Here is a 115,343-nt window from a genome sequence, read left to right on the forward strand (position 1 = left end):
CAGATTTGTTCCATCTTCCGTTAAACTTGCATTGGTTGTATTATTATCGATATCAGCTGCTAAATCTTCAATAGCTTCTTGAACTGTTGTTTCTAGGGTGCTATCTCCATCTACATCGATGGGGGGATTTAAGTTTACTTCAGTAGCATCTTGGTTATCAGTGCCTACAAAGTTAATGGGACTTCCGTTTCCATTATCAAAAGTATAAGTTCCATCCCCATTATTTCTAAGTTGTGCTTTATTGATTATAACAGCGACGTTGTCTTCGTTAGTGTAGGTAAATGTACCATTATTGTTCTCTAGTACAAAGGTGATAGTTTCCATGGGGGTACATAACGATTGCCATATAGAGCCACTATATTGATATACACAATTTTGGGTAGTGTTATATACCATTGCTCCAGCTAATGGAGTGATTAGGTTCATTTGGGCATCTGTTACTCTCGAAAGTACAAATACTTTATCAGTACTTTGTAGTTCCATAAGAGAAGAAGAATCTATAACATCAGGGTCATCTCCAACTTTTACTTGCGCAAACACTGTGCTGAAATTTAAGAAAATAAGTAAAATTAGGGTAATTCTTATATTCATAATAAATGGGGTTTTCTTATAACTATAAACTTAAAGTAGGTAAAAAACTACGGTAATACCATACATGTAAAACAAATAAACAATAATTAATTATATTTTAATCAAGTAATTACAATATCATGTTTTCTCTGATAAATATAATAATAAAATTAGCTAAAATATACATTTTTAAGGATTAAAAGCAATTTTTTCCGATTAAAAACTGTTTTAAAACACTCTTTTTTTTGATTTATTTAAGATTTAGATTTTTTATTTATTTAAGATTTTACTTTTTTTATTTAAAAAAACATTTATATTTGCATTCCTTTTTAAGGCGGGAGTAGCTCAGTTGGTAGAGCGTCAGCCTTCCAAGCTGAATGTCGCCAGTTCGAACCTGGTCTCCCGCTCAATGTCCTATTATTTTTGATAGGACATTTTTTATTTAGTTATATTATATACTATAAACTTATTCGTATTGTTGATGTAGATGGTTTATGAATCTTATTAAGCCTCTCATATTTTATTATATTTACAGAAAATAGAGGTTATGAAAACAAAAGATTTTTTGATCAATTATGAAGAAATCTTGGAAAAAGTCAATTCACAAAAAATTATAATAAGTATTATTATAATAAGCTTACTCGTTTTTAGCCCAGTTTTTACAAGTTCTGAATTTTTAACCTATGATGATAATTGGTATATATACGAAAATGAAAATGTAACTAATTTATCCTGGCAATCCATAAAAAATATATTTACTACATTACAAGGAGGACAATATTCTCCATTAGGAGAAGTTTATCATTCTTTTTTGTATTATTTTTTTGGTGAAAATGCAACTGCTTTCAAGATAAGTGCATTATTTGTACATCTTTTAAATGTCTTTTTGTTATTTAAAATATTTGATAGTGTTTTTCAGAAACGATTACTTGTTGTTATAGTTGTTTTGTTTTTTGCGATACATCCTATGCAGGTAGAAACAATTGGCTGGATTTCTGTTATTTTTAGAAATGCTGTGTTTTTTATGTTTTTAGGGTATTTATTTTATTTGAAATATCTGGATAATAACTTTGGGAAATACCGATTAATTCCGGTTTTGGTTTGTTATATATTAGCTTTTCTAACAAAAGAACAAGCTATTTTGTTTCCAGTAGGTTTGTTTCTTATTCATATGATGAAATCGGATTCTATTATGAATAGAAAATTCATAATAGAAATGATTTTTTGGGCTATTATAGCGCTAATTTTTGGTTTGATAACTATAGAGGTAACTAAGACAGGAGGACCTAGTATTATTGATAGGAATGTTTCATTATACGATAAAGTAGGATTGTTGGCTAAAACTATTTTGTCGTATGGTTATAACTTTTTATTTCCATTTGAGTTATCATTTTCTTATCCATATCCAAGTGCAGGATCAAAGACCTCTTTTCTTACGATATTAATTACTATTGGGTTTTTGATTTTGGGAGGCTATATTGCTTTCAAAAACAAAATAGTTAGATTTGGTTTTTTATGGTTATTTGGTTTTTTAAGTCTTGGTTTGGCGTTCGCTTTTTTTCACCTAAGGGATACGTACATGGCTGACCGGTATACTTATGTTGCTGTAATTGGTTTTTCTGTGATATTGTATCAATTTCTTTTTTATTTAAAAAAAGTATTTATAAATAAAGTTGGTTTTTTGATTTCATTCTTATTGTTTATATTTTCATTTTCAATAATATCATTTAATAGAGTGACTGTTTTTAAAAATAATGGAAATTTATGGACTCAGGTATTAGAGGTTAACCCAGATAATGCTTATGCTTATAATAGTTTAGGTTTTTATTATCGTAATTTAGGTAAAATAGATACAGCTTATACATTATATAAGAAAGCATTAAAGATTGATCCAAAATATTATTTAGCGCATAGTAATATCACAAAAGTGTATTACGAGAGAAAACAATATGATAGTGCCTTATACCATATTTCTAAAGCAATTTCAATAAACCCATATTATGAACAGGCATATGAAAATCGCGCGTTTTTACATTTTATTACTGATAAAAAAGATTTGTACTTGGCAGATTTGAATAAGCTTTTAGTGATGTCTCCTAATAATGTTAAATATTTAAATGAGCGTGCTCAATTTTATTTTAAACAAAGACAATACAATGAAACAATAAAAGATGCTTTGAGAATTATAGAAGTATCAAATAATAAACCAAGTAGTGATATTTTTTATTTATTGGGTCATAGTTATTTGGTAATGAAAAAATATAAAAAGGCAGAAAAATATCTTTCTAAAGCTATTGATATGGATGATGAAAAATCAAAATATTATTTTTCTAGATCAATTGCAAGAGTGAGTACTAATAAATGGAAATTTGCTTTAAAAGATGCTTTACAAGCAAAAAAACTTGGATATAAAGTGAAACAGGAATATATATCTATGTTAATAAGAGAGGTTAAGAAAAAAAATAACTAGATCCCTATAATGAAGTTATCAAAATTATCTATAGTTGTACCTTGTTATAATGAGGAGAGTAATATCGAAGAGTTGTTTAATGAGTTGAAAAAAGTTATTGATTCATTTGATTATGCTTATGAAGTTATTTTTGTTGATGATGGCAGTAAGGATGGTACTTATAAAGAGATAGAAAAAAAATCTACTCAATATGATTTTGTACAAGGTATTTCTTTATCTAGGAATTTTGGACATCAAATAGCGTTACTAGCAGGTTTAGAAAACTCAACCGGAGATGTTATTATCACTTTAGATGGAGACTTACAGCACCCTCCTCAGGTTATTCCCGAATTGATTCAGAAATATAAAGAAGGGTATGATATTGTAAATACGAGAAGGATTGATGATGCATCAACTTCTTTTTTTAAGAAAAAAACATCTAAATTATTTTACATATTCATTAATAAATTATCTGATACAAAGGTAGAGCCTTTTGGAGCAGATTTTAGATTAATGAGTAGAGAGACTGTTGATGCTTTTTTAAGTATCAAAGAACATGATCGTTTTACAAGAGGGCTTGTAAGTTGGATAGGCTTTGATCAAGGAGTTGTTGAATACAAAGCTAATCCTAGATTTTCTGGAAAGTCATCTTACACATTTAAAAAAATGTTTAAGCTGGCTATAAATGGAATCACGAGTATGTCTTCAAAACCTTTGAGAATCTCTTTGTATCTAGGCTTAATATTCTTTATTACAGGATTAGTGTACGCAATATTTATATTATATAATTACTTTGTAGGAGTTAATGTAGAAGGATGGACTTCTATTCTTATTACAATACTAATTTTAGGAGGAATACAATTGCTAATTTCTTCTATTATAGGAGAATACGTGTCTCGGATATTTAATGAGACAAAAGCAAGACCGTTATACTTGGTGAAAAAACAAACCGATAACGTTTCTTAATGTATAGAAAACATACTTAGTGTAGCAAAGGATAGTTTTTTGCCTATATAATTTCGGAAGAAAAATGAATCGATTTTAAAAAATAATTTAACCAAACCTTTTCCGCCGATATTTAAGAAAGGAAAAGCATCAGGGTTGTAAAATAAAATATAAGAAAGTAAGCCGGGATACATTTGATCAACCAAATTGTATCCATTATCAAGGAATAAATCATTTAATTCTTTCAATCTAAAAGCTTTTTCAGTTTCTTGATCAAATAATGTGTTTTTGTTATAAATGCGTTCTCTTATTTTTCTGAAAATGATATTATTATGAGTAGGTTCTAGAACAATAAATGCACCATCAGGAGAGAGATTATTTTTTAAATTTTTGACGACGGCATCACACATAGATGGGACATGATGTAATCCTCCTATAATAATAATGATGTCGAATTTTTTTTCACTTTTAAAAGTAGACACATCTTGAACGTATACATTAAGATTTTCATTTGTTTGTTTTACTTTTTCAATTAAAACAGAGCTATAGTCAAACCCTTCATAGGATCCCAAAACACCTATATTGCGTTCTAATATAGATTTTCCTTCAGAATATCCGCACATCGGTTCTAAAACTGAAAGTTTTTTGTTTTTTAATTGGCTTTTATTCTTGAAAAAAAAACTCCACATTAATTCTTTTAAATATAGATGGTTAGTGGATTTTCTAGCGTTATAATATTTTTCAGAGATATTCTCAAAATGTTCTCTTTGTTGTTCGATAGGGTTCGCCATTTGGTTTTTATTTGATTAGCCGAAAAGGAGTTTTTTGTCTAGGATTAATGCAATTTAGATAAAATTATTTGTAATACTACATCTGACTTCATTTTAGAATCATACATTTTTTTAAAAAATAGACAATCCTGTTAAAGTTGTTAATCGTTCTAAAGCATACATTCCTAATTCAGAATTTCCTTTAGGGTTTAATGGGGGGCTCCAGACTGTCACGGCATATTGTCCTGGATGGATAGCAGCAATTCCTCCGCCTACGCCACTTTTACCGGGTAAACCTACTCTAAAGCTAAATTCTCCAGCTTCGTCATAAAAACCGCAAGTTTGCATTATAGCATTAATACGTTTTACTTTTCTGGACGGGATTATTTGCTCACCATCAAGTAATCGTTTGCCTCCATTAGCGTATATCATAAACGCAGTAGATAATTCTTTGCAAGACATTTCTATAGCACATTGATACATATAGAAATCTAAAACAGTATTAATATCATTTTTAATATTACCAAAAGATTTCATTAAGTTTAGTAATGCAGCATTACGATGGCTATATGTTTTTTCGGATTCAAAAACTTTGATATTAATATCAATAGTAGTAGTGCCTGTGATTTTATGGATAAAATCAAGAAAATCTTTTTTGGGATTATCTAATAGAGAGATTAAAATATCGGAAATAACTAATGCACCTGCATTTATAAAAGGATTTCTAGGAATTCCATTTTCATATTCTAATTGTACCAAAGAATTAAAAGGGTTTCCCGAAGGTTCTACATCTACACGTCTAAATAATTCATTGCCTACTAATGAGGTTGCTCTGGTTAGTGCAAAAACTTTAGAGATACTTTGGATAGAAAAACGTTCGTTACTATCACCAAAATTGTAATGACCAGAATTTATACAGAATAAATGCATTCCAAACTTTTTAGGATCTATTTTTTCTAATTGAGGAATGTATGATGCTACTTTTCCTGTGTATGGAGTAGAAGAAAGTTCTGTCTGTATGCTATTAAGAATATGCTGATAATCCATGGTAGCGTTTTTTAATTCAATTTAGACAAAGAACTACCAGTTTCTATCTCATAAGGAGTTTTGTCTTTTTCAAAAATTCGGGCACTTAGGTTTCCATGTAGAATAATTTCATTGTTATGAACTCTTAGCCAGCTTCCTTCTCTGAGTCCTACAACAGGTTGTGAATTAAAGTTATGGAACTCTTTGATACGAGTCTCTCTAGTTTCTCCCTTATGAGTTGAATCCGGATCAGGATCAAGATAATGAGGATTTATATTAAAAGGAACAATGCTTAATGTTTTGAAATTCGGAGGATATACAATAGGCATATCATTGGTGGTTTTCATATTAAGTCCACAGATATTACTCCCTGCACTAGTTCCTAAATACGGAGTTCCTGAATGAATAGCTTCTTTCAATGGATCTATAACATTATTTCGATATAATTGATCTACCAATAAAAACGTGTTTCCTCCTCCGGTATAAATCCCTTTAGCATCTTTTATAGCTTTTATAGGGTCAGAAAACATATGTATACTAACTATTTTTTTATTTATTTTTTTAAATATATTATGAATGCCTATAGTGTATTGGTCATGTGAAATCCCTCCAGGGCGTGCATAAGGAATAAATAATATTTCATCAGTGTTAATATATAGGTCTGATAGAGTGTCTAGTATGTATTCTAAAGGGCCACTTCCATGAAGTGTAGATGTGCTGGCAATTATACAGTTTATCATTGTCTTTTGTGAAAATAGTTTAACGTTTTCTTATCCTACAATTTTTTTATAAAAATAAAAAAATGTGGTATCTTAAATGAAATTAATTTGAATCATTATGAAAACAAAAATAGCTGTTCTTTTTCTTTTTTTAGTATTTAATATTGCTGCAGGGCAAATAACTTCGAGAATTATACTTAACGGAAAAATTAATGTCCCTATAGGAGATGATGTAGAGGGTATAGTAGTGTATAATAGAAGTACTAATAAAGGTACAATTACGGATAAAACCGGAAATTTTAAAATTAGTGCAGGTATTAATGATAGGGTTGAAGTTGTAGCAATGCAGTATCAACATTTTGTCATATTAATAGATAAAGGAATATTACGTAACAGAAGGTTACATGTGTTTCTTAATGAATCTATCAATCAGCTAGATGAAGTGGTTGTAACACCTTACGATTTATTAGGTAATGTAAGGGTAGATGTAAAGAAAATAGGGTATAGAGAGAATGGTATCGGTGATGTTGCAGAAGAAACATCTTCAATAATTAATGATGCAGATTACAATTTTAGACCAGATGAATTATCGATTATTAAAAGTAATGCATTCGAGGAAAATAGAATCATAAATGGGTTAAATTTTGTTAATCTATTTAAATTAGTTTATGATACAAAAGATGACACTAAAAAGAAAAACCACCCTGCTGATATTGATGTAAGAGTTAGAGACATGTATAATGATCAGTTTTTTAAAGATTATTTAGCTTTAGAAATAAATCAAATTAATGATTTTATATTTTTTGCAGAAGATAATGGTTTAAATTATGATTATTTTAAACCAGGAAAAGAATTAGATCTATTGCAGTTTTTAGCATATCAGAGTAAATTATATCATAAAAAAGTGTCAACAGATTAGTCCAACAAAAACACTGTAATTTTACTACGGATATCTCGTCTTTATAAATATATCTTTAGCTGTTGCTACAGTATAAAGATTATTTTGATGATGTTTATATGATAAAATACATACATTTCCTTTTTATAATCATTTCATTACAAGTTTTTAGTCAGTCAGAAACTTTTAGAGGAGTTATTGTTGCTGATTCTTTACAAGGATATGCAATCAATATTGTAAACTTTACCAAAGAGATTGGTGCAACCAATGATGAAAAAGGATTTTTTGAAATACGAGCAAGTGTAGGGGATTCTATAGTGTTTTCGTCAGTTCAATATCAGATAAGATCTATTGTGATTACTCAGCCTCATCTGGATAAGGATAACATATCTATCGCTTTATACCCTATAATACAACAGTTGCCTAAAGTAAGAGTAAGTAATATAGAACTTTCTGGAAATATTGATAAGGATTTGACTATAGTAGAACTACAGCCTTTTGTAGATAATGAGATATTAGGGCTCCCATTTAGTGACAAACCCCAACCAAGATTAGTAGAAAGAAGAATTTATACGGCAAAAAGTGGGATATTAGAACGACCTATAAATTATTTGAATGGAAAACTAAAGAAACTAAAAAGAATTAAAGCAATAGATGACCTTAATATATTGGTACAGCAAGGAGAAATCGCATTTGATATGTCTTTTTTTATAGATAACCTAAAGCTACCAAAAAATTTAATTACAGATTTTATGTATTACTGTGCAGAGGATGATTATTTTAAAAATCTTATTCAGAATTCTAAAAAACTTGCACTCGTAGAGTTTTTTGAAAAAAAAGCAGTATCCTATAAAAAACATAAAGAGATTGATTAATCTTTTAAAAAGACGTTTAAATTTGGCACAATTTTATATATAAGGAGTTTGAAATTAGTTATATTGAATTTCTTACAATTTTTTAATAATGAATAAAACAACCTTATTTTTTCTGCTAACACTAGTATTCGTTTTAAATTCTTTTAAAACGATACATAAATTTTATGTAAGTGTAACACAGGTGGAGTATAATGAACAACAAGAATCTCTACAGATTATTTCTAGAATTTTTATTGATGATATAAAAGAACTTCTTAAAGAACGATATGATGTGACAATTGAAGTAGGAGAAAAAGAAGATACTAAAATAGATGAATATCTATCTTTATATATCTCAAAAAAGCTAAAATTTACAGTAAATGATAAAGAAGTTCCTTTTACATTTATAGGTAAAGAATACGAAGATGATCTTATTATTTGTTATTTAGAAATAGAACACATTTCTTTTTTAGAGACTATTGAAGTTACAAATCAGATTTTGATGGACTTATTCGAAGAGCAACAAAATATTATACATGTAAAAAAGAATAATCAACGTAAAAGCCTTATTCTACAGAAAGAAAAGCATTTAGGGGTGTTAAATTTTAATAAATAGTTATTATAATTTAAAAAAACAGTTATTTTGCAACACTATAACATTTAATTCAAAACTTTTATAATGAAAAAAATACTTTTAGTCCTATCAATGACTTTTTTGATATTAGGTATTTCATATGCTCAAAATCAAGGAGAGGCTAAAAATGTTCGAGAATTAGGGCATACCAATCAGAACAAGTTTAAGCAAATGTATGATGAGTTTGCTACTCCAAATATGTATAGAACAGCTTCAGGAGCTCCTGGCTCAGCATATTACCAACAGCAGGCTGATTATAAAATGGATATTGAATTAGATGATAAGAATAAAAGAATTTCTGGAAAAGAAACAATTACATATACTAATAATTCTCCAGATAATTTAGAATTTCTATGGGTGCAATTAGATCAGAATATGCGTTCTAAAAGCTCTAAAACCCCTCTGATTGAACCTAAAGGATTTGCCCCAGCATCAACAAAGCAGGGTTTTATGACTAAATATTTAAATGAACCCTTCGATGGAGGATTTAATATTACTGCTGTAAAAGGTAGTAATGGTAAGCCCTTAAAGCATACTATTAATGGAACCATGATGAGGATAGAAATGTCAAAAGATTTGGCAGCAGGAGATCAGTTTGTCTTTTCGATAGATTGGTGGTACAATATTAATGATCATGTAAACGGAAAAGGAAGATCAGGCTATGAAGAGTTTGAAGATGGAAATAGATCTTATGTAATAGCCCAGTTTTACCCGCGTATGGCTGTTTATAATGATGTAGAAGGTTGGCAAAATCACCAATTCTGGGGAAGAGGAGAGTTTGCTTTGCCATTTGGAAATTTTGACGTAAATATAACCGTGCCTGCAGATCATATTTTAGATGGAACAGGAGTGCTAGTAAATCGAGAAGAGGTATTTACAAAAGATATGATGACTCGTTATGAAAAAGCAAAAAAATCATACAATGTTCCTGTTGTAATTGTTACTCAAAAGGAAGCTATCGCAAAAGAAAAAATATTTTCTGAAAAGAAAAAAACATGGAAATTAAAAGCTAAAAATGTTCGTGATTTTGGCTTTGCTACCTCTAGAAGATTTATTTGGGATATGATGGCAGTTAAAGTAGGAGGAAAGGATGTTATGGCAGTGTCTATGTATCCAAAAGAAGGAAACCCTCTATGGGAAGATTGGTCTACAAAAGTTGTTGCCAGTACACTAAAATCGTATAGTAGAATGACTTTTGATTATCCATATCATAAAGCGATATCAGTGCATGCTAAAAATCAAGGGATGGAATATCCCATGATCTGTTGGAATCATGGAAGACCAAACCCTGATGGTTATTATAGTGATTATGTTAAATACGGAATGATGAGTGTAATTATACATGAAGTAGGTCATAATTTTTTCCCAATGATTGTTAATAGTGATGAGCGCCAATGGACATGGATGGATGAAGGACTTAATACTTTTTTACAATATGTTGCAGAACAGGATTTTGGAGAATCCTACCCAAAAGCATTAGGTAATGATAAACAATATCCATCTAGGCGAGGACCTGCATATAAAATAATTCCATATATGAGCGGAGATCAGAGTTTTATATCTCCTATCATGTCCCAGTCTAATAATATTCATCAATTTGGTTCTAATGCATATTCTAAACCTGCTACAGCATTGAATATTCTAAGAGAAACAGTAATGGGAAGAGATCTTTTTGATTATTCTTTTAAAACATATTCTAAGCGATGGATGTTTAAACATCCTACACCAGAAGATTTTTTTAGAACTATGGAAGACGCTTCTGCCGTAGACTTAGACTGGTTTTGGAGAGGGTGGTTTTATACAACTGATTTTACTGATATAGGAGTAAAAGGAGTAAAGAAATATGTTGTCTCTAAAGTGCCTACATTAGAAGCGCAGAAATTTGCTGCAACAAATAGAAGATTAACGGGAGCTAATTTCTCGGATTTAGTTGTTGCGGTCGAATATGGAAGTAGTGATTATAATAGAATTAAATCAAATGATGGTATTATAGAAGATCCAATAGTCTTAAAAGAATATGTGATGGATAATTTTTCGTCAGAAGAACGAAAAAAACTAAAAAACCCCAAATTTTTCTATGAAGTTACTTTTGAAAAACCAGGAGGATTAGTAATGCCACTGATAGTAGAATATACCTATGTAGATGGTACAAAAGAGAAAATAACATACCCAGCTGAAATATGGAGGAAAAATGATAAAGAAGTCAAGAGAACAATGGCTTCTGAAAAAGAAATCTCTAAAATAACAGTTGATCCTAACCGAGAGACAGCAGATATTGATACCTCTAATAATAGTTGGCCAAAGAAGGATAAATTAGGCAAATTTCAACAGTTTAAAAATAAAGTAAAAGGACAATAATTGAATAATTAGTCCTGAAAATATAAAAGCCATTCGAAAAGATTTTTGAATGGCTTTTTCTATGCAAAATTGATTATATTTGTAACCTTATGATAACTTTACCATTATTTATTAGCGGAACAGAAATTACCTTTATAGTGTTTATATTGGTAATGGTTTTTGGAGCTGATAAAATTCCTGAAATAGCCCGTGGCTTAGGTAAGGGAATGAGAGTCATTAAAGATGCAACTAATGATATCAAAACCGAGATCACTAAAAGTGCAGAAAAAACCGGAATTGATACCGATATTACTACAGATATAAAAAAAGAAATCGATAAAGTAAAAGAAGATATCGATCAAGTAACAGGTCCTATAAAACGCCAGTTTTAATATAGTAGATCTCCTCCCTTCTTTTATATGATTAATGCTTACACTTTTAAAAAAAACATATCGTTTAATTTTTTGATGATTATAAGGTAATATTAAAAGTAATGTTTAGAAAAATAATTCTTGTACATTAGTGATAGTATAATTACGCACAATTTTTTTAATTAAAAACTTTTAAAATCTAATCAAAAATGAAAAAAAGTAGTATTCTGGCTATAGGGGCATTAGCTCTTATATTGTCTTGCTCAAAAGAAAATCCTAATGAAATATCAGAACCAAGTACTAATCTTTCTGGGACTCAAAAAGTATTATCTGTATCAGAAATTAATAAACATATAGAAGGTGAATTAAAACAAAACGGTGATATGAACTGGACTACATCGCCAGCAGTTGTTTTATGGAGCGCCGTAATGAACGGAAATGGGATTTTGAGTGTAGGTTATGGAAATAAGGGAGAAAGCTTTTCTAATAAGCGCTCTGTGAAACTAAATGATGCAAGAGAAAATATATATACGATTGTACAATCTATAGAAGGAGTAAGTAAATCAAGTTCTATAGTCTCTGCAGACGAAATATTGAATGTAACAGAGCTAAAAATTACTAAGTTAGAAACAATAGAAGCTTTACAGAAAGCTTCTCATATTCGCTATTTAGAACCTATTGGCTATGGAGCATATCTACAAGAAAAAGAACCTAACCAACAAAAATCAGCAGGCTGTAATAGAAATAATGAATCTATTAATAGTGCTGATTATAGAGTGATTTCTCCTAATGCTAGATTGCCTTGGAATTTTGATATCCATAAAATACCACAAGCATGGAACTATAGTACAGGTGCAGGGATAACTGTAGGATTGATTGATACCGGTATCTCAGCAAGCCAAAATTTATTAGGTGGTGGGTTTAATGACGGTGCATCAAATGGAAGAACAGTAGAGCGTTTAGGAACTTATATTGACTCAGCAAACGATCAATGTGGTCATGGTACTTCTATGGCAGGAGCATTGGCAGCGCCTCGGAATGACGATGCCATGCCTGTAGGAGCAGCTTATAATTGTAATTTAGTAGCCTATAGAGCTACAGAAGATGTAGTGTTGGATGATTATGATGAGCGAAAGGGAGTTAGTAACGCTTTAAAAGCATTAGGAAACAGAAGTGATGTTAAGATCATTTCTATGTCAATTGGATATCCTTGGTCTATAGGTGTTGTAAAAGATGCTGTGAAATATGCTTATAGAAAAGGAAAAATGATTGTTGCCGCAGGAGGAACTTCTACTCGTTATACAAACTGGGTAGGTGTTATTTTTCCTGCTAATATGTCTGAAACAGTAGCTGTTACAGGAATCAGAAATAATAAGTATGAAGAATGTAATATTTGCCATTATGGAAGAAAAATAGATTTTACTATTGTAATGGAAAAAGCAGATTCTGATAGACATATACCAGTGATAGGGTTTAATACAGGAACACAATCATACGTAGGAGGATCTTCTGTTGCAACAGCTACTACTGCAGGGATTGCTGCATTAGTATGGGCACGTAATCCAAGCATGACTAGAAGCCAAGTGTTAGATAAGTTAAAGAAATCAGGAGAGTTTTATCCTAATCGTAATCGTACGTTTGGATATGGTAATATTAATGCTTTAAAAGCAGTTAAATAAATATCATATCGAATAGGTATATAAATAAATTAAAGTGGAAGTACTCTTAATAAAGAGACTTCCACTTTTTAATTTATATGACTCTACTAATTGTTAGTCCATCTCTAATGGGTAGTAATACCGTTTCAATTCTCGGATCTTCAGCCAAAAGTGTATTGTACTTTAAAAGTGCTTTTGTAGAAATATCATCTGTATCAACTTCTTCAATTACTTTACCACTCCACAATACATTATCAGATAAAATTACCCCTCCTGAATTCATTTTATTAATAATTAAATCAAAATAAGTAGGGTAATTGGGTTTGTCGGCATCAATAAATACTAAATCAAATTTTTGATTCAGATTAGGAATGATTGTAGTTGCATCTCCAATATGTTGATGAATTTGTTCTCCATATCCAGAAAGGTTAAAGTATTTTCTCTGAAAATCTTCTAACTCTTCATTAATATCTATAGTGTGTAGTGCTCCATTTTTTTGTAATCCTTCAGCTAAACATATTGCAGAATACCCTGTGTAAGTTCCTATTTCTAATATGTTTTTAGGATTAATAAGTTTAGAGATTATACTTAAAACTCTACCTTGGTATGCTCCGCTAAGCATTCTAGGTTGTAATATTTTTTGATAGGTTTCACGGTTTAGTTGTTGTAATAATTCTGGTTCTTTTTGCGAATGATTTACTACATATGTGTCGAGTTTTTCAGGTATAAAATGCATAAGCTTAAATTTTGTTGTAACACTATAGTGTTTTTTGAATGTTTTTATGAGATGTTATAGAATACTTTTTATAATAGGAGTTTACTATGCTTAACTGGCGTTTACTTTCCCCAAAATCTTATCTATCAAATCTTGTTTTGCTTTTTCATCACTCCCAAATAACCAGCGTAATACATTGTCTTCCCAAATGTCGTCATACTCATTTGTTGTTATAATTTTTCGATCTAAGGCTAAATCTAAAATTTTTCCAGGATAGGAAGATTGTGGTTCACTTTCCATTTCTCCTAATGGATATGGGTCATCTAGTCCCATAATAACCTGTTTACTACCTTGTCGATCCACTGTTAACTTTAATGAATCAGTATCGTGTACCAGAGTGTCAAAATATATATTGGGATGCCCTACAGCTTTTCTGGGGTGTTGTTTTCCTTCAAAGAGATCAGGTCTTCCATCAAACCCTTGTATGCGACGTCCTAAATTCATCTGTGCTAATTGCCCTCCATGAGCAAAGCATGTCCTAATATTTGGGTAACGGCTTTGCATTCCATTAAGAGTGTAAAAATGATATGCATCACCACATTGCGCTAACATCCAGACTAAATGAAATCGCCAAGACACATTCTCTAATTTAATCATTTTATCTCCATCATAGGGGTGAACTTCTATAGCTAGTTTATAGTTATCAGCTAGTTCAAAAATGGGGTCATTTTCTTCATCAAAAATACACCTCCATTGACCAATAGAATCCATAAAATGAGTAGGTAAACATAATACACGCATTCCTAATTCCTCTACACAGCGTTCCATTTCCCATAATGCCCCATTTATAAAACCAGGATGTACTACAAAACCACAGGAAAATTTATCAGGATGATCTTGTTGCACACGAGCATTAAAATCATTCTGAAAACGTAATGCATGTTTCATTTCTTCTAATCGTAGACCATTACCATATAATTGAGAAAGATTGAGTACTACTGCATGATCAATTTTATAGCGTTCCATCCACTCTAACTTATCATCTAAGAAAAAGCTAGAATGCGTTACAGGGCGTTTCCACCCTTTTTGTAACATATATTTACGTTCATTATCTACCCAAAAAATCTCTTTATCTTTCATAAACTGAGGGATTTCTTCTGGATATGGTAATAAATGTGAATGACCGTTTATACGAAGTTTTCTTTTCATTATAGAGGTTTATGATTTATACAGAAATTTTTTTGTTTTTATTTTTTCTTCTCAGGAGCACTCATTACCGTTCCACAATTAGAACATGTACACTTGTCTTTATTACTATAATATGTATCAAAAATTATAGGCATATCAGTCTCTATATTATCTAGTGAGAATTCTTCTCGATATAATTGGGTATTACAATTTTCACAATACCACTCTAGAGCATCCATCATTTTTTCTTCTCTGGGATATTCAATTACTAATCCTACAGTATTGGCTCCTCGCTGTGGAGAGTGAGGAACCTTAGGAGGTAGTAAATAAATATCTCCTTCTCTGATATGTACATCTTTGGGGATTCCATTATCGATTATTTTTAATACTATATCCCCTTCTACTTGGTAAAAGAATTCTGGGGTCTCATTGTAGTGATAATCTTTTCTGTTATTCGGCCCACCGACTACCATCACAATAAAATCTCCATCTTTCCATACGCACTTATTGCCAATAGGAGGTTTTAATAAATGGCGGTGCTCATCTATCCAGGATTTAAAGTTTATTGGTGTAACTAGAGTACTCATATTACTTCTTTATTTTATAATTTTATTATGAATAGTATTGTATTAAATTTAGCTATTTTGATTGTTATTCAATGCTAATAAATAGTTAACTATAAGGACTTTGTTCTTCCTCCGTCGACGGGTAGATTTATTCCATTAATATAGGATGCTGCTTCTGATGCCAGAAAAGCTACAGCATTTGCTATTTCTTCTGGTTTAGCAAATCGTTTAGAAGGGATTTCATTTTTCATAGTACTAGAAATTTCTTCTATAGATTTTCCTGTTTTTGCTGTTTTGTTTACTATAATTTCGGTCAATCGTTCCGTTGCTGTTGCACCAGGTAATACGTTATTTACAGTAATCCCAAATGCACCTAACTCATTAGCTAATGTTTTAGACCAGTTCGCAACTGCACCGCGGATTGTATTAGAAACTCCTAATCCATTTAATGGTTGTTTGACAGATGTAGAAATAATATTAATTATTCTGCCGTACCCTTCTATTTTCATCCTAGGCACTACAGTTTGTACCAAGATATGATTGCATTTTAGATGTTGTGTAAAAGCGCTTTCAAACTCTTCTATAGATGCATTAAATACAGGTCCTCCTGCAGGTCCTCCTGTGTTATTAATTAAAATATGGAAGGTTTTATTAACCGCAGATATGTTTTGTTTTAAACTATCAGGATTTTGAAAATCTACTACAATATAATCGTGAGATTGCCCTTGATCTGTAGTAAGTTCTTTTATAACATTTTTTAATTTTTCTTCATTTCGGGCAACCAGAGTAATATTAGCTCCTAATTCTGCTAATTGTATTGCTGATGCTTTTCCTATTCCTTGTGTACTACCACAAACTAATGCGTTTCTATGAGTTAGATTTAGATTCATTATTGATGGTTATATATTATTTAATAGTGTATGCAAACATTTTTAGGTTCTGTAAAGAATCGTAGTGCTTCAAACCCACCTTCTCTTCCAATTCCAGAATCTTTAACGCCTCCAAAAGGGGTTCGTAAGTCACGCATCATCCAAGTGTTTATCCAAATAATACCTGCTTGTATGTGTTTGGCTAAGTACATGCTTCGATTTAGATTATTAGTCCAGATGGTCGCTGATAATCCATACCGAACATTATTAGCTAAGCTTAGCGCCTGATCATCTGTGTCAAAAGGCATAATGGTTACTACAGGTCCAAAAATTTCTTCTTGTGTTAATCGACAATTGGAATCAGTAACCTCTATAATAGTAGGCTGTAAGTAATATCCATTTTCATAGCCTTTTACAGTTATATAATCCCCTCCATAGAGAATAGTTCCTCCTTCTTGTTCTGCGATATCTATGTATGATTTTACTTTTTCTAAATGAGATTTAGAGACTAATGCCCCTATATTGGTTTCTTTATTGAGAGGTTCGCCTATTTTTAAAGCTTTTGTTTTTTTTATAAAATCTTTTTTAAATTGATCATAAATAGTTCTTTCGATAAATATTCTAGAGCCACATAAACATATCTGACCTTGATTAGCAAATGATGATCTTAATGTAGTGGTTAACATTTTTTCGTAATCACAATCTGCAAAAATTAGATTAGGGTTTTTTCCTCCTAATTCTAATGATAATTTCTTAAACATTGGAGCTGCTGTTTTAGCAATATGTGCTCCTGTAGCGGTTCCTCCGGTAAAAGAAATCGCTTTGATATCAGGGTGTTCGATTATCGCTTGACCAGTGGTATTTCCTAATCCATGAACAATATTTAAAACACCTTTTGGTAGACCTGCTTTAGTACATATGTCGCCTAATAAATAAGCTGTCATTGGTGTAATTTCGCTAGGTTTAGCAACTACGGTATTTCCTGCTGCAAGAGCAGGAGCAATTTTCCATGTAAATAAATATAAAGGCAAGTTCCAAGGAGAAATACAACCAACAACTCCAATAGGGTTTCTTAGAGTAAAATTGATTGCGTTTTGTCCCATACTCTCATGTGCTTCACTAGCAAACTGTGTAATTGCATGAGCGAAAAAATCAAAATTACTAGAAGCTCTGGGGATATCCACACTAGTTGCTAAGCTTAATGGTTTTCCATTATCGATGGCTTCTGCATTGGCTAATAACTCTAGATTCTCTATGATTAAAGAAGCTATTTTTGCTAAGATATCGCTACGGTGCTGTAATGAGGTTGTAGACCAACTAGGGAATGCTGTTTTTGCAGCCTCATAAGCCATTTGTACATCTGTAACAGAAGAATTGGGGAGTAAACTATATATTTCTCCTGTGGATGGGTTATAATTATCGATCCAACGGTTTTCTATTGGAGTACTGTACTCGCCGTTTATATAGTTTTCGATTTTCTTCATTTTCTTCATTTTTTCAATTAACTGAAAATATGTTTTAATTGTTCTGCGGTTTGTTTCAGATCTCCCGTATATGTTTTAATCTCATTTTTATTAAACCTAGCGGAGGGGCCTGATGTACTAATAGCAGCAATAAATTTTCCTTTGATAGAAAATACAGGAACTGCCACACATACTAATCCAATTTCATTTTCTTCTAAATCTAATGCAAACCCATTATTCTTAATCTGCTCCACTTCATTGATTAATTTACTTTTATCAGTAATTGTATTCTCGGTAACCATTTTTAAATCAAGATTTTCAATACTATTCTTATAATCAAGGTCTGCATATGCTAGCATTACTTTCCCTAATCCAGTACAATGCAGTGGTTTTTCTGTTCCAATTTGTGAATTGATCTGTAAATCGTGTCTACCAACAACTTTATCCAAAAAATAAACTTTTTGATTTTTATAAATTGCTAAATGAGCAGTTTCTCCTGCTCGTTTTACCAACTCTTCCATAAATGGTCTCGCCTTAGAGATAAAGTTTTTATGAATACCTACTTTTTGACCTAATTCAAATAATTTAAGCCCTAGTCGATACTTTTCATTTTCTGGATTCTGCTGTATTACATTTAACGCTTCCATGGTTGCTAACATTCTATAGACAGCACTTTTATTGGTACCTATTTGTTTTGCAATTTCAGTAACTCCAAGTTCTATCTTATCTACAGAAAAACAGTCTAAAATCTTAAACGCTTTTTCTACGGAGGTATTTAGAATTTTTTTAGTAATGATATTGCTCATGAATGTAGTTTTTTATTAAGATTGAGGTTGTTTTTTATAGGCAACAATCTTTATTTCGATTAACAAATGTGGGTGCGGTAATTGATGCACAGCAACAGTAGTTCTTGTTGGTCCATCATAGTCAAAATATTGAGCATATATTTCGTTATATCCTCCAAAATCATTCATATTTACTAAAAAAGAGGTTACATCAACACAATCGTTTAAACTAGCTCCTTCTTCTTTGAGAATATCATTAATGTTTTCTAAAACAGCTTTTGTTTGTGCTTTTATATCTAGATTAGTAGTCCCAAATTCATCGACTTCTACGCCTTCAAAAGTATTGTCAGGTCTTCTGGAACTGGTACCAGAAACATATATAAAATCTCCAACACGTTTTATATGCGGAAACTTCCCTCTTGGAGTAGCTTTAGTTTGTATTAATTTTCCTTTGTTCATGACTAATAATATTAAGAGTTTATTCTTTATTTATTTAGTAACTATATATCTATCTTAATCCTGCGATTTTATCTTCTTCAAGTATTTCATTTGTCTCTTCTTGTACCTGATTATGTATACGTTTTATATCTTTATCAGTGTCAATTTCGCTATCTACAATTAGATTTAGTAAGGCTTTATCTTGTGCTCTACCTATTTTCATCGCTTTTGCATATCCTATATCTTCATTAAAGGTAACCATAGAATATTTTGAAAAGTAGGTGCTTGGAAATGCGCTTTCTAAATCCATTTCTAATTTTCTTTTTTTCTTAAAAAGTGGATTTGCAACATGATCTCGCATTTCATAATAGTTATCTATAGCTAGATCAGCAATAGCATCAGTATCTTCTTTTCTTACTTTTTCATAGGCTTTAAAAGTCGCCTCCCAATCTCCCTGATGTTGATCTAATATCTTATCAAATACAACGACATCTTCGAATGATGCATTCATACCTTGCCCATAAAATGGAACTATTGCATGTGCAGCATCTCCGATTAATATTGTTTTTCCTTTATAAGACCATGGTGAGCATTTTATAGTTCCTAATGCACCAGTAGGATTGTTAAAAAATTCATGATTAATGTCTGGAATGAGCTTTAATGCATCAGGAAATTGAGTTGTAAAAAAATCTGTGACTTTTTCTATAGAGGTTAGGTTGTTAAAATTGTATGCTCCTTCATTATAAGATAAGAATAGTGTTACTGTAAAACTACCATCTAAATTTGGTAATGCGATAAGCATATACTCGCCTCTAGGCCATATATGTAAATGGTCTTTACTTATCTGGTGTTTGCCAATTTTATCTGCGGGTATTTCTAATTCTTTATATCCATGTGTTAGGTAATTCTGAGAATAGCTAAACAAAAACTTTTTTTCTAGATAGTAACTTTTTCTAAGTGCAGAACCAGCACCATCAGCTCCAAAAATAACATCTGCAGCTATTTTAAATTCCTCTTTTGTGTCATAACATTTAAATTTTGCAGTTGTATTTTCGATATCTACACTAATACATTTTTTATTAAAATGAATAACTACATTTTCATATTTTTCTACTTCGGTTAGTAATAAACTGTTTAGACCTCCTCTAGAAATAGAATTAATATACTCTTCTTTTCGTCCAGAGTAGTTAGAAGTAAATGTATTTCCTTTTATATCATGGATTAATCTACCATACATTGGTATGCAAAGCGGGGTTACTTTATCTTGGATTCCAACCATTTTCATAGCTTTTAAGCCACGATCTGATAACGCAAGATTAATAGAACGACCTGCTGATATATCGGTAGTCCTAAGATCTGGTCTACTTTCATAAACTGTTACTTGGTATCCTCTCTGAGCTAATCTTAATGCTAAGAGTGCTCCTGATAAACCAGCACCAATGATTATTATATTTTCTTTTTTTTGCATTAAAGTACTGTTTTTAAGATTTCTGTCATTCTAAATACATCTTCGAAACTATTATAAAGAGGGACAGGGGCACAGCGTATTACATTTGGCTCTCTCCAATCGGTAATAACATGTTGATCTGTAAGTTTCTGATGTAAACTTTTATCAGCATTTTTTACCTGAATTGATAATTGGCAACCTCTTTCTTCGGGATTACTAGGGGTGATGATTTTAATTCTATCGGTGTTTATTTGATGAATTAGAAACTCGAAATAACCTGTTAATGCAATAGACTTTTTTCTTAATACTTCCATACCTACTTCATTAAAAATATCTAATGAAGCTTTGATAGCTGCCATAGATAAAATAGGAGGGTTGCTTAATTGGTATCCTTCAGCTCCAGGCATAACATCAAATTCTTGACGCATATTAAAGCGCGTATTTTTATTATGACTCCACCAGCCTGCAAAACGTTTTAAATCTCTATTGTATGCATGTTTTTCATGTACAAATAAACCTCCTAAACTACCAGGTCCAGAGTTTAAATACTTATAGGTGCACCAAGCTGCAAAATCTACTCCAGAATCATGTAATTCTGGTTGTATGTTACCAGCTCCATGAGCAAGATCAATACCTACCATACAGTTTTTTGCATGTCCTAATTCTGCAATTTTTTTAATATCTATATATTGCCCTGTATAATAATTAAGTCCGCCTATTAATAATAAAGCAATTTCATCTCCTTGCTGATCAAGAATTGTTTCTAAATCGTCTATATGTAATAGTTCTTCTCCTTTTCGTGGTTTCCATTCTATTAATCCTTCTTTAGGGTCAAATCCATGAAATCTTAATTGTGATTCTACAGCATAGCGATCCGAAGGAAAAGCATCACTTTCTATAACTATTTTATACTTAGTTGTAGTCGGTTGATAAAAGGATACCATTAACAAATGTAAATTAGTCGTTAAAGTATTCATGATTACCACTTCTAATGGAGTTGCTCCTACTATTTTTGCCATAGCATCTGTCAAAAACTCATGATATGGCATCCAAGGGTTTTTAGCTTCAAAGTGACCTTCAACCCCAAAATCTGCCCAATCATTTAATTCTTGCTGAATGTATTGTTGAGTGTTTTTTGGTTGTAATCCTAAAGAATTACCACACATATATATCCAATCTTTTTCAGTATGATCTTTAGGGATGTGAAACTGATCCTTATAATGTGAAATTTTATCATTTTGATCCAGCTCTTTGGCGTATTCTAAACTAGCTTTTAATGATGTGATCATTTTTAATGTTTTAATAATTGAAACAGTGTTTTATAAAAATACAAAAATAATGAGAAACGTAAAAACAATTAGTTTGATTTTCCAGTAAATTCATATAATAACTGGAATGAAACTTAAAAAGAACAAGTTAGAGATTCGTAAATCTCCAACTTGCTCAATCGATCATCTTTAATGATGATACCCCCTTTTTTTGTTTTTTACTGTTTGGTGAACACTTCAGTTATAGAGAAATCACCATCTGCACTATTATTGACATCAAACGTAATAGTCATATTTCTGGTAGAAATGTCATACGTTCCTGATCCTCCTTTTATGGTTATAGAGTACCCTCCGGGAGTAGTATATTGTTGCTCAGGAACGACTATGGTATTAGTATCTTCACAAAACAAATCGAAATATACAGTTTGATTTCCTTCTCCTTCAGACCATCCATAAAAATTACTGTGGAGTAACCTATTAGAGATGTTAAGATCTTCTTTTAGAGCTATATTGCCATTGCCGGCAGGGGTGTAAGTGCCCCATTTATCAGTACTGGTGATAGAATATAAACCTAGGTATTTGGAGACTTCAGGAATGCACTTCGGTAATGGATTCATTTTTACAGTAAGTGCAAAATGATTTAGATTTTCGTTAGTCTCTAATCCTTGTGCTGATATTGTATAGCGTATCTCTAATTCTTCATCAATAGTAAATTGAGTACTATGTAGGGTTATAGGAAGGATGGTAGTACTACTGTTAGCAGGGATAATTAAGCTTTTTGGATAAGAAATTTGTTTCTCATTCTTTAAAGTACTCTGTACAGAGACTTTAATTTCTGAGTTTTGTTGTGCTCCTATAAGTTGTATTTCTACAGGGATTATAGAATCTTTTGTAGCTCCCTCGCTTAGTTGTACATTACTACTGTTTTTGGCAAATGTTATTGTGCTTTCTCCTTCATAGATGTAAGATTCTTCTTCTATACAACTGAAAAAATTAAAGAGGATGACTATAATAATTATAATTTTTTTCATTTTATTGTAGTTTTAATGTTCTGTCTTTAATCACTTATAGAGATGTTAATATTCCCGAGGTTTGCCCCGATAGCAAAAAAAACATTTCTGAGGCATACCTCTTAAGCTTGCTTAGGAGGTTGTTGATTGCTATAGAGAATACTTACTACTGGTATCCAGGATTTTGTTTTACGTTGTTATTTACGTCTATTTCTGAAATAGGGATATTAGCAATTACTCTAAAATCAGTATATGGTATACTACATTCACTTGTACAATCTAATCCAGTGTTTCCTTTTGGAATATCTGAGCCTTTTCTTTTAAGGTCAAATATTCGGTGTCCCTCAAAGGCAAGTTCTATCCTTCTCTCTTTTAGGGTGGCCTCTATAATATTTTCTTTAGTTGTAGCAGTGATATTTGTAATACCAGCTCTATTTCTTATCGTATTAAGATCTATTAATGCTCCGGATAGGTCATTATTTTCTGCTTTAGCTTCAGCTCTATTAAGGATTATTTCAGAAAGACGAATAAGAGGTATATTATCAAGTCCAAATTCTCCTAAATATCCTAGATATTTTCCAATAAAATTGACACTTTCACCAACTTTAGTACCTGAGATATATAAATTTTTTCTAATATCTCCACTTTCGATAGATTCATATAAATTTTGTCTGGCAACGAAATCTCCATAACCAATACCATCTTCATTAATATGAAAAAGACCTTCTAGAGATCCATTAAGACCTGGATTTTCATGAGATAAATAAGATAACCCAAATATAGTTTCTGATTTTTTAGAAAATATATTGGTGTAATTATTAGTTTCAATAGAAAAATCTATGTTATTGGTAACATAATCAGAGGCTGTAATACAATCTCTCCAGTTACCAGCATATAAATGTACTCTGGATAATAATGCTTGAATAGTTATATGATTGGCTCTGTCTTTGGTATTAGATGTATTATTCTTTTCAATTATTGAAAAAGCAGTATTTAGGTCCAAAATTATTTGGTCATAAGACTTGCTAATCGTTTCTCTAGGAGGATAATCTATTGCTTCTTGTGTTTTGTAAGGTTGCAGGATTATCGGGATACCTAAAGGTTCTTTTACAACATGATTAGGGTTACGTGCATAGCTTCTCAAGACATCAAAATGAGCAAATGCCCTTAAAAATAAAGCTTCGGCCTTTAATTGATTTATGTCTTTGGCAGATGCGTCTGTTATTACATTATTGTCTACAGATGATATTACAAAATTTGAGGAAGCAATTACTTTATAGGCTTCTGACCAAAAATTAAAATGATTGAAAGGTCTATTATTTGCAATACCATCAAGTCTAGAAGTGTTATTAATCGTTTGTTTGATATTATCCGCAAGTGCATCGGCAGTTACAATAAAATCTCTCTGATAATAATTTGTATTACGAAATCCATTATACCCACCTATTAGAATAGCTAGATTTCCTTTGTAATCGCTTAAAGCGACATCATTACTTACTGTATCATTAGGTTCTGTTTCTAATAAATCATCGCAAGAACTGAATAGTGTTATTATGAGTATAATAATGATGCTATTAATATAAATTTTGTTATGTTTCATCTTTTTAAAATTCAAGATTAATTCCTAAGATATATGATTTTGATTGTGGGTAATCTCCTGTTTCATCTCCTCCAAGTATTTCTGGATCTCTACCTGTATATGGAGTCTCTGTCCATAGATTAGTTCCACTAAGGTATATGTTCATATTGGTAAGGCTTAATTTTTCGATTAGGGTATTAGGGAAATTGTAAGATATTTTAACCTCTTTTAATCGAATGTAATCTCCTTTTTCTATGTGTTTAGAACTATATTCATTTCCTGGTCTGGCATCATAAGCAAATCCATTAACAGCAATAGGGACATCTGTAATATCTCCAGGTTTTTGCCACCGATTTAACTCACTTCTTTGTTGATTCCTATCACCATAGCTACCAGAAGCTTTGGTCGAAAAAGCTAATCTGTTTCTCAAGTAATTTCCACCAGAATATTGAAAAAAAGCAGAGACACTAAAGTTTTTGTAGGAAAAACTGTTGGTCAATCCTCCTGTAAAAGTTGGGATACTATTACCAACTATAACACGATCATCCTCTGTGGGGTTAAAAGTTAATTGTCCATTTTTATCATAATACATAGGTCGTCCATCTGCAGGATTTACTCCTGCCCATCGTATAGCATACCAGGAGTTTAAAGATTCCCCTACTTGGTTAATTGTTCCTGAGGTATTGTCTGTAATTTGATTTACTTGGTCTGTTAGAGCAGTTATTTCATTTTTTATAGTTGCAATATTAAAATTGGTATTCCATGAAAAATTCGCAGTTTCTATATTTGTTGTACTTAAAGATAGTTCAACCCCTCTATTTTCTACTGCTCCTATATTCTCTGTTAAACTAGAATACCCTGTGGTTTCGGGTATTGGTCTGGCAAGAATAAGATCTTTTGTTTTTCTTAAAAAATAATCTATCGTAAGTGCTATGCGATTGTTAAAGAGTTGGGTGTCTAATCCTATGTTAAAGGATTCTGATTGCTCCCAGGAGAGGTTTGGGTTCTCAATAGTAAGCGGAGTTAATCCTCCTGAGGTAATATAAGAATTAGGTGTAAACAATCCTTTGGATGCAAAGTTACCTATATTTGCATTTCCTGTGATCCCATAACTAGCTCTTATTTTAAGGTCATTTATAGTTTTATCTATTTTTTTCATAAAACTTTCTGAGGATAACCTCCAAGCAGCTGATATGGATGGAAACCACCCCCATCTTTTGTTTTTTCCGAAACGAGAAGAACCATCCCTTCTAATAGAAGCTGTTAGGATATATTTGTTATCAAAGGTGTAGTTTAATCGCCCAAAAAGACCTGCTAATTTCCATTCTGCATCAAAACCTCCTATTTGATTAGGGGTGACTGCATTTTCTAGGGATGTAAGATTGGATAAAATAAGATTTTCTCCACTTGTGAAAAAATAATTAGTTTTTTGTTGTCTATAAGTTACTCCAACCAAAGTTTCTAAACTATGAATATCTCCAAATACGTTATTATATGAGAATATTTGATCTGTCTGCCAATTGGTAATTCTATTATTACTTTTATATATTCTTCCTCTTGTGTTAGCCGCTACTTTTGCTTCTGGACTACCAAAAAAATTATAATTATTACTAAGAAAATCAAACCCCAAAACAGATTTAAACTTTACATTTTTAAATAGTTTATAATCTAATGTAAATGATGTTAGGATTTTATAGGTAACAGATGATTCATCATATAAATCAGGATTTTCATTTACTAAAGGGTTTTCATCAAATAATCCAAAAAGAGGTTCTCTTATAGATCCATCTTCGTTGTAAGGGGAGTTGGTAGGTACAATAAATGCAGATGCTACAGTTGGGTTGTTAAAAAAGAATCCATCATCTGTGGTTGCATTATTTTTGGTAATACTAAAATTTGTAGATAAACTTGTTGTTAACCGATCATTAAAATTATTATCTAAATTAACACGTAATGTTCCTCTTTCGAATCCTGTACCTATCACATGCCCTTCGGTATTATTATAAGATCCAGATATAAAATACCTGCTTTTATCACTTCCTCCTCTGGCAGAGAGTTGATAACTACTCATAAACCCTTCTTGAAATAATAAATCCTGCCAGTCATAATTTTTAGCATCTTCTGGTTTTCCCAGATTAGCTAATTGATTTTGATACTGAGAGCTAGTAATCCCAAAACGATTAGCGTACCCTTCTAAGATCAATTCAGTCCATTCTGGTCCAGTAAGTAAATCAAGATGATTAATAACTTTATGGACTCCCCATTGTGCACTAAAGTTGAATTGAGGTGCTCCAATTTTACCTCGTTTGGTGGTTATAATAACCACTCCGTTTGCTGCTTGTGCTCCATAAATTGAGGCAGAAGCATCTTTTAATATATCAATAGAAATAATGTCATTAGGATTGATTGAAGACAACACATTATCTTGAGTATTCACTTCAGAGACTTGTCCACTTAATACTTGGACTCCATCAATGATATAAAGTGGTTCATTTCCGGAATTAATAGATCCAACTCCTCTAATTCTAATTTCTACAGCACTTCCAGGAGCTCCAGAGCTGACTACCTGTACTCCGGGAACTCTACCTTGTACTGCTTTATCAAAACTTTGAACTGGAGCATTTTCAATATCCTCTGCATAGATAGAAGAAATAGCTCCTGATAATTCTTTTCTTTTTCTTGTACCGTATCCAACAACAACTATTTCTTCTAGTTGACCTCTTTCTTCTTCTAAAATAATATTAAAATCGGTGCTATTTTTAATATCGATTTCTTTCGTTTTAAATCCAAGATAGGAAAATACAAGAGTAGTAGCATTTTTAGGTATTTCGATTTTGAAAACCCCGTCAAAATCAGCAATCACACCGTTATTTGTTCCTTTTACTATTACACTCGTTCCTATAAGAGGGGTTCCTTGAGTATCACTTACCGTACCTTCTATAAAGGTTTTTTTTTCTTGACTTGATTTTTTTTCTTTTTTTGTACTTGATGAACCAGACTCTAGTTTTTCTAACTCTCTTAAGTGATAGAATATTTTTTTTAGGTTAGGGTCATTTTCTTTTGTTTTTTCATAAATTACATAGTATTTTTCTCCAAAAGTTTTGTAACCAAACTTTGTCTTGTTTAGTAGCCTATTGATTGCGAGAGTTAAATTTTCTTTTTCTCTGGTTTTGAAATCTACCTTTACAGTATTAAGCTGTTTAGAGTCATAGGTAAAAAAAACTTGATATTTTTCTCCTATCTCTTCTAATACCATTGTAAGAGGTCGTTGTTGTGGAGTAGCTAAAGTTATACTAGGATATATTATTGTGATAAAAAAGATTATGTATATTATTGAGTACTTTAGATTTTGCATTATATTCTTTTTTGATTACTTTAATTTTTCTTTTTTCCTTAGCTATAAAATCAAATATTAACATCCTTGTTTTTTTAAAAAAGGGTAGCTAATATTTTGTTCATTTTAAATGTCGAAATATTATAAAACTGTTGGTAGAGAATTGTGAATTCTATTTTATAATTAATTTGTTATCATCTACGATTATTTTAATGCTTAGTGAAACTTCTAATATCGGAATGACAGTTTCCATATCTTTCATAGGGATACTCACTTTCCTAGTTTCTTTTAATATAGTTGTGTCGTTTACTTCAATATGAGTACCATAAATTTCTTCTATTTTGGCAAAGATTTCCTTAACGGTATCTTCCATTTGTAATGTGCCATCTTTCCACGAAGTATAGGATTCTTGCGGTACTTTATTACGTTTAATAATTTTTCTCTCTATTGCAGAATATGATATAAAATCTCCAGGAAAGAGATATTCTTCTTTACCATTCATTTTGAGTTTTATCTTACCTTCTTTTAAAAAGACTTCTGTAATATTTCCTCTGTTCTGTACATTAAATTGAGTTCCTAGGACTTCAATGATTAACCCTTTTGTTATTACTTGAAACTTACTTTTTTTTACTATTTTTTTTTCAACTTTGAAAAATGCTTCGCCTTCTAACCATACTTTTCGGGTATTGTCTTTAGACCAATTTTCATCTATTTTAAGGTTAGAATTTGAATTAAGATTTACGATAGATTCATCCGGTAATTTGATGGTTTTCCATTCAGCAAAATCAGTTTTGTAATCCATATTAGTAACACTGATCTGTGTTTTGTAGAACCAAATTCCAGAGGTAAATAAAATTGCTATAGCGACTGCGATAGCAATTTTGTGAAATATACTACTGTATCTTTTAATAGTTAGTTTTGTTTCTTCTTTTTGATGAATGAGAAGAGTAGGTCCTACAATTTTTTTAAGCTTATCATTAATATAATCATCACTTTTATCGTCTGTTTCAAAATAATGTTTTGTAGCTAATAAGAATTCTTTAGCAGTGGTAATAGTTTCTTTGTTTTCTGGGTAAGTTTGTAAAAAATCATTCCAGAATGAGTTACTTATATCTGATGGAGCAAGTACCCAATTTGTAAAATCAGGATCCTCGATTAATTGCTCAAATGACATGTTTTTATAAAAGGAGAAGTCACTCATCTACGATTCTTTTTTTATTTAGATTTTATATTTAAAACTTGAATCAATTGTTGTTTTAGCGTAAATTGCTTGTATATGTTAGATATGTGAGTTTTAGTTTTGTAACCTTGATAAATAAAAAAAATAAGTAATTTTATGATTATAGTCAAAAAAGGCTTCTAAAATTTAATCTTTAGAAGCCTTTAGTTTAGTTGTTATATTTAAAATATTGTTGCTAATTCAAAAAATATAACAGGTTGTTTTATTCTACCTTATTTAAAAGGAAATTTATTTTTTTATAAATTTCCTTTTAAATAAGGTGTTATTATCGTTATTCCCTTTTATTGTCAGAAAATATAAATTGTTTTTTAGGAAGCTTAAATCGATTGTGATTTCTTCTAATTTATTGTCTAAAGTATATAGTTTTTTATATACTTCTTTTCCTGTGATATCCTGAATGATGATATTCGCATTCTGATCAAGTTTTTCTAATAATTTTAATCGGGTAGTTTCTGTTACCGGATTAGGAAACATAGCAAAGATATCTTTATTTAGATCGTTTTTGGATATGATTTTATTAGTTTTGTTAGATACTGTAAAAGCTATAAAATCTGGTTCTTCCATACCATATTGTGCTTCAAAATACCATTCCTCGTTTCCGAAACTTGCATCCTTTAGTACAATCGCTTCTGACCAAAATTTCCAATCTTTATTTTCAATGAGGCCTTCCCATTTTTTATATAATGTTCCATTTGGTTTATAGATTTTGAAACGAATTCGATCTCCCACTTTTGGGTTTTGAAAGTATCCTGTAAAATAAATTTCTTGACCAGTTTTAAAATTTCTGTTTTCTGGAGTGTTATTAAGAAAGTAATCACCACTTGGTTGGTAATCTAATGTTTTTAGTCCCAGAAGTTGACGGTATTGTACATGAAAATAACTTTTTACGATACTCTGATTTCCTAGACTTGTTTCATAGTAATACCATCCAGACTCATTTGGATTACCACTTGCCCATGCCCATCCCCAAAAATACCTGTTTCTTTGGGGGACATTTACTGTAGAAGGATTCCAGTAAAATAATGTATCTCCTTCAACTTTTCGTATGGTATTATGAAGTTTAAGATTGGGAGTTTGATTAGCTATATAGGAGGTAACCCAGATTTGTTCTCCACTTTTAAAATATTTATAATTTTTTATATTCTCATTTTCATTACATTTTTTATTTTTTTCTGCCCAATCCGGGATATTATCAATACCTCCAAACGTTGAAGGGTGTACTTTAGGAAAATTATAATGTACTACATTTCCTATTACTTCAGGATTCAAATACGGTTGTGTTTGTTCCCATAAACTTTCTTTATAAGGGTCTATGGTTTTTCCGTTTTTTTCAACTTCAAAATGTAAATGTGGAGCTTCTGAATATCCAGAACTACCGATATAGCCTAAAAACTCTCCTTTTCTTACGGTACTCCCGATTGGTTTGTTAGTGATTGAGTATTTCTTAAGATGCCCATAAAGAGTAGTAGTTCCATCGATATGTTTTATCTTAACCATATTCCATGTTAAATCTTGCTGAAAAATATCATCTATATTTCCGCAGGTCTTATCGTATTCTCCATCTATTTTTTCCACGATAATCCCATCTGCAGCAGCTACTGCATATGTCATTTCTTGATTCATTGTGATCCAAGGGTATGGCCATAAAGAAAAATCAGTACCTTTATGTTGATCATATGTCCATTGACCGCCACCCCAATCGACATATTGTTTTTTTTCTGGATTTTGATCTACAAAGTTTGTGATAAAATATAAAGTATTAAATCCTGAAGGGAGATCTGCGATTTCTATTGGAATTCTAAATTTAATTAAACATTTTTTTGTGCTTGATTGTTGTGATAATTCATTTTTAACATATCTTTTGTCGTCTAAATTACTGATATTGTGCGCTTTAATATTGGTGATTAGGTTGATTGCCAGAAATAAAAAAATAGATAGCTTTTTCATGATTGTGGGTTTTAAGATTGTTATATGAGTTAAGAACCTTTACATATGATATGATGTATGTTTTTGTAGAGGGGTTTTAAAAACAAACGACCCTACAATTAAGATAGAAGCTTAAGTTTTGGTTTTGTAACCTTTAGAATTTTGAAAAGATGAAAATAATTGTTTAATTAGGGACTAATAGTTCTTCACAGGATAGGTGCATTGATAGTGTCTATAAGATAGGAGAGAAGAGAATATACTGGGATAAAATATAATGTAATATACTGATTTTGAAGATTTTGTTTTTTTGTGTTTAACCTAAAATCGTAATCTATGAAAGGGATTGGGATATTGAAAAAAAGAAATCTAGTTTTAATTATTTTTGTTTACGCAACATTTTATGTCTTAATTTATCCAATGCTCGAGAAACATAATTGCGAGCTACTTGATTACTTAGTGATGTTAATTGTGTTATCTGATCGTAACTTAATCCTTCATAAAAACGTAAGTAAATTATTTCTTTTTGTCGGATAGGTAAAGAATCAATATGAGATTTTAACCATAAGATTCTTTCTTGTGATAATTCTTTGCGGATTAATTCTTGTTCTATAGAATCATCTTTATCATCTAGGTCTATAACTAATTTTCTAATTACGGTCCTACGATTTTCTTTATTTAGTTCTGATATTATATTTTGCTTAATTGATTTAAACAAATAGACTTCAAGATTGATTACATGGTTTAGTTTGTCTGGAGTCTTGAACATTTTTATGAAAAAATCCTGAATAACATTTTCTACCAAATTATAATCATTACTAAAAATACTACCAAAGCGTAATAGTTTATTGTAATATATTTTATAGATATCACAAAAAGCTTCTTGATTTCCTTGTTTAAACCTTTCAAATAACTTTATGGTAATGTCTTTGTTCAAAATATAATTTAACAATTTAATTTAAATAATTGTATAAATTTATGAATTAAACTGAATTAATTTTATTTTTAATGAAGTTTTATTGTTTTTTATTAGTATGTCAATGTGCGTTTATTGTCTTTTCCTCCATGAATTGTACCACAAGAGTATTCTTTAACTTTAAGATTTATTGGTGAAATATGATTTAGATAGGTTTAAAAAAATTACGATATCTAATACATTTAAGTTATTGGGTAATGATCTCAATTCCTGTGAAGTAGAGTGTCCGGTTTCCTTGGTTTACCTTATGAGTTTTAGCAATTTTAATACCACTAAAATCTTGATAATCTTCCCATGTAGTACTTATGGATGGTTTTAATTGATTCTTTTTTCTATAAACCCATTCTTTAATAATAAAATCTCCTTCAAAATAAAAGTCATAAGCGTCTCCTGGAGTATACCCTCCTTTATTTTTATATACGACAGTTAATTTTTGCATTTTAGTTTTACTTATTGGAGCTATAGCATTTACTTGATGCTCTGAGGTAAAATTTGAAGCGTCCCATACCAAATTAAATGGGGCGAGTAACCAAAATTTATCATTGATAAATTCTTGATCTGTTTTGATAGAAATACTATCTATCGTAGTTCTATTATATGTTATGGTATCTTTTTCAGAGATTAAGGTTACTACATCATTTTTTGGTTTCCAACTCCATGATTGTTCAAAATGAGTAGTGTCTTTATCAATATTAAAAGTGAATTTTATTTCTGTTACTTTTTTCCAATATTGGAATCCGTTTGCATGAGCAATTGCTTCGGCTGTTGTTCTGATCTTTTTTTTATTATTATCTACTAAGTATTTAGAGTCTCTAACCTCTATGTTTTCTTGTTTTTTAATATGTTTTTCGTTAGTAGAATTCTTTTTACAGGCTATAGTTGCAAGAATAAATGATGCAAAAATTATAATTTTTTTCATTAATTTAATTTTGGCAAAAATATAAAACCTAAAGCCTTATTAATCGAGATTAACAAGGTTTTAGGTTTTATGCTAATTGAACTTTAAAATAGGATAGATTGATTAAATATATCATTAAAAATTCTATCCGAGACAATAATTATAGTTCTATTTTTTTTGAAATAATACGGAAAAAGAGAAATAATTATGTGCTCATTTTAAGAGTTTAATTGGTATGACATTAAAAACTATTTTACAGTTAGGGTATACTGTGGAGTTTTATTTAAAGGGCAAAAATATTTATATGTCCCTTTTTTTAATGTAACAGTATTAGTGCTTTCTGTTTTACCATCTGCAACTACTTTGGTTACATAAGCCGATTTAATATGATTTTTAGCATCAGAAGCATCTTTTCCTTCAGGGATTAATACAAAACCAACATCTGTTCCTACATTATTGTTAGAAATATTGAAGACATAACTTCCTTCTGATACTGTAATTTCTTTTTGGGTAAATTCTCCTTTAGTTTGTTCTAAAGATACCGTTTTTACTTCTTGTGCCTGAGTGCTAAATGCAATTGCTATAACGAATGAGAATATTGTAATTAATTTTTTCATGATTTTAATAAAATTTATATATGATTTAAAAATTGTTTTTTTTAAGACTTCACAAGTTTGTATGGCTTGTGAAGTCTATGTATTATATAATTAAGCTTTTGTACTTTCTAATGGTTGTGCAATAGGAAAATCTACGGGTACCTTAGTTGTACTATGAACGTAATTAGAAATAGTTTTATCTCCAACGAGTACTATAGTATCTATAAGATTTCCTTTGGTATATCCAGCATTAAAGAAATTTTCTGTTACTTCTTGATCAGCTTTTCCTCTATTTTCAGTAATATTTTTAGCTAAGTTAGCTAATGCATTAAGTTTTGAATCAAAAGGTGCTTGTCCTGCTCTAAGTTCTAAGATTTGATCTTCTGTAAAACCGTTCATTTTTCCTATAGCTGTATGTGCAGATAAACAGTAAATACATCCATTTACTTCACTAACAGCTAAGTTTACTACTTCTTTTTCTTTTGCAGAAAGAGATGTTTTTGCATTAGAAAGATTTAGGTAATTTTCTAAAGCTGTTTCACTATGTGCATAAGTAGCATATAAGTTAGGTACAAATCCTAGTGCTTTATTAAGATTATCAAATATTGCTTGATTAGTTGTGTTTACTTCTTCTCTTGTTGGAACATTAAATGTGCTCATAGTTTTAGTTTTTAGTATTCCGAAATTTATTTCGGGATTTGTTATTACTTATTATTTATTATTGTTTGAAATTATCTGGTACAAAGATCTTGTATAAAAAGGCGTTATAGAATGGTTATTTTTCCCGATTACTTGTCAAAATTTCCCATTCTGATTAAAGTGTTTTTTGCTTAGCCCTTTTCTGGGGCACAATAAAAATCATGAATGCCTTTTTGTTCACAATGTGTTTTAGGATGTATAACATTGATTACTTTTTTTCTTCCGTTGCTAAATATCTCTATTAAATTGAATATTGATTTGTTCTGTGTTGCCATCTTATATAGTTTTAAATTAGTGATACAAAGATGCGATACTAATGAGGGGTATGGAATAGTGATTTTTCCCAAGAACTTGTCAATTATTCCCGTATAGATAGAAAATACCTCTGTAGTGATATACTTTTTGAAGTATGTTTATAGAAAATATGAAGAATATTATTTTTTATAGAAATTCAGGTTTATAATAACGTCTTAGGTTTAATTTAAAAATGGAAATTGATCTGTTTTATTACCTGAAGTTGAAAGTTTATTTTGGTAGGAGATTAGATGTAATACTTATCTAAGAATATATATTTTTATAAATTTTGGTATAAAAGTATACGCTAAAAGAAAAGAGATTCAAAAAAATTTAACCTCTCTTCGTCTAATCCATAGAATAATTGCACTTAATATAAAAGTTGTTACAGCAGTAATAAAAAGAATTCCTCCATCATTATTGATTTCAATTCCAATTTTTGTTAAGTGCATCATAATAGCTCCACCAATAATACTAAGCGTTAACATAGCACCGATCCATGCTGTTTTAGGGATTAAAATTAGAATCCCTGCAATCAATTCTATGATTCCCGTTACTATTCTGCCATAAGGTTCTATACCAACTTTTGTAAAAATATATACGCTATCTGGATGGGCAATAAATTTATATCTTAAAGTCTGAATTAAAATTATTGCTATAATGATTCGTAATAATAAAGGAATAATTTTTTTCATTTTATGGCAGTATTATATTAGTTTTTGAACTACTAAATAAAGTTTTACATATTTATGTTATTTTTATAATATAAAAAAGTATAATCTTTCTTTTTATTTGAAGACCGAATTAATACCCCTTTACGGGATTTAATTTTAGCTGTTTTTTAAATTCTGATGGTGAAATAGAGGTATGTTTCTTAAACATTCGACTGAGGTGAGATGCATCTTCAAAACCAATTTCGTAAGCAATCTCTTTGGCTGATTTATTTGTATAGATAAGTAAGCGTTTAGCTTCTAGAATTATTCGATCATGAATAATCTGTAGAGGGCTTTTTCCAAATTTTGAAAAATTATTAGAAAGTGTTTTAGATGATTTAAATAATTTTTCGGCATAAAATCCAACAGTATGTTTCTCTCTAAAATGTGTTTCTACTAAAATATTAAAATTTCTTATTAGATCTACCTGGATTTCTGGGGTATTGTAATTATTTTGTTGTTTAATTAAGCGAGTAGTAGTGATTATAAATCTAGCCATTAGCATACGAAGCATTTCAGCTTGTATAGTATCTACGGTGTCTAATTCATCTAAAAAAACATTATGTAATTGATCTAATTTTTTTTGCTCTTTTATTTCTAGTTCGATTATGGAGATGCTACTATTTCCATAAAAAAGGATTCCCATACAACTAACTTCTTTATCATGATCTTTAATGCAATAGAATTCTCGATTAAACTGATATACTATAATATCTGAAGCGTCAATGAACCTAATATATTGATTAGGAGTTAGTACAATTATTGCATTTTTTTTTAAAATAGTAGAGACCCCATCAATTTCTAGAATTACCTCAGCATCTCTACACCAAATAAAAGTATATAACTCTATAAGCGTGGATGTTGTGTATGCTTGTAATAGTTCTTTATCTCCGATTTTTAATACGGCATTAGTCGAAAATTCTTTAAATTCTTTGATCATATAGGATGAGTCGATTGTTATGTAGTTTCATTACAATATCCTATAGATAGTAACGAGGTATACTAATGATGTAATCTACATGATCATATCTAAGTTAATAATAGTCTAAGAATTAATCCGATTGCTCCTTGTCGACCAATTGAAGTTCTTAATTTCTGTAGACTTGATGGAGTTATTTCTATTTTGTAGGCAAGTCCATTACTGGTTCCTCCATCTACAAAAGTTTGTAATGAAGCGGTGGTAACACCTAATTTTTTAGCAACACTATCTTCTACATTACCATTAATAAGATCTTTGATAGAGTTTAGAGTTACACCACACTTCCTTGCTATTGTGATTAGACTCATGACTTTTTTTATTGGTTAATAAATCTATTTACATATTTGTAATTGACTTAATGGTTTTACTTATAGTTAATTGTAATAATATACAAATGAATTAGGGGGGGTATGTTTTTTGTGAATCTAATTTACGATAGATTTTTTTAAAAATATTACGGAAAACCATCGCTTGAATAAAAATATAGGTAATAATTTGAAAACGAGTTAGACAACGTATTGTTTTTATAAATTATAGAATAATCCGCGATTTTCTTGAGTTTAGAAATGTAAATTCTATAGAAGAATGATTGAGTGTCTAAAATAACACAAAGGTAGAATTTCATTCTATAGTATAGCTCTTTAATTATCTATAAGAGAATCCAGTAATGGGATATGGGGTTCATTACTTGCTAAAGGAGGGTTAATTATCTAATATTTAAAAGAATATAAAGAATCTCCTGATGAAATATTTTTTGATTTGATTGAAAATGAAAACAAAATGTTTGTTTCTGAAAATAAATTATACCTTCTCGTTTTTACTATTAGAGCAATGCTATAATTTTATTTGTATCATACGCTTTTTTGTTACGAACTATCCAATAATCCATTTTAACCATTTTAGTTTCTTTGCGCTATATGGAGCATATTTTAGGTTAAGTTCTATCCAAAATGGTTTTTGTAAGATACTTTTATAATGGGAGAATGTGTCAAAACCATATTTTCCATGGTAGTTTCCAATTCCACTATCTCCAACACCTCCAAAAGGGAGGGATTGTTCTGTAAAATGCATTACAGCATCATTAATAGCTCCACCTCCAAAAGAAACTTCGTTTAGAATTTTATTCTTTATACACTTACTTTTGGTAAATACATAACAAGAAAGAGGTTTGGGTAATGTCTTGATATCACTAATCGCTTTTTCAATAGAATCAAATGTGAGTATAGGTAAGATGGGACCAAAAATCTCTTCTTGCATTATTTTATCACTAAATTTTACATCTTTTAGTATTGTTGGAGATATAATTCTTTCTTTTAAATTATGATCACCTCCTATATAAACTTTATTTGGGTTAATTAATGAGACAAGTCGTTTAAAATGTTTGTGAGTAATTATTTGGGTATAATTTTGATGATTGACATTGTAATCAGCCTTGTTGATTTGATCTTTTATAGCGATCAAAAATTTATCTCTAATGACAGATTCTATTAAAACATAATCAGGAGCAATACATGTTTGTCCTGCATTGAGGAATTTAGCCCAGACTAATCTTTTAGCAGTCATTTGGATATCTACATCTTTAGTAATTATAGCAGGGCTTTTACCTCCTAATTCTAGAGTTACTGGTGTTAGATGTTTTGCTGCTGCTTGATAGATTATCTTACCGACAGGTGCACTACCGGTAAAAAATATTTTGTCAAATTTAATTTTTAATAATTCAGAGGTTTCTTCAATGCCACCTTCAATAACTTTAAAAAAAGATGGATCAAAGTTTTGATTTATAAGTCGAGCTATAGCTGTAGAGGTGTTTGATGGTATTTCACTAGGTTTAAGGATTACAGTACATCCGGCTGCAATTGCAGCGATAGCAGGACATAATGATAATTGATAAGGGTAGTTCCAAGCTCCAATGACAAGTACAGTACCGAGAGGTTCTGGAATAATGTAACTTTTTCCAGGAAGGTTGGTTAGGTTAGTAGTAGTTTTTCTTTTTTTTATCCATTTGTGGATTTTGCTTAGGGCAAGATCAATTTCGTGATATATTATAGATAATTCTGTAGTATAGGTTTCGAATTCAGATTTTTTAAAATCAGCATAAATAGAATTATATAGGAGTGTTTCATTTTTTTTAATACTACTTTTTAGGCGTTTTAATTCCTGAATTCTAAAAGAGATATTTTTTGTGCTATTCGTATTAAAAAATAAGCGTTGCTGATCTATACTATCTTGATAATTCATAACTACTATAATTTAGAGAGTAGTATACTATTTTTTTGATCAAAAGTAACCTTATAAGAGTTTTTATTAATTATTTTTTTTAGACTTAAGTTCTCTTTGCATCTGTTTTACTGTAAGTGTGCTACCATCATGACTCCATCCAGGAGGACCAAAAATATACATAAATTTATGGTATATATTTTTTGATTTTTTAGTGTCATTCCATATATCTTTATACTCATGAGTAAGGATAGTCCATGGGTTATATGAATTAGGGGCATGAGTAACACCATATTGGATTTCTATATTTTCATCCAGAGCTTTCCAAGTACCAAATATTCTATCAAAGATATTAAGAAATCCTCCATGATTTTTATCCATGTATTCTACATTTTTTGCATGATGTACTTGGTGCATTGTATGTGTATTGAAGATTTTTTCTATAAACCCCATTTTTGGAATGTATACAGAGTGAAGCTGAAATTGCCACAAAGCTTCTATACCAAGACAAACGACTACCATCTCTGGAGGAAATCCTACTGCAGGAAGCCACATATAAAATAAAGGTTTGTATAAAAGTGTGAACCATCCATTACGAACGGCAGTGCCTAAATTAAAGTTGTCTGATGAGTGATGAACAATATGTGCAGCCCATAAAGCTCTAACCATATGATTCTGTCTATGAAACCAATAATACGTAAAATCATCTGCAAGTTGACATATTAGCCATACATACCAAGCATAACCAAATGATGTCCATCCCATTATGTTTGTTCTAATGCCATTTACTTCGGGATTAAATATTTCGTATACAAAATTGAATAGTACAATAGAAAATATTGTTTTTATCAGAGGGCCTAAAAAAGCTGATCCTACCCCCATCGTTAGACTAGCGGTTAAATCTTTCCAGTTATATAAATCTTTATGGTCATCATGGGTTTTGCTATAGGTAAGTTCTAATAAAATTAGTCCTAAAAAACAAGGTACTCCATATACCAAGGGGCTTGTAAAATCCATCTTTTTTTGTTGAGTTTATTCCGGGGCAAAATATAGTGAGAATTTTTACCAAATCATTAACAAATTTGAAGTATTCGATTAGGAACCATTTTTTATACTAGTTTTAAAAAAAGAAAGTCATAAAAGAGTTTGTATTTATATTATCCTATATTTAGTACTACTGTATATCTTCTTTTAATTCTTTTTTTGATATTCTGTGATTTAGGAGTAAGCAATTTATAGCTATTTGATACAAAAAGACGTAGGTTTATATATGGTTTTGTCAATTCAGCTAAGAATTAAATTATTATATCTAATTATCCTATAGACGTATTTTTAGATTCTTTATGATTGGCATCAATTTATTTAATTGATCGAAGAGCTTCATAGGTCATTAGAACATTTTTTATAGCTTTTTTTTCTGAGCTACTTATGGTTCTTTTATCAACATCATCCTTGCCAAAAAAACTAATCTTAACAACTTTTGCAGAAGCAATTGCTTTTATCATTGGCATATCAAAGTCTTTTATAATACGATCTAACCATTCTCTTTTTCCACCTGACTCTTCTTTTGATTTAAATTCTCCTGGGCTGTTTTCTTCTATTTCAAAGATTTTTCCATCTACATCTACTTCCATTCTTTGTATAAATAACCATTCTTTTTTGGTAAAATAATTAATAGTCAATCCTAGCCAAGGTTTGCGTTTTTCTTTTTTGCCTACATATGTATAAATAAAATTTTGATTGTTAAGCTTGGTAGAGGATTTATCAGAGTACCATGTTATTTCTTTAGTAACATCGTATTTCTTTTTCATCTTAGAGAGTGCTTTTTTATATGCTTCATCATTATCTTCTTTGAGTTTGTCTTTTTCTAAAGCTTTTTCAGTTTCCAGAATTTCTTTTTTTACCTTTTTAAGTAGGCTTTTTCCTTTTCTAGCCTCCTTAGAACGAGGGTATTTGTCGATTAAAACTGTGAGTCTATCTTTACTTTTTATGTAATTTAATTCATCGTAGTATTCCTCAGCTTGCTCAAGGATTTGGCTAGGAGTTAATTGGCATTCTGTGATTTTTTGAGTTAACTTTTTATTTTTCAGAATTAATTTTTTATTCTCTTCGGATAACTTATCATAATCGGCTTGAGGAACTCCGCAGCTAACTATAATTAATGTTATTAATATACTTATGAGTAAAATTTTTTTCATGATTGTTTTAGTATTTTGGTTAAGTACTTGTTAAAATATGAAAATATTACTCTTAAATATGTTAAAAAACATAGTATATTTCTTTTTTTATTAAAAAAAAATTATGGAATTTAACTTTGTAGTTAAGCTTTTTAGAGATATTATAAATTTATAAAAAAGAAAATTGATGTTTTTGGCTATACGAAGAATAAAAATTTATGTTTTGCTTAAGTAGTTGTAAATCAAATCTATAAGATATTACATAAATATAGTAAAACCATTTTCCGGATAAAATTTCTTTAGTAGGACACCACGTGATTTTTTATATGACTACCAAAATTATTGATTTTTTTAAAAATGTAATAGAGTAGTGTCAATTAATTTTAACGATCTCTGCGCTTTTTATCCCTTGATTTGTGAGAATTCTTTGTGCTAGAATTTCTTTTTTTGTCGTTTTTAGGAATAAAGCGACTAGAAGTGTTGTTATGATTAGGTTTAGTATTTTCTAATATAGAAGCTTCTTCTGTTTTACTAGAATCTCCAATATCAGCATTAAGAACGTTTAATTCTTTTTCTGTTAAATACCTCCATTCTCCAACAGGTACATCCAATGCAACATTCATGATTCTTATTCGCTTTAATCGAATCACGTCGTAACCTAGATACTCGCACATTCTACGAATCTGTCGATTTAATCCCTGAGTTAGTATAATTCTAAAATCATATTTACTAATCTGTTCTACTTCGCACTTACGGGTAATTGTATTAAGAATGGGAATTCCATTACTCATCCGTTTTATAAATAGTGGGCTGATTAATTTGTTTACAGTTACCAAGTATTCTTTTTCATGATTATTTCTTGCTCTAAGAATTTTGTTAACGATATCTCCATCACTGGTTAAAAATATAAGGCCTTCGCTAGGTTTATCTAATCTACCAATAGGAAAAATACGCTTAGGATAATTTATATAATCAACAATATTATCTTTTTCATTCTGTGCGGTAGTACAAACAATACCTACAGGTTTATTAAAAGCTAAATATACGTGTTCTTCTTTTTGTTTGCTAATTAACTTACCATCAACAGAAACAATGTCTTTGGGAGTGACCTTAGTCCCCATTTCTGGGATTTTTCCATTAATAGTTACACGACCTTGATCAATTAGTTTATCGGCTTCACGACGCGAACAATAACCAACCTCGCTTAGGTATTTGTTTAATCTGATGAGTGTTTTTTCTGGCATACTAATACTATAGTGTGCAAAGATACTATTTAAAAGTAATGATTATAAGTATTTGTTTTTTAAGAAAGTTGAATCTTCAGGTTTTAAGATGCTTAGTCTTTAGAGTAAACCTTTCTTGCGTCTTGTAGTGCAGAGTGGTTTAGTTTTAAAACTTTAGTGATTTAGAGATGAAGTAAAAAAAATATTATTTTCAAAATTAGCATCAATTAATAATTATCTCTAGCTTAATTTTAGTTCTTTAATATCAATATTACCATCAGGTGAGATTAAAAAGTATTTAGGCTGTATAATTTCTTTTTCAACTGGTTTTTGCTCTTTTGTTTTAGGGGTGTATTGTAGTTTTACTTCTAGACCTATTTGGATTACAGGTTCTAATATAGATGGGTTTATAACAATATCATAGTCGTTGTAAGAAATGGGATCATAATAATAAGAAGTTTGTTTTGTTGCTTTTATAACTCCTTGTTTTTTGCTAAGTGCTTCTATAGAAATACTATTAAAAGCTTTATAGTTTTTATAAAACTCTTTAGGAAAACGACAATATTTAGTGTCTGCAACAGTTGGGGAATATATTGTTAAGTCAAAGCCTAAATCAGTATAGAATTGTTGTTTTTCTTTTAAACTTTTTAGAAGTTCCACACGTAATTGGCGATATACATTTTGTATATCATTTATAAAATAATCAACTTTAACAAGGTTATAGATTTCATTATTTGCACAAGCAGATAGTATTTTTTCGAATTGCTTTACTTTAGTAAATTTTATATGAATGTTTTGTTGTATTTCAAAACCTTTAGGAACTTCATTGTATTTTTTACTAAATAGTTTTTTTTCTACTACAGTTTCATAAACAGGAACAAACGATATAATATCAAGAATGATATTTTTTTCGAGAATACCTTTAGAAAGTAAGGCTTTCTTTACCTTTGTTATCCTCTCCGACATTAATCTATTTGTTTCTTCAGAGGTTTTTCCAATTTGTACAATATTAAATATAGCAGTATATGAATCAGCAACAGTATTATGTAATGCTTTAATATCTATTGTTATTAAAGGGTTTGGAGTTAAAGTTTGTTTTCTGAATTGACTTATTTCATCATTAATAATATTATTTTCTCCTAATATACTGCCTTGCCTAGAAATTGTTATAGCATTCCCTTTTATTTGTGCAGATATAGTAGAAAAGCTGATTAGTAATAGTAAAGTATATATTGTATTTCTCATGATTTTATATTTATAGTAAACCTATGCTAAAAATATTTTTTGTGTAATTAATAATGAGTGACCAATACTTATAAATGAGTGAAGTATTCTTTTTTAGGTACTACTATATATCATTTAGTTAGAAAACATTATTTTCTTATATAGGAAAGTAGTCTTATTAGAAGAATAAGATTGTAGAGAGGTAAGGAAAAATATTTTTTATGCTTTTAGAAAATCGATAATCATATAATCTACTTCTTTAAAAAATAACGAATGCCCATAATTTTCTGTAGTAATAAATTGAACAGTATTCCAATTTTTACTAATGTTTTCTGCTTCTGAATAAGGAACAATATCATCGTTCTTATCATGAATCAATAGTCCAGTAATTGTTAGCTTTTTTACAAATTCAGACAATGAAAATTCTTCAAAATAAAAACCGTGTTTATCTTTAAAATAACTATTCAAGGCTTTCATGAATTTAGGAGAGAATTTTAAAATCCCTTGATAATCTCTCATAATCCTTGACAATTCTGAGGGTGGAGCTAATGCAACTATTTTTTTTATTTCTTGATCAGGGAAGGAATATTGATGAAATATAGTTGCCATTCCTCCTAAAGAATGCCCTACGACATAATTAGGTCGATATAGTTCAACTATCTTTTGAATGCATTTTGTGTATAAGGGAATGTTAAAAATTTTACCAGATGAATTACCATGAGCAGGAGCATCAAAAGCGATAATATTATATCCTTCTTGTTGTAGTTTTTGGATAAGATTTTTCCATCGGTGGGTGTTGCTTTCCCATCCATGTATAAGCAATATAGTTTCTCCTAAGTTAGGCCATCTATATGTTTGTAGCGTAATATTATCTATGTAAATAATTTCATCTTCAGCTTGTTCGAGAAATGTATCTTGTTCAGGCAATACTTTTCCTTTTCTTGGCGTGCAAAATATAGTATATGCTTTATTAAGTGCTTTTTTGGGATTAAAAAAGAAAAGTAAATGGAGATATTTTCCAATGATTAGCGGAAGATGTTTTTTGTATTTTTCTTTCATTTAAGATCCTTGTCGATGTGCTGATTCTATAGTAAATACAGGAAAGCAGATAGTAAGATGTTCGTATTCTTATAATGTTTATTTTGCATCCCAGTTGATCCAGAAGTGTTTGATTTTAGCAGAATCAGGGATATCAGTATCTTTTATTTCTATAGATGTGGTGGATTTAAATTTGTTTGGTAATTCTTTTTTATCAATAGTAAAATATGCTTGGATGCTATCTACAAATATCACTGCTGTACTTAGTGTATTATTGATTTTGGAAATTTGATAATGATCTTTAATATCTTTAAACACACTACCCGAAGATAAGCCAGATGAGGTTTTATATCTAGGATCTATAATCTGAATATTTTCTATAGTACTAGAAGTAGTTTCTTTACGAGCCTCTAAAATTAAAAGTTTCTTTCCTCCTTTTTCATATACTTCTATTTCATTTGATTGATTTAAAAATTGATTGTCATTAGTACGTTTTACGATAGAGTCATTCGCAAAAACAGAATCTAATTTTTTGATAAGAGTTGTATTAGTTAATAAGCCTATTCTATTATGAGAGATAGTAAAAGGATCATTTTTTTGTTCTTCTTGGCAACTATACATTACTAGGGCAATACTACAGATTTGAAAAATTCTTTTTATCATAATAAATTGATTAACTAGTTCATTTTAATAGTAACGGTTATTTTAATAACTTATTTAGTATACCTAAAGCCCCTCTGATAAAGGTAGCACTAGTTAACACTTTTATAATAGCTTTTTCTGTAGTACTGGTTCTTCTGCTTTTCGATCCAGACCTAGATGAGCCTCTATCGAGTTTTTCTCTTTCCTTTTTTGCAGCAGCTTTTGCTTCTTCAGCTTCAGCTTTTTCTATTTTTTTATTTAAAAGTTCATAAGCACTTTCTCTGTCAATTTCCTCATTATATTTAGAGATAAGTTTTGATTTTTTTAATAACTTTTTTAATTCATCATCATTTAATATATCCATTCTACTCATTGGTGCACGTAACATTGTAGCAGCTAATGGAGTGGGTCTTCCTTTTTCATCAAGTGCAGATATTAAAGCTTCACCTATTCCTAAAGAAGTTAGTATTTCTTTAGTATCATAATATTCCGAAATAGGATAGTTTTCGGCAGTGAGTTTAATTGCTTTTCGATCTTTTGCGGTAAACGCTCTTAGTGCATGCTGGACTTTTAATCCTAATTGACTTAGGATGCCATCAGGTACATCGGTTGGATTTTGGGTAACAAAATAAAGACCTACACCTTTAGATCGTATTAATTTTACAATGCTTTCGATCTGTCCCATTAATGCATTAGAAGCTTCTTTAAAAATTAAGTGGGCTTCATCTAGAAAAATAATTAATTCTGGTCTTCCACTATCTCCTTGTTCAGGAAAAGTACTGTATATTTCAGCAAGAAGACTAAGCATAAACGTTGAAAACAATTTTGGTTTATCTTGTATATCCGTTAATCTGATAATATTAATAATACCTCTTCCATTTTCATCAATTCTACATAGATCCTGAACTTCGAAAGATTTTTCACCAAAAAACAGATCAGCTCCTTGTTGTTCTAATTCTACTATTTTACGTAAAATAGCTCCTGTAGATGCTGTAGAAATGCGTCCATAATCTTTTTCTAATTCTTTTTTACCTTCTTGAGTTGCAAACTGTAATACTTTTTTTAGATCTTTTAAATCTAATAAAGGCAATTTATTATCATCACAATATTTAAAGATAATAGAAATAATCCCGGCTTGAGTTGTCGTAACATCAAGGATTCGAGATAATAAAACAGGTCCAAACTCACTAACAGTGGCTCTAAGTCTAACCCCGTCTTGATCGGATAATGATAGGATTTCTACAGGAAATTCTTTAGCATCAAAAGGGATTCCTATTTTTTCATGACGCTCATCAATTTTTGGATGACCTGGACTTGCAGCTGCAATTCCACTAAGATCTCCTTTAATATCCATTAAGAGTACGGGGATTCCTTGTTCACTTAAATTTTCAGCAATAACTTGTAGTGTTTTAGTTTTTCCTGTACCAGTAGCTCCTGCAATTAAACCATGTCTATTTAGTGTCTTTAAAGGGATTTTAACATGTGCATCAGTTATTGTCTCGCCATTATGTATGGCAGCCCCCATAGTTAGAAAATCACCTTTGGTTTTATAACCTTCATTAATATGATCAAGAAAAGCCTTATTGTCACTCATAATATATGATATATTTTTGCATAAAAATAGGAATCTAAATTTTTCTATTGAAATTATAAGTTATTTTTAATATAAAGTTTAAGTAGTAATATCATTTTATAACCCATTTTGCTTATGAAAAAAATAATAATAATAGCTTGTCTTCTATTATTTCTGATAAGTTGTGATAAAAAATCTTTAAAAAGTATAGATTCTACAGTGTTTCATAAAACTCATGAACCGAAAAAATCAAAAGCTCCTTTTTCTGATATTGTTCAGGTTGGAAACATGTATTTTTTATCAGGTCAGATAGGAATGGATCATAGTACACGAAAATTAGTTGAAGGGGGTATAGCATCAGAAACCAAACAAACCTTAGAGAACATCAAAGCAGTTTTAGAATATCATAATCTACCAATGGAAAATGTTGTAAAATGCACTGTGATTTTGGCAGAGATAGAAGACTTTTCTGTTTTTAATGAAATTTATAAAACATATTTCCCTCAGAAACCTGCACGAACTACATTTGCGGCCAAGGAATTGGCAAGAGGAGCTAAGATAGAGATAGAGTGTATAGCTGTTAGATCTCAATGAAAATATTAAATTGATATATTACTAATGGTAGTATTTTTTGATTAATGTATGGAAATTAGGTCTTTGAGTAGGGGTATTTCTAAGTATGAATATTCTAAAATTGTAATTTATTATTATTTACCTTTGCGAACTTATGAAAGAGAGTATACAGAAATTGGTGAATGCAGGTAAGATGCTTCCTTTAATGGAAGAATTTTATACAATTCAGGGAGAAGGTTATCATAAAGGAACAGCAGCATATTTTATTAGAATCGGAGGCTGTGATGTAGGATGCCATTGGTGTGATGTTAAAGAAAGTTGGAATGCAAACCTACACCCTCCAACAGATACAGATAGTATTGTAGAGAATGCTCTTAGATACAGTAATGTAATTGTTGTTACAGGAGGAGAACCTCTAACATGGGATATGACATTGTTAACTTCTGGTTTTAAAGATAAAGGAGCTCAGACGCATATCGAAACTTCTGGAGCTTATCCATTAACGGGTGTATGGGACTGGATATGTCTTTCTCCTAAAAAAGTGAAGCTTCCTAGAAAAGAAGTGTATCTAAAGGCAAATGAATTAAAATGTATCATTTATAACAATAACGACTTTCTTTTTGCAGAAGAACAAGCAGATAAAGTTTCAGAAGACTGCATTTTGTATCTTCAGCCAGAATGGAGTATGCGAGAAAAAATGATTCCTTTAATAGTGGATTACGTTATGGAAAACCCAAAATGGAAGGTATCCCTTCAGACACATAAATACTTAAATATTCCGTAGAAGTCATTATGTTGTCATCCTAACTTAAGTAGTACTATATTCTAAAAAAATGACCTAAAATAATGAGCATAGGAATTACTACAGACCTTAATGGGCAAGATATGAAAATTATAAGTAAAAGAGGGTGTTGATTTCAATCATCCAAAAACACCTGAGCTTGAGCCAAACGATAGTTAAGTTTCTAGTTTTGCTAAAAATCATACAAAAAACATTATAGCTGTAATAAGAGCAACTTGTTTTTAGAGTATATTTTATGTCGAACTACTTTGGTTGTTAGAAGATTGTAGAAGAAAAGCCCTTGAGAGAAAGTCAATTAGATGCTATCTGTCATATGAAAATCGAGTATAGTTCTTTTTTTATACTACCCATTGGTGCTTTTAAGTCTTTATTGAAGATTTGTTTTAAAAGAAGTTTACCTCTCAATAGCAAAAAATCATTTTAGAAACATACTTTGTAGCTTGTCTCGGGGTTGTTGATTAAGTGAAAATAGTAGGTAACATGAAGTAAAAATGAAAGTGGTTCGACGTAAAATTGCATTATTTTTGTTTTTTTACAGGTTTTGGAAGCTTTAAAAAAGGGTTTTTGAAATAGCAACAGGGGAAAACACCCCTAAAAACAAAGCTTTTTTTGTAGGAAAAAGCTTCATTTATTAAGAGAGGATTTTGGGTTTTTGATTTTATGTCGAAAAACTATGCTCTGTGTCTAAAATAGACTTTTTAAAATGTTAATATTTTTATACCAGCTATAACGCGTATTATCTTTGTAACAGAAATTTAAATCAAGAAGTTATGAAGTTATTTTATGGGATTTTGAATATAGATGTTAAAGCATTAAAAGACTTTTTAAAACATTTGCCATCAGCTTGTAGTGATGCAATTCATAGATAAAAATTTGATGCTGTTATAACATGAGTTTAAAAAATGATAGAGTATTTAAAACTCGTTTCAGATTAAGTTTATGTTAAAGGATTAAGAAGGGAAATCCCCCTATTTTTCCTAGTATAAAACGACAAAAGAGTAGAGGTGAGTATAATAGAGAGATTTTTTTGTGTCTGTTATCGATAAAACCTCAATTTATGTCTAAAAATCATGTAAATTATTGACATCACGTAATATGGGTGTTATATTTGAGTAATATTATAAGTAATTTTAATTTTAAAAAACAAACGTATGGGGCTATTTTACACAAAATTTAGATTAACTTTTAGAGTTGTGATGGACTTTTTAAGAGAATTACCTGGAGCATCTGGTCATGCTATTCACAGATAATTAAAAAAGAACTAGATTACTGTTTATTTGGGGACAATAGTAATTAGTATCAACAATTGTTGAGGGAGAAAAAATAGCTTAAGAATTAAATATTTAATTCTTAAGCTATTTTTTATTGTTTTATAATAGATAAAAAGGAACTTCTACTCGTGTAGTATCCCATCCCATTACCATATGGTATCCTTTGTCTACTTGTTTAAAAGCTATAGAGAAAACTTCAAGCTCATCTCCACTTTTAACCTTTGCTTTAATTCTAGCTATATCCTTTGCTTTGTCATAATTATACGCTCCCCAGCTATCCAAGTCAGAATTTATAATAATAGTCCATTCTTTCTCTCCAGGTATTGTAAATAAAGAATAAGTTCCGGCTTTAATGGATTTGTCTCCCATTTTTACATCTTGTAGAAATTTGATTTCGGTGGCTTCATCCGCACCAGTTCTCCAAACCTTATCATATGCCGCTAAACTACCAAAAATTTTACGCCCTTTTTTTTGTGGGCGACTATAGATAACTTTAATTTCTGGTTTACTATTTCTTTCTTTCTTTGCGTATGAAATATCTGTTGGGCTTTTTTGAAGACCAGAAAAACTCTGAGCATTCATTGTTGATAATGCTCCCCAAAGCATTATAGTAACTAATAAGAATGTTTTTTTCATATAAGAATGATTTTTAATTTATAATGATAGACGTAAAGATATTAGCGAACTTACAATTGAAATGTTAATCGATTCCATAAGTTCTGTTAAATGTTAGAAGTGATAAATTGAAGTTATATGTAATGATATTACTTTTTTAAGTTTCTTTTTGTTTGGTTTTTTGTGTTTTTTGTTTAATTATGTAACTAGATATAGTCTTATTGTTTTTGTTTTGTAACTATATGTGCATCTTTGGCTTTCAGAATAACAGAAAAAAAGATACTATGTGTGGAATTGTTTGCGCTTTTGATATAAAGCAAGATTCAGAGATATTAAGACCTCAATTATTAGAAATGTCTAAAAAAATTAGACATAGAGGTCCGGATTGGAGTGGAATTTATTCAAGTAAAAATGCAATACTAGCGCATGAGAGATTAGCTATTGTTGATCCTGTTTCTGGTAAACAACCTTTGTTTAGTAGGGATAAGAAATTGGTGCTTGCGGCTAACGGAGAAATTTATAATCATAGAGAGCTTCGAGAACAGTTTGAAGGAGAGTATGATTTTCAGACAGCATCTGATTGTGAGGTAATATTAGCATTGTATCAACAAAAAGGACCAGATTTTTTAGATGATTTGAATGGGATTTTTGCTTTTGCATTATATGATGTAGAGAAGGAGGTATATTTTATATCAAGAGATCATATGGGAATTATTCCTTTATATATGGGGTGGGATCAGAATGGAACTTTCTATGTAGCTTCAGAATTAAAAGCTCTCGAAGGAGTGTGTACTAAAATTGAATTATTTCCTCCAGGACACTACCTATCTAGTGAGGATGGAGAAGTAAAAAAATGGTACACAAGAGATTGGTCAGATTATGATGCAGTAAAGGATAATCAAACTAGTATTGATGAGCTCAGAGATGCCCTAGAAGCAGCTGTTCATAGACAGTTAATGTCTGATGTCCCTTATGGAGTTTTATTGTCGGGCGGTTTAGACTCTTCTGTAACTTCAGCTATTGCAAAAAAATATTCAGAAAAAAGAATAGAATCTAATGACACTAAAGATGCATGGTGGCCAAAGTTGCATTCTTTTTCAGTAGGATTAGAAGGATCTCCGGATTTAGAAGCAGCTCGGAAAGTAGCAGATCATATAGGAACTGTTCATCACGAAATTAAATTTACGATTAGAGAAGGGCTTGACGCTATAAAAGATGTGATTTATAACTTAGAAACATATGATATTACTACAATTAGGGCTTCTACTCCAATGTATTTGATGGCAAGAGTGATTAAGTCTATGGGAGTTAAAATGGTGTTATCAGGAGAAGGAGCAGATGAGATTTTTGGAGGATATTTATATTTTCATAAAGCTCCAAATGCAAAAGAATTTCATGAAGAAACTGTCCGTAAGCTAAGTAAATTACATATGTATGATTGCTTACGAGCTAATAAGTCATTAGCAGCATGGGGAATAGAAGGTCGAGTGCCATTTTTGGATAAAGAATTTATGGATGTAGCAATGCGGATTAACCCACAAGATAAAATGATCAATGGAGAACGAATGGAGAAATGGGTGATTCGTAAAGCTTTTGAATCTTATTTGCCTGAGAGTGTCGCATGGAGGCAGAAAGAACAATTCTCTGATGGAGTAGGATATAGTTGGATTGATACTTTAAAAGAAGTTGTAGAAACAGAAATTACAGATGAACAAATGGCAAATGCTCATTTTAGATTCCCTATACAAACTCCCCAAAACAAAGAAGAATTTTATTATCGCTCTATTTTTGAAGGTCATTTCCCTAGTGATACAGCAGCATTGAGTGTTCCCCAAGAACCGTCAGTAGCATGTAGTACAAAAATAGCTTTAGAATGGGATGAAGAATTTAAAAACATGAATGACCCAAGTGGTAGAGCCGTTGCAAATGTACATGAAGAAGCGTACTAAATAAAAATTTATTTCTAGAATACAAACCGTAATCTAGATTATGATTGGAGTTCCCCAACTTTAAGGAAAAAAGGCTGTCTGAAAAGATAGCCTTTTTTCGTTTTAGTGCGTCGTTCTGAAATACATCAATTTGTATCAAATATTGTAGAGCGGAACATCAAAATATACTAAAAAGGCAATCTATAATCATTTATAGATTGCCTTTTTATCGAATAGAAGTCTTATTATAACCTAGCTATTTTAATTATTACCACATTTTCCTTCTTTTTTCCATCCAGTGTTCTCTCTAGTGTATAAATAATCATTATAAGTAACCTGATCCCCTATATTATAAGATTGTCCATAAACATACGGGCTTACATCTTTACAGATATCACCACCAGGATTGCCAATAGTAGGATATGCTTTATTCGTACCTTCAATATCTAAGGCAGATATAGTTTCTTGTGCTCCAGTATATGTTTGACCATTAAGTAGCGTAATGGTTGGTTTTCTGTTTTTAGAAAAACCATAAGAGTAGTACATCATTATAGATTTAATATCAAATTCTTTGGTTAATAATTGTGCATTTTGATCTTTTCTAAAATTACCGTCTTTTCCATTTTGGATATTTTCCCATTTTATAATAACATAATCATCTCTATCTGATCTTGTTTGCTCATGTACAAAACCAAGTGTGTGTCCTAATTCATGAACTATTAGACTTATACTTGCGGTACGACCTAATTGTACACGTCCATTTTTTTGCACTCCAAATGAAGCCCGCCCACATCCTGAACATACGTCTGTAGATTCGTATATGTTTACGTAATCAGATTCGTTAGTTCTTTCTTTAAATTTGATATTAGTTTTGTCAGACCATCTTTTAAAAGCTGCTGTTAAATTAGTGCGCAAAGTACTGTTTAGAGACCCCAGTGTATAGACTACAGTGTTATTTGGCCATTTTTTAACCGAATTCCATAATGCTAATTTTGGGCTAATTTCACTAGGAGGGGATTTTGGATCAAAAACTGGTGGAGGCGTGTCCGATAGCATATTGGCAGAAAGAATAATATCCGAATTATAAAGAAACTCTCCGTTTCCTATATCCTCTACGTCAACTAAATTTCCTTGAAAATATTTTTCAATAGTTTTTTCATTTGTTGATGTTGCGGTGTGATCGGTATTCTCGTCGATGTTGTCTTTTTGACAAGAAGCGAAAAATAATACACTACCTAGTGCTACAGTCTTTAATACGTTGGACTTTTTTTGAAATTTCATAATCTTTTTGTTAAATTGAGTTTGTGTAAATATTTTATTTGTGATTCAAATATCATTAATGATTATTCGATAATGATTATTCGATTCTCCTAAACTGCGTTAGTGTGTAAGGTATTGCCGGAAGAAGTGTTAATGTAAATGTAAAAAGTATAACTAGAATGTTAATATATGGCTTTCCATCACATGCTTTATTGTAGAGCCTTAACTTAGAAGAATACTTGTTTGCGTTATGTAAGAAAATAGTTTTTTAGGGCGGCCAGATGAATATTTAGTAAAATATAGTTTGCTGTTAAATCAAATTTAAGGCTGTTTTTATCGTTTTTAAGAGCGTTTTCGGTTTTTATGGTACTGTTCTTAACTGATTGTTAATAACTCTTTAGGTCATCGATAATAAAAGCCTTTCATCCTTTTAGCGTTTTTTTATCTTTGTTTGTTGTCAAAATAATAAAATAATAAATAAGAGATTTATGAGCGAAGAAGCTAATAAGAAGAACTACTCCGCAGATAGTATTCAGGCACTCGAAGGAATGGAGCATGTGCGTATGCGACCATCGATGTATATTGGTGATGTGGGATCTCGAGGACTACACCATTTAGTGTATGAGGTGGTGGATAATTCAATTGATGAAGCATTAGCAGGGCACTGTGATTCTATAGAAGTAACTATCAATGAAGATAATTCTGTTACTACTCGGGATAATGGTCGAGGTATTCCCGTAGGAATACATAAAAAAGAAGGAGTTTCTGCTTTAGAAGTTGTAATGACTAAAATTGGAGCAGGAGGTAAATTCGATAAAGATTCTTATAAAGTTTCAGGAGGTCTGCATGGGGTAGGAGTATCTTGTGTAAATGCATTATCAGATCACCTACATGCAATTGTTCATAAAGACGGAAAGGTATGGGAACAGGAATATGAAAAAGGAAAACCATTATACCCTGTTAAATCTACAGGAGATACCGATTTTAATGGAACCATAGTAACGTTTAAACCAGACCCCACTATTTTTCAGCAGACACTAGAGTATAATTATGATACTCTGGCTAGTCGTATGCGAGAATTAGCTTATCTTAATAAAGGAATAAGAGTAACATTAACAGATAAGCGTAATAAGGATGAAAAAGGAAACGATATTACAGAAACATTTCATTCTGAAGAAGGATTAAAAGAATTTGTAAGATTTCTAGATGCTAGTCGTAGTTCTATCATCGCAGAAGTAATTTCTATGGAAGGGGAGAAAAATAATATCCCTGTAGAAGTAGCAATGATTTATAATGATTCTTATGCAGAGAATTTACATTCTTATGTAAATAATATCAATACGCACGAGGGAGGAACACATTTGTCTGGTTTTAGAAGAGGTCTTACTTCTACACTAAAAAAATATGCTGATTCTTCTGGATTATTGGATAAACTAAAATTCGAAATTGCTGGGGATGATTTTAGAGAAGGATTAACAGCAATTGTATCTGTAAAAGTTCAAGAACCACAGTTCGAAGGTCAAACCAAAACTAAATTAGGAAATAGAGAAGTTACTTCTGCTGTCTCACAAGCAGTTTCTGAAATGTTGGAAAACTATTTGGAGGAGAACCCTAATGATGCAAAGACAATTATCCAAAAAGTAATCCTCGCAGCCCAAGCGCGCCACGCAGCCAAGAAGGCAAGAGAAATGGTACAACGTAAGTCTGTGATGAGTATCGGAGGATTACCTGGTAAACTCTCTGATTGCTCAGAACAAGATCCAGCATTATGTGAGGTGTTCTTGGTTGAGGGAGATTCTGCAGGGGGAACAGCAAAACAAGGAAGAGATCGTATGTTTCAGGCTATTCTTCCATTACGCGGTAAGATATTGAATGTAGAAAAAGCAATGCATCATAAGGTTTTTGAAAATGAAGAAATCAAAAATATTTTTACAGCTCTAGGAGTAACAATTGGGACAGAAGAAGATAGTAAAGCTTTAAACCTTTCAAAATTAAGATATCATAAAATTGTAATTATGTGTGATGCCGATGTTGATGGTAGTCACATATCTACATTGATTCTAACATTCTTTTTCCGATATATGAAAGAATTAATCGAAGCAGGACATATATATATAGCTGCTCCACCACTATATTTAGTAAAGAAAGGAGCTAAAAAACAATATGCTTGGAATGATGATCAACGAGATAGAATTGTAAAAGAATTTGGAGAAAATTCTAAGATACAACGATATAAAGGTCTTGGAGAGATGAATGCAGAGCAATTATGGGATACAACAATGAACCCAGAATATAGAACGATGCGTCAGGTTACTATTGAGAATCTTACAGAAGCTGATAGAGTTTTCTCTATGCTTATGGGAGATGAAGTGCCACCACGTAGAGAGTTTATAGAAAAGAATGCCGTTTATGCAAATATTGATGCATAACTAAATCTTAGAATATAACTAGAAATCCGCTATGTCTTAAATGTATAGCGGATTTTTTTTATATTGCAGCGCCTATAAAACCCAAATCTTATGAAAAAATGCATATTGTTGTTCGCTTTATTATTAAGTAACATTAGTATTTCTCAAACCGATATCAATCAAGTTCTAGAAATAGGAATCGAAAATGCCAGAAGATTTAGTAAAGACTATTTTGCTCCTGCAGGAGAGGTTTTGGTAAATGCAATGTCTAATGGTTGGTATAACTCAGCAAAAACAAAGAAATTATGGCATTTCGAAGTAGGAATTGTAGGGAATCTTTCTTTTGTAAGAGATGAAAAACAGACCTTTACAATTGATACTAGAGATTATGACGGAGTTACATTTAGAAGTGGGCAAGCCAGTCGTACAGTTTCTAGTGCTTTAGGAGGAAATCAAGAGAGAATCTCTGTACTTGTTACTAATGATCAAACTACAGGATTAGAAGTTGTTTTACCAGATGGGATAAGTAGTTCTGGGATTGGTTCGATACCAAGTGGTTTTATTCAAGGAACTCTTGGGTTGATAAAAAGTACTGAAATAAAAGTAAGATTTTTACCTAGAATTAAAGCGGTAGAAGATGCCGAAATACAATTATACGGTATTGGTTTTCAGCATGAATTTACTGACTGGGTTTTTCCTTTAAAAAGATGGCCGGTTAGGCTTTCAGGTTTGTTAGGCTATACTAATTTAAAAGGGTTTTATGATATAGATGCTACTACAGGAATGCCTGGAACTGACCAAAAAGTACAGTTAAATACAAATTCATGGATCATTACGAGTGTTGTATCTACCAAATTACCAGTTTTAAATTTTTATGGAGGTCTAGGATATTATATTGGTTCTAGTGAAGCCGAGCTACTAGGAACATATCAAATCAAAAATGAAACACCATTACCAGAAACACTAACTGATCCAATACGTGTAAAAAATAAAACAAATGGAGTAAAAGCTACAATAGGTGCAAAAGTAAAATATGGACTTTTTAGAGCTAATCTAGATTATACTTTACAAAACTATAATAACCTTTCTTTAGGACTCTATTTTGGGTGGTAATTAACATCTTATTTGCTAATTAATTCATCAAAGAATTTGTATTTTCGCATGGATGCTGAAAACATTTTCAGTATAACGATAAATATTAATTAAAATAACATATAGAACGATGAAAGTTACAGTAGTAGGTGCTGGTGCAGTAGGTGCTAGTTGCGCCGAATATATAGCGATAAAAGATTTTGCTTCAGAAGTAGTCTTGTTAGATATCAAAGAAGGATATGCAGAAGGAAAAGCAATGGACCTTATGCAGACAGCTTCCTTAAATGGATTTGATACTAAAATAACAGGAACTACAGGAGATTATACTAAAACTGCAGGAAGTGATATTGTAGTGATTACTTCAGGAATTCCTCGTAAACCAGGAATGACTCGCGAAGAATTGATAGGGATTAATGCAGGTATTGTTAAGACAGTATCTTCTAATCTTATTGAGCATTCTCCAAACGCTATTATTATTGTGGTTAGTAATCCTATGGATACCATGACCTATTTAGTACATAAGACTACTAATCTTCCTAAGAACAGAATTATAGGTATGGGTGGGGCTTTAGATAGCGCTCGTTTTAAGTATCGATTAGCAGAAGCTCTTGAAGCACCTATTTCTGACGTTGATGGAATGGTAATAGGAGGGCATAGTGATAAAGGAATGGTACCATTAACAAGATTAGCAACTAGAAATAGTGTTCCTGTATCAGAGTTTATTACAGAAGAAAGATTAGAACAAGTAGCAGCAGATACTAAGGTTGGAGGAGCTACATTAACTAAATTATTAGGTACCTCAGCATGGTATGCACCAGGAGCTGCAGTATCAGGTTTGGTACAGGCAATTGCTTGTGATCAAAAGAAAATATTCCCTTGTTCTACTTTGTTAGAAGGAGAGTATGGATTAAATGACCTTTGTATTGGAGTACCAGTAGTATTAGGTAAAAATGGAATCGAAAAGATTGTAGATATCGAACTTAGCGCAGCAGAAAAAGCAAAGATGGTAGAGAGTGCAGAAGGAGTTAAGAAAACAAATGGATTATTAGAGTTGTAATAATCTATATAGGTTTATAATAAGAAAAGAGTTGCTGTTATGCAACTCTTTTTGTTCGCTATAATTTTTTAAATGACTAAGAATATATCATTTAGTACTATAAAGTACTATTTTTCGTTATTGTTTTATGTTTGTATAAGTATACAGAAATATAAATTTAATTTTTTTATATTTGCCGGATGACGAAAAAAAGGTACTTCGTAATTTTATTAACAGCACTTGCATTACTTGTTGTAATGCAGCAACAGGCTGTTGTACCTAATCAAGAGATAGTATTAGAGTTTGCTAATACAGAAGTTACTTCTCTAGAAGCCCAGAATACAATTGCAATTGTAAAAAAACAGTTACAATCTATAGGGGTTACAAATACCAGAATATCAAAGGAGTTAAAAGATGGTAAGCTAAAAATTACGTATTACAGCGATGCAGATGTAGCGTATATAAAAAGAGCACTTTCTAAAGAACGGAATATAGCATTTGATCACGTTTTTTATGATCAAAATAAAAAAGATAATCAGGAGAATCAGTTTCCTGTAGATAAAAATTCAAAAGAGTATAAACTAGATGTTTATGAAATTCAAAAAAGCGCAGATTTTAGTTCTGACTTTAATGATAAATATGTTTTAGAGGTAAGACATGAAAAAAATGGATACTCTAGTACTAATTCTTATAGTCTTATTACAAAGGTTGATACTACTAATATCAATAAGCTTGTAAAAGTAGCTCAAAAAATAAATAAAAATATTGCAATCGCAATAGATAATACTTCACATAATATTCCAGAAGTAAGAGCAGGACCTATCTCATAGTATAGGATTCAAAGCTTTTAAGGAATTCCTAAATACAAATCATTTTTTTATTAAAAGCTAAAAAAGAAGAGTGATTAATAACTCTAAAGAATCGTTTTAGCTTTTACACCCATATATCAGTAATTCTGATAATGTTTATTACATCATATTCAATAATTAAAAACAATTGTCAAATCTTGAGTGAATTTTATAAGCACTCATTTTTTAAAGATTTGACCAAAATAAATAGATAATGCAAAATAAAGGACTTGTTAGGGTATTTGCGATTTTATTTGGCTTGGTATGTATATACCAATTGTCATATACGTATATGGCCTACACAAAAGAGAAAGAAGCTGAGGCTTATGCACAGCAAAAGTATTCTGATAATGTAGAGAACTATTCAAAATTAAGAGAGGCAGCAGAACGAAGTTATTTAGATTCTATTGGTAAAGAAGAGATTTTTGCAGGTATAACCTATAATGACGCTAAGAATAAAGAACTTAATAAGGGACTTGACCTTAAAGGAGGAATTAATGTTATTTTACAAATCTCTGTAAAAGATATATTAAGTGGATTGGCAAATAAATCTAAAGATCCATCATTCAATCAAGCTTTGCTTGCAACAGACGAGGCACAGAAAGATTCTCAGAATACATACTTAGAAGATTTCTTTACTGAGTTTGAAAAAATTCCGGATGCAACATTAGCATCTCCTGATATTTTTGCAAATAAAGACTTACAAGGGATTGTAGAATTTGGAATGTCTAATGATGAAGTAAAAGCTAAGTTAAAAACAAAAATAGACGAATCTATAAAGTCAGCTTTTGAAGTATTACGTAAGCGTATTGATAAGTTTGGAGTTACCCAACCTAATATTCAGCGTTTAGGAGAATCTGGGCGTATTTTGGTAGAACTTCCTGGAGCTAGAGATATAGAAAGAGTAAAAACTTTAGTGACTAGTACAGCTCAATTAGAGTTCTGGGATGTATATAAGATGGAAGAGGTTTTTAATCATCTTATTACAGCAAATACTATTCTTAAAGAAGATCTAGAAAGTGTAAAGAATAAAAAAGAAGAAGTAGCAGATACTAATGAAGCAGTTATTGATTCTGTTAAGGTTGATTCTATAAAAAATGATTCTACAAAAACAGATGCAGAATCTGCTATTAATGATTTATTAGAAGATGCAGAGGATTCAACAAATCTAGAGACTCAGGTAAATCCATTATTTGACCTTATAGCATTACAAGGTAGACAAGGTAGCCCAGTAATTGCATCGGTAGAAAAAAAGAATGCTGATAAATTTATGGCATATCTTAATGACCCTAGAGTTAAAGCTTTACTACCTGTAGAGCAACGTTACGTAAAATTTGCTTGGGGTAAGGCTGTTAAAGATTCTGAGCTTTTAGAATTATATGCAATAAAAGGTAATCGAGATAATGATCCAGAATTAAGTGGAGGTGTAATTACAGATGCAAGACAAGAGTACAACCAATTAGGAGCAGTTACTGTAACTATGCAAATGGATGGTAAAGGAGCTAAGAAATGGGAAGAAATGACCGGTAGAGCATTTAGCCAGAGAAGCCAAATTGCTGTAGTACTTGATGATATTGTATATTCAGCTCCAGGGGTTACTACCGGAGCAATTAGCGGTGGACGAAGTGAGATCACAGGAGATTTTTCAATTGAAGAAGGTCAGGATTTAGCAAATGTATTACGAGCAGGTAAATTACCTGCCTCAGCAGATATTATACAAAGTGAAGTAGTAGGGCCATCATTAGGGCAAGAAGCTATTGATAGTGGGATCATGTCTTTTGCAATAGCATTATTACTAATCCTAATTTGGATGATATTTTATTACGGTAAAGCAGGAGCCTTTGCAGATGTTGCACTTGTTGTTAATATCTTGTTTATTTTTGGAGTATTAGCAGGTTTAAAAGCTGTATTAACACTTCCTGGTATTGCGGGTATTGTATTAACAATCGGTATGTCGGTTGATGCAAACGTATTAATATTCGAAAGAATTAGAGAAGAATTAGCTAAAGGTAAAGCTCAAGCAGATGCCATAAAAGATGGATTTAGTAACGCATTATCATCAATACTTGATGCTAACATTACTACAGGTCTTACAGGTATTATCTTATTGGTTATTGGTACAGGACCGATTAAAGGTTTTGCAACTACATTATTGATAGGTATTTTAACATCTTTATTTACAGCAATCTTTGTCACTAGATTATTTATCGATGGATATGGTAAGAATGGTAAAGAATTAGCATTCTCTACAGGAGCAACAAAAAACTTGTTTAAGAATATTAGTATTGATTTCTTAAAGAAACGTAAGGTTGCTTATGCTATTTCTGGAGTAATTATTCTTGCTGGATTAGCCTCATTATTTACTCAGGGATTAGATTATGGAGTTGATTTTGTAGGAGGTAGAACCTATACAGTTCGTTTTGCTAAAGATGTTGTACCTACTACAGTAGAGAAAGACCTTGTTGCTGTATTCGAAAGCGCGCAAGCAAAAACACTAGGAGCAAATAATCAACTAAAGATTACTACAAAATATAAGGTAGATGAAACCGGTGAAGAAATCGATGCAGAGATCTCTAATAAATTATTTACAGCATTGAAACCATATCTAACAGACGGGTTAACATACGATCAATTTGCGAATGGAGATAAAGATAAGCAAGTAGGGATCATGTCTTCTATGAAAGTAGGACCAACGATTGCGGATGATATTAAGCAAGCAGCATTCTGGTCTGTATTAGCGTCATTAATAGTAGTGTTCTTATATATCTTATTACGATTTAGAAGATGGCAATTTAGTTTAGGAGCTGTTGCAGCAGTATTCCATGATGTATTGTTAGTATTAGGGGTGTTCTCTATAACATATAAGTTTATGCCATTTAATATGGAGATCGACCAAGCATTCATAGCAGCAATACTTACTGTAATTGGATATTCATTAAATGATACCGTGGTAGTATTTGATAGAATTAGAGAGTTCTTAAAAGAACATACAGGTTGGTCATTAGATCAAAACGTAAATGGAGCATTAAATAGTACATTAAGCCGTACTTTAAATACATCATTAACTACATTACTTGTACTTATTGCAATTTTTATATTTGCAGCCCCATTAAGAGGATTTATGTTCTCTCTAATTATAGGTGTAATAGTAGGTACATATTCATCATTATTTATAGCAACACCAATAATGCATGATACTGTACGTAAGGTAGGTCTAAAAGTTAAAGAAACAGAAACAGAAGAAGAAAAAGCGTAGTAAAAACGCTCTTTAGACATTATATTATTAAAAAATCCGTCGTGTAAGCGACGGATTTTTGTTTTATATGACTAATCCACATAAGACACTATAAATACGTATTTCCTGAATGTAGATGTATATTTCTTTAATGTAGATGTATATTTCTTTAGTGTAGATGGGTATTTCCTGAATGTAGATGTATATTTCTTTAGTGTAGATGGGTATTTCCTGAATGTAGATGTATATTTCTTTAATGTAGATGGGTATTTCCTGAATGTAGATGTATATTTCTTTAGTGTAGATGGGTATTTCCTAAATGTAGATGTGTGTTTTCTAGATTTTCTGGATAAAATTTCAAGCAGCGAAGTCTTGATAGAGTAATCATTTGATTTAAAATCAAATCTAAAATTATTTTAAAAGATTTAATTTTTTCCATTTTCTGATTCTGCTTCGAGCATTTTTATATGGAGAAGAAGTGTTTAGCTGTATCATTTTTCCTATTGGCCATTTGTCATACCAAGGTTGTTCATATAAATCAGAGTTTTCAATACTTTCTACTAAAGCGATAATAGTATGTACTGTATGCTCTAGTTTGGTTAAAAGTGCTTTGTACTCTAATTTTTCGTAGTCCAAATAAAATTTTTGAGCAAGCTTCCCTAATTCATTCCATTTATAACCAGTTTCTGGAAAATCAACTTCTTTACCATTAATTTTCCCTCTATTCCATTTTAAAACAAGCTCTCCCCAACCAATTAAATAAGAAACTAAATTGCATACACTCATTTTTGTTCCTTTAGCATGCCCTTCCATTTCTTTTAGAGTAGAAAACCTCACAGGAATTGTATCTAGATCTTTTTTTAATTTAGAATAGGAATCTTTTATTGAAAAAATTAACTCCTCTTTATTTTTAGGAACAGCCATTTTTAAAATTTGTTTATAAAGCCGCTAATTATAAAATCAGCTTCTTTTTTTTATGAGAATTTATGCTATAGAAGCAAAGATAATCTATAGATATAGATTTTTTATGTATATAAATTAGTTTAAACATTCCAGAAAAAACGTTCTTTAGATTTTGATACAGCTCCTAGTTTTTGATAAAAGTTAATAGTCTTTTGGTTAAAATCAGGTGTTTGCCATTGAATAATTTTACAGTTCTTTGATTTGGCATATTCTTTTACTCTTTCCATAATAAACATTCCTAGGCCTTTTCCTCTAGCTTTTTCTTTGATAAACAAACAGTCGAGGTATATGTAGAAATTAGCATCCCATGTAGAAAATTGTTTCATAAACGTAGTATACCCTATAATCTCTTTACTTTCTTCTATCACTAGGCATTGAGTAGTGGTTGTAGGGGTAAAGAAATGTTCTGATAGGAGGTTAGCTTTATTTTTTTATCGAATTCTGATTTTTCAAAAGACGCATGTAGTTCACATAACGTTACTATTTGTTCTATATCATTCTTTTTAATAGGTCTAATTGTCATACCATATTTTGTTAAATTCTAATTTTTTAAAATAGTATTAACATGCACATTCTATAAGGGTGCCTTTTGTAGGATTGGTACCTTCTGTAGCATAGCCATCAAATTTCCACCACTTAATTCCGCCTATTAATTCCTTTACTGTAAACCCTAATTTAGTTAGTTGTAATGCTCCTTTTGTAGAAGCATTGCATCCAATGCCATCACAATAACATACATACGTTTTTGTCTTATCAAGATGTTTTGTGTTTTCTGCGGTCATTTCTCTATGAGGTAGGTTAATTGCAGTAGGGATATGTTCTTTTTTAAAGCCAAAAGGTTGTCTTGTATCTATAACACTATAATTCATATTTTTTTGTAGAGCATCATATAGATCAGACGGATCCATTTCATAGGCAAGTTTATTTTCATAAAATTCAATTTGTTTTTGCATAAGACAGTGATTTTATTTTTGATAAAATTATAGATGTTGATAACGGTATTATAATTTTAAAACTGAATGGTTTTCTACTTTAACTGAAAATTTTTCATATACTAGATTCATGTATTATCGTACCTTTGAGATTATGGATGTTAAGTATTTTAGATTAGTAAAAACGATTGCTGATGAGGGGAGTATTGCTAATTCATCTGATAAATTATTTTTAACACAATCTGCATTAAGTCATCAATTAAAGGAGTTAGAAGCACAATTAGGATTTAAGGTATTTCATAGAACTCGAAATAAATGGAGGTTAACGGAAGAGGGTGATGAGTTATATCGATTAGGAAAAGATGTTTTAGAAAGGATTGATGTAGGTTTTAAGAATATTCATAACATAAGAACAGGTTCAGTTGGTCGTATTAAAGTGAGTACAGAATGTTATTCTTTTTACCAAGGGGTACCTCGTTTTATTCAAAAAATGGGAGCTTTGTATCCCGAGATAGAAGTAGATTTGGTTTTAGAAGCAACACACCAGCCAATTTCTAAGGTTTTATCTCATGATATAGATATTGCAATAGTGACATCAAAACCAAAAAATCATTTGTTATCAAGTGTTGAGGTTTTTGAAGATGAGATTTTTACAATTATGCATCAAGAAAATAAGTTGAGTGGTGAAGAGTTTCTTAATGCAAGTCATTTTTCTGATATACATCTGATTATTCATTCTTTTCCATTAGAAACAGTCTCTGTATATAAACAATTTCTAAAATCTCATAACATACTACCATTTAAGATTTCTGCTGTTCCACTTACAGAAGTTGCTTTGGAGATGGTTAAAGCTAATATGGGAGTGATATGTATGCCTAAGTGGGCAGTGCAATCATTTACAATTTCTGATGATTTAATTTTTAAAAAAATTAGTAAAAATGGATTAAAGCGAACACATTATTTGACTTTTCGAAAGTCTGATGAGGATAAAAAATATACTAATGATTTTGTTTTAAATTTTGAAGAACATTTTTCTAATTAGTCTAACAAAAATAGAGTTGTAATAATTGTGAATACTGTTTATAGAAGATAAAAATAATATGATTTTTTATTTCTGATATTACATTTTGATAAAGGAAATAGAATCTCCTTTTTTTAGATTCCAAGTAGTTGTTAGTTTAGCATTTACTTCTAATACATATTGCGCAGGACCATCTGATGGCAGTAAAGATTCATCAAGAGGTCGTGCGTTTTTTTGTATGCTAACAACTTTGTTTTTAGAATCAATAAAAATGATATCTAACGGGATTTTTGTATTTTTCATATAAAATGAACGAGGAGCTTCTTCGGGGAACATAAATAACATTCCTTGATTGTTTTGCATAGATGTACGATACATCAAACCTGTTTGTATTTGATACTCATCATCAGCGATCTCGATATTTAATTTTGTAATAGGAGTAGCGATTGAATCTTGTAGATTAAATAAAGAAAGCTCACCTTCTTTAGTAAATGTAATCTCTTTAACAAGGTTTTGTTTTTCTTTAGAGTCTGTTTTACAAGAAAAAATGCTTAGTATGCAACATGTAATAATAGAGGTGTAAATATGCTTTTTCATACGTTTTTTTGAAGAGTTAAATGTAATTAAAAAAGCCGCACATTCTAAAGATAAAGTGCGACTTTTTTTCAACTAATTAACTAACGGTATTGTTAAGATTTTATCGAATGAATGATCACTGTTTTTTGATCTGTGCAAAAACCAATGAAATAATAGTTATTTTTAATTTTTGATGATGCATAATAAATATATTTCTGATTGCCTGTTTTAATTTTAATTTTTCGATATGTATTGCTTTCTAGATCAGATTGATCTGTCAGTTTTTTAGATTCTCGAATTTCTTTTAATAGCGTATTGAAATCGTTCTTCGAAAGCGTTATGGCGGCGGCAGATATATATTCTCCATAAAGATTAGGTAATGTAGCTTCTTTGTAGTTGAAATAAGTACTATTAGGGATATTAAACCCTGTAACTTCATAGAATTCTTCTTTATAAAAATCTTCGTTAGGATTGCTAGCTATATAAATAAATATAGCTAGCAATATATAGGGGATAAAAAAAGTAATGATCCCTATTCTTAGAGCAGCCTTAGGATAAAATCTTTTTATTGTTATATAGATAATAAAAGATATCGATAAGGGAATTCCAATTATTAATAATATGTTTAAAAAAATAAAAAGCATAAGGTCACTTGTGTTTTGAAATTATATGTTATTCATTTTTCCAATCAATCTTACGAGATATCATCATTATCGTTGCCAAAATGAGGAATAAACCAATACTTCCTACAAGTAATGCGTAATTCTCTAATTGAATAATTACAAATATGAATGTATACAATGCTGCTAAGGAAGTTGCTATAAAGCCCATGAACTTGAAACTTTTTAGAATTGCTTTAGAATACATAGAGATTAAGACTACTACAGCACTGCCAGCAATAGCATATGCTTGTAAAAAACTAGAATGCTCAGATATAGAGATTAATAAAATATAAAACATCGTAAGTGCTAGTCCTATCATTAGATATTGAAAAGGATGAATCTGAATCTTGCTTATGGTCTGAATTAAAAAGAATACTAAAAAAGTAAGTGCGATGACAAGATACCCATACTTAGCAGCGCGTTCACTTTTTTGATATTCATCTACAGGAATTAGTAGTTTTACTCCAAAAGCAGAAGAGTTGATATGCGGCAATTCTCCAAAGAATTCTTGTTCAAACTTTCTATTGATTTGTAATACCTTCCAATTAGCTTTAAATCCTTCTTTAGAGATTTTTTTAGTTTTAGTATCTGGTAAATAGTTACCATTAAAACTAGGAGAAGCCCAATTAGAAGTCATAGATACATTGGTTTCTCGCCCTACAGGGATGAATCTTAATTGTTCACTTCCGTTAATGATAAGGTCTAGGTTAAAATCAATAGTATGTTCTTTAGGTAATGAAGCCTCTTCTAAAAATTTAGTTTCTAAGGTATTGGTATATGAGTTTTTGGCATATTTAGATTGTAACGAGTAAGATTCTTTTCCTAGCTTTAGTTCTAAACTGCTACGTATTCCTTTTAGATTTGTAGAATTAATTAGTACTGTAGCTTTATTCCACAAGATATCAATAGGTTTGATGTCTTTTGACTCAAAATTGGGAGGTGTAAACGATCCTTTTATTTTTAAATCGGCAGTATATACAACAGATTCATAAATACTTCTTCCTAGAGTTTCTGATTCTACTTTAGTATCGATATCTAGTGTATTAGGAAAGAAAAAGGCATGTTTTATAGTAATCAGATCTTCTTCTGTATAAGATTTGGTTTTTTCATCCCAGTTCTTTTTTAAAGTATGTATCTGATATGGGATTTTTAATACAGGTCCATATAGTAATACTTCATTACCCCATTTTTGGTTAATTTCTTTTACAACTTCTTCTTGTCGGTAAGAGCGCTCTTGTATTAAGTTTTTGATGTATGATAGTGGAATTAATAATACAAGAATTAATATTCCGACCATCAACATTCTTATAGTTATTGATGTTTTAAGCCATTGTCCAAAAGACTTTTTTTGTTTTTGCGTTTCCATAGATATAAAAAAATATAATGTTGTATTTAGCTTTAGAAAAAAGAGATATTCATATTGTTTTTTTTTGAGAAGTATATTTCTTAGAAATTACCTCTTTTCTTGATAGTATTGAATCATCCTATAGGTGGCTATCAAAAAGATTCCAAATCCTATTGTAAATGCCCAAGTATTTATATACTGAGAAGGGAATAGAATTCTCTTGGTGACATCAGCAATGATTCCTACTGGGTTTTGGATAATATCCCAACTATTCCATCGTAGTACTCTTCCTAGATAAATTCCAAAACCACAAAGAATTAGTATAGCATAGCTGATGTAATTAGTGATTTTTTTAGAAAAATACTCAATAAGAAGAGTTTGCATGATCCATAAGGAAGCAAAGCCGATGATTAAGCCATTGATGGCAAATGATAAAATGAGTAGTACATCAAACCAAACAGATTGAAGTGTACTTAATTTAATATATTGTAAGTCTGTAAGGATGTATGGTGAGTTTGGTAAAAATGCTAACCAAATACAGAACCCTATCCAGAAAATATACCATTTTGTTTTTTGTAGGCTTAATAAAAGTACAATGGCATAAGGGATACATGCAAGAAAAAGATTCCAGACCAGAAATAGGTAAAAAAGGGAATCTGTTTTTAGATATCGAATTATCAATAGTATGAAACTGAATAGTACTGAGATTGTAAACCCTTTGATGAAAGGTATTTGTTTATGTATCGTGTTCATTTGTATAGTATTTAAAAAGGATTATTCAGAACTATTGAGATATACCCAATGGTAATAGGGATGTTAAGAACAACAAGTAGGATTGTTATTAGGTTCTCTTTATAATACTGGTAATTGACAATAGCATTGATGATTAGTTCGATAAAAAAGAATGTGTTTAAGGCCGCGGCAATGATGACATAAAATATACCGATCTTGAATACTGTATCAGATTGAGATATTATAAATGATAATAAGATGATCGTTCCTAATATAAAACTTAGTGCAGCTATAAAGAGTGACTTTTTGTTAATGGTTTGTATAATTTTCATAATGATGAGATTAAAAATGTAGTTTTTAATGTTTGTACGGGTTGTTGTAAAAGTTTTTTGTAATCTAATTGATGAAATGGATATGCTGTTTTACCTGTTTGATATGCTTTTTTAAACAACTTGAATTTATCAGGGTAGCATATAGATCCTATAACGATCACAGAGAGTAGGTATAAGCTACGTTTACCATTTCCTAAAAGATAATATTGCATAGCAATCTCTTCGGGAACAGATATGCCTATGCCTGTAAGTACATGAAAAACATCATGATTCTCTAGTTTAGGTTGCGGGCTAAAATCATACTGTAATAAAAAACATCCTAGATGAAACCCTAAGCTCTCGTGAGAATACTTAAGTAATGTTTGTACCGAAATATCCCAAGGGCTTTGAGACTTAAACCATTTTTGATATGGTTTTTTGCTCCATTCATAAATTGTTTCTAAAATATATTTCCTCATTTTGTTTAATCTTAAAGTACTTTGAATTTCAAAGTAAATTGATAAAAAAATATAGCTATTGTTTTAGTAATTTTTCAATAGCCTCTACATGCTTTTTAAAAGCTTCTCTTCCTTTTTTGGTAACCTTATATTTAGTATTAGGTTTTCTACCTATAAATGATTTTTCGACAAGTATATATTCTTCTTTTTCTAAAGCTTTTGTATGACTAGCTAAGTTACCATCAGTAGCACCAAGAAGTTCTTTTAACATCTTAAAATCAGCATATTCATTAACCATTAGTATCGACATGATCCCTAATCGAATTCGATGATCAAATGCTTTGTTTATATTGTTAATTATACTACTCATTATACTACCTAAATTTTCTTTTTTAGGATTCTATATTTTAGTGATTTATGGATGGCTAAATTATGAATTTTGGAGTTATTTTAATGAGAGTTCGAATCTTCATTAAAATAAATAAGACTTCCATATATAATGTGCATTATACCAAATCCTAAGATCCAAAACCAAAAGCCATACCCCGGATATATAGCGCATATTAATCCTAGTATAATTTCTATGTATCCTAGATACTTTACATTTCCGATTGTATATTTTGATGCATTTACTAATGCTAGTCCATAGAATATTAGCATTAATGATCCTGTTAAGCCATAATGATGACTAGAAATTTTTATAAGTATATAAATACCCCCTGTAACTAATGGAATTAAAAAAGCGGTAAGCAGCCTTCTTGTTGCGCTAGTCCATAATGTCTCTTGGTTTGTTCTCGCTTTTCTGGTGCTTAATATAATTGCAGTACCAATACTTAGGATTGCAACAGCTGCAAGATCTAATAAGATATAGTTAAATATTTTTCCGTCAAGAATTAAGTATTCTCGTCCGCTAATGCTAACAAGGTAATACGCTACTACAGCTCCGATAAGAGCATATACCCCTGCTAGGATTCCTGATAAACCACTAAGTGAGAAAAAGCGAGATGATTTATTCATCATATCTTTAATCTCAGAAATATCTCTTAAGTATTCTTCTGTATTCATATTAAAAGTACTTTGAATTACAAAGTAAAAATAAAATATTGAATTACACAAGTTTTATTTTTAAATGATTACTAATTTTATGATGATGTTGTATAATTCATTTTAGAAATTATTTTAATAAGAGTAGTATTTTTTATAGACATCTGAGCAAGAGTTATTTCCATCGAATTTTAATATAGTTGTCAATTTCTTTTACCTGTTTAGGGATGTTGTTTTTAATTTCTAGAAGCAAGTTTTCAATTAATTTTTCTTTGGTAAAATTTTTGTTCACTACTATACTTACTTCTCTGGTTGGTTTTGGAGTAGCAAAGGACTTTATATACTTTTTTTCAAAATCTTCTGTGATTGATAATTGAGGAACTAAAGTGTACCCTAGTCCTGCTTTAACCATATTTTTTACAGTTTGTATTGATCCACTTTCGAATAGAAAAGCTTTGTTACGATGCTTTTCTTTGTCTTGGCATATGTTTAGTGTTTGATTTCTAAAACAATGGCCTTCTTCTAAAATTAGAAGATCATCTGGGGTAAGGTCATCTTGTTTTACAATTTCTGATGAGCTAAAAGCTTTTTGATCCTTACAATATACTAAGAAAGGTTCTTGATATAAGTTTATCTCACGGATCATTTTATCTTCTAAAGGGGTTGAAACTATACCGATATCTAATGTGCCATTATGTAAGGCATCAATGATAAAATCTGTTTGCATCTCCTTTATTATTAACTTAGTGTTTGGGTTGTTTTTTAAAAAACTTTCTAGAAATAAGGGAAGTAAATAAGGCGCAATGGTTGGTATGATGCCTAGTGTGTATTTGCCCGAGAGACTAGAGGTGTTACTATATGCAATTTCTTTAAATTCATCAGCTTCTCTAAGCAAGCTTTTTGCTTTAGCAATTAAAATTTTTCCTATAGGTGTTGGTGTAAGTGGTATTGTATTGCGATCAAATATCGTTGTTCCAATTTCTTCTTCTAATTTTTTTACCTGAATAGTTAATGTGGGTTGAGTAACAAAACATTCTTCTGCGGCTTTTATATAATGTCTTTTATGATCTAGTGCTATGATATATTTTAATTGCTGAAGTGTCATATATGTATATTGATAATGTAAATATAGTTATTAATATTATTAATTTGATTTATAAGATTAGCTAAGCGTACTTTGCATTTACATAGTACTAACTTTAAATATATTTCACACATGAAAAAAATAGCATTAATTGCAGTTGTTGTAATGATGTGGCCAACACTCTATGGTCAGCAAATTATAACAACTAATGGAGGTGTTCCGGTTGGGGACAATCAAAATTCTAAAACAGTAGGAGAGTATGGACCTGTACTGTTAGAAGATATACATTTAATCGAAAAACTAGCGGCTTTTGACAGGGAGCGTATTCCTGAGCGAGTTGTTCATGCCAGAGGAGCAGGAGCTTTTGGGTATTTTGAAAGTACAAAAGATATGTCTGCGTTTACAAAAGCTACTTTGTTTACCGGAAATCATAAGCGTACAGATCTCGCAGTTCGTTTTTCTACAGTAATCCATGGTAAAGGTTCTCCTGAAACTGCAAGAGATCCGAGAGGATTCGCAGTAAAGTTTTATACCGATAAAGGGAATTATGATATAGTAGGAAACAATCTTCCTATATTCTTTATAAGAGATGCGGTTAAATTTCCTGATATGGTACACTCATTAAAACCTTCTCCTGTAACCAATAAGCAAGATCCTAATCGATTTTTTGATTTTTTTGCTAATGTTCCTGAGGCAACACATATGATTACCCGCTTATATACAGATTTAGGAATACCTAAAGGGTATCAGTATATGAATGGTAGTAGTGTGCATGGATTTAAATGGTTTAATCAAAAAGGAGAAGTAGTTTATGTAAAATATTCTTGGGTAAGCAAGCAAGGAGAAAAAAACTTAGATCTTGAGCAAGCAGCGAAACAGCAATCGATGGATTGGCAACACGCTACAGTAAGTCTTAGAAATGCGATTAATACTAAAAAATATCCCCAATGGGATTTATACGTACAGATGATTAAACCAGAGGATATTCATGGTTTTGATTTTTGGCCATTAGATGCTACCAAAGATTGGCCAGCTGATAAGATTGAAAAGGTAAAAATAGGAACGATGACTTTAAATAGAAATCCGGTCAATTATTTTCAGGAAGTAGAATCTATTGCGATGTCACCAGGTAATTTGATTCCAGGAGTAGAGCCATCCGAGGATAAACTTTTACAAGGGAGGCTGTTTTCGTATTTTGATACACAGCGCCATAGATTAGGACCTAATAATCAACAAATAGCTGTAAATCAGCCTAAAAATAAAGTAGTGAACTATAATTCTGATAGTTATTCTAGTGCAGCTAATTCTAAGTTTCCTGATGCAGATATTAATTACCAACCTAGTTCTAAAGTTTCTTTAAAAGAAGATTCTAGCTATAAGCCTTCAGAAACGCCTGTAAGTACGACTAAGATTGTACATAAAAAGATTTCTAAAACTAATGATTTTGCACAACCAGGAAATTTTTATAGATCTCTTACAGAACAAGAAAAGACAAATTTGATCAGAAATTTAATAGGAGATTTAAAACAAGTAACGAATAAGAAGATTCAGAAAATTATGATTACATATTTCTATAGATCAGATAGAGATTATGGAATGAGAGTTGCTAAAGCTTTAGGTTTTACGCAAAAAGATTTTATGTAAAAAACATAAACCGAAACACCTCCTTATCTTTATATTGTCTATCTGTGTGGCTATAGTGAGCTGTATAATGAAGGAGGTGTTGTTTAAAGAAATAGAGTTATGAAAAAACATATTGTATTGCTCTGTTGTACGTTACTATTTAATGTATTAGTACGTGGGCAAGAACAGATATTTGAATATAGCAGACAGGGTAATATAACAGCAATAGAATCATTATTAGCATTAAAAAAAGAAGTGATAGACACTGTTAATTACATGGGATTTAGTCCTTTAATTTTAGCAGCATATCATAATCAGATAGAAACAAGTACTTTCTTATTAGATCATAATGCGAATCCTGATATACAAGATAAAATGGGTAATACAGCGCTTATGGGAGCTTGTTTTAAAGGATATGTTACTATCGCAAAATTACTTATTGAGAATGGAGCAGATATAGATGTTAGAAATCATGGAGGAGCTACCGCTCTGATTTATGCAGCCACATTTGGTCATCCTCTTATTGTTGAAGAATTATTAAAACAAGGAGCAGATTTAACCATTAAAGACTATAGAGGCAATACCGCTATAGATCATGCACGAATGCAAGGAAATCAAGAAGTGTTAGAGATATTATTATAGTAATAGTATAGCTAATAGAAGTTATTTTATATACCTTCGAAAAAAATAGTCCGTATTAATATACTTTTATATAATACTATATGAATCCTGCAGAAGAATATATTCTTAATCAATCAGAACCTTATAAGACAATAATACTACATATACAGATACTTGTAGAAAGTTCTATTCCTGAGATAGAAATGAAGTATAAATATAAAATTCCATTTTATTATTTAGGCGATAAACCATTTTGTTACCTCAATGTATCTAAAGGATATGTTGATGTTGGTTTTTGGAAAGGAAATCAGATCTCCATACACTTAGACCATTTGATTACAGATGGGCGTAAAATAATGAAATCATTACGATATACAGACCCCAAAGAGATCAATGATAAAGTGTTTCTTGAAGTGCTTAAAAATGCTCAGGGATTGTATCATTAATTAATCTTTTACATCTAAGCTCATTAGATATAGATCAAAATCTTTAGCCCAATAATCCTTTTTGATGCGGATTAACTTAAAACCGATTTTTTCATAGAATTTATATGCTAATTGTGATGTCCTAACGTTAATTAATTCGATTACAGAGTTTTTTTTGATATACTGTATTCTATGCAATGTTAACTTTTTTCCGATCCCTTTTCCTTGCTTATTAGGATGTATAATATCCCAAGATATTCTGGCAATTTTTTCTTTAGGAAAATAATTAATACCACCTGAACCAATAATTTTGGAGTCTTCTTGTACAACAAAATAATCTTCTATTTCGCTATCTAGGTAACTAATAAAATCACTTTCTTCATCAGGTGAAAAATAATTAGGTGTGTTAAGTCTAAGTAATTTTATTAGTTCTATTCTATCACTTTTTAAATAAGGTCTAATCTCAATCATGGTATTTTGTGCTAAAGGGATTTGCTCTTACAACATGATTCTGAGTTATTATATTCTATGTTTTTCTAAAATATTTTAAAAATTCCTCCTAAAGTGATATTCTGTTGTAAGAAAAAGAAATGTTGTTTTGCTTTATCACTACTATCACTAGTTGTTCTTATATCAGGTAAATTTATAAAACCTCCTTTAAGTTCTGCCTGAATGAAGAAACGATTAAAGAATGTAATATTAAGTCCTCCTTTAGCAGATATCCCATAACCCGACAGATGAAAAGCATCGTGTCGCTCTTTGCCTAATACTATAGCATTTGTTTTAGGGAACAATACACCAGCACCTATACCTTCGGTAATACTAACTTGTATTTTATCAGGGTTTAGCCCAATGAGTTCACCTAGATAGTCTACATGCGCTACTTCTAGGTTAATATAGTTTAGCCCATCAGTATGTTCAAAGGCAACAAATTCTTTTAATAATACAGTATCTGTATTATCGTACGTACCATTAAAATAAGGGACACCTTTGTTTTCTGGCGCTAGGTTGATTTCTCCTGATACTTTAGCAGTTTGTAATTGAGTTACCACATATTTCATATGATCTAACCCAATTGATGCATTCCAATTATCATGGAAATAATACCCTAATCTAGCATTAGTTTGCGGGATAGTTAGATTTGATGGGTTTAGATATTTGTCATAACCAATAGGTTTGGTCACTTTATCTTTAGCCCTAGCATCATGGACAGTAAAATTATAGTTATCTCCAGAAAAATGGATGTCAGATTTACTATACTGTGATACATTCCATCCCCAATAAAAATAAAATTTTCCTTTATTTCTACTTTTGTTCTTGGTTTTACTGATAGGAGTGGGACTTGTATTTTCTTGTGCAATAGTTTTGTATTTTCCTATTATTAATAATAGAAAAACGAGGATAGTTCTTTTTTTCAATGTAGTTATAGATTAATAATAGCTTGTCTAATTGCTACTAGATTACTTAATAAACGTTCTAAGTATTTTAAATCTAACATATTTGCACCATCACTTTTTGCATTAGATGGGTCAAAATGTGTTTCTATAAATAATCCATCTACTCCTGTAGCAATTCCTGCTCTGGCAATAGTTTCTATCATATCAGGTCTTCCTCCAGTCACACCACTAGATTGATTTGGTTGTTGTAAAGAGTGGGTTACATCAAGAACAGTAGTAGCATATTGTTTCATAGTAGGGATTCCTCTAAAATCAACAATCATGTCTTGATATCCAAACATGGTACCTCTATCTGTAATCATTGTATTGCTATTACCACTATCGTGTACCTTTTTCACAGCATGTTGCATGGCTTCAGGACTCATAAACTGCCCTTTTTTTAGATTAACTGTTTTACCTGTACGAGCAGCTGCAACCACAAGATCAGTTTGTCGTACTAAGAATGCCGGGATTTGTAAAATATCTACATATTCAGCAGCAAGTGCAGCATCTTCATTTTCATGAATATCAGTAACTGTAGGGATCTCAAAAGTTTCGCCAACTTTACGTAAGATTTTTAATGCCTTTTCATTACCAATACCTGTAAAGCTATCAATACGACTACGATTAGCTTTTTTAAAAGACCCTTTAAAAACATAAGGAATTTTAAGTTTAGAAGTGATTTCAACCACTTTTTCTGCGATGCGCAAAGCCATTTCTTCTCCCTCTATAGCACAGGGACCAGCGAGAAGGAAAAAATTATTCTCCTCTAGGTTTTTAATGTTTTTTATTCCAGAAAGATCCATACAATTTTTTTAAAACGCCAAAGATATACCTTTATAGGATTTGAAAGAAAGAATTAGTAGTAAAAGTACGTTAAATATCATTCTTTTAGATAGTAGTAAAGGTGATTAAGTAATACAGTTGTGGGGATGTTCTTTAAATTAATGATCTTCTTATACTTAAATAAAGAATCATGCTTTTTGAGGAATTACTTATTAGATATCGTTTAGTTAACATACAAAGCATTTTATTAATCAATTTTTTTATACAACCTGTCAAAATATCTTGTACATTTGCAGCCTTAAAAATGAGGTGTTTATGACAGCGATAAAAAATATTGCGATAATTGCTCACGTAGATCATGGTAAAACTACGTTGGTAGATAAAATTATGTACCATTGTCAATTATTTCGTGAGAATGAAAATACAGGCGATTTAATTCTGGATAATAACGATTTAGAACGTGAAAGAGGGATTACAATTACTTCAAAAAACGTTTCTGTAATTTATAAAGGAACCAAAATCAATATTATTGATACTCCTGGTCACGCTGATTTTGGAGGAGAGGTAGAACGTGTATTGAACATGGCAGATGGAGTACTACTATTAGTAGATGCTTTTGAAGGACCAATGCCACAAACTCGTTTTGTACTACAAAAAGCAATCGACCTTGGATTAAAACCATGTGTGGTAGTTAATAAAGTAGACAAAGAAAACTGTACACCTGATGAGGTACACGAAAAAGTATTCGATCTAATGTTCGAATTAGGAGCAGAAGAGTGGCAGTTAGATTTTCCAACAGTATATGGTTCGGCTAAAAATAACTGGATGAGTGATGATTGGAAGAAAGAAACGGATAACATCGAGCCATTATTAGATATGGTAATTGAGCATATTCCTTTTCCAAAAATTGAAGAAGGAACTCCGCAGATGTTGATAACATCATTAGATTTCTCATCGTTTACAGGACGTATTGCTATTGGACGCTTACAGAGAGGTACGCTTACAGAAGGAATGCAGGTCTCTTTAGTAAAACGAGATGGTACCATAAAAAAAGCAAAAATAAAAGAACTACACACTTTCGAAGGACTTGGTCGAATGAAAGTCGAAAAAGTAGAAGCAGGAGATATTTGTGCATTAGTAGGATTAGAAGGTTTTGAAATAGGAGACACTGTAGCGGATATAGAAAACCCTGAAGCATTACAAACTATTGCAATCGATGAGCCAACGATGAGTATGTTATTTACAATTAACGACTCACCTTTCTTTGGTAAAGATGGTAAATTTGTAACCTCTAGGCATATTAAAGAAAGATTAGAAAAAGAGTTAGAAAAAAACCTAGCCCTTAGAGTTAATGAAACGAATAGTGCCGATAAATTTCTTGTATTTGGTAGAGGAGTCTTGCATTTATCAGTATTGATAGAAACGATGCGTAGAGAAGGATATGAATTACAGATTGGGCAACCACAAGTAATTATTAAAGAAATTGATGGAAAAAAATGTGAACCAATAGAAGAGTTAACTATTGATTTACCTGAGAATGTATCAGGGAAAGCTGTAGAAATGGTAACACTTCGTAAAGGTGAGATGCTAAGTATGGAAGCTAAAGGTGACCGTATGGTGTGTGAGTTTATGATTCCATCAAGAGGTATCATCGGTTTACGTAATCAATTATTAACAGCAACTGCAGGTGAAGCAATAATGGCACATCGTTTTAAAGAGTACCAACCACTTAAGGGTGATATTCCAGGACGTATCAATGGGTCATTAGTTTCTATGGAAAAAGGATCAGCAATACCATATTCTATTGATAAATTACAGGATAGAGGTAAGTTTTTTGTAGATCCAGGAGAAGATATTTATGAAGGACAAGTGATTGGAGAGAATTCTCGTGGAGATGATATGTCTGTAAACATTACTAAGACCAAGAAATTATCAAATGTACGTTCTTCTGGAGCAGATGATAAAGCTAAGATTGTACCAGCAATTAAGTTTTCTCTTGAAGAAGCTCTAGAATATATACAAAAAGATGAATATGTAGAAGTAACTCCTAATCATTTAAGATTAAGAAAAATATATCTTACTGAAGTAGAACGTAAACGAAATAAAATCGTGTAATACTTCCCTTCCTTAATAAAAATATAAAGCCTCGAAGAATTTTAATTCTCTCGAGGTTTTTTTGTTTTACGATATATAATCGTTGTACGATATTTTAAAAAGAAAAACCCGAGATAGCTCGGGTTTTCTGTCGATATTTTGGGGTATCATTTTGGGGTATTCAAAAAAACAGTTTAATATCTAGGGTAATTTATGGGGGTTGATTATTTAGTTTCTTATAGTACAAATGTAAGAGTAATTTCTAAGATGTAGCTTGTAAAAAACAATAAATTATCGGTAAAATACATTTTTTTTCAGATGAAATGCATTTATAGTGTTGTTTTGTTATGGTTTTTGTAGTGTTTTCTTATAGCATATAACGGTTAGCAATATTCTTTTTAAAGAATATTGTTTTTTTGTTGTTCAGTTTTATATAATTATATATTGTTTTATAATACCTAAAAAAAATACTACTAAAATGATTGAACTGATTAGTGAATTGATTGTTGAGTGGTTAATTATGGGGATTTGTACTGTAATCCATAGTTTATATGACTGGATTAAAGGGAAAATATTAAGAATTCCTAAAGTTGAAGTTGAACGAAAAAGACTCGAAAAGAAATGGTTGTATAAAAAAATACTTTTGATCAAAAACCAAGAAAATGGACTAAAAAAAGGAATGACAGGAATCGTTATGGAAATAATAGATAAAAAAACCCTGTTTGTAGAGTTTAAAGATCAGAAAGGAGGGGTAATAGAATTGAATGGAGAATTGACATTTCAAATCAGAATCAATCAAATTAAACTAAAAAACTAAAGTCTATTAGACTCTAAGTACAATATCTCATCAGATAAGCAATCAATCCTAAGCTTCTCGTATATTTGTTAAGGCATAATTATTATATCCACTATATATAGTATGCTTTAGAATACCGATTAAACGATACTACTGTTATAAACAATAAAATACACCCCTATGGAGAATAATTTACAATGGAAAGACTTTATGAATGTTGATATACGGGTAGGGACCATACTCCATGCAGAAATATTTGAAGAGGCACGAAACCCTGCATATAAAATGCTCATTGATTTTGGGACATTAGGGCAACGAAAAACCTCTGCACAAATTACAAAACACTATACGCCAGAACAGCTTATTGGCAAACAAGTAATTGCAGTAGTTAATTTCCCTCCAAAACAAATAGCTAATATAATGAGTGAATGTTTAGTCTTAGGAGCTATAGGAGAAGATAAAGGAGTAATACTACTAACTACAGATATGGATGTTAAAAATGGATTACGAATCGGATAAGTATATATTTTATACTCATTCATAGAAGAAGTTATCTAACCTTGATCCTTACTACTATAAATATTAGACTCTATTTATTAGCCTTTTCTTTGTACTACTTCAAATACTTTATTACCATCACACTTTAGTGTTTTAGAAGGATACTTAAGTAATAAAGCATAATCATGAGTTGCCATAAGAATGGTATTTCCATTCTTATTAATATCTCTTAGAACCTCCATCACCTCTACAGAAGTCTGCGGATCTAAATTTCCAGTAGGCTCATCAGCCAATATCAATTCGGGATCATTGAGTAACGCTCTGGCAATAGCAACACGTTGTTGTTCTCCACCAGATAATTGATATGGATATTTAGTACCTTTAGTTTTCATACCTACTTTATCTAATACCTCATCAATTTTACTATTAATTCCTTTTTCATCGATCCACCCAGTAGCTTTAAGAACAAATAAAAGATTACCATTTACAGTTCTATCATTAAGAAGCTTAAAATCCTGAAATACAATACCTAATTTTCTGCGTAGGAATGGGATTTGTTTTTCCTGTAATTTAGGGAGATCAAAATCAACAATACTACCCTCACCTTCTAATAAAGGAAGATCGCCATACAATGTTTTCATAAAACTACTTTTCCCCGTACCTGTTTTACCAATAAGATATACAAAATCCCCTTTATTAACCTCGACATTAACATCAGAAAGAATTAGATTTTCACGTTGATAAATTGAAGCATTTTTGAGATTTAATACCGTATTAGACATAGTTTTTGATTATAAATTAGATATACTTGGTAAAAATATAAAGTTTTCTGTAAAATGATATGAGGTATGGCAATAGTTTTTTAGTACTGATCAAATGAATATGTTATTGTAACTAAAAGATACTTATATAAATCTCCCTAATGGTTACATATCTAGTATAACAAGATCTAAAGAAAAATAGTTTACGATTCATAAAGAAATCCTAATTCTGAACAGAAAATGTAATTATCTTTAAAATCTTCCGTTATTTAGACAGAAGATAGGAATATCTTCAATACAAAAAAATATTCGCGGGAAACAATATTTACCTTAACTTAATACTAAAGAACATAAAACCTCAGGACTAGATCTTAGAGAGTATATGTTTTGGGCATTTTATTAATATATACGTTTTATATTTGGGGTGTTCAATGTTTAAATATCATAAAGTTTACTATATGAAATACATCATTTCGATGCTTTTTGTGATTGGTTTGTCTACCCATATAATGGCACAACAATCCGCCATTTATACTAATGACTTAGTGTTGTATAATCAAGCGCTAGAGTTATATCATAATAAACAGTTTCTGGCGGCACAAAATTTATTTGATAAAGTCAGAGATGCCTCAGAAGACACTAATATAGATGCCAATTGCACCTATTATATCGCTAACTGTGCTGTTTGGTTAAATCAAAAAGGAGCAGATCAGCTATTAGAGAATTTTGTAGTACAATATCCAACAAGTATTAAGCGTAATGCTGCTTATCTTGATGCTGCCACCTATTATTTTGATAATGGGAAGTATGCATATGCTCGTAAGTGGTATGATAAGGTAGATCAAAACAATTTAAGACGCACCGAAAAAGAAAAATATAATTTTAATAATGGATATGCATATTTTAAAATTCAGCGATTTAATGAAGCAAAAAAGTTTTTAACTCAGGTAGAAGATTCTCCTAAGTATGGAGCAAAAGCAAAATACTATCTAGGATTTATAGCTTATGAAGGAGATAATTATCAAGAAGCAGATAAACTATTTGATGAAGTAAAAGACCTTGACCAGTATAATAAAAACTTATCCTATTTTCAGAGTGATATGAATTTTAAATCTGGTAACTTTCAGGAGGCGATTAATGAGGGACTTGTACAATTGCCAAAATCAAAACCTTCAGAAAAATCTGAATTAAATAAAATCATTGGCGAAAGCTATTTTAATCTTGGTGAGTATGATAAAGCAATCCCTTATCTAAAAGAGTATAAGGGGCGAAAAGGAAAATGGAATAATACAGATCATTACTTTCTGGGATATGCTTATTATAAACAAGGAGCATATCAAAATGCAATCTCAGAATTTAATAAAATTGTAGACGGGCGCAATGCTACCTCGCAGAATGCATACTATCACTTAGCAGAATCATATCTTAAAACAGATCAAAAACAACAAGCACTTAATGCATTTAAAAATGCTTCAGAAATGGATTTTGAAGCAAAAATAAAAGAAGATGCTACCTATAATTATGCAAAACTAAGTTATGAAATAGGAAACTCCTTTGAGAGTGCTCCAAAAGTATTATTATCCTACTTAGACCAATATCCTAATACACCATTCGAAGAAGAGATAAAAGAACTTCTGATAAGTTCATATATCACCTCAAAAAACTATAAAGAAGCAATGGATTTGCTAGAAGGAAGTAGAAATTATGCAGATAAAGAGGTGTACCAAAAAGTAGCATTCTATCGAGGTATAGAGTTATATAATGAGGGAAATCATAATGATGCAATACTATATTTTGATAAATCCTTAAAACAACAAGTTGATCCAGTATTTACCGCTAGAGCTACCTATTGGAAATCAGAAAGCGATTATTTATTGAATAATTTTGAAGAAGCACTAATTGGATTCAAGCAATTTCAGGGAAGCACAGGAGCATCATCAACCAATGAGTATAAACATATTGATTACAATTTAGGATATACCTATTTTAAGCTAAAACAATACCCACAAGCGATTACTCATTTTGATGCTTTTTCTAAGAAAAGCGAAGTAGATGAAGCCAGAATCATAGATACGTACCTAAGATTAGGAGATAGCTACTTTATTTCTCGAAACTATTGGCCTGCTATGGAAACGTATAATAAAGCAATCAAAAAAAATGGTCCAGATTCTGATTATGCACATTATCAAAAAGCAATTAGCTATGGTTTTGTAGATAAACATGACAAGAAAATTAAAGATTTAGAGATGTTCTTAAAAAAATATCCAAAATCGACTTATCGTGATGATGCTATGTTTGCCTTGGGAGACGTATATATATCAGAAAATAGAATCCAGCAAGGTTTTGACGCTTATGATCGTCTTATTAAAGATACACCCAGAAGCTCATATGTGTCAAAAGCATTATTAAAACAAGGGTTAATATATTATAATGGAGATAAAGGAAATTATGCATTATCAAAATTTAAGAAAGTAGTAGCAGAATATCCAGGAACAGACGAGGCCATACAAGCCGTAAAAACAGCACGGCTGATCTATGTAGATCTAGGAAGAACAGATGAATATGCATCATGGGTAAAAGGATTAAGTTTTGTAGAGGTTAGTGATGCCGATTTGGATAATACGGTTTATGAAGCAGCAGAAAAGCAATTTTTAGAAAATAATGATACCTCAGCAACTAATGGTTTTAAGAAATACCTAGCAGAATTTCCTAACGGGTTACATGCCCTAAAAAGTCATTTTTATCTAGCACAATTGTATTTTAAAAAAGAACAAAAAACTGCTGCAATCTCTCATTATCAATATGTATTAGAAAAAGAAAGAACCGAGTTTACAGAACAAGCACTAGCAAGGCTATCACAAATATATTTAGAAAATAGAGACTATGAAAAAGCTATTCCGGTGTTAGAACGCTTAGAAATAGACGCCGATTATCCACAGAATATCATCTTTGCACAATCTAATTTGATGAAATCATATTATCAATTGATACAATATCAAAAAACTATTGTATATGCAGAAAAAGTTTTGGCAAACCCAAAAATCCAGAATGATGTAAAGAGTGATGCCAATATTTTTATAGCCAGAGCAGCTTTACAAACAGTCGATATGCAACGCGCAAAAAAAGCATATGCTAAAGTGCAAAAAATAGCAACAGGAGTACTTGCTGCCGAAGCATTATATTATGAAGCCTATTTTAAAAATGACGAAAGAAATTATAAAGGATCTAATGAAACGATACAGCAGTTATCTAAAAATTTTTCTGGTTATAAACTATACGGAGCTAAAGGATTAGTACTTATGGCAAAGAATTTCTATGGACTTAAAGACGCATATCAAGCAACGTATATTTTAGAAAGCGTAATCAAGAACTTTACAGAATATCCAGACGTAGTTGATGAAGCAAAAACCGAACTTAGAAAAATTAAAGCAGAAGAAGCAAAAACAAATTCATCTATCCAAACCGAACAATAGTAATCGGTCATTAAACGAATTGTATTGTATGTTCAGATATTTAAAAAAAACAAATAAACCTAGCAAATCTCTAGATCCTGTATCGTTTGATATGAATAAAACTATATATATAAATGTTTCCAAAGGATATCATATGAGTTTAAAAAATTTCCAAGAACATTCTCTTGTTATGAGAATGATTTTAGAAAGCATCAAAAAAAAATTCCTGTTAAAAACAGCAAATACAAGTAACCCTATGAAGTACAATGTCATATTTCTTGTTGGTATTTTTATGATAGGAATGATCAGTTTTGGACAAGAAAAAGAAACGTTAGAAACAGAACGAGTCGTTATTGTAAAAACATATACCCCAACCATCAGTGATGCATTTAAAGTAAAATCTACACCAGTACTTAACGACTCTGTAACACAGCAGAAAAAAGAAATAAAATACAGTATTTTTTCGGCACCCGTAGCTTCGACATTTACTCCAGCAAAAGGACGAGCAGCCAATATTGATAGACCAAAACCAATAGATATCTACGATAACTATGCAACATTAGGATTTGGGAGTTTTACATCAGTTCTTGCAGAATTTTATAGTAATTTTCAGATCAATCGTTCTGATAACATTGGGCTATATCTACATCATAACTCCTCGCAAGGAGGAATTGATAAAATACAATTAGAAGATAAGTTTTATAACACTTTTTTAGACGCCAATTACACATCTCGTACCAGAGATTATACCTATGGCATAGAAATAGGAGCAGAACATCAATTGTATAATTGGTATGGGGTGCCAGAATTACCAAAATTAACACAAGAACAAATAGATGAAATTGACCCTCAACAAAGTTATTTTGGAGCAAAATTAGGAGGAAAACTTCAATTTGATGACTTATATTTTAAGCAAGTATCCGTAAACTATCGCTATTTTAGCGACGCCTTAAAATCGATAGAACATCATATCGTAGCAAAACCAACTTTTGAGTTCGAAATAGGAGACAATTTGATAACCACTAACTTTATTGCAGATTATCTAAATGGAAGTTTTAAACAAAACCTAGGCACATTACCTAATGAATATAATATCCTTAATGTAGGAGTCAATCCAAGCCTTGTCGTATTAAGAGATAACCTTACACTAAGTTTAGGTGCAGCAGTATACTATAGTATTGATATTAAAAATAAAAATAGCGATCTCTTTATATACCCTAAAATTACAGCTTCTTACAGATTGCTAGACGAAACAGTAATCGCTTATGGAGGAGTAGAAGGAGGATTGCAACAAAACACCTATAGAGATGCAGTACAAGAAAATCCATTTGTATCCCCCACATTGATTATTAGACCTACCAGTAAGTTGTACGATGCATATATCGGATTAAAAGGAAAATTAGGAGATGTAGTAAGTTATAATTTTAGAGGAAGCTATGGTTTCGAAGACAGAAAACAACTATTTGTACACAATCCTATGACGATATTACAATCAAAAGGATATGAATATGGAAACTCATTTTCATATCGATATGATGATATCAATACCATGACAGGGTATGGAGAACTAAATTTCGAAATCAGTAAAAAAATTACACTAGGAGCTACCGCAGCATATTTTAAGTATACTACAGAAAAAGAAAAAGAAGCATGGAACCTCCCAGAGATTAAAGCCTCTACACTAGTAAATTATCAAATCAACACACAATGGTATGCAGGAGCGCAGTTCTTTTATATAGGAGAACGAAAAGAAATCAATAATCAAGTAACCATAACAACCACTTCAGTACCTGTAATTACCTTAGACTCATACTTTGATGCCAATGCGCATCTAGGTTACCGATTAAACGACCAACTCTCTTTTTTTGTAAAAGGAAACAACCTAATAGGCAAGAATTATCAACGTTGGGTAAACTATCCCGTGCAAGGCATACAAGTATTAGGAGGAGTTACCTATAAGTTTGATTATTAAGTAACCTTTTTTTTGCTGTAGGTTTAAAATAATAACTACTACAAAGTTTATATATTTACCCTTGATTTTGTTTTCAGAACTTACAGTATTTTTATATCATCTATGATTGCTAAATTATAGAATTTAGTATTTTATATCAGTTTTTGTATCTTAGAGAGATAAAACGAGTTATATGAAAAGTATACTGTCCCTTATGGTTATGATGTTTTGGGTTACTGTTTATTCTCAGGATAATTTTAAACTCTATTATGAAGAAACAGCAACAGGTTTTAAAATTCTGGCAGATAATGAAGAGTATAGCCCTGTTTCTGCAAAAATAGATTTTAGATTAGAAAACCTTTCCTCTACCAATGGTACAAATAAAGTCTATATAATACCAGCAAAAACTAAAAGACATACGATAACAGATCTAAATGTAATAGATAGAAAGAAACGAATAAGATTAGGATACGAATCGATCTATAATCATGGAAATCATAATCAAAAAGAATATGATGTTGATTTTCAATACTACTTACCGTTTAAGAAAAACTCAGAATATTGGTTGTCACAAGGATATAATGGAGCAATATCTCATAAAAATGAAAACGCATTAGATTTTAAAATGCCAATAGGTACTAAGATATATGCCGCAAGAGGCGGAGTTGTAGTAGATATAGAAGAAAGTTTTAGTAAAAGTTGTACTACAGGAGAATGTGTAAAGTATAATAACTTTATTGTCATCTATCATGCCGATGGCACTTTTGCAGAGTATACACATATTAAAAAAGATGGAGCAGAAATACATATAGGAGATCAGGTAACCGCAGGACAGTTTATAGGATATAGCGGTAATGTAGGCTGGGCAACAGGACCACACTTGCACTTTATTGTATTTTTACAGAAATTAAAAGAAAGAAAAACTCTAAAAACAAAGTTTCGAATAGGAAATGGAGACCAAGCTATTACACTGGTCGAAAAAGAGAAATATAAACGAACATATTAGCCAATATCAATCAATTTATTTCACTCCTCCCCCCTCATCAAAGCGTATTCCATGAGAGCTAATCTCGATAGCAAAAAAATATTTTAGAAACATACTCGATGAGCTTGCTCAGAGGTTATTAATTCTGTACTCACTAAATGAGATTGTAGTGCTCCAAAACTTGCCTAAGACCTATACATACTCAGTTAACGAAACATCAACTTTATTACTTACTTAGATGACAAAACCCTAGTGATCTCTTAAACCATTCTAAAAACAAGACAATACTATATGCTGTAAACTAAAAAGTAAGGCAATACTATCCTTTTATTTTACATAACATAGAAAATAGAGTATTGTTTTTAGATCGTAGTACCCCATCCCAAATGATTTTTTAAAAGCGACACTACTATTTACAAAAAAAATCATGAGCAATATATCACCAAGAATAGAGAACCTAATAGTAAAAGATTGTAATATGATATTAATAACTATAATCTACTATTATAGGAATACAGTGTAATATGAACAGTTTGTAATCTGTTGTTGTAAGAATACAATCTACTATTGTAGGAATATAGTGTAATATGAACAGTTTGTAACGTGCTGTTGTAAGAATGTAATCTGCTATTGTAGGAATGTAATCTGTTATGAATAGTTTGTAACGTGCTATTGTAAGAATGTAATCTGCTATTGTAGGAATGTAATCTGTTATGAGTAATTTGTAATGTGCTATTGTAAGAATGTAATCTGCTATTGTAGGAATGTAATCTGTTATGAGTAATTTGTAATGTGCTATTGTAAGAATGTAACCTGTTATTGTAGGAATGTAACCTAATATGAACAGTTTGTAACGTGTTATTGTAAGAATGTAGCCTGTTATTGTAGGAATGTGACCTAATAAATAGGGAGTGTTCAGTAAAGTGTGTTATCAAGTATAAACATTTAACTTTATGATATTATGAAAAAAAGTAGGGTTTATTATAAAGTTTTAAAAAAGCAATACACAATAGTATTTCCTTGATTTTAGCATAGCCCCGCTATGATGAAATTAGAAAACCCAGCAAAGCAATAGCTTTTTTAGCAGTCTCAATAGTTTTATCTCAATACTCTTTTTGCAATCAGGTATAAAAACATATGACAGTAGTTAGTGCCATAAAACTTACACCCCTGTTTTCAGTACCCTATTTTTCATTGTTTACCGTGTTTTAGATCGCTGTAAACGATACTACCTTGCACAGTATTAAGAAGCTAATTTTATACTAATTTTCAATACCAGATATAGAGATGAAAAAAATTAATATACAAACGTACATCACCACATTTATGTTACTTTTTGTACTAGCAGTGATATGTAGTTTAATCGGATATGCTAATGATAAAGGGACTCTTGTTTTTACTCCTGCAACAGTATTTTTAATGAAATTACATGCTATATTAAAGCTTCCTACAGAAACTATAGGATACTCCGGATTGATAAAAGGGATATATGGTCTTATAGGAGGGCTAATTCTTAATGTAATATTATATTCTTTTGTATTAGAGCGATTTGTTTTTTATGTAAAGAGCCTAAAACAAAAAGTTTTTTAGCATACACAACCACTTTGTGTTTGATAAAAGTTAGAATAATAGTATGAGAGATGACATACCAGTATGATAAGAAACCAGAATTAATTAAATCAGGCTGTACATAATACCCTCTATTCAATTATAGCAGACGATGAAAAATTGAAGATAAACATTGAATCACAACAGAAGAAGAATATATATTGGGGGATATATATAGTAAGTTGATGTGGCAAACAATGAGAAAGGGGACGCCTTATTTTTAGTATGATTAAAATAAGGTATGCAGTTATAGGATGTTTCTTTTTGATGAGTTAAGAAACAGTTTTTATAATTGCTTTAATAAGCCTTGTGGGTTTTTAAAAAACCTGCAAGGTTTATTTTTTTAAGAAGTTACGACATTGTTAAGAAATAGTTCTTATTGTACTAATTTTCCTATCTTACAATTTAACAAAACATAGCATACCATGATTAAAAAAATACTTACTATAGGGTATCTTGTATTACTTTTTACAGCATGTAAAAACGAAACTACAACAAAACAACCTGTAGAAGATACTACTATTAGTGATCGATTCAATGAGATGTTGGATAATTACTATGAAGAAGGATTAAAACTAAACCCTGTACAAGCCACTTTTGCAGGAGATAATAGATTTAACGATCAATTTTTTAATACTCTGGCAGAAGAAAATGTGCATACTACTAAAGCATATTATACTACATATAAAGAGCAGTTAGAGCAGTTTAGTGATAGTATTCTTTCTGAGAGTGAGAAAATGAGTAAAGCAATTCTTAAATGGGAGTGTGACATATACCTAGAGACGCTTAATTATAAAAAAGAGTATACACCAATTGATCAAATGTGGTCTATTAATTTGGTAATGGGGCAATTAGCAAGTGGATCTAGTGCACAACCTTTTAAAACAGTAGAAGATTATCATAACTGGCTAAAACGATTAGACGGATATGTAGATTGGATGGCATCTGCTAAGACAAAAATGGAAGAAGGTATAACAGCAGGATATGTGTTGCCAAAATCATTGATTGTAAAAGTAGTACCACAATTAAAAGCACTAACAGTCGAGGACTTAGAGAAACATCTTTTTTATAGCCCTATAAAGAACCTCCCTAAAGATTTTTCTGAAGAAGACAAGAACATGTTAATAGAAGCATATAGCAATATGTTATCCAAAAAAATAATCCCAGCATACAAACGCCTACACCAATTTATGAGTACAACATATATGGAAGCAGGGAGAAGCAGTTCTGGGATTGCAGCCATTCCTAATGGAGAACAATATTACCAGCATCAGATAAAACAGTATACCACGACTAATATGACTGCAGATGAGATCCATAATTTAGGACTTGCTGAGGTTGCTCGTATTGCTACCGAGATGGAAACCATAAAAAAACAAGTAGGATATACAGGAGATCTAAAATCATTCTTTGATCATGTACGTAATAAAAAAGAATTAATGCCATTTACAGACCCACAAGAAGTAATTGATAATTTTACTGCGATTCATAACCGTATGAAACCCCAGATAGAACAGCTATTTGATGTAAAACCAAAAACTCCTTTCGAAGTACGACGTACAGAAACTTTTAGAGAAAAATCTGCTAGTGCAGAATATAACCCAGGATCATTAGACGGCACCCGACCAGGGATTTTTTATACCCCGATACCAGAAGTAACAAAGTATAATATATATAGCGATGAATCATTGTTTTTGCACGAAGCCATACCAGGACATCATTATCAAATCTCATTAACACAAGAAAGTAAAGAGTTACCAAAATTCAGAAAAACACTATGGTACAGTGGTTATGGAGAAGGATGGGCATTATATAGCGAATCATTAGGAAAAGAACTTGGATTATATACAGATCCATACCAATATTTTGGAATGTTAGGAGCAGAAATGCATCGTGCCATACGTCTAGTAGTAGATACAGGATTACATGCTAAGGGATGGACACGAGAGCAAGCAATACAATACTCATTAGATAATGAAGCCGAATCAGAAGCAGGGATCACCTCAGAGATAGAACGATATATGGCTAATCCAGGACAAGCATTATCATATAAAATAGGACAATTAAAAATAAGAGAACTTAGAGCCAAAGCTAAAAAAGAACTAGGAGATCAATTTAATATCAGACAATTTCATAATCAAGTATTAGAAACAGGATGTGTACCCTTAGCAATACTAGAACAAAAAATAAATACTTGGATTGCTAATAGCAAGTAATCGTTATGTTTTGTTAAAAAAAATAAGACATCATTATATATCAAAAAACCCTGTAGAGCTAGTTTCACAGGGTTTTTTGATACATAAACTTAAATAAATTTAAAAAAAACCTTCTCTTCTTAATTTTAAAATCAAAAAAAAAGTAAAAAAAAAAATCCCAGTTTCAAAAAATGAAACTGGCGTGCCTTATTATTGCATTGGGAAAATAAACTATTAATCATTTAAAACAAATTCACAAACTAATGCATATACTACTCACACTATTATCTTATAGTACAGCTATGAGAAAAAAACTAATCTGGCTACTCATCATAGGGTTTAGCAGTATTACCGTTTTTGGTCAAAATGCCGCTCCTGTAAATCATTTTAATGTAAACTCTGCTCTAGGAGTTTATAATGTAAGTACACCAAATATGGCAAGTTTTCAAAAAGTTACCCATATTCCTATGAACCCCTATACAGGTAGGGCAAATGTAACAATCCCTCTGTATGAGATCAAATCAGGAGACCTTAGCGTTCCAATCTCTATCTCCTATAATACTTCTGGAGTAAAAGTAGATGATATCCCTTCATCTGTTGGTAGTAACTGGTCATTGAGTGCAGGAGGCAGTATCAGTAAAACAGTAAAAGGTCTTGAAGATTTTTATTACAAAGCTGAAGAAAGCCCTCAAAGTAAAGATTATTATGTATTAAAAAGCTTAGGATGGAGCCATCGCTTAGATTATGCAGCTACTAAATCTATAAAAACCCTTTTAGGAACCACACTACCTTTTACATTACCAGCAAAGAGTAATGGTTCTGATTTATATTCTAATGCTTTTAATCTACAAACAAAAAATGATGACTCTAGACCTGATCTATTCACTGCTAACGCTCCAGGACTATCTACATCATTTGTACACCGTATGGATAAAACCGTAATGGAATTACAACATCAGGGCAATACCATTGTATCTGCCTTTGGAGAAAGCAACCCTATAAGCCTTTTCGGATTCAATGACGGTTGGGAAGGCACAAGACCAATCAAATGTATTACTAATATAAATGTAACCAACCCACAGGGGGTTACTTATCAGTTTGGTCATCTCGATATTTCTCAAACTGCAGATACCTTATCTTCAAAATCCAGTGATAGACGAAAAAAATACGAAGTATATTCCTATAACCAGGTAGACACCTATCATTTGTCGTCTATGCAAAGTAGTGCAACTCACAAAGAAATTAAGTTTAATTATAATAGATATACATCAGAAAATGAAGAGGTTAAAATATCACAGGTTGAGAGTTATTCTGGCGGAAGTTTTGATAAAGGAATACCTATAACCCCTTTTATTTATCCTGCTCAACTTTTAAAAACAAAACATCCTCAATTAAACCGAATCAATACCATTACTTTTGAAGAAGGTTCTGTAGAGTTTATTCATGCTAAAAACAGAGAGGATCTAATAGGAGGTCGCGCTTTGACCACAATTATTGTTAGAGATTTTCATGGAACTGTGATCAAAACATTAAAGTTTGAATATAGTTATTTTAAATCAAGTTTTAACTGTACTACTCCAGAATGTAAACGATTACGACTAGATAAGATACGTGTTTTTAGTAAAACAGGAGCAGAATTACCTGGGTATACATTTAGTTATGACATTACTTCTTTACCTCCACGAGGTACCTATAACCAAGACTTTTTGGGATATGCAAATGGATTGGCAATCCCTAAAGAAGATACTCCAGCTTTTCCTAAGTTGTACTTTTCTGTTAATAAAGGAAAATACTCTTTCTTTCCAGTTTCATTAGGTCAGGATTACCGAGAATTACCAGGAGATTATTCTATGATTCCTGATCTAAAATATGCAAAAGCAGGTGTACTAACAAGTATACAATACCCTACAGGAGCTTCTACACAGTTTTCTTATGAATTAAATTCTTTTTTGATAGGTACCAAAGAAATACAAGGAGGAGGTTTGCGAATCAAGTCCCAACGTATTATTGATAAAACAGGACATCAAGAGATATTAGACTATCGATATCTTGATACTGACTGGAAACCTTCTGGTCGATTAAACGCAATACCAACATATGCCAATGTAAAAATTGGTTATGGAGACTCTACAGATGGTAATCTCGAAGATCTGCTTTTTGAAGTATATTCTTCCTCACAGTTTCAGGCAGAACTAACCGATGGAGCTTATGTAGGGTATTCTAGAGTTTTGATCAAAAACAGAGAGAACCACGGGATAACCGAAAATATATATACAAGTTCTAAAGACGAACCCAATATACAAGCACCTATATATGATGTAGGTACTCTTTTTAAAAATGAATTCTATGACGTAAACGAACCTTCTCTCGATTTTTATAATCAAAATGGAGGACTCCAAAATATATTGATCGATAAAGGCTTGTTTAGAGGTAAACTAAAATTACAACGATTATACGACTCTACAGGTAAATTAATACAACGAACCAATATCACGTATACTAAAGATCTTTTGGATTCCTTTTCAGTAGATCATATACAAGTAGAAGGAGATTTTATTGACACTTTTGGAGAACCAGCTTCTCGTGCTAAATATTATTCACAAAAGTTTGACCTGTCTTCACAACGCCATATGAAAACCTCAGAAATCGTAAAAGACTATTATAAAGATGGCACAACCAAAATTACCCAAACCAGTCAAAAATATCATTCTAAGTTTCCTGTCCTTAAAGAACAAACCGCAACCAATAGTTTAGGAATACCCATAAAAAATATCTTTTATTATCCTGATGAAAAAGCATCCTTATCAGACCTAAGTACCACAGAATCTTTGGCGATAGATCATTTAATTGGCAATAAAAGGTATACTATACCAATCCAAACCGAATCTTATATAGGAGATACAAAAACCCAGACACAACGTACCAGTTTTAAAACCTGGCAAAATTCGATTACAGCTCCTGCATCGCAGCAAACCGCCAAAAAAGATGCAGTTTTAGAAGATCGTGTAACATATAAACAATACGATGCATCAGGTAATGTAATATCAGTATCACAAACCAACGGTACCGAAATTTCTTACATCTACGGTTATAAAAACAGTGTGATTATTGCAGCGCTAAAAAATGTTTCTTATCAAGATATCCCTCAGGCTACGATTACACAATTACAACAATTATCAGATAATGATAAGGATACTGCAACAGAGCAAACGCTCAAAGATGCATTAGATGCTTTACGAACTACCTTTACACAAGGGCAGATTACAACCTATACGTATACGCCATTAATCGGAGTAACCAGTATTACTAATCCAGCAGGTATGACTACCTATTATCAATACGATGATTTTAATCGGTTACAAACGATTAAAGATCATTACGGAAAAATCCTAAAAGAGTATTGTTACGGATACAAAGGGGTTAGTAATCCATGCAATAGAACTTTACCTGTAGGAGATTTGGATGATATCATAGGCAATGAATCTTCTAAAGTATATATTGAGGTAGGTGCCCCAAAAGACTATCAGATTCCAATCCCAGATCATCTTGATGCGGCAGAGTATTATTGGCCAGAAATTGATAATACCGAATATAAGTATAAAAGTTTACACCCTGTACTATATTTCCCTAGGCCCAGACTTGTTCATGGGGATGGTTTCCCAAGTAACTCTATTAATTTACAAGGGTTTAACCTCCTTTATCCCACCGAGTATTATAGTTCGGGTTGGACAACCTCACGAAAAGGGATGTCTTATAAGCTAGTAGGTAAAGATTTAGGTAATAATGCGGATATAGTAGTGTGGGGAATCGTATTGGCAAACGGAAAAGAAATACCGATATCTACCACTATACCAGAACTAACCAATGTATTGTTTCCTGTGTTTTGTCTAAATGGAGTAAAAGGAAAAATATTTTGTAGAATAGTAAAAACAGGTCCTGTAACTCCTGTTGGTCCAGCATTAGCATCTGTAGATAACATTGTTCCAGTATCTTCAGAAATATATTATAGTAAACCTATTCTATTTACCGAAGGCTTATCTTATTTGGATAGATCAACACCTTATGCCCTTAGTAGTTCAACTGTAAATGCCTGTGAGATAATAGCGGGGATAGCTCCTGTAGATACACAAGATACGGGTACAACAGAATTTGATCTCCCCTGGAGCTATAGCGATTGGGATGTAAATTTAGAACAAGATGCTGATTATGATAGTATGACTGTAGGTGGATCGGGTATCCGAAATACAGAATTAGAACGTATCAAAGTTCATCTCAATTATGGGAAATATAGGATTCCTATTCCTAATGATTTTAAAGCACAAGAATATGAGTGGACAGAAGGAAACAGACCGAGTTTACACCCTGTATTTTATTACCCTAGGCCACATTTGATAGATGATATCACAGTACCGAGTGCTTCTCAGTTCAATTCTATTTTTAAACGGCACTATCCAGATTCGTATTACAGCTCAGGGTGGTATGTAGAACGAGGAGGATATCGCTATAGTATCACAGGATTAGAAGTGCTGTCAGAAGAGTATACAACCGAATGGTTTATAGCAATAGGGAATACTAAACATAAGCTAGAAGTATTTATACCAGAAACTACTGAACTCTTTTTTATACCAAGAAAGCTAATAGGGCAAAAAGGGCAAGTAGTATGTAGAGTCACTATAGGATCTTCTGATAATCCTTCTAAAATTATGGATATAAAAAGTGAGGTTACTATTTTTAAAGAAGGCTTAGCACCATCTGATTTAGGCGCAAGAAGTATTTCTCCTTTTGACTTGCAAAACTAATACAATACGTAACTATTATATATCCAAAACATTTTAATTTATTAAGATACTGATTATGAAAAAAATATATATATACATATTTGCGATACTATTTACCATATCAGGGTATTCGCAGTTTGTAGAACCCGTAGGTCCAGGAACTCCTACGCCAATTAATCCAGGAGGTCCTATCAATCCAGGAGGTCCAATAGATCCAGGTCCAATAGACCCAGGAGGAGATGATTTGTTTAAATATTATAAAGATGCTGATGGTGATGGTTGGGGTGATCCAAATGAAGAAATATCATTCATTCCAAGTATATTTAACCCCAATCCCCCTTCTGGATATGTTAAAAAATCTGGAGATTGCGATGATACAAATGATCAAATATATCCCAGGGACTGGTATCTGGATTTTGATAAAGATGGACAAGGAAGCGATCAGGAGTTAAAAGGGCTAACAGAAAGTGACTTTGTGTTTAAGGGATATCCTGTGCCATTTATATTTTCACAAAACCCAAAACCAATTGCTACAACAATTCCGGCAAAAGTATATAGAGGATGTCATCGTCCTAATGGACCATACTCTTATTCGATGACAAAAGGAGATTGTAACGATAATAATTCGTCTATTATATTAAGAACCTGGTATCGTGATAAAGATGGGGATAATTTTGGTACAGATACCGATACCAAACAACAATGTGAACAACCACAAGGGTATGTATATCAGGGGTTTGATTGTGATGATAATGATCCTAATAAAATACCAAAATACTGGTATCGCGATAAAGATAATGATGGTTGGGGAAAAGCTAACCATACCGTAAATACCCAGGGTATTACCTCAGATATAAAAACGCAATGTGATCAACCAGAAGGCTATGTCCTAAAAAGAGGAGATTGTAACGATGATGATCCATCCATAATACCACAATATTGGTATAAAGACTCAGATAAAGATGGTTGGGGGAAAATAATAGCTCCGTCTGAGTTAAATAACCCGCTCAACTCAGATATAAGAATAGCTTGTGAACAACCAAACGAATTTGCATTTGCCGTATTTGTAGGAAAAACAGGAGATTGTAATGATGGTAATGACCAGGTACACCCTGATGTTGTTTGGTATAAAGATAGCGATGGCGATGGTTGGGGAGATGCTAATAACATTCAAAAAAAATGTACGCAACCCGTAGGCTTTATTGCCAAAGCAGGAGATTGTAATGACAATGATAACCAAGTACATCCCGAAACCGTATGGTATAAAGATGGAGATGGAGATACCTGGGGCGATGCTACTATTACAAAAAAACAATGCACACAACCTGTAGGATTCGTACCCAAAGTTGGAGATTGTAGAGATGATGACGATCAAATACACCCTGATATAGTTTGGTATATCGATACCGATAATGATGGATTTGGAGAAGATGGAGATATCAAACAACAATGTGATCGCCCTATTGGATACAGTGCAAGTAAATCAGACCAATGTCCAGGTGTTTTTGGTAGAGATAAAGGTTGCCCTTCTGATAACTATACAAATCCATATATCAGTGACCAAAATTTTATCTATACCCGTACTCCACAAAAAGAAATCACCAGTGTATCAGAAATCCAAAAACGACAAGATGTAATCGAAGAAGTAACCTATTTTGACGGGTTCGGCAGACCAATACAACATGTAGGAATTGCACAGTCAAAAAGCGGATCATCATCTTTTAAAGATGTAGTACAGCATTATTCGTATTCTAATATTGGTAGACAGGATAAAGATTACCTGCCATATGCAGAAGGAGGAGACTATAACGGAAATTACCGAAAAGGAACTAACGAAAGAGCAATACAATACTATTATAAAAATCGATATAAAGATGACTTTAAAGATGTAAAAAACGAATCCGTTAATGTCTATACAGAACGCCAGCATGAGCGCTCTCCTTTGGCTCGATTAGAAAAACAAGCAGCTCCAGGAAAAGATTGGGCAATGGGTAACGGACATGAAATTAAACATGAATATGCTACCAATGCAGTAAACGAAGTACAAGCCTTTATAGCTACAGTTGGAGATAATGGAGAAACTACTTTAAGTAGCCCCGTACCCTATTATCCTGTAGCAAGTTTAACTAAGAATATTACCAAAGACGAAAACTGGACATCCGGTAAAAACCATACTACCGAAGAATTTAAAGACAAACAAGGTAGAGTTATACTAAAACGAACTTATGTGTCAGAGGAACAACATAATACCTATTATGTATATGATGACTTCGGTAACCTATCATTTGTCATTCCTCCAAAGGTGAATACGAATGATGGAATTGATACTACAGAACTATCAGAATTATGTTATCAATATAGATATGACTATAGAAATCGACTAATAGAGAAGAAAATCCCAGGTAAAGGGTGGGAGTCTATTGTGTACAATACACTAGATCAACCCGTATTAACTCAAGATGCATTATTAAAAGCACAAAACAAATGGCTCTTTACCAAATATGATGCTCATGGAAGAGTTGCCTATACAGGTAGTATAATAGATCATCGAGAGCGAAATAGTATACAAGCTGAACTAAATACTTTTACCACTACCTTATGGGTACAACGCAGTACTGCTATCTCAATAGGTGGTGTAACTATGTATTATACTAATGGAGGATATCCTAATGCGGATAATGCAGAAGTATTAACCATCAATTATTATGATGATTATGATTTTTTACAAAATGAAGACACTACTGTATTTACAGTTCCAACTACAAGTTTAGAACAATCTATAGCTACGATTACAAGATCATTGGCTACAGGTAGTAAAGTAAAAGTATTAGAAACCGATCATTGGATTACTACAGCAACCTGGTATGATAAGCGTTTACGACCAATCTATGTTACTACCAAGAATGAATATCTAAATACTCAGGATATTATAAAAAGTAAACTTGATTTTGTAGGTAAAGTACTAAAGACGCATACAGAGCATTATAAAGATAATAACGCACCTATTGTAACTGTAGATACCTATCAATATGATCATGTTGGCAGGCTATTAACGCAGCATCAGCAAATTAATGAGCAAGCACCCACACAATTAGTATCAAATACATATGGAGATTTGGGACAGCTAACATTCAAAAAAGTAGGAAATAATCTACAAACAATACGTTATGACTATAACGTGAGAGGGTGGCTAACAGGGATTAATAAAAATAAGGAAGGATATTCTTTACATTTATCAGGTCTAGGATCTTCTATTCAAAAACTCTTTGTTTTTAAGATCAATTACAATACCCCACAACATGGAGCTACACCATTATTTAATGGAAACATCAGTGAGACAGAATGGAAGACCGCCAATGATAATGTAGAGAGGCATTACACATACGGTTATGATGCATTAAATCGTATTACTAGTGCTATAAGTAATGATGGGAACTATGACCTAAGCAATGTTACTTATGATAAAATGGGTAATATAGAAGGCCTAACTAGAAAAGGATGGCAAAACTCATCGGATTATACTAATCTAGATATATTGGGTTATGATTATGACCAAGGTAATAAACTCTTAAAAGTAACTGATACAGGGAACAAAACCTATGGTTTTAAAGACGGTACTAATACCAATGAAGATTTTGAATATGATAGCAATGGTAATATGACCATTGACCGTAATAAAGGAATTACAGGGATTACCTATAATCATTTAAACCTACCCGAAACTGTTACTGTAACTAATACAGAACATACCGGAACTATTTCTTATATTTACGACGCCACTGGCGCAAAACTAAAAAAGATTGCAACAGAGGGAAGTTCATTAACAGAGACAGTATATGCAGGCAATTATGTCTATAAAAATGGTAATCTAGAGTTTTTTAACCATCCAGAGGGCTATGTGGAGAAAGAAGCAGATGGATATAAATATGTGTATCAGTTCAAAGACCATTTAGGTAACATCAGATTATCATATAAAGATGCTAATGATGATAAGTTGATTACACAAGATGAGATTATTGAGGAGAAGAATTATTATCCCTTTGGACTTAAACATGAAGGGTACAATAGTGCCGTGTCATCTCATGGAAACTCTACAGCACAGAAGTTTGGGTATAATGGAAAAGAAGAACAAGATGAATTGGGTCTAGCTTGGTTAGATTTTTCTGCTAGAAACTACGATGCTGCTATAGGTAGATGGATGAATATTGATCTATTAGCCGATGCAATGCGTAGACACTCTCCTTATAATTACGCATTTGATAACCCTATATACTATATCGATCCTGATGGTATGATGCCAATAGGAATTGGTGGAGATGATGAAAATTATAATAATTTTGATTTTAATAGAATTGATCCACAACCACTTACTTCAACAGTAGTAAATGACACAGGGACAATAATAGACCATAAAGATGATAGAGATGATAATATTTATTTGAATTCCAGAAGTGAGGAGAATATAATAGGAAAAGAAAAAAGTAGTAGAACTTATGTAGAAGGTCAACATATTTATAGAGATGAAGTAACTGCTGATTCAGATAAATTACCTAAGAATTTTTTAAATTTTCTTATGCTTGCTGAGATTCTGGATAATGATCCTCCGGAGTTGATACATCCTAGAGATATCGTGAAGGTTTCTATATTCAAGTTTTTATTTGCACAAAAAGCATTAATTACTTTTGGTAAAAATGCTAATCAAATCCATCATACTTTTAGGCATATATTAAAAGCTGGATTAACTAGAAAAGCTGTAGAAAAAGCTGTGACAAAAAGTGTAAATAAGAATTTAAAAAATATCAAACCAGGAAAGTCATTTAATAAAACTATTACCGTAGGCAGGCAAAAAATCACATATTCAGCTTATAAGTTGCCTTCAGGTGAAGTAAACGTAGGTAGAATAGTTATACCCAAATAGAATATGGAAGTAGAAAGAGCTTTAAAAATAGAGGAATATCAGTTATTAGAAAATATGATTAAAGAGTTAAATGATTATGATTTTAATCTTGACGACTTAAAGGTTATGAATATGCTTGACGGAAATATGGGAAGTCTTTATATTGTTAATCCTCAAAAGTCAAGAGAAGAAAGAGAAATGGATAAAGCTATTATAGAAAAACAGTTTTATGATACTGACAATGTACCTATATCAGTTTGCTTAAACATAGATACTGACGGGAATTTATTTGAATTAGATATATGGCGAGTTGATTTTAATCCGATAATTAATTTTCCTAAATATTAGTAATAAAGATTATGTATCAAAATTAAACCACCTTCACCTTCGGGTAGTTTTTTTATGAGTACGCCCCGCTCTTCGAGGAGTGATTAGGCTCTACGAATGTCTCTGACTTCGTAGCGGTGAGAGTGATAAATAAATGCTAAGAACCAGTTACAGAAATGTAACTGGTTTTTTAATTTTTGCAATACAAAAATGTTTAAGATATGGATGTCGGTTACAAAAAAGGAAAGAAACCTAATACAACATAATCAGTAGAACTATTTCTTATATTTACGACGCCACTGGCGCAAAACTAAAAAAGATTGCAACAGAGGGAAGTTCATTAACAGAGACAGTATATGCAGGCAATTATGTCTATAAAAATGGTAACCTAGAGTTTTTTAACCATCCAGAGGGCTATGTGGAGAAAGAAGCAGATGGATATAAATATGTGTATCAGTTCAAAGACCATTTAGGTAACATCAGATTATCATATAAAGATGCTAATGATGATAAGTTGATTACACAAGATGAGATTATTGAGGAGAAGAATTATTATCCCTTTGGACTTAAACATGAAGGGTACAATAATACTATCGTTGATTCTGAAAATAAGCACTTTACATATGTCGGTAAGGAATTAAACGAGAACCTTTGTTATAATATGCTAGAAATGGACTGGCGTCATTATGACCCTTCCATTGGAAGATTTGTAGGGATAGATGCAATGGCTGAGAGTTTTGAGAACTCTACACCTTATCATTATTCAAACAATAATCCAATATCATATGGTGATCCTACAGGGTTATTTCCTGAAAATCATGCGACGTGGGTAGTAAATGGAGAAACCAATGAAAGGTTTTGGGTTGATGATGGATATGATTTTGATTGGATTGTTAGTACAGACACTTTTAATACTATAAAAGAAGCAGGGGAAATTCCAGATAATCTAAAATGGGCGAGAACTAAAGAATTTTTGAGACAAGTTTGGGCAGGTGTTGTTAAATCCGATGGTTCTGCTAGTGACGAAATAACAGCCTTCTTGATAACGGACGATATAAATGATGTTGGTGAAGTTGTAGTGAATGAAGCAGGAATGGGTAATATGGCTATTGGAGTAGCTTTAGCTATTGGTGCTGGGAAATTAAAAAAACTGAAAAAACTTGCCAGATGGGCGAAAAAAAGGGTTAATAGAGGTAAAAAAATTCCTGGAACTAAAAAAGGAGGAGTGCCTTGGGAAAATGATGGAAGAGATGGAGGAGCAATTCTTCCAAAGAAAGATGCGAATGGAAAGCCTATTACCTATACCGAATATGATATAAATAAAGCACCACAACATGGAGCAACTAGAGGGAAAGAGAGAATGGTCGTTGGTTCCGATGGAAGAACTTATTATACAAGAAACCATTATGAGAGTTTTAAAGAATTTAAAGATTAATTAAGGTATTATGGCTTGGAAATGGAATAATAGTTATGATGAGGATGAAAATAAAGATTGGTTAACTGTAAGAAATGGACCAATAGTAAAATACTTTTCACAAAAAGTATTAGAGAATGATGTTAAAGAGTTTGAAAAAATGAGATATCAAGTTATTGAGATATCAGCTATAAATTGGACGAGTGAAAATGCACATAAAAAAATCCAAGAAGGATTTGATTTTCCTGATTATTATGGTGAAAATATAAATGCCTTCAAGGACTGTTTGGATGATAAATTTAACAAAAAATATAAAGGATTAGTTATTGTATTTAAGCATTTTGATTCATTCTATCAACACTCTAAAGACTTTAGTGAAGCTATATTAGACATTATTGTTAATGTTGCTTGGACTTGGTTACTTGCCGAGCAAAAATTAATTCTTTTTGTTCATTCTGATGATCCTGACTTTATTATTGATAAAGTAGGTGGGTTTGAACCTGATTGGAATGGACAAGAATGGTTTAATGATGATAGAAAGCCTCAATAAAAAATAAACCCCGATCGCTCGGATATGATAGCGCAGAAATGTTTTCTGTGCTGGGTATGAGTAAGCAATAAGAATAAATGATAAGAAAGATAAACCCATGGCAGTAATGTTGTGGGTTTGTTGTTTTATAAGGTGTTATGAACACCAGCTCTGCGAAGTGTGCTGCTCTGCGAATGTCTCCCGACTTCGTAGCGGTACGAGTAAGAAAATAAAGATCCCCGCTCTTCGAAGAGTGATGCTCTACGAATGTCTGTGACTTCGTAGCGGTAAGAGTAAGAAACAAAGATTAAGAACCAGTTACAGAGATGTAACTGGTTTTTTTATTATAAGAAGATTTATTCTTTGTATAGTTTAGCTACCTTTTTATCGATAAGATAACCCGGAACTATTTCTTATATTTACGACGCCACTGGCGCAAAACTAAAAAAAATGCAATAGAGGGAGGTTCATTAACAGAGACAGCGTATGCAGGTAATTATGTCTATAAAAATGGTAATCTAGAGTTTTTTAACCATCCAGAGGGCTATGTGGAGAAAGAAGCAGATGGGTATAAATATGTATATCAGTTCAAAGACCATTTAGGTAACATCAGATTATCATATAAAGATGCTAATGATGATAAGTCGATTACACAAGATGAGATTATTGAGGAGAAGAATTATTATCCTTTTGGTCTACAACATGAAGGGTACAATTTTGCTGTAAATGGTAGAAAACATAGCTTCGACTTTTTAGGGCAAGAACGCCAAGAAGAACTTGGGTTAAATTGGGTATCATTTAGGCATAGGAATGGAGGTCCTTCTATTGGTAGGTTCTTTGGAATTGATCCTGTATCTGCTGATTACGTTTCTATATCTACTTATCAATTTGCACATAACAATCCTGTTTGGAAAATTGAACTTGAAGGTCTTGAAGGAGCAACTACCTCTGGAGAAGACACACCAAATTATGAACCTGTAGGAAATCCTTCTTCTCATATACCTTTACCAATAGGGGATACTACAGCAGGTAATTATGGAAGTGAGCCTGTATATACTACATTTAATACTGGTTCTGGCGGCAGAGAACCTATGCGAGGTTTTATTAATCCATCATCAGAAGGAGCATACGGAGATGATCCAGTGCGAGCACTAGTTACTGATATTACATTTATAGGTTTATCTTTAATTGGTTTGGATGCTCTTGATGAAGCTATAGTTTCTCAAGTTGACCCTGAAGCTTCTACAGGCGAGAAGGTACAGGCGGCAGTAAATGTTATACCTGCATTAATTAAAGGTGGTAAAGGTAAAGGAACAGCTCCTCTTAGTAGAACAGGTCGCCCATTACCTAAGGCTCAGACTAATGGAGGAAGAGCTTTAGATCCAAAAACAGGACAGCCTCTTGGGGGTAGTGGAAAAGCAAGACCAGTTACTGTTAAAACTTCATCCTACAAAAAGGCAAAAGACGCAGCTAGAAACTCAGGAAGTGGATCGGCGGTTAAGCACACTCAAGATTCAAAAGGTGGTAACCACTTTCATACTGGAAAAGGAAAGAGGGGAAAAGGAAAAGGAACCAAGAAATATGGATCTAGGGCAGGTAAAGTAGGTAATAATGTGCATTATGAGTACCCTAAAAACTCTAGTAATTGAAAATATGAAAGATAGTAAAGTAGTATTTATTGGATTAGCAGAAATCAAACCAAAAGAAGGAAACAATTTTCTTAAAGATAAGGATTGGGCTATAGTTAAAGTTATAGGAAAGTTTTCAAACGAAGAAGACATGAATATATCTGTTAAACTTTATTTTGATAAAATCGAATGCGATTTGATCGATTTGAGGAATGTAGAGTTATTTAATCAAGAAAAGAAGTACTTTGATGATAATGTTGATTTTACCTCTGTATTAAAAACAGTAGAAAGAGAAGGGGAAATACAAATAGGAACTTTCTATGGTTATAAAAATGATGAAGAAATAAATAATTGGTTAGCTTTAGTACAGGTTAAACCCGCTAATGATAATGATACCCTTAATGGAGCATTAGGAGCCTTTGTTAATGTAGCTTATCGTGCTTGGGATATAAATAATTTGGAAGATCTAATTTCTAGCACCTTTAAGGAACAAGATTATGAGGTTTTAAATATTGAAGATATTGAAACAGAAAATGATTTAAATATTGATAATTCTGAGGAAGCAGAGAAATTAGAATTATTAAAAGATATTAAAGAAGAAGGTTATAGTTTTTCTTGGGGTACGTTTTATACTTATGAAAATGAAGAAGATTAATGCTCCCGCTCTTCGAAGAGTGATGCTCACCCCGATAGCTCGGAGTGTGCTGTGAGAAGATCAAAAGATTCTCGTAACTGAAAATAAGATGGTAGTAGGTCTACCGATATCTGCTTACAGGAGCTGGTATCAAACTACCTTTCTAGTGGTATAAGAGTGATTTTATAGTTCGAAGCGAGAAAGGAAAAGGCTCAGGTATGAATAAAAGAGATGAGCGAGAGCAAACCTTTGAAGAAGCGTCGAGAAATCGTACTTACTGTCAAAACCGAGACATTCTGAGGTCTTAGGGATTAGTATAACGGTCACCTGTTTACTGGCTATATGACAGTCGTCGTTAAGGGGGCATGACTTTTATTTAGGCTTATTTTCGGAACGCAGGAAGCCTTTTATTGATGTAAAAGAGAACGCTCAAGCTAGGTAATAGTGAGGAAATTATCGATACAATAAAAGGTGGCGGATCAATTCGTAGTAGTGAAGAAGTTTCTGTAATGGAGATGGAGCGAAGGGATTGAATTGTACAAGTAAATAAATGCTAAGAACCAGTTACAGAAATGTAACTGGTTTTTTAATTTTTGCAATACAAAAATGTTTAAGATATGGATGTCGGTTACAAAAAAGGAAAGAAACCTAATACAACATAATCAGTAGAACTATTTCTTATATTTACGACGCCACTGGCGCAAAACTAAAAAAGATTGCAACAGAGGGAAGTTCATTAACAGAGACAGTGTATGCAGGTAATTATGTCTATAAAAATGGCAATCTGGAGTTCTTTAACCATCCAGAGGGTTATGTAGAGAAAGAAGCAGATGGGTATAAATATGTATATCAGTTTAAAGACCATTTAGGAAATATTAGATTATCATATAAAGATGCTAATGATGATAAGTCGATTACACAAGATGAGATTATTGAGGAGAAGAATTACTATCCATTTGGACTTAAACATGAAGGGTACAATAGTGCCGTGTCATCTCATGGAAACTCTACAGCACAGAAGTTTGGATATAATGGTATAGAACATGAGCAAGCTTTAGGGCTCGATCTCTACGAAATGCCGTTACGACAATATGATCCAGCCATTGGAAGGTGGACAGCTATTGACCCTATTACGCATCATTCGATGTCTACATATACCGCTTTTGATAATAATCCAGTTTTCTGGGCAGATCCTAGTGGTGCGAATTCCACGGCAGAATGGATGGAAGAAAATGGTATAACGGATAATGATTTGATTACTGTTTATAGTGCAGATGATTATGGTCCAGATAATAATGTAACAGTCAATAGCAAAACTAAAAAAGCAGAGATTTCAGAAAATGATAATGATTATGATACTGTAGTAACAGATGGTGAAGTTAGTTATGCTCCTAAAGGAAGTAGTAGATCATATTTAGAATCTCAGGGTTATATAGTTAAAGACCTCGAAGGAGTAGGCATGGGAGCTGTTGATAATGCTATTTTAATTCTTTCAAGTGAAGCGGTATTAGCTTGGGTTGGTAGAGGAATTTCAGCTTGGTGGGCAGGACGAGCAGCTAGTAGTATTGATGATGTTTCAGGAATTGTATTACAAAGATCAGAGCAGTTAAGTATTTTGGGTGGTAATGCGGGTAAATGGCCTTGGAAGAGAACAACGGCGAGTATTGCTGAACTTACTGCTGGTGGAGGAAATTGTCTAGCTTGTGCAAGAAAAATTCAAGAAGCTATTGGCGGAAGAATAATAAATATAGTAGATAATTTTGGGGCCCCAGGAATTGGACCTATGTACAATAAGGCAGGAAAATTAATTTCGAGAGATTTTAAAATTCATCACGCAGTTAGAAAAGGAGATATGATTTTTGATAGAGTAACAGGGCCAAGTGGTATGAGTGTAGATAATTACAAAAAATTATTTGAATATGGGAAATATTTGAATTTTAAATAAAAAATATGAAATCTAAGTTAAAAAATATTATTAAGCACTTGAAAGAAAGAAAGGAAATGTACTTGTTTGGTAATGATTCTTACTCTACTTTAATATCTTTCTTAATTGGTTTTAGTATTGGTGCTGTTGAAGGAGATAAAAATATTCTTAATGAGTTTGATGATTGGCTTCAAGTAAAAGAAGGAAAATCTTTCAGTTTACATTGGTCTAGCTATATTCTTAATGAATTATGTAATAGTGATGAGGAAAAGGCAGGTAAAATGGTTCTAGAATTAATGGAAGATTTTATTACCCAGACAGGGTAATGTCCCAAACTGGTGCTTTTGAGAAAAAGTACTCTAAAGTTTGATTACCAAATGAATTATATAATTAAAAAAGAGTTGTAGAAATACAGCTCTTTTTTTATACATAAAAGTGAGCAAAAAAACAGCTCTCTACCCTACCAGAAAGGAGGAAAAGAAGACTACAACCCTATTAAAACCAAATCTATGCGAACAAACAACACCCCGATAGCTCGGATTTGCAATCCGTGAAACACACGAAGCAATAAAGAAAAGAACCAGTTGCAGAGATGTAGCTGGTTTTTTTAATTTTTGCAATACATAAATTAAAAAAATAGATGTTTAAGGCATGGGCATTGATCACAAAAAAAGGAAAGAAACCTAATACAACATAATCAGTAGAACTATTTCTTATATTTACGACGCCACTGGCGCAAAACTAAAAAAGATTGCGGCAGAGGGAAGTTCATTAACAGAGACAGTATATGCAGGTAATTACGTCTATAAAAATGGTAATCTAGAGTTTTTTAACCATCCTGAAGGCTATGTGGAGAAAGAAGCCGATGGGTATAAATATGTATATCAGTTTAAAGACCATTTAGGTAATATTAGATTATCTTATAAGGATGCTGATAAGAATGGTTCTATATCTCAAAGTGAAATCATAGAAGAGAAAAACTACTACCCCTTCGGCATGACTCATTCTGGATATAATACTACTGTTAGAGGAAGAGAACATAACTATGGCTATAATGGTAAAGAAGAACAATCAGAATTAGGGTTAGAATGGCTCGATTTTGGAGCTAGGAATTTTGATGCTTCATTAGGACGTTGGATGAATATTGATCCATTAGCTAATAAATATTATTCTTATTCTCCATACAATTATACAGCAAACAACCCTATTAGTTTTATTGATCCTGATGGTCGAGAGTTAAAAATCGCAGGGAACAGAAAGCAACGTAGACGAACACTCAGAACCTTAAGAAAACTTACGAATAATAGATTAAAATTAAATAGAAAAACTGGAGTAGTAAGTATTGGAAGAGGAGCTAGGAATAGAAGTAAAAGTCTTAAAAACGGGACAGGTTTGATTTCCAGAGTTATTGGTTCAAAAAATACAGCGACTATTAAACCTATTGAGCAGTTTAGAGCAGAAAGTAAAGGAAGAAAAACTATAGAAGCCATAGATCTCGGTACACTTACAGGTAATGGAACTGAAGGTCACGCCTCACCTGAAAATCTTTCCAATGGTGTTGGTGGTGATGTAACGGTGATATTTGATCAAAATGATAACGGATCTGAAATTAAAAATGAAGATGGTTCTACAGGTCGACCAACTGAAATTGGTTTAGGTCACGAATTGCTTCATGCAGACAATATGCTTTCTGGAAATGTAGATGATGGTGATGCTCCTGAAGATATAGAAGACCCTGATACTAGACAAGAAGGAGTTTTAAGTGCCGAAGAAATTTCTGTTCGGGAAAATGAAAACGAGATAAGGTCAGAGCAAGGTGTTAAGCAAAGAAAAGCACCGATCAACAATACTCTAAAAAATTTGCAAGAATTCTTAAACGATAATTAAAATGATCATTAAAAAAATATTTTGTGCTGTAACAGTTTATTTTACAATAACTTCTTTTAGTATATGTTGCAAACCATTACCTACAGATTTAAACGATAATAATTTAGTTGAAAAACAAGTTAAAACTTGGCAAAAGGTTAGTGATGATTTTTTGCTTAAAGAAGGTATTTCTAAGCCTGAAATTCTATATAATTATATGAAGAACTCATTTAGACCTATTAATTTTGAGGAAAAAGAGTTAGATAGTTATAAAAAAGCTATTTTAAATTTCACATATGCTAATTATAAAAATAAAATTATAAATAACGATTTTTTTATAGCAGAAAGGATGAGTCAACATGGTTTGTCATATACCTTAATTTTAAATACAGAAGGAAAGAACTTGATCATGTTAGGAGCCTTTCAGGGAGAGTTGAACGTAAAAGGTAAACAAGAGTCTTCAATTTTAGATTTTGAAAAAAAATTTAATAGTTATAAACCTTTTGATAAATGTGAGGTAAATAATAATCCAAACCGATATACTATATTAAATAAATTTAGTTCTAATGGAGATATTGAAATTAAAGTTGTAGATCGTCAATGTAGAGGGGAATATAAATAATCCAAAATTAAATCAAAAAGTAAAACCACCTTTAACGAGGTGGTTTTTTTATGAGTACGCCCCGCTCTTCGAGGAGTGATTAGGCTCTACGAATGTCTCTGACTTCGTAGCGGTGAGAGTGATAAATAAATGCTAAGAACCAGTTACAGAAATGTAACTGGTTTTTTAATTTTTGCAATACAAAAATGTTTAAGATATGGATGTCGGTTACAAAAAAGGAAAGAAACCTAATACAACATAATCAGTAGAACTATTTCTTATATTTACGACGCCACTGGCGCAAAACTAAAAAAGATTGCAACAGAGGGAAGTTCATTAACAGAGACAGTATATGCAGGCAATTATGTCTATAAAAATGGTAACCTTGAGTTTTTTAACCATCCTGAAGGCTATGTGGAGAAAGAAGCAGATGGGTATAAATATGTGTATCAGTTCAAAGACCATTTAGGTAACATCAGATTATCATACAAAGATGCTAATGATGATAAGTTGATTACACAAGATGAGATTATTGAGGAGAAGAATTACTATCCCTTTGGTCTACAACATGAAGGGTACAATTTTGCTGTGAATGGTAGGGAACATAATTATGGATTTAACGGTGTTGAGCATGAAGAAAGTTTAGACCTGAACCTTTATGAAATGGATGTTCGTCAGTATGATCCTACAATTGCTCGTTGGACAGGAATTGATCCTGTTACTCACCATTCAATGTCTACATATAATGCTTTTGATAACAATCCTGTATTTTGGTCCGATCCCAGTGGTGCGAATTCTGATGAAGATATAAGAAATGCTAAAGCAAATAAACCTGATTGGGATCACACAATTAGCTCTAATGCAGATGGAGGTAACAATGGAAATAATGGTTGTCCTAGTGGCTGTGATGGTGTTGCAAACCCCAATAACCCTATTGAATTAGATACAGTAGTAGTTAATTCAACTAATCGTAGTGAAATGCCTGCTTCTTTACATGCTATGGATGGTCAAGGAGGTTATACAACTTCTTTTGAAGGAGATATTGATTCTTATAATGCACAATATGGAACAAGTTATGATGAAGGTGATCTTGGATCGTGGTATTATGATAATTACTATAGTATTGAGTTAAGTCAATTTAGAGGTAGTATACAAGCAGCACAAGCTGAAGCTGCTGAATATGTAAGTTATATTTTACCAATGGCACCAGCAGCAACATTATCTTTAAAGGGGTTTGGTTTATGGGCAAAGGCAAGTAAAGGTTATGCAGGTTTTCGAGTTGGACAAAAATATATTGGTTTTGGGTATAAAAAATTTACTAGAGGAGGAATTAGTTTAAGATGGTATGATGATTTTGGAAGACAATTTGGTATTGATTACCATAAAATAAGTAATGTTGGATTTCGACTACATGGTCATTACGTTCAGAAAGGAGTTTCAAACATATCAAAACATATTAACATATCTAAGTTTTACAGAGAGGCTGGTTTTAAAGGACTTGATCAATTTCTCAGATACCCCGTACTTAGAAAAGGAGGGTCAAGTATACAAACTAGCATCCGAAGAGGATTAAATCAAACATTTTAATTTATGAAAAAGTTTAAATTCAAACCTTATAATTGGGATAAAGTATCAAATCCTAAAAAAGGTATATATAGTTTTTATTCTGAGGATCAAGAAAAAGATATTAATTTTTCAGAAATGGATTATAATCGTATTCGAGCTTTTTTAATTGAAGCTATTTACTCGAAAAGTACTACTTTTTTATATTGTCAATTTAGTTTTAATTCTAAAGATAAACCATATGGCTTTTTTGGAAATGAGTATTATATAGGTAATGATCTATTTGTAAAAGATTCTCCAAAGAATATAATTAACTTCTTTTTATCTTTTGACAAAGTAATAGGTAACTCTATATTTATCAAATTTGAAAAAGAAATTAGTTTAAATGAATTTTTATTATTAGAAAAAAAATGTTTTTCATTAAGCAACAGACTCAAGAGAATTTTTAATTTATCTGTAAAATGGATTGAATTTTGGAAAACTTACTCAAATGATTATTTAGTATTCTACTTAATGTCGGGTGGTTTCGACTATTATTCAGATAAGTTAGATACTATTGTAGAAATCTGCCCTTTGCCCCCCGATAGTCCGAGCGTATGATCGCTAGTGCGATGGCTCTGGCTCGTGCCGTTATAGATTGGCGGTTATGAGTAAGGGGTAATAGTAAATACTAAAGATAAGAAGCAGTTACAGGCGTTGAGCTTGTAGCTGTTTTTTTTATTATAGGAAGATTTATTCTTTGTATAGTTTAGCTACCTCAGCTCCGCAAAGAGTGATTAAATAAAAGTGGGACGCTGTTCGAATGTCTCCTGACTTCATAGCGGTACGAGTAAGAAAATAAAGATTAAAAACCAGTTACAGCAATGTAGCTGGTTTTTTTATTATGGTTAATCTTCTCTGTAATCCCAATGCTTTGGACTTTGTGTCATAGCAAATACAGCAGAGATTATGATAGTTTTATTCTCTTCATCTACAACAAAATGTATCATATATAGGAATACATCTACGATGGGAGTTTTAACATCACGGTATCTCGTCACGATGTTCTCAAGGTTTTTACAGATATGTGCTACTATTATACGATTTTCTTTAGTAAACTATAATTTAATAGGATCGATAAGAGAGATAAAGTTGAACAAAAAAGAAGTACTATCGTTCTCATTGATACGATTATCTGTAAGGTATTTTCCTTCAATTGAAATCCAAAATTGTTCATTCAGATTTTTTAGGTGTAAATGTGTGTCATAAGCATTCTCTATATAGTTTTTTAAATTCTTATCACAAGCAATAAGATATGTAGCACTAGATCTTTTTTCAGAATTATGCTGAACGCTTTTAAAGATAAATTCACCTTTAGAATTGATATGTACCACTCCATCCATACTTAGTATAGAATCCTGATGTATTTGATTACATAGAGCTTTATTATTAGAGTTCCTGTTTTTGGATTCTTGAGTACACGCAATGAAAAAACAAGATATCAGGAAGAGGAAGAGGTAATAAGATCTGTTTATTAGACACGTTTTACTCACTAAGTGAGATTTTAATACTAAAGGAGACTTGTCTCTAAACAAAATATTTTTTCGGAAGCATACCTCGTGAGTTTGCTTCGAGATTGTTGATTTATGGGTAATCAAATAACTTTTAAAAGATTTATTTACCTCCATTAGCTTGTAGATCAGCAATACATTGAGCATCGAGTTTAGGAACTTCTTTTTCTGTACCTATCATGCCATTACCAAATACTGTAGAGGATTTCATCAAACAATTAGAGACATTACAATGCCCCTTAGAATCCGGATCTACATGGTCAGACTGCCGAGGAGAACCGATATCTACTAAGCCTAATAGGTGAGAAAACTCATGATTTAAGGTAGCAGTTTCGATAATAGCAAGTGATGGAGCATTAGGAAAGGAACTTAACTCCCGTAATGTGCTTTCATAAATTACGATAGAAGTATTTAGATATGCAGATCCTAACGTTATTTTTTCAGCAGTATCATCTTCTTTACTCCCATTAGCAAAATAGATATATACTGTGATATCATCTTCTTTATTAAATAATGTTCGGGTTGTATTTTCTATATCTAGAATTTCTTCGGTAGTAAAAGGAGCTTTGTTAGAAGAAGGGATTATACGTTGTGTAATGACAATTCCATCAGGTTTAAATAGGCGTTCTTGCAGAAATTGCCTAAAATTTTCTATCGCTTTAGGTGTAGGTTCAAAACCTTGTACGGCTACAATCTCTATCGTTAGACTTGTAAACTTTGCATCGCTTAGTAAATCTTTAGCAGAACTTCCTAAAGGTTTTTTAGTACTGTTCTTAAGAATAGTATCGATAGATATATCATCATCTTCAGAACATCCTACTATAAAAAAAGAGGACAATACTAGGTAGGTTAAGAGTTTTAGTATTCGCACAAGACTTGTTTTTTTTTAAGTACTGTTTAATTTGGATACAAATTTACATAATCCTATTCTATTTCTAGAATAGGATTATTTTTGAACAAAGATTGTACCATGAATAACTAAACATTATGTTGCAATAGTAAGTTTTGCTAAATAATCGTTATGCGTTCCTTGGTATAGTAATTCGGTTATAAAACCATTGTTATTTGCTGCATTCTGCAATGTGTTATAATCGATATATAGCCAATCAAATGGTTCTGATTCTTGTGTTTTATATTTTAACGTATAAGTCATCTCTCCATAATACCCCGCAGATGCATCTACCCAAAAACCACCATCATCATCTTGGAAGAGATACGAAATATCTGAAGAGTCCATTAGGATTTGTCCTCCGGGAGCTAATAGTGTTTTAGCATGGATAAAAAACCTGTCAATAGTGCCTAGAGTACCAATAATACCACTTCCATTCATTAAGAATAAAAGGGTATTGTATGCTACTTGGTTATGATTAAAAAAATCTTGTGACATGGTTTGTTTTACTCCTCTTTTTTTAGCAATTTCGATTGCTCCTTTAGAAATATCTATTCCTACTACATCCAGAGCTCGTGTATTTTGTAAGAATAAACTATGGCTCCCCGCTCCACAACCGACATCGAGGACTTTTCCGAATGCAGTATCTAATGCTTTTTGTTCTAGTATTGGCATTTCTGAATATTCTCTAAATAGATAGGGTAAAGGGATATGATCATCATCAAAATCATCAGCTAATACCGTAATGTCTTCAGTATATTTTTGGTTATAAAAGTCTTTGATGGCTTCTCCAAAGATGTCTTTATTCATAAGATAGTTGTTAATCGTAAGAAAACTGTTAAAAAATAGTACATAAAAAAAGCTGGTAATAACAGATACATCATAATTCCTGAAAAGCTTTCTTTATTTTTGCATAATGCAAGAGTTTATAGATCAATTACCAAAACTGGCCAAAGATAAACATAACGAGAATAAAAAATTCTTTACGAAACTTAAAAAAAAGCCTCCTAAAAAACTAGATCAGATGATGCAGGAGTTGCATGATGATGAGTTTGGTACTACCGATTGTTTACAATGTGCAAACTGTTGTAAGACGACAGGTCCATTGTTTACTGATAGGGATGTGGATCGTATCGCTAAATTTCTAAAAATAAAACCAAGAAAATTCGAAGAACACTATTTACGAACTGATGAAGAGGGGGATCTGGTATTACAGCAAACTCCTTGTACTTTTCTAGGAGTAGATAATTATTGTGCTATCTATGAGGTAAGACCTAAAGCTTGTAGAGAATACCCGCATACGGATCGAAAAAAATTTCAGCAAATAACTAATCTAACACTAAAGAACGTAGCGATTTGTCCAGCTGCTTATCATATTGTAGAAAAAATGAAAGCTAAATTGCCAATATAAACTGTTTATAAAATGAGTATTCCTATACATCTTATAAGATGTATAGGAATACTTGTAATGTGTATCTAATTCTATACAATTAGATTATAACCCCTTTTTTAATTCTTCGATAGTTTTAGCCATCACTACTCCTGGTAATTTGATAGGAGCAGCAACTTGTGCTACAAAAGTACCTTTTACTTCTCCTTTTTTGTAAGTAGTAAAACCAATACGGTATAATCCAACAGTTAATGCTTTAGTAGGACTTCCCATTTCGCTTTTATATCGTAATAAAGAGTTGTATCCTCTTCCGCTAGGTTGCTTAGGCATTTCGCTACTATCATCATTACGAGCTAAAACAGTCCAGTTAGCACTTTTAGCACCTTCTACACTAATTTTATCTTTGCTAATGATATCAGAACGCTCTAAAGTAATGTAGGTATCAAAATAATCACTAGAGCTAGCATTTTCTTCATAAGCTTTAGAAAGTGTTGCTCCTTTGATTTTATTTTTTCCTACAGGAGATAGCATTCGTACTCCTAGTTCTGGTGCTACAGCAGGAACCCATACATAAATGTAATAAAATTTCTTACCATCTTTTACTTCATCCTCGTTACCAGGAGCAGCATAGCCTAAATAAGATACGATATCTGTATATGGAACTTTTATTGTTTTTGGACCTATTTTCTTTTCTGTTAAGCCACCAAATTTCTTTAGCTTTTGTGCTTGAGAATCGATAGAGGTTCCTAAAGCGAATATGCTTAGTAAAATTAAAATTTTTGTTTTCATAATAATAAAATAATAATTGATTTGATTTTAGTTGTTAATGATTTCATTTAGATACACATAGAATTAACATAATTTTATACAAATATGAACTTTTTTAAGGATACTTATACAAGTATAAAGTAGTTTTGTTTAAAAAATATTAAAAAAATTACCCCTATATCTTTGATTAAGAAGCATAGGGATACTAAAAAGAGGTTAGTATTCTAATTTTATATTACTCGATAATCGAGATTTAAATGCTCTCGGCTTCCCTCGAAATCAAGGTTATTTCTCAACCGACTTGCCCCGAGGTAGTTTACTATAAACCTTTCTTTAACTCTTCGATAGTTTTAGCCATCACTACTCCTGGTAATTTAATAGGAGCAGCAACTTGTGCTAGAAAAGTACCTTTTACTTCTCCTTTTTTGTAAGTAGTAAAACCAATACGGTATAACCCAATAGTTAATGCTTTAGTAGGGTTTGCTACATCGCTCTTATATCGTAATAAAGAGTTATAGCTACTTCCACTAGGTTGTTTAGGCATTTCACTACTATCATCATTATGTTTTAGTGTTACCCAATTAGCATTATTTACAGCACTTTTACTAATATTGTCTTTACTAATAATATCAGAGCGTTCTAAGGTAATATAGGTGTCAAAATATTCGGATGATTTAGCATTCTTGGTATATGCCGTCGATTTAGTAGCTTTTTTAATTTTATTTTTTCCTACAGGAGATAGCATTCGTACGCCTAGTTCTGGTGCTACAGCAGGAACCCATACATAGATGTAATAAAATTTCTTACCATCTTTTACTTCATCTTCATTACCAGAGGCAGCATACCCCATATA

General features: G+C 31.5%; 100 protein-coding genes, 1 tRNA gene and 1 pseudogene (1 of these 102 running past the window's edge). 43 read left to right on the top strand and 59 right to left on the bottom strand.

The annotated features are described in order from the left end of the window. A pseudogene (locus N456_RS01155) lies at positions 1–591 on the bottom strand (hypothetical protein); the annotation flags it as partial. 313 nt (positions 592–904) lie between these two features. Between N456_RS01155 and N456_RS01160 the strand changes: the two are divergent. The 3 genes from N456_RS01160 (at position 905) to N456_RS01170 (ending at position 3,985) form a co-directional block, all read left to right on the top strand. Continuing rightward, positions 905–977, top strand: a tRNA-Gly gene (locus tag N456_RS01160). 140 nt (positions 978–1,117) lie between these two features. Continuing rightward, positions 1,118–3,040 carry a tetratricopeptide repeat protein gene (locus N456_RS01165; RefSeq protein WP_062053037.1) on the top strand — a complete coding sequence of 641 codons (1,923 nt, stop codon included), beginning with the start codon at positions 1,118–1,120 and terminating at the stop codon, positions 3,038–3,040. Positions 3,041–3,049: 9 nt separating this feature from the next. Next, entirely contained in the window at positions 3,050–3,985 is a 936-nt protein-coding gene (locus N456_RS01170) for a glycosyltransferase family 2 protein (RefSeq protein WP_062053039.1), read from the top strand. Here N456_RS01170 and N456_RS01175 read toward each other — a convergent pair. The 3 genes from N456_RS01175 to pepE form a co-directional block, all read right to left on the bottom strand. After that, positions 3,982–4,755 carry a class I SAM-dependent methyltransferase gene (locus tag N456_RS01175; protein ID WP_062053041.1) on the bottom strand — a complete coding sequence of 258 codons (774 nt, stop codon included), beginning with the start codon at positions 4,753–4,755 and terminating at the stop codon, positions 3,982–3,984. The genes N456_RS01170 and N456_RS01175 overlap by 4 nt on opposite strands. Before the next feature lie 111 nt (positions 4,756–4,866). After that, entirely contained in the window at positions 4,867–5,781 is a 915-nt protein-coding gene (locus tag N456_RS01180) for a glutaminase (RefSeq protein ID WP_062053043.1), read from the bottom strand. An 11-nt stretch (positions 5,782–5,792) separates the two neighbouring features. Continuing rightward, positions 5,793–6,500: a dipeptidase PepE gene (gene pepE / locus N456_RS01185; RefSeq protein WP_062053045.1), complete on the bottom strand. Its 708-nt coding sequence runs from the start codon at positions 6,498–6,500 to the stop codon at positions 5,793–5,795. Positions 6,501–6,597: 97 nt separating this feature from the next. Between pepE and N456_RS01190 the strand changes: the two genes are divergently transcribed. The 6 genes from N456_RS01190 (at position 6,598) to N456_RS01215 (ending at position 13,252) form a co-directional block, all read left to right on the top strand. Beyond that, positions 6,598–7,398 (top strand): carboxypeptidase-like regulatory domain-containing protein, encoded by an 801-nt coding sequence (locus tag N456_RS01190; RefSeq protein ID WP_062053047.1) that lies wholly within the window; start codon positions 6,598–6,600, stop codon positions 7,396–7,398. Between the two features lie 62 nt (positions 7,399–7,460). Continuing rightward, the gene (locus tag N456_RS01195) at positions 7,461–8,252 is read left to right on the top strand and encodes a hypothetical protein (RefSeq protein WP_062053049.1); all 792 of its coding nucleotides are present in this window, start codon (positions 7,461–7,463) and stop codon (positions 8,250–8,252) included. An 88-nt stretch (positions 8,253–8,340) separates the two neighbouring features. Continuing rightward, complete coding sequence (locus N456_RS01200) at positions 8,341–8,847, top strand: DUF6702 family protein (RefSeq protein ID WP_062053051.1); 507 nt, start codon at positions 8,341–8,343, stop codon at positions 8,845–8,847. A gap of 63 nt (positions 8,848–8,910) precedes the next feature. Continuing rightward, on the top strand, positions 8,911–11,223 hold the full coding sequence (locus N456_RS01205) for a M1 family metallopeptidase (protein ID WP_062053053.1): 2,313 nt from the start codon (positions 8,911–8,913) through the stop codon (positions 11,221–11,223). 89 nt (positions 11,224–11,312) lie between these two features. After that, on the top strand, positions 11,313–11,594 hold the full coding sequence (locus N456_RS01210; protein ID WP_062053056.1) for a Sec-independent protein translocase subunit TatA/TatB: 282 nt from the start codon (positions 11,313–11,315) through the stop codon (positions 11,592–11,594). Positions 11,595–11,782: 188 nt separating this feature from the next. After that, positions 11,783–13,252 (top strand): S8/S53 family peptidase, encoded by a 1,470-nt coding sequence (locus N456_RS01215; RefSeq protein WP_062053058.1) that lies wholly within the window; start codon positions 11,783–11,785, stop codon positions 13,250–13,252. A 73-nt stretch (positions 13,253–13,325) separates the two neighbouring features. Here the strand turns inward: N456_RS01215 and N456_RS01220 are convergent, their stop codons facing one another. The 30 genes from N456_RS01220 to N456_RS01360 all read right to left on the bottom strand — a co-directional run bounded on the left by N456_RS01220 (position 13,326) and on the right by N456_RS01360 (position 46,326). Beyond that, complete coding sequence (locus tag N456_RS01220; protein WP_062053060.1) at positions 13,326–13,967, bottom strand: O-methyltransferase; 642 nt, start codon at positions 13,965–13,967, stop codon at positions 13,326–13,328. 90 nt (positions 13,968–14,057) lie between these two features. Beyond that, positions 14,058–15,155 carry an amidohydrolase family protein gene (locus N456_RS01225; RefSeq protein WP_082422392.1) on the bottom strand — a complete coding sequence of 366 codons (1,098 nt, stop codon included), beginning with the start codon at positions 15,153–15,155 and terminating at the stop codon, positions 14,058–14,060. Positions 15,156–15,193: 38 nt separating this feature from the next. Further along, on the bottom strand, positions 15,194–15,721 hold the full coding sequence (locus N456_RS01230) for a 3-hydroxyanthranilate 3,4-dioxygenase (RefSeq protein ID WP_062053064.1): 528 nt from the start codon (positions 15,719–15,721) through the stop codon (positions 15,194–15,196). Between the two features lie 89 nt (positions 15,722–15,810). Then, entirely contained in the window at positions 15,811–16,590 is a 780-nt protein-coding gene (locus tag N456_RS01235; protein WP_062053066.1) for an SDR family oxidoreductase, read from the bottom strand. 20 nt (positions 16,591–16,610) lie between these two features. After that, the gene (locus N456_RS01240; protein ID WP_062053068.1) at positions 16,611–18,053 is read right to left on the bottom strand and encodes an aldehyde dehydrogenase; all 1,443 of its coding nucleotides are present in this window, start codon (positions 18,051–18,053) and stop codon (positions 16,611–16,613) included. A 17-nt stretch (positions 18,054–18,070) separates the two neighbouring features. Next, entirely contained in the window at positions 18,071–18,838 is a 768-nt protein-coding gene (locus tag N456_RS01245; protein ID WP_062053070.1) for an IclR family transcriptional regulator, read from the bottom strand. Between the two features lie 15 nt (positions 18,839–18,853). Continuing rightward, positions 18,854–19,276: a RidA family protein gene (locus N456_RS01250; RefSeq protein ID WP_062053072.1), complete on the bottom strand. Its 423-nt coding sequence runs from the start codon at positions 19,274–19,276 to the stop codon at positions 18,854–18,856. A gap of 49 nt (positions 19,277–19,325) precedes the next feature. Next, a complete protein-coding gene (locus N456_RS01255) occupies positions 19,326–20,723 on the bottom strand; it encodes an FAD-dependent oxidoreductase (RefSeq protein ID WP_062053074.1) in 1,398 nt (465 codons plus the stop codon). Beyond that, positions 20,723–21,991: a kynureninase gene (gene kynU / locus N456_RS01260; protein WP_062053076.1), complete on the bottom strand. Its 1,269-nt coding sequence runs from the start codon at positions 21,989–21,991 to the stop codon at positions 20,723–20,725. Before kynU ends, N456_RS01255 begins: the two co-directional genes overlap by 1 nt. 197 nt (positions 21,992–22,188) lie before the next feature. Further along, positions 22,189–23,001 (bottom strand): hypothetical protein, encoded by an 813-nt coding sequence (locus N456_RS01265; RefSeq protein WP_062053078.1) that lies wholly within the window; start codon positions 22,999–23,001, stop codon positions 22,189–22,191. Positions 23,002–23,146: 145 nt separating this feature from the next. Next, a complete protein-coding gene (locus N456_RS01270) occupies positions 23,147–24,580 on the bottom strand; it encodes a RagB/SusD family nutrient uptake outer membrane protein (RefSeq protein ID WP_148639137.1) in 1,434 nt (477 codons plus the stop codon). Between the two features lie 4 nt (positions 24,581–24,584). Further along, positions 24,585–27,914 (bottom strand): SusC/RagA family TonB-linked outer membrane protein, encoded by a 3,330-nt coding sequence (locus N456_RS01275; protein WP_082422393.1) that lies wholly within the window; start codon positions 27,912–27,914, stop codon positions 24,585–24,587. Between the two features lie 151 nt (positions 27,915–28,065). Continuing rightward, entirely contained in the window at positions 28,066–29,094 is a 1,029-nt protein-coding gene (locus N456_RS01280) for a FecR family protein (RefSeq protein WP_082422394.1), read from the bottom strand. A gap of 267 nt (positions 29,095–29,361) precedes the next feature. Further along, the gene (locus N456_RS01285) at positions 29,362–31,080 is read right to left on the bottom strand and encodes a peptidoglycan DD-metalloendopeptidase family protein (RefSeq protein WP_062053086.1); all 1,719 of its coding nucleotides are present in this window, start codon (positions 31,078–31,080) and stop codon (positions 29,362–29,364) included. Positions 31,081–31,435: 355 nt separating this feature from the next. Next, a complete protein-coding gene (locus tag N456_RS01290) occupies positions 31,436–31,993 on the bottom strand; it encodes an RNA polymerase sigma factor (protein WP_062053088.1) in 558 nt (185 codons plus the stop codon). A gap of 226 nt (positions 31,994–32,219) precedes the next feature. Next, positions 32,220–32,951 (bottom strand): hypothetical protein, encoded by a 732-nt coding sequence (locus N456_RS01295; protein ID WP_062053090.1) that lies wholly within the window; start codon positions 32,949–32,951, stop codon positions 32,220–32,222. A gap of 227 nt (positions 32,952–33,178) precedes the next feature. Further along, positions 33,179–33,547, bottom strand: a complete 369-nt coding sequence (locus tag N456_RS01300) for a cupredoxin domain-containing protein (protein ID WP_062053092.1) — start codon at positions 33,545–33,547, stop codon at positions 33,179–33,181. Positions 33,548–33,637: 90 nt separating this feature from the next. Then, positions 33,638–34,186: a carboxymuconolactone decarboxylase family protein gene (locus N456_RS01305; RefSeq protein ID WP_062053094.1), complete on the bottom strand. Its 549-nt coding sequence runs from the start codon at positions 34,184–34,186 to the stop codon at positions 33,638–33,640. A 170-nt stretch (positions 34,187–34,356) separates the two neighbouring features. Then, positions 34,357–34,500 (bottom strand): hypothetical protein, encoded by a 144-nt coding sequence (locus tag N456_RS24170; RefSeq protein WP_158447801.1) that lies wholly within the window; start codon positions 34,498–34,500, stop codon positions 34,357–34,359. A 342-nt stretch (positions 34,501–34,842) separates the two neighbouring features. Continuing rightward, positions 34,843–35,214: a DoxX family membrane protein gene (locus N456_RS01310; protein WP_062053096.1), complete on the bottom strand. Its 372-nt coding sequence runs from the start codon at positions 35,212–35,214 to the stop codon at positions 34,843–34,845. Between the two features lie 109 nt (positions 35,215–35,323). Continuing rightward, a complete protein-coding gene (locus tag N456_RS01315; protein WP_062053098.1) occupies positions 35,324–36,172 on the bottom strand; it encodes a helix-turn-helix domain-containing protein in 849 nt (282 codons plus the stop codon). A gap of 89 nt (positions 36,173–36,261) precedes the next feature. Beyond that, positions 36,262–36,519 (bottom strand): hypothetical protein, encoded by a 258-nt coding sequence (locus tag N456_RS01320; protein WP_062053100.1) that lies wholly within the window; start codon positions 36,517–36,519, stop codon positions 36,262–36,264. Positions 36,520–37,084: 565 nt separating this feature from the next. Next, the gene (locus N456_RS01325) at positions 37,085–38,449 is read right to left on the bottom strand and encodes an aldehyde dehydrogenase (RefSeq protein ID WP_062053102.1); all 1,365 of its coding nucleotides are present in this window, start codon (positions 38,447–38,449) and stop codon (positions 37,085–37,087) included. A gap of 66 nt (positions 38,450–38,515) precedes the next feature. Then, positions 38,516–39,445, bottom strand: a complete 930-nt coding sequence (locus N456_RS01330; protein ID WP_062053104.1) for a sterol desaturase family protein — start codon at positions 39,443–39,445, stop codon at positions 38,516–38,518. 341 nt (positions 39,446–39,786) lie between these two features. Then, the gene (locus N456_RS01335; RefSeq protein WP_062053106.1) at positions 39,787–40,626 is read right to left on the bottom strand and encodes a hypothetical protein; all 840 of its coding nucleotides are present in this window, start codon (positions 40,624–40,626) and stop codon (positions 39,787–39,789) included. 362 nt (positions 40,627–40,988) lie between these two features. Further along, the gene (rluF, locus tag N456_RS01340; protein ID WP_062053108.1) at positions 40,989–41,849 is read right to left on the bottom strand and encodes a 23S rRNA pseudouridine(2604) synthase RluF; all 861 of its coding nucleotides are present in this window, start codon (positions 41,847–41,849) and stop codon (positions 40,989–40,991) included. Between the two features lie 219 nt (positions 41,850–42,068). Further along, positions 42,069–43,073, bottom strand: coding sequence for an SIMPL domain-containing protein (locus N456_RS01345; protein WP_062053110.1), 1,005 nt, complete (start codon positions 43,071–43,073; stop codon positions 42,069–42,071). A gap of 198 nt (positions 43,074–43,271) precedes the next feature. After that, the gene (locus N456_RS01350) at positions 43,272–44,111 is read right to left on the bottom strand and encodes an alpha/beta hydrolase (RefSeq protein ID WP_062053112.1); all 840 of its coding nucleotides are present in this window, start codon (positions 44,109–44,111) and stop codon (positions 43,272–43,274) included. A gap of 78 nt (positions 44,112–44,189) precedes the next feature. Beyond that, positions 44,190–44,753: a hypothetical protein gene (locus N456_RS01355; RefSeq protein ID WP_062053114.1), complete on the bottom strand. Its 564-nt coding sequence runs from the start codon at positions 44,751–44,753 to the stop codon at positions 44,190–44,192. 37 nt (positions 44,754–44,790) lie between these two features. Further along, positions 44,791–46,326, bottom strand: a complete 1,536-nt coding sequence (locus N456_RS01360) for a helicase HerA-like domain-containing protein (RefSeq protein ID WP_062053116.1) — start codon at positions 46,324–46,326, stop codon at positions 44,791–44,793. A gap of 114 nt (positions 46,327–46,440) precedes the next feature. Here N456_RS01360 and N456_RS01365 point away from each other — a divergent pair, with 114 nt between their 5' ends. Both N456_RS01365 and N456_RS01370 read left to right on the top strand, forming a co-directional pair. Next, positions 46,441–46,899 carry a Rid family detoxifying hydrolase gene (locus tag N456_RS01365; RefSeq protein WP_062053118.1) on the top strand — a complete coding sequence of 153 codons (459 nt, stop codon included), beginning with the start codon at positions 46,441–46,443 and terminating at the stop codon, positions 46,897–46,899. Positions 46,900–47,032: 133 nt separating this feature from the next. Beyond that, on the top strand, positions 47,033–47,662 hold the full coding sequence (locus N456_RS01370; protein ID WP_062053120.1) for a 7-carboxy-7-deazaguanine synthase QueE: 630 nt from the start codon (positions 47,033–47,035) through the stop codon (positions 47,660–47,662). 1,388 nt (positions 47,663–49,050) lie between these two features. Here the strand turns inward: N456_RS01370 and N456_RS01375 are convergent. After that, the gene (locus N456_RS01375) at positions 49,051–49,587 is read right to left on the bottom strand and encodes a DUF2911 domain-containing protein (RefSeq protein ID WP_062053122.1); all 537 of its coding nucleotides are present in this window, start codon (positions 49,585–49,587) and stop codon (positions 49,051–49,053) included. A 263-nt stretch (positions 49,588–49,850) separates the two neighbouring features. Here N456_RS01375 and asnB point away from each other — a divergent pair, with 263 nt between their 5' ends. Beyond that, the gene (gene asnB / locus N456_RS01380; RefSeq protein WP_062053537.1) at positions 49,851–51,515 is read left to right on the top strand and encodes an asparagine synthase B; all 1,665 of its coding nucleotides are present in this window, start codon (positions 49,851–49,853) and stop codon (positions 51,513–51,515) included. Positions 51,516–51,755: 240 nt separating this feature from the next. Here the strand turns inward: asnB and N456_RS01385 are convergent, their stop codons facing one another. Continuing rightward, positions 51,756–52,775, bottom strand: a complete 1,020-nt coding sequence (locus N456_RS01385; RefSeq protein ID WP_062053124.1) for a M12 family metallopeptidase — start codon at positions 52,773–52,775, stop codon at positions 51,756–51,758. Positions 52,776–53,242: 467 nt separating this feature from the next. Between N456_RS01385 and gyrB the strand changes: the two genes are divergently transcribed. The 5 genes from gyrB (at position 53,243) to secDF (ending at position 61,394) form a co-directional block, all read left to right on the top strand. After that, complete coding sequence (gyrB, locus tag N456_RS01390) at positions 53,243–55,183, top strand: DNA topoisomerase (ATP-hydrolyzing) subunit B (RefSeq protein WP_062053126.1); 1,941 nt, start codon at positions 53,243–53,245, stop codon at positions 55,181–55,183. A gap of 90 nt (positions 55,184–55,273) precedes the next feature. Further along, positions 55,274–56,275, top strand: a complete 1,002-nt coding sequence (locus N456_RS01395; protein ID WP_062053128.1) for a DUF6588 family protein — start codon at positions 55,274–55,276, stop codon at positions 56,273–56,275. A 109-nt stretch (positions 56,276–56,384) separates the two neighbouring features. Beyond that, on the top strand, positions 56,385–57,311 hold the full coding sequence (gene mdh, locus N456_RS01400) for a malate dehydrogenase (protein ID WP_062053130.1): 927 nt from the start codon (positions 56,385–56,387) through the stop codon (positions 57,309–57,311). Between the two features lie 179 nt (positions 57,312–57,490). Further along, positions 57,491–58,120 carry a hypothetical protein gene (locus tag N456_RS01405; protein WP_062053132.1) on the top strand — a complete coding sequence of 210 codons (630 nt, stop codon included), beginning with the start codon at positions 57,491–57,493 and terminating at the stop codon, positions 58,118–58,120. Between the two features lie 232 nt (positions 58,121–58,352). Continuing rightward, the gene (gene secDF / locus N456_RS01410; protein ID WP_062053134.1) at positions 58,353–61,394 is read left to right on the top strand and encodes a protein translocase subunit SecDF; all 3,042 of its coding nucleotides are present in this window, start codon (positions 58,353–58,355) and stop codon (positions 61,392–61,394) included. Positions 61,395–61,784: 390 nt separating this feature from the next. Here the strand turns inward: secDF and N456_RS01415 are convergent, their stop codons facing one another. From N456_RS01415 to N456_RS01425, 4 genes are all read right to left on the bottom strand, one after another. Next, complete coding sequence (locus tag N456_RS01415; protein WP_062053136.1) at positions 61,785–62,297, bottom strand: ClbS/DfsB family four-helix bundle protein; 513 nt, start codon at positions 62,295–62,297, stop codon at positions 61,785–61,787. 119 nt (positions 62,298–62,416) lie between these two features. Beyond that, positions 62,417–62,704 (bottom strand): GNAT family N-acetyltransferase, encoded by a 288-nt coding sequence (locus N456_RS01420; RefSeq protein ID WP_148639138.1) that lies wholly within the window; start codon positions 62,702–62,704, stop codon positions 62,417–62,419. Continuing rightward, positions 62,704–62,859, bottom strand: coding sequence for a hypothetical protein (locus N456_RS24920; RefSeq protein ID WP_158447802.1), 156 nt, complete (start codon positions 62,857–62,859; stop codon positions 62,704–62,706). The genes N456_RS01420 and N456_RS24920 overlap by 1 nt, the downstream gene beginning before the upstream one ends. A gap of 37 nt (positions 62,860–62,896) precedes the next feature. After that, positions 62,897–63,289, bottom strand: coding sequence for a rhodanese-like domain-containing protein (locus N456_RS01425; protein WP_062053138.1), 393 nt, complete (start codon positions 63,287–63,289; stop codon positions 62,897–62,899). Positions 63,290–63,398: 109 nt separating this feature from the next. Here N456_RS01425 and N456_RS01430 point away from each other — a divergent pair, with 109 nt between their 5' ends. Continuing rightward, entirely contained in the window at positions 63,399–64,310 is a 912-nt protein-coding gene (locus tag N456_RS01430) for a LysR family transcriptional regulator (protein ID WP_240315462.1), read from the top strand. Between the two features lie 78 nt (positions 64,311–64,388). Here N456_RS01430 and N456_RS01435 read toward each other — a convergent pair whose 3' ends face one another. The 9 genes from N456_RS01435 to N456_RS01470 all read right to left on the bottom strand — a co-directional run bounded on the left by N456_RS01435 (position 64,389) and on the right by N456_RS01470 (position 70,522). Further along, entirely contained in the window at positions 64,389–64,886 is a 498-nt protein-coding gene (locus N456_RS01435; protein WP_062053142.1) for a DUF192 domain-containing protein, read from the bottom strand. 92 nt (positions 64,887–64,978) lie between these two features. Further along, positions 64,979–65,368 carry a hypothetical protein gene (locus tag N456_RS01440; protein WP_148639139.1) on the bottom strand — a complete coding sequence of 130 codons (390 nt, stop codon included), beginning with the start codon at positions 65,366–65,368 and terminating at the stop codon, positions 64,979–64,981. A 169-nt stretch (positions 65,369–65,537) separates the two neighbouring features. Continuing rightward, the gene (creD, locus tag N456_RS01445) at positions 65,538–66,893 is read right to left on the bottom strand and encodes a cell envelope integrity protein CreD (RefSeq protein WP_062053147.1); all 1,356 of its coding nucleotides are present in this window, start codon (positions 66,891–66,893) and stop codon (positions 65,538–65,540) included. Between the two features lie 87 nt (positions 66,894–66,980). Next, positions 66,981–67,625, bottom strand: a complete 645-nt coding sequence (locus N456_RS01450) for a DUF1361 domain-containing protein (RefSeq protein WP_062053149.1) — start codon at positions 67,623–67,625, stop codon at positions 66,981–66,983. An 11-nt stretch (positions 67,626–67,636) separates the two neighbouring features. Continuing rightward, positions 67,637–67,936, bottom strand: a complete 300-nt coding sequence (locus tag N456_RS23925) for a hypothetical protein (RefSeq protein ID WP_148639140.1) — start codon at positions 67,934–67,936, stop codon at positions 67,637–67,639. Next, a complete protein-coding gene (locus tag N456_RS01455) occupies positions 67,933–68,394 on the bottom strand; it encodes a Coq4 family protein (RefSeq protein WP_062053151.1) in 462 nt (153 codons plus the stop codon). Before N456_RS01455 ends, N456_RS23925 begins: the two co-directional genes overlap by 4 nt. 55 nt (positions 68,395–68,449) lie before the next feature. After that, on the bottom strand, positions 68,450–68,743 hold the full coding sequence (locus N456_RS01460; protein WP_062053154.1) for a winged helix-turn-helix domain-containing protein: 294 nt from the start codon (positions 68,741–68,743) through the stop codon (positions 68,450–68,452). 80 nt (positions 68,744–68,823) lie between these two features. Beyond that, entirely contained in the window at positions 68,824–69,438 is a 615-nt protein-coding gene (locus N456_RS01465) for a hypothetical protein (RefSeq protein WP_062053156.1), read from the bottom strand. 154 nt (positions 69,439–69,592) lie between these two features. Then, positions 69,593–70,522, bottom strand: a complete 930-nt coding sequence (locus N456_RS01470; RefSeq protein WP_062053157.1) for a LysR substrate-binding domain-containing protein — start codon at positions 70,520–70,522, stop codon at positions 69,593–69,595. 111 nt (positions 70,523–70,633) lie between these two features. Here N456_RS01470 and N456_RS01475 point away from each other — a divergent pair, with 111 nt between their 5' ends. From N456_RS01475 to N456_RS01485, 3 genes are all read left to right on the top strand, one after another. Beyond that, positions 70,634–72,145, top strand: coding sequence for a catalase (locus N456_RS01475; RefSeq protein ID WP_062053159.1), 1,512 nt, complete (start codon positions 70,634–70,636; stop codon positions 72,143–72,145). A 99-nt stretch (positions 72,146–72,244) separates the two neighbouring features. Further along, a complete protein-coding gene (locus tag N456_RS01480; RefSeq protein ID WP_062053161.1) occupies positions 72,245–72,766 on the top strand; it encodes an ankyrin repeat domain-containing protein in 522 nt (173 codons plus the stop codon). A gap of 80 nt (positions 72,767–72,846) precedes the next feature. After that, positions 72,847–73,191, top strand: coding sequence for a DUF1801 domain-containing protein (locus tag N456_RS01485; protein WP_062053163.1), 345 nt, complete (start codon positions 72,847–72,849; stop codon positions 73,189–73,191). On the opposite strand, the gene N456_RS01490 is transcribed toward N456_RS01485, so the two are convergent. The 3 genes from N456_RS01490 to kdsA form a co-directional block, all read right to left on the bottom strand. Beyond that, on the bottom strand, positions 73,192–73,641 hold the full coding sequence (locus tag N456_RS01490; protein ID WP_062053165.1) for a GNAT family N-acetyltransferase: 450 nt from the start codon (positions 73,639–73,641) through the stop codon (positions 73,192–73,194). It lies immediately after the preceding gene. Between the two features lie 65 nt (positions 73,642–73,706). Next, on the bottom strand, positions 73,707–74,588 hold the full coding sequence (locus N456_RS01495) for a hypothetical protein (RefSeq protein WP_148639141.1): 882 nt from the start codon (positions 74,586–74,588) through the stop codon (positions 73,707–73,709). A 5-nt stretch (positions 74,589–74,593) separates the two neighbouring features. Further along, positions 74,594–75,412 (bottom strand): 3-deoxy-8-phosphooctulonate synthase, encoded by an 819-nt coding sequence (gene kdsA / locus N456_RS01500; RefSeq protein WP_062053167.1) that lies wholly within the window; start codon positions 75,410–75,412, stop codon positions 74,594–74,596. 295 nt (positions 75,413–75,707) lie between these two features. Between kdsA and typA the strand changes: the two genes are divergently transcribed. From typA to N456_RS01515, 3 genes are all read left to right on the top strand, one after another. Then, a complete protein-coding gene (gene typA, locus N456_RS01505) occupies positions 75,708–77,507 on the top strand; it encodes a translational GTPase TypA (protein ID WP_062053169.1) in 1,800 nt (599 codons plus the stop codon). 457 nt (positions 77,508–77,964) lie between these two features. Continuing rightward, the gene (locus N456_RS01510) at positions 77,965–78,303 is read left to right on the top strand and encodes a hypothetical protein (RefSeq protein ID WP_062053171.1); all 339 of its coding nucleotides are present in this window, start codon (positions 77,965–77,967) and stop codon (positions 78,301–78,303) included. Between the two features lie 159 nt (positions 78,304–78,462). After that, positions 78,463–78,801, top strand: coding sequence for a tRNA-binding protein (locus N456_RS01515; RefSeq protein WP_062053173.1), 339 nt, complete (start codon positions 78,463–78,465; stop codon positions 78,799–78,801). Between the two features lie 77 nt (positions 78,802–78,878). Here the strand turns inward: N456_RS01515 and N456_RS01520 are convergent, their stop codons facing one another. Further along, the gene (locus N456_RS01520) at positions 78,879–79,562 is read right to left on the bottom strand and encodes a cell division ATP-binding protein FtsE (RefSeq protein ID WP_062053175.1); all 684 of its coding nucleotides are present in this window, start codon (positions 79,560–79,562) and stop codon (positions 78,879–78,881) included. Positions 79,563–79,999: 437 nt separating this feature from the next. Here N456_RS01520 and N456_RS01525 point away from each other — a divergent pair, with 437 nt between their 5' ends. The 18 genes from N456_RS01525 to N456_RS01610 all read left to right on the top strand — a co-directional run bounded on the left by N456_RS01525 (position 80,000) and on the right by N456_RS01610 (position 110,493). After that, the gene (locus tag N456_RS01525; RefSeq protein ID WP_062053541.1) at positions 80,000–83,014 is read left to right on the top strand and encodes a tetratricopeptide repeat protein; all 3,015 of its coding nucleotides are present in this window, start codon (positions 80,000–80,002) and stop codon (positions 83,012–83,014) included. Positions 83,015–83,105: 91 nt separating this feature from the next. Beyond that, a complete protein-coding gene (locus N456_RS01530; protein ID WP_240315463.1) occupies positions 83,106–84,965 on the top strand; it encodes a porin family protein in 1,860 nt (619 codons plus the stop codon). 172 nt (positions 84,966–85,137) lie between these two features. Continuing rightward, positions 85,138–85,950 (top strand): M23 family metallopeptidase, encoded by an 813-nt coding sequence (locus N456_RS01535; RefSeq protein WP_062053177.1) that lies wholly within the window; start codon positions 85,138–85,140, stop codon positions 85,948–85,950. A 1,266-nt stretch (positions 85,951–87,216) separates the two neighbouring features. Next, the gene (locus N456_RS01540) at positions 87,217–87,519 is read left to right on the top strand and encodes a hypothetical protein (RefSeq protein WP_062053179.1); all 303 of its coding nucleotides are present in this window, start codon (positions 87,217–87,219) and stop codon (positions 87,517–87,519) included. Positions 87,520–87,962: 443 nt separating this feature from the next. Continuing rightward, positions 87,963–89,753, top strand: a complete 1,791-nt coding sequence (locus tag N456_RS01545) for a DUF885 domain-containing protein (RefSeq protein WP_062053181.1) — start codon at positions 87,963–87,965, stop codon at positions 89,751–89,753. 242 nt (positions 89,754–89,995) lie between these two features. Further along, positions 89,996–94,531, top strand: a complete 4,536-nt coding sequence (locus N456_RS01550) for an RHS repeat domain-containing protein (RefSeq protein WP_062053183.1) — start codon at positions 89,996–89,998, stop codon at positions 94,529–94,531. 55 nt (positions 94,532–94,586) lie between these two features. After that, the gene (locus N456_RS24925) at positions 94,587–99,428 is read left to right on the top strand and encodes an RHS repeat domain-containing protein (RefSeq protein WP_062053185.1); all 4,842 of its coding nucleotides are present in this window, start codon (positions 94,587–94,589) and stop codon (positions 99,426–99,428) included. Positions 99,429–99,431: 3 nt separating this feature from the next. Next, positions 99,432–99,755, top strand: coding sequence for a DUF6984 family protein (locus tag N456_RS01560; protein ID WP_062053187.1), 324 nt, complete (start codon positions 99,432–99,434; stop codon positions 99,753–99,755). Between the two features lie 397 nt (positions 99,756–100,152). Continuing rightward, complete coding sequence (locus tag N456_RS01565) at positions 100,153–101,169, top strand: RHS repeat-associated core domain-containing protein (RefSeq protein ID WP_062053188.1); 1,017 nt, start codon at positions 100,153–100,155, stop codon at positions 101,167–101,169. Between the two features lie 10 nt (positions 101,170–101,179). Further along, positions 101,180–101,698: a barstar family protein gene (locus tag N456_RS01570; protein WP_062053190.1), complete on the top strand. Its 519-nt coding sequence runs from the start codon at positions 101,180–101,182 to the stop codon at positions 101,696–101,698. Between the two features lie 527 nt (positions 101,699–102,225). Further along, entirely contained in the window at positions 102,226–103,326 is a 1,101-nt protein-coding gene (locus tag N456_RS01575) for an RHS repeat domain-containing protein (RefSeq protein WP_062053192.1), read from the top strand. Then, complete coding sequence (locus N456_RS01580) at positions 103,298–103,960, top strand: hypothetical protein (RefSeq protein ID WP_062053194.1); 663 nt, start codon at positions 103,298–103,300, stop codon at positions 103,958–103,960. The genes N456_RS01575 and N456_RS01580 overlap by 29 nt, the downstream gene beginning before the upstream one ends. Before the next feature lie 727 nt (positions 103,961–104,687). After that, on the top strand, positions 104,688–105,884 hold the full coding sequence (locus N456_RS01585) for an RHS repeat-associated core domain-containing protein (RefSeq protein WP_062053196.1): 1,197 nt from the start codon (positions 104,688–104,690) through the stop codon (positions 105,882–105,884). A gap of 5 nt (positions 105,885–105,889) precedes the next feature. Beyond that, positions 105,890–106,189: a hypothetical protein gene (locus N456_RS01590; protein WP_062053198.1), complete on the top strand. Its 300-nt coding sequence runs from the start codon at positions 105,890–105,892 to the stop codon at positions 106,187–106,189. Positions 106,190–106,712: 523 nt separating this feature from the next. Continuing rightward, entirely contained in the window at positions 106,713–107,750 is a 1,038-nt protein-coding gene (locus N456_RS01595; RefSeq protein ID WP_062053200.1) for an RHS repeat-associated core domain-containing protein, read from the top strand. Position 107,751: 1 nt separating this feature from the next. Then, the gene (locus tag N456_RS01600) at positions 107,752–108,351 is read left to right on the top strand and encodes a hypothetical protein (RefSeq protein ID WP_062053202.1); all 600 of its coding nucleotides are present in this window, start codon (positions 107,752–107,754) and stop codon (positions 108,349–108,351) included. 393 nt (positions 108,352–108,744) lie between these two features. Then, the gene (locus N456_RS01605) at positions 108,745–109,917 is read left to right on the top strand and encodes an RHS repeat-associated core domain-containing protein (RefSeq protein ID WP_062053204.1); all 1,173 of its coding nucleotides are present in this window, start codon (positions 108,745–108,747) and stop codon (positions 109,915–109,917) included. A gap of 3 nt (positions 109,918–109,920) precedes the next feature. After that, positions 109,921–110,493, top strand: a complete 573-nt coding sequence (locus tag N456_RS01610) for a hypothetical protein (protein ID WP_062053206.1) — start codon at positions 109,921–109,923, stop codon at positions 110,491–110,493. 287 nt (positions 110,494–110,780) lie between these two features. On the opposite strand, the gene N456_RS24180 is transcribed toward N456_RS01610, so the two are convergent. From N456_RS24180 to N456_RS01625, 4 genes are all read right to left on the bottom strand, one after another. Further along, entirely contained in the window at positions 110,781–110,933 is a 153-nt protein-coding gene (locus N456_RS24180; RefSeq protein ID WP_158447803.1) for a hypothetical protein, read from the bottom strand. Positions 110,934–110,990: 57 nt separating this feature from the next. After that, positions 110,991–111,425: a hypothetical protein gene (locus N456_RS01615; RefSeq protein WP_148639142.1), complete on the bottom strand. Its 435-nt coding sequence runs from the start codon at positions 111,423–111,425 to the stop codon at positions 110,991–110,993. A 121-nt stretch (positions 111,426–111,546) separates the two neighbouring features. Further along, positions 111,547–112,314, bottom strand: a complete 768-nt coding sequence (locus N456_RS01620) for a hypothetical protein (protein ID WP_062053210.1) — start codon at positions 112,312–112,314, stop codon at positions 111,547–111,549. A gap of 114 nt (positions 112,315–112,428) precedes the next feature. Next, the gene (locus N456_RS01625) at positions 112,429–113,142 is read right to left on the bottom strand and encodes a methyltransferase domain-containing protein (RefSeq protein WP_062053212.1); all 714 of its coding nucleotides are present in this window, start codon (positions 113,140–113,142) and stop codon (positions 112,429–112,431) included. Positions 113,143–113,248: 106 nt separating this feature from the next. Here N456_RS01625 and N456_RS01630 point away from each other — a divergent pair, with 106 nt between their 5' ends. Next, the gene (locus tag N456_RS01630; RefSeq protein ID WP_062053215.1) at positions 113,249–113,743 is read left to right on the top strand and encodes a YkgJ family cysteine cluster protein; all 495 of its coding nucleotides are present in this window, start codon (positions 113,249–113,251) and stop codon (positions 113,741–113,743) included. An 84-nt stretch (positions 113,744–113,827) separates the two neighbouring features. Here the strand turns inward: N456_RS01630 and N456_RS01635 are convergent, their stop codons facing one another. Together N456_RS01635 and N456_RS01640 are read right to left on the bottom strand one after the other, a co-directional pair. Next, positions 113,828–114,511, bottom strand: coding sequence for a Lipl32 family lipoprotein (locus N456_RS01635; protein ID WP_062053217.1), 684 nt, complete (start codon positions 114,509–114,511; stop codon positions 113,828–113,830). Between the two features lie 298 nt (positions 114,512–114,809). Then, a protein-coding gene (locus N456_RS01640) for a Lipl32 family lipoprotein (protein WP_062053219.1) crosses the window boundary here: on the bottom strand, positions 114,810–115,343 show its 3' portion. 150 nt of this gene lie beyond the right edge of the window; the window shows 534 of its 684 coding nt (coding positions 151–684); its start codon lies beyond the right edge, outside the window; its stop codon occupies positions 114,810–114,812.

The sequence above is a fragment of the Aquimarina longa SW024 genome, assembly GCF_001401755.1.
Classification (GTDB): Bacteria; Bacteroidota; Bacteroidia; order Flavobacteriales; family Flavobacteriaceae; genus Aquimarina; species Aquimarina longa.

Excerpts from the sequence above, each read along its gene's own strand:
- gyrB (WP_062053126.1), top strand. The coding sequence starts at position 53,243 with ATGAGCGAAGAAGCTAATAAGAAGAACTACTCCGCAGATAGTATTCAG.
- N456_RS01170 (WP_062053039.1), top strand. The coding sequence starts at position 3,050 with ATGAAGTTATCAAAATTATCTATAGTTGTACCTTGTTATAATGAGGAG.
- N456_RS01305 (WP_062053094.1), bottom strand. The coding sequence starts at position 34,186 with ATGAGCACATTTAATGTTCCAACAAGAGAAGAAGTAAACACAACTAAT.
- N456_RS01190 (WP_062053047.1), top strand. The coding sequence starts at position 6,598 with ATGAAAACAAAAATAGCTGTTCTTTTTCTTTTTTTAGTATTTAATATT.
- N456_RS01540 (WP_062053179.1), top strand. The coding sequence starts at position 87,217 with ATGAAAAAAATTAATATACAAACGTACATCACCACATTTATGTTACTT.
- N456_RS01490 (WP_062053165.1), bottom strand. The coding sequence starts at position 73,641 with ATGATTGAGATTAGACCTTATTTAAAAAGTGATAGAATAGAACTAATA.
- N456_RS01415 (WP_062053136.1), bottom strand. The coding sequence starts at position 62,297 with ATGGCTGTTCCTAAAAATAAAGAGGAGTTAATTTTTTCAATAAAAGAT.
- N456_RS01245 (WP_062053070.1), bottom strand. The coding sequence starts at position 18,838 with ATGAGCAATATCATTACTAAAAAAATTCTAAATACCTCCGTAGAAAAA.
- N456_RS01520 (WP_062053175.1), bottom strand. The coding sequence starts at position 79,562 with ATGTCTAATACGGTATTAAATCTCAAAAATGCTTCAATTTATCAACGT.
- N456_RS01515 (WP_062053173.1), top strand. The coding sequence starts at position 78,463 with ATGGAGAATAATTTACAATGGAAAGACTTTATGAATGTTGATATACGG.
- N456_RS01430 (WP_240315462.1), top strand. The coding sequence starts at position 63,399 with ATGTATTATCGTACCTTTGAGATTATGGATGTTAAGTATTTTAGATTA.
- N456_RS01165 (WP_062053037.1), top strand. The coding sequence starts at position 1,118 with ATGAAAACAAAAGATTTTTTGATCAATTATGAAGAAATCTTGGAAAAA.
- N456_RS24920 (WP_158447802.1), bottom strand. The coding sequence starts at position 62,859 with ATGACAATTAGACCTATTAAAAAGAATGATATAGAACAAATAGTAACG.
- N456_RS01485 (WP_062053163.1), top strand. The coding sequence starts at position 72,847 with ATGAATCCTGCAGAAGAATATATTCTTAATCAATCAGAACCTTATAAG.
- N456_RS01270 (WP_148639137.1), bottom strand. The coding sequence starts at position 24,580 with ATGAAACATAACAAAATTTATATTAATAGCATCATTATTATACTCATA.
- N456_RS01240 (WP_062053068.1), bottom strand. The coding sequence starts at position 18,053 with ATGAAGAAAATCGAAAACTATATAAACGGCGAGTACAGTACTCCAATA.
- N456_RS01460 (WP_062053154.1), bottom strand. The coding sequence starts at position 68,743 with ATGAGTAGTATAATTAACAATATAAACAAAGCATTTGATCATCGAATT.
- pepE (WP_062053045.1), bottom strand. The coding sequence starts at position 6,500 with ATGATAAACTGTATAATTGCCAGCACATCTACACTTCATGGAAGTGGC.
- N456_RS01590 (WP_062053198.1), top strand. The coding sequence starts at position 105,890 with ATGAAATCTAAGTTAAAAAATATTATTAAGCACTTGAAAGAAAGAAAG.
- N456_RS01360 (WP_062053116.1), bottom strand. The coding sequence starts at position 46,326 with ATGAGTGACAATAAGGCTTTTCTTGATCATATTAATGAAGGTTATAAA.
- N456_RS01525 (WP_062053541.1), top strand. The coding sequence starts at position 80,000 with ATGAAATACATCATTTCGATGCTTTTTGTGATTGGTTTGTCTACCCAT.
- N456_RS01350 (WP_062053112.1), bottom strand. The coding sequence starts at position 44,111 with ATGAAAGAAAAATACAAAAAACATCTTCCGCTAATCATTGGAAAATAT.
- N456_RS01425 (WP_062053138.1), bottom strand. The coding sequence starts at position 63,289 with ATGCAAAAACAAATTGAATTTTATGAAAATAAACTTGCCTATGAAATG.
- N456_RS01235 (WP_062053066.1), bottom strand. The coding sequence starts at position 16,590 with ATGAATCTAAATCTAACTCATAGAAACGCATTAGTTTGTGGTAGTACA.
- N456_RS01375 (WP_062053122.1), bottom strand. The coding sequence starts at position 49,587 with ATGAAAAAAACATTCTTATTAGTTACTATAATGCTTTGGGGAGCATTA.
- N456_RS01480 (WP_062053161.1), top strand. The coding sequence starts at position 72,245 with ATGAAAAAACATATTGTATTGCTCTGTTGTACGTTACTATTTAATGTA.
- N456_RS01610 (WP_062053206.1), top strand. The coding sequence starts at position 109,921 with ATGAAAAAGTTTAAATTCAAACCTTATAATTGGGATAAAGTATCAAAT.
- N456_RS01580 (WP_062053194.1), top strand. The coding sequence starts at position 103,298 with ATGAGTACCCTAAAAACTCTAGTAATTGAAAATATGAAAGATAGTAAA.
- mdh (WP_062053130.1), top strand. The coding sequence starts at position 56,385 with ATGAAAGTTACAGTAGTAGGTGCTGGTGCAGTAGGTGCTAGTTGCGCC.
- kdsA (WP_062053167.1), bottom strand. The coding sequence starts at position 75,412 with ATGGATCTTTCTGGAATAAAAAACATTAAAAACCTAGAGGAGAATAAT.
- kynU (WP_062053076.1), bottom strand. The coding sequence starts at position 21,991 with ATGATCACATCATTAAAAGCTAGTTTAGAATACGCCAAAGAGCTGGAT.
- N456_RS01545 (WP_062053181.1), top strand. The coding sequence starts at position 87,963 with ATGATTAAAAAAATACTTACTATAGGGTATCTTGTATTACTTTTTACA.
- N456_RS01215 (WP_062053058.1), top strand. The coding sequence starts at position 11,783 with ATGAAAAAAAGTAGTATTCTGGCTATAGGGGCATTAGCTCTTATATTG.
- N456_RS01630 (WP_062053215.1), top strand. The coding sequence starts at position 113,249 with ATGCAAGAGTTTATAGATCAATTACCAAAACTGGCCAAAGATAAACAT.
- N456_RS01345 (WP_062053110.1), bottom strand. The coding sequence starts at position 43,073 with ATGAGAAATACAATATATACTTTACTATTACTAATCAGCTTTTCTACT.
- N456_RS01550 (WP_062053183.1), top strand. The coding sequence starts at position 89,996 with ATGCATATACTACTCACACTATTATCTTATAGTACAGCTATGAGAAAA.
- N456_RS01255 (WP_062053074.1), bottom strand. The coding sequence starts at position 20,723 with ATGCAAAAAAAAGAAAATATAATAATCATTGGTGCTGGTTTATCAGGA.
- N456_RS01295 (WP_062053090.1), bottom strand. The coding sequence starts at position 32,951 with ATGAAAAAAATTATAATTTTTGCATCATTTATTCTTGCAACTATAGCC.
- N456_RS01625 (WP_062053212.1), bottom strand. The coding sequence starts at position 113,142 with ATGAATAAAGACATCTTTGGAGAAGCCATCAAAGACTTTTATAACCAA.
- N456_RS01385 (WP_062053124.1), bottom strand. The coding sequence starts at position 52,775 with ATGAAATTTCAAAAAAAGTCCAACGTATTAAAGACTGTAGCACTAGGT.
- N456_RS01465 (WP_062053156.1), bottom strand. The coding sequence starts at position 69,438 with ATGAATACAGAAGAATACTTAAGAGATATTTCTGAGATTAAAGATATG.
- N456_RS01530 (WP_240315463.1), top strand. The coding sequence starts at position 83,106 with ATGAATAAAACTATATATATAAATGTTTCCAAAGGATATCATATGAGT.
- N456_RS01335 (WP_062053106.1), bottom strand. The coding sequence starts at position 40,626 with ATGAAAAAAATTTTACTCATAAGTATATTAATAACATTAATTATAGTT.
- N456_RS01570 (WP_062053190.1), top strand. The coding sequence starts at position 101,180 with ATGGCTTGGAAATGGAATAATAGTTATGATGAGGATGAAAATAAAGAT.
- N456_RS01475 (WP_062053159.1), top strand. The coding sequence starts at position 70,634 with ATGAAAAAAATAGCATTAATTGCAGTTGTTGTAATGATGTGGCCAACA.
- N456_RS01315 (WP_062053098.1), bottom strand. The coding sequence starts at position 36,172 with ATGATCAAAGAATTTAAAGAATTTTCGACTAATGCCGTATTAAAAATC.
- N456_RS01275 (WP_082422393.1), bottom strand. The coding sequence starts at position 27,914 with ATGCAAAATCTAAAGTACTCAATAATATACATAATCTTTTTTATCACA.
- asnB (WP_062053537.1), top strand. The coding sequence starts at position 49,851 with ATGTGTGGAATTGTTTGCGCTTTTGATATAAAGCAAGATTCAGAGATA.
- typA (WP_062053169.1), top strand. The coding sequence starts at position 75,708 with ATGACAGCGATAAAAAATATTGCGATAATTGCTCACGTAGATCATGGT.
- N456_RS01210 (WP_062053056.1), top strand. The coding sequence starts at position 11,313 with ATGATAACTTTACCATTATTTATTAGCGGAACAGAAATTACCTTTATA.
- N456_RS01355 (WP_062053114.1), bottom strand. The coding sequence starts at position 44,753 with ATGATAAAAAGAATTTTTCAAATCTGTAGTATTGCCCTAGTAATGTAT.
- N456_RS23925 (WP_148639140.1), bottom strand. The coding sequence starts at position 67,936 with ATGAAAATTATACAAACCATTAACAAAAAGTCACTCTTTATAGCTGCA.
- N456_RS01535 (WP_062053177.1), top strand. The coding sequence starts at position 85,138 with ATGAAAAGTATACTGTCCCTTATGGTTATGATGTTTTGGGTTACTGTT.
- N456_RS01510 (WP_062053171.1), top strand. The coding sequence starts at position 77,965 with ATGATTGAACTGATTAGTGAATTGATTGTTGAGTGGTTAATTATGGGG.
- N456_RS01370 (WP_062053120.1), top strand. The coding sequence starts at position 47,033 with ATGAAAGAGAGTATACAGAAATTGGTGAATGCAGGTAAGATGCTTCCT.
- N456_RS01560 (WP_062053187.1), top strand. The coding sequence starts at position 99,432 with ATGGAAGTAGAAAGAGCTTTAAAAATAGAGGAATATCAGTTATTAGAA.
- N456_RS01265 (WP_062053078.1), bottom strand. The coding sequence starts at position 23,001 with ATGAAAAAAATTATAATTATTATAGTCATCCTCTTTAATTTTTTCAGT.
- creD (WP_062053147.1), bottom strand. The coding sequence starts at position 66,893 with ATGGAAACGCAAAAACAAAAAAAGTCTTTTGGACAATGGCTTAAAACA.
- N456_RS01455 (WP_062053151.1), bottom strand. The coding sequence starts at position 68,394 with ATGAGGAAATATATTTTAGAAACAATTTATGAATGGAGCAAAAAACCA.
- N456_RS01300 (WP_062053092.1), bottom strand. The coding sequence starts at position 33,547 with ATGAAAAAATTAATTACAATATTCTCATTCGTTATAGCAATTGCATTT.
- N456_RS01220 (WP_062053060.1), bottom strand. The coding sequence starts at position 13,967 with ATGCATTTTATACCTGAAAAACTCGACACATATGTAGTAAATCATTCG.
- N456_RS01285 (WP_062053086.1), bottom strand. The coding sequence starts at position 31,080 with ATGAAAAAGCTATCTATTTTTTTATTTCTGGCAATCAACCTAATCACC.
- N456_RS01230 (WP_062053064.1), bottom strand. The coding sequence starts at position 15,721 with ATGAGTACTCTAGTTACACCAATAAACTTTAAATCCTGGATAGATGAG.
- N456_RS01325 (WP_062053102.1), bottom strand. The coding sequence starts at position 38,449 with ATGAATTATCAAGATAGTATAGATCAGCAACGCTTATTTTTTAATACG.
- N456_RS01175 (WP_062053041.1), bottom strand. The coding sequence starts at position 4,755 with ATGGCGAACCCTATCGAACAACAAAGAGAACATTTTGAGAATATCTCT.
- N456_RS01310 (WP_062053096.1), bottom strand. The coding sequence starts at position 35,214 with ATGAAAAAAATTATTCCTTTATTATTACGAATCATTATAGCAATAATT.
- N456_RS24170 (WP_158447801.1), bottom strand. The coding sequence starts at position 34,500 with ATGGCAACACAGAACAAATCAATATTCAATTTAATAGAGATATTTAGC.
- N456_RS01200 (WP_062053051.1), top strand. The coding sequence starts at position 8,341 with ATGAATAAAACAACCTTATTTTTTCTGCTAACACTAGTATTCGTTTTA.
- N456_RS01180 (WP_062053043.1), bottom strand. The coding sequence starts at position 5,781 with ATGGATTATCAGCATATTCTTAATAGCATACAGACAGAACTTTCTTCT.
- N456_RS01330 (WP_062053104.1), bottom strand. The coding sequence starts at position 39,445 with ATGGATTTTACAAGCCCCTTGGTATATGGAGTACCTTGTTTTTTAGGA.
- N456_RS01395 (WP_062053128.1), top strand. The coding sequence starts at position 55,274 with ATGAAAAAATGCATATTGTTGTTCGCTTTATTATTAAGTAACATTAGT.
- N456_RS01320 (WP_062053100.1), bottom strand. The coding sequence starts at position 36,519 with ATGAGTCTAATCACAATAGCAAGGAAGTGTGGTGTAACTCTAAACTCT.
- N456_RS01250 (WP_062053072.1), bottom strand. The coding sequence starts at position 19,276 with ATGAACAAAGGAAAATTAATACAAACTAAAGCTACTCCAAGAGGGAAG.
- N456_RS01635 (WP_062053217.1), bottom strand. The coding sequence starts at position 114,511 with ATGAAAACAAAAATTTTAATTTTACTAAGCATATTCGCTTTAGGAACC.
- N456_RS01365 (WP_062053118.1), top strand. The coding sequence starts at position 46,441 with ATGAAAAAAATAATAATAATAGCTTGTCTTCTATTATTTCTGATAAGT.
- N456_RS01450 (WP_062053149.1), bottom strand. The coding sequence starts at position 67,625 with ATGAACACGATACATAAACAAATACCTTTCATCAAAGGGTTTACAATC.
- N456_RS01225 (WP_082422392.1), bottom strand. The coding sequence starts at position 15,155 with ATGAAAAGAAAACTTCGTATAAACGGTCATTCACATTTATTACCATAT.
- N456_RS01600 (WP_062053202.1), top strand. The coding sequence starts at position 107,752 with ATGATCATTAAAAAAATATTTTGTGCTGTAACAGTTTATTTTACAATA.
- N456_RS01280 (WP_082422394.1), bottom strand. The coding sequence starts at position 29,094 with ATGAGTGACTTCTCCTTTTATAAAAACATGTCATTTGAGCAATTAATC.
- rluF (WP_062053108.1), bottom strand. The coding sequence starts at position 41,849 with ATGCCAGAAAAAACACTCATCAGATTAAACAAATACCTAAGCGAGGTT.
- N456_RS01205 (WP_062053053.1), top strand. The coding sequence starts at position 8,911 with ATGAAAAAAATACTTTTAGTCCTATCAATGACTTTTTTGATATTAGGT.
- N456_RS01435 (WP_062053142.1), bottom strand. The coding sequence starts at position 64,886 with ATGAAAAAGCATATTTACACCTCTATTATTACATGTTGCATACTAAGC.
- N456_RS01470 (WP_062053157.1), bottom strand. The coding sequence starts at position 70,522 with ATGACACTTCAGCAATTAAAATATATCATAGCACTAGATCATAAAAGA.
- N456_RS01405 (WP_062053132.1), top strand. The coding sequence starts at position 57,491 with ATGACGAAAAAAAGGTACTTCGTAATTTTATTAACAGCACTTGCATTA.
- secDF (WP_062053134.1), top strand. The coding sequence starts at position 58,353 with ATGCAAAATAAAGGACTTGTTAGGGTATTTGCGATTTTATTTGGCTTG.
- N456_RS24925 (WP_062053185.1), top strand. The coding sequence starts at position 94,587 with ATGAAAAAAATATATATATACATATTTGCGATACTATTTACCATATCA.